The 115,343-nt window shown below is 36.7% G+C and carries 105 protein-coding genes and 4 riboswitches; of the genes, 67 read left to right on the forward strand and 38 right to left on the reverse strand.

Going from position 1 to position 115,343, the window contains the following annotated elements; all coding sequences use genetic code 11:
* Nucleotides 1–214: 214 nt before the first annotated feature.
* From ACIQ38_RS16200 to dnaA, 7 genes are all read right to left on the reverse strand, one after another.
* Nucleotides 215–1,321 (reverse strand): HD-GYP domain-containing protein, encoded by a 1,107-nt coding sequence (locus ACIQ38_RS16200; protein WP_402825232.1) that lies wholly within the window; start codon nucleotides 1,319–1,321, stop codon nucleotides 215–217.
* 114 nt (nucleotides 1,322–1,435) lie between these two features.
* Entirely contained in the window at nucleotides 1,436–3,943 is a 2,508-nt protein-coding gene (gene gyrA / locus ACIQ38_RS16205; RefSeq protein ID WP_402825235.1) for a DNA gyrase subunit A, read from the reverse strand.
* Between the two features lie 27 nt (nucleotides 3,944–3,970).
* Nucleotides 3,971–5,893 (reverse strand): DNA topoisomerase (ATP-hydrolyzing) subunit B, encoded by a 1,923-nt coding sequence (gene gyrB, locus ACIQ38_RS16210; protein WP_402825809.1) that lies wholly within the window; start codon nucleotides 5,891–5,893, stop codon nucleotides 3,971–3,973.
* Between the two features lie 77 nt (nucleotides 5,894–5,970).
* Complete coding sequence (gene recF, locus ACIQ38_RS16215; protein ID WP_402825238.1) at nucleotides 5,971–7,083, reverse strand: DNA replication/repair protein RecF; 1,113 nt, start codon at nucleotides 7,081–7,083, stop codon at nucleotides 5,971–5,973.
* Nucleotide 7,084: 1 nt separating this feature from the next.
* Nucleotides 7,085–7,312, reverse strand: coding sequence for a S4 domain-containing protein YaaA (yaaA, locus tag ACIQ38_RS16220; RefSeq protein WP_402825812.1), 228 nt, complete (start codon nucleotides 7,310–7,312; stop codon nucleotides 7,085–7,087).
* 379 nt (nucleotides 7,313–7,691) lie between these two features.
* Nucleotides 7,692–8,828, reverse strand: coding sequence for a DNA polymerase III subunit beta (gene dnaN / locus ACIQ38_RS16225; protein WP_402825241.1), 1,137 nt, complete (start codon nucleotides 8,826–8,828; stop codon nucleotides 7,692–7,694).
* Between the two features lie 171 nt (nucleotides 8,829–8,999).
* Entirely contained in the window at nucleotides 9,000–10,343 is a 1,344-nt protein-coding gene (gene dnaA / locus ACIQ38_RS16230) for a chromosomal replication initiator protein DnaA (RefSeq protein ID WP_402825244.1), read from the reverse strand.
* A gap of 519 nt (nucleotides 10,344–10,862) precedes the next feature.
* Between dnaA and rpmH the strand changes: the two genes are divergently transcribed.
* The 11 genes from rpmH (at nucleotide 10,863) to ACIQ38_RS16285 (ending at nucleotide 20,918) form a co-directional block, all read left to right on the forward strand.
* Nucleotides 10,863–10,997, forward strand: coding sequence for a 50S ribosomal protein L34 (gene rpmH, locus ACIQ38_RS16235; RefSeq protein ID WP_142540824.1), 135 nt, complete (start codon nucleotides 10,863–10,865; stop codon nucleotides 10,995–10,997).
* Between the two features lie 67 nt (nucleotides 10,998–11,064).
* On the forward strand, nucleotides 11,065–11,409 hold the full coding sequence (gene rnpA / locus ACIQ38_RS16240) for a ribonuclease P protein component (RefSeq protein WP_402825248.1): 345 nt from the start codon (nucleotides 11,065–11,067) through the stop codon (nucleotides 11,407–11,409).
* Nucleotides 11,410–11,469: 60 nt separating this feature from the next.
* Nucleotides 11,470–12,234: a membrane protein insertase YidC gene (gene yidC, locus ACIQ38_RS16245; protein ID WP_402825251.1), complete on the forward strand. Its 765-nt coding sequence runs from the start codon at nucleotides 11,470–11,472 to the stop codon at nucleotides 12,232–12,234.
* On the forward strand, nucleotides 12,231–12,977 hold the full coding sequence (gene jag, locus ACIQ38_RS16250) for an RNA-binding cell elongation regulator Jag/EloR (RefSeq protein WP_402825254.1): 747 nt from the start codon (nucleotides 12,231–12,233) through the stop codon (nucleotides 12,975–12,977). The genes yidC and jag overlap by 4 nt, the downstream gene beginning before the upstream one ends.
* 326 nt (nucleotides 12,978–13,303) lie before the next feature.
* On the forward strand, nucleotides 13,304–14,689 hold the full coding sequence (gene mnmE, locus ACIQ38_RS16255; protein WP_402825257.1) for a tRNA uridine-5-carboxymethylaminomethyl(34) synthesis GTPase MnmE: 1,386 nt from the start codon (nucleotides 13,304–13,306) through the stop codon (nucleotides 14,687–14,689).
* Nucleotides 14,690–14,711: 22 nt separating this feature from the next.
* Nucleotides 14,712–16,601, forward strand: coding sequence for a tRNA uridine-5-carboxymethylaminomethyl(34) synthesis enzyme MnmG (mnmG, locus tag ACIQ38_RS16260; RefSeq protein ID WP_402825260.1), 1,890 nt, complete (start codon nucleotides 14,712–14,714; stop codon nucleotides 16,599–16,601).
* A gap of 23 nt (nucleotides 16,602–16,624) precedes the next feature.
* Nucleotides 16,625–17,341, forward strand: a complete 717-nt coding sequence (gene rsmG / locus ACIQ38_RS16265) for a 16S rRNA (guanine(527)-N(7))-methyltransferase RsmG (protein ID WP_402825263.1) — start codon at nucleotides 16,625–16,627, stop codon at nucleotides 17,339–17,341.
* Between the two features lie 208 nt (nucleotides 17,342–17,549).
* Entirely contained in the window at nucleotides 17,550–18,422 is an 873-nt protein-coding gene (gene noc, locus ACIQ38_RS16270) for a nucleoid occlusion protein (protein ID WP_402825266.1), read from the forward strand.
* Between the two features lie 132 nt (nucleotides 18,423–18,554).
* The gene (locus ACIQ38_RS16275) at nucleotides 18,555–19,316 is read left to right on the forward strand and encodes a ParA family protein (protein WP_402825815.1); all 762 of its coding nucleotides are present in this window, start codon (nucleotides 18,555–18,557) and stop codon (nucleotides 19,314–19,316) included.
* On the forward strand, nucleotides 19,309–20,145 hold the full coding sequence (locus ACIQ38_RS16280; protein WP_402825269.1) for a ParB/RepB/Spo0J family partition protein: 837 nt from the start codon (nucleotides 19,309–19,311) through the stop codon (nucleotides 20,143–20,145). Before ACIQ38_RS16275 ends, ACIQ38_RS16280 begins: the two co-directional genes overlap by 8 nt.
* 65 nt (nucleotides 20,146–20,210) lie before the next feature.
* Nucleotides 20,211–20,918 carry a DUF554 domain-containing protein gene (locus ACIQ38_RS16285; RefSeq protein WP_402825272.1) on the forward strand — a complete coding sequence of 236 codons (708 nt, stop codon included), beginning with the start codon at nucleotides 20,211–20,213 and terminating at the stop codon, nucleotides 20,916–20,918.
* On the opposite strand, the gene yyaC is transcribed toward ACIQ38_RS16285, so the two are convergent.
* A complete protein-coding gene (yyaC, locus tag ACIQ38_RS16290; RefSeq protein WP_402825275.1) occupies nucleotides 20,874–21,473 on the reverse strand; it encodes a spore protease YyaC in 600 nt (199 codons plus the stop codon). The two genes, ACIQ38_RS16285 and yyaC, sit on opposite strands and share 45 nt — an antisense overlap.
* 79 nt (nucleotides 21,474–21,552) lie before the next feature.
* Between yyaC and ACIQ38_RS16295 the strand changes: the two genes are divergently transcribed.
* The 3 genes from ACIQ38_RS16295 to ychF all read left to right on the forward strand — a co-directional run bounded on the left by ACIQ38_RS16295 (nucleotide 21,553) and on the right by ychF (nucleotide 23,814).
* The gene (locus ACIQ38_RS16295) at nucleotides 21,553–22,383 is read left to right on the forward strand and encodes a mechanosensitive ion channel family protein (RefSeq protein ID WP_402825278.1); all 831 of its coding nucleotides are present in this window, start codon (nucleotides 21,553–21,555) and stop codon (nucleotides 22,381–22,383) included.
* A 42-nt stretch (nucleotides 22,384–22,425) separates the two neighbouring features.
* Entirely contained in the window at nucleotides 22,426–22,626 is a 201-nt protein-coding gene (locus ACIQ38_RS16300; RefSeq protein ID WP_402825281.1) for a DUF951 domain-containing protein, read from the forward strand.
* An 87-nt stretch (nucleotides 22,627–22,713) separates the two neighbouring features.
* Nucleotides 22,714–23,814, forward strand: coding sequence for a redox-regulated ATPase YchF (ychF, locus tag ACIQ38_RS16305; protein WP_402825284.1), 1,101 nt, complete (start codon nucleotides 22,714–22,716; stop codon nucleotides 23,812–23,814).
* Nucleotides 23,815–23,839: 25 nt separating this feature from the next.
* Here ychF and ACIQ38_RS16310 read toward each other — a convergent pair whose 3' ends face one another.
* Nucleotides 23,840–24,388, reverse strand: a complete 549-nt coding sequence (locus tag ACIQ38_RS16310) for a DUF3267 domain-containing protein (protein ID WP_402825287.1) — start codon at nucleotides 24,386–24,388, stop codon at nucleotides 23,840–23,842.
* A gap of 167 nt (nucleotides 24,389–24,555) precedes the next feature.
* Here ACIQ38_RS16310 and rpsF point away from each other — a divergent pair, with 167 nt between their 5' ends.
* From rpsF to ACIQ38_RS16415, 21 genes are all read left to right on the forward strand, one after another.
* The gene (rpsF, locus tag ACIQ38_RS16315) at nucleotides 24,556–24,846 is read left to right on the forward strand and encodes a 30S ribosomal protein S6 (protein WP_402825290.1); all 291 of its coding nucleotides are present in this window, start codon (nucleotides 24,556–24,558) and stop codon (nucleotides 24,844–24,846) included.
* Between the two features lie 44 nt (nucleotides 24,847–24,890).
* Entirely contained in the window at nucleotides 24,891–25,400 is a 510-nt protein-coding gene (ssb, locus tag ACIQ38_RS16320; protein ID WP_402825293.1) for a single-stranded DNA-binding protein, read from the forward strand.
* Nucleotides 25,401–25,446: 46 nt separating this feature from the next.
* Nucleotides 25,447–25,683, forward strand: a complete 237-nt coding sequence (gene rpsR, locus ACIQ38_RS16325; RefSeq protein WP_142540806.1) for a 30S ribosomal protein S18 — start codon at nucleotides 25,447–25,449, stop codon at nucleotides 25,681–25,683.
* 604 nt (nucleotides 25,684–26,287) lie between these two features.
* Nucleotides 26,288–27,229, forward strand: a complete 942-nt coding sequence (locus tag ACIQ38_RS16330) for a YybS family protein (protein ID WP_402825298.1) — start codon at nucleotides 26,288–26,290, stop codon at nucleotides 27,227–27,229.
* Nucleotides 27,230–27,241: 12 nt separating this feature from the next.
* On the forward strand, nucleotides 27,242–29,218 hold the full coding sequence (locus ACIQ38_RS16335) for a DHH family phosphoesterase (RefSeq protein WP_402825301.1): 1,977 nt from the start codon (nucleotides 27,242–27,244) through the stop codon (nucleotides 29,216–29,218).
* Nucleotides 29,215–29,664 (forward strand): 50S ribosomal protein L9, encoded by a 450-nt coding sequence (gene rplI, locus ACIQ38_RS16340; protein ID WP_402825304.1) that lies wholly within the window; start codon nucleotides 29,215–29,217, stop codon nucleotides 29,662–29,664. The genes ACIQ38_RS16335 and rplI overlap by 4 nt, the downstream gene beginning before the upstream one ends.
* A gap of 12 nt (nucleotides 29,665–29,676) precedes the next feature.
* Entirely contained in the window at nucleotides 29,677–31,032 is a 1,356-nt protein-coding gene (dnaB, locus tag ACIQ38_RS16345) for a replicative DNA helicase (protein WP_402825307.1), read from the forward strand.
* 140 nt (nucleotides 31,033–31,172) lie between these two features.
* Nucleotides 31,173–32,459, forward strand: coding sequence for an adenylosuccinate synthase (locus ACIQ38_RS16350; RefSeq protein ID WP_402825310.1), 1,287 nt, complete (start codon nucleotides 31,173–31,175; stop codon nucleotides 32,457–32,459).
* A 372-nt stretch (nucleotides 32,460–32,831) separates the two neighbouring features.
* Entirely contained in the window at nucleotides 32,832–34,304 is a 1,473-nt protein-coding gene (locus ACIQ38_RS16355) for a peptidoglycan DD-metalloendopeptidase family protein (RefSeq protein WP_402825313.1), read from the forward strand.
* 840 nt (nucleotides 34,305–35,144) lie between these two features.
* A complete protein-coding gene (gene yycF / locus ACIQ38_RS16360; RefSeq protein WP_402825316.1) occupies nucleotides 35,145–35,849 on the forward strand; it encodes a response regulator YycF in 705 nt (234 codons plus the stop codon).
* A gap of 4 nt (nucleotides 35,850–35,853) precedes the next feature.
* A complete protein-coding gene (gene walK / locus ACIQ38_RS16365) occupies nucleotides 35,854–37,677 on the forward strand; it encodes a cell wall metabolism sensor histidine kinase WalK (RefSeq protein WP_402825319.1) in 1,824 nt (607 codons plus the stop codon).
* Nucleotides 37,668–38,996, forward strand: coding sequence for a YycH family regulatory protein (locus ACIQ38_RS16370; protein ID WP_402825322.1), 1,329 nt, complete (start codon nucleotides 37,668–37,670; stop codon nucleotides 38,994–38,996). The genes walK and ACIQ38_RS16370 overlap by 10 nt, the downstream gene beginning before the upstream one ends.
* Nucleotides 38,974–39,786 carry a two-component system regulatory protein YycI gene (locus ACIQ38_RS16375; RefSeq protein WP_402825325.1) on the forward strand — a complete coding sequence of 271 codons (813 nt, stop codon included), beginning with the start codon at nucleotides 38,974–38,976 and terminating at the stop codon, nucleotides 39,784–39,786. Before ACIQ38_RS16370 ends, ACIQ38_RS16375 begins: the two co-directional genes overlap by 23 nt.
* A 12-nt stretch (nucleotides 39,787–39,798) precedes the next feature.
* Complete coding sequence (locus ACIQ38_RS16380) at nucleotides 39,799–40,587, forward strand: MBL fold metallo-hydrolase (RefSeq protein ID WP_402825327.1); 789 nt, start codon at nucleotides 39,799–39,801, stop codon at nucleotides 40,585–40,587.
* 132 nt (nucleotides 40,588–40,719) lie between these two features.
* Nucleotides 40,720–41,961, forward strand: coding sequence for a S1C family serine protease (locus ACIQ38_RS16385; RefSeq protein ID WP_402825330.1), 1,242 nt, complete (start codon nucleotides 40,720–40,722; stop codon nucleotides 41,959–41,961).
* Nucleotides 41,962–42,128: 167 nt separating this feature from the next.
* Nucleotides 42,129–42,296, forward strand: a complete 168-nt coding sequence (locus ACIQ38_RS16390) for a CxxH/CxxC protein (protein WP_402825333.1) — start codon at nucleotides 42,129–42,131, stop codon at nucleotides 42,294–42,296.
* Between the two features lie 87 nt (nucleotides 42,297–42,383).
* A complete protein-coding gene (gene rlmH, locus ACIQ38_RS16395) occupies nucleotides 42,384–42,863 on the forward strand; it encodes a 23S rRNA (pseudouridine(1915)-N(3))-methyltransferase RlmH (protein ID WP_402825336.1) in 480 nt (159 codons plus the stop codon).
* A gap of 858 nt (nucleotides 42,864–43,721) precedes the next feature.
* A complete protein-coding gene (locus tag ACIQ38_RS16400) occupies nucleotides 43,722–44,726 on the forward strand; it encodes an ABC transporter substrate-binding protein (protein ID WP_402825339.1) in 1,005 nt (334 codons plus the stop codon).
* Nucleotides 44,727–44,874: 148 nt separating this feature from the next.
* Nucleotides 44,875–46,464 carry a helix-turn-helix domain-containing protein gene (locus ACIQ38_RS16405; RefSeq protein ID WP_402825342.1) on the forward strand — a complete coding sequence of 530 codons (1,590 nt, stop codon included), beginning with the start codon at nucleotides 44,875–44,877 and terminating at the stop codon, nucleotides 46,462–46,464.
* A 161-nt stretch (nucleotides 46,465–46,625) separates the two neighbouring features.
* Nucleotides 46,626–47,663, forward strand: coding sequence for an NAD(P)/FAD-dependent oxidoreductase (locus ACIQ38_RS16410; protein ID WP_402825345.1), 1,038 nt, complete (start codon nucleotides 46,626–46,628; stop codon nucleotides 47,661–47,663).
* A 330-nt stretch (nucleotides 47,664–47,993) separates the two neighbouring features.
* On the forward strand, nucleotides 47,994–48,419 hold the full coding sequence (locus tag ACIQ38_RS16415) for a nucleoside 2-deoxyribosyltransferase (RefSeq protein WP_402825348.1): 426 nt from the start codon (nucleotides 47,994–47,996) through the stop codon (nucleotides 48,417–48,419).
* A 217-nt stretch (nucleotides 48,420–48,636) separates the two neighbouring features.
* On the opposite strand, the gene ACIQ38_RS16420 is transcribed toward ACIQ38_RS16415, so the two are convergent.
* Complete coding sequence (locus ACIQ38_RS16420) at nucleotides 48,637–49,476, reverse strand: zf-HC2 domain-containing protein (RefSeq protein ID WP_402825350.1); 840 nt, start codon at nucleotides 49,474–49,476, stop codon at nucleotides 48,637–48,639.
* Complete coding sequence (locus tag ACIQ38_RS16425) at nucleotides 49,473–49,943, reverse strand: RNA polymerase sigma factor (protein ID WP_402825353.1); 471 nt, start codon at nucleotides 49,941–49,943, stop codon at nucleotides 49,473–49,475. Before ACIQ38_RS16425 ends, ACIQ38_RS16420 begins: the two co-directional genes overlap by 4 nt.
* A gap of 355 nt (nucleotides 49,944–50,298) precedes the next feature.
* Between ACIQ38_RS16425 and ACIQ38_RS16430 the strand changes: the two genes are divergently transcribed.
* Complete coding sequence (locus ACIQ38_RS16430) at nucleotides 50,299–50,796, forward strand: LURP-one-related/scramblase family protein (protein WP_402825356.1); 498 nt, start codon at nucleotides 50,299–50,301, stop codon at nucleotides 50,794–50,796.
* A gap of 50 nt (nucleotides 50,797–50,846) precedes the next feature.
* Here the strand turns inward: ACIQ38_RS16430 and ACIQ38_RS16435 are convergent, their stop codons facing one another.
* Nucleotides 50,847–51,752, reverse strand: coding sequence for an EamA family transporter (locus ACIQ38_RS16435; RefSeq protein WP_402825359.1), 906 nt, complete (start codon nucleotides 51,750–51,752; stop codon nucleotides 50,847–50,849).
* Nucleotides 51,753–52,094: 342 nt separating this feature from the next.
* Here ACIQ38_RS16435 and ACIQ38_RS16440 point away from each other — a divergent pair, with 342 nt between their 5' ends.
* Nucleotides 52,095–52,703: a CAP domain-containing protein gene (locus ACIQ38_RS16440; protein ID WP_402825362.1), complete on the forward strand. Its 609-nt coding sequence runs from the start codon at nucleotides 52,095–52,097 to the stop codon at nucleotides 52,701–52,703.
* 60 nt (nucleotides 52,704–52,763) lie between these two features.
* On the opposite strand, the gene pgeF is transcribed toward ACIQ38_RS16440, so the two are convergent.
* Entirely contained in the window at nucleotides 52,764–53,534 is a 771-nt protein-coding gene (pgeF, locus tag ACIQ38_RS16445; RefSeq protein ID WP_402825365.1) for a peptidoglycan editing factor PgeF, read from the reverse strand.
* A gap of 325 nt (nucleotides 53,535–53,859) precedes the next feature.
* Between pgeF and mqo the strand changes: the two genes are divergently transcribed.
* From mqo to ACIQ38_RS16470, 5 genes are all read left to right on the forward strand, one after another.
* On the forward strand, nucleotides 53,860–55,407 hold the full coding sequence (gene mqo / locus ACIQ38_RS16450; protein WP_402825368.1) for a malate dehydrogenase (quinone): 1,548 nt from the start codon (nucleotides 53,860–53,862) through the stop codon (nucleotides 55,405–55,407).
* A gap of 137 nt (nucleotides 55,408–55,544) precedes the next feature.
* Nucleotides 55,545–55,883, forward strand: coding sequence for a zinc ribbon domain-containing protein YjdM (locus ACIQ38_RS16455; protein ID WP_402825371.1), 339 nt, complete (start codon nucleotides 55,545–55,547; stop codon nucleotides 55,881–55,883).
* Between the two features lie 107 nt (nucleotides 55,884–55,990).
* Complete coding sequence (locus ACIQ38_RS16460; RefSeq protein ID WP_402825374.1) at nucleotides 55,991–57,232, forward strand: ATP-binding protein; 1,242 nt, start codon at nucleotides 55,991–55,993, stop codon at nucleotides 57,230–57,232.
* A 10-nt stretch (nucleotides 57,233–57,242) separates the two neighbouring features.
* On the forward strand, nucleotides 57,243–58,145 hold the full coding sequence (locus ACIQ38_RS16465) for a response regulator (RefSeq protein ID WP_402825817.1): 903 nt from the start codon (nucleotides 57,243–57,245) through the stop codon (nucleotides 58,143–58,145).
* Between the two features lie 1,160 nt (nucleotides 58,146–59,305).
* A complete protein-coding gene (locus ACIQ38_RS16470; protein ID WP_402825376.1) occupies nucleotides 59,306–60,580 on the forward strand; it encodes a cation:dicarboxylate symporter family transporter in 1,275 nt (424 codons plus the stop codon).
* A 52-nt stretch (nucleotides 60,581–60,632) separates the two neighbouring features.
* On the opposite strand, the gene ACIQ38_RS16475 is transcribed toward ACIQ38_RS16470, so the two are convergent.
* From ACIQ38_RS16475 to ACIQ38_RS16490, 4 genes are all read right to left on the reverse strand, one after another.
* On the reverse strand, nucleotides 60,633–61,814 hold the full coding sequence (locus ACIQ38_RS16475) for an SLC45 family MFS transporter (RefSeq protein WP_402825378.1): 1,182 nt from the start codon (nucleotides 61,812–61,814) through the stop codon (nucleotides 60,633–60,635).
* A 74-nt stretch (nucleotides 61,815–61,888) separates the two neighbouring features.
* The gene (locus ACIQ38_RS16480; RefSeq protein WP_483880211.1) at nucleotides 61,889–63,082 is read right to left on the reverse strand and encodes a glycoside hydrolase family 18 protein; all 1,194 of its coding nucleotides are present in this window, start codon (nucleotides 63,080–63,082) and stop codon (nucleotides 61,889–61,891) included.
* A 356-nt stretch (nucleotides 63,083–63,438) separates the two neighbouring features.
* Entirely contained in the window at nucleotides 63,439–64,992 is a 1,554-nt protein-coding gene (locus tag ACIQ38_RS16485; RefSeq protein ID WP_402825823.1) for a bifunctional metallophosphatase/5'-nucleotidase, read from the reverse strand.
* A gap of 403 nt (nucleotides 64,993–65,395) precedes the next feature.
* Nucleotides 65,396–66,796: a purine-cytosine permease family protein gene (locus ACIQ38_RS16490; protein ID WP_402825381.1), complete on the reverse strand. Its 1,401-nt coding sequence runs from the start codon at nucleotides 66,794–66,796 to the stop codon at nucleotides 65,396–65,398.
* 290 nt (nucleotides 66,797–67,086) lie between these two features.
* Nucleotides 67,087–67,271, forward strand: a riboswitch (Lysine riboswitch).
* Between the two features lie 127 nt (nucleotides 67,272–67,398).
* Here ACIQ38_RS16490 and ACIQ38_RS16495 point away from each other — a divergent pair.
* From ACIQ38_RS16495 to ACIQ38_RS16510, 4 genes are all read left to right on the forward strand, one after another.
* Entirely contained in the window at nucleotides 67,399–68,241 is an 843-nt protein-coding gene (locus ACIQ38_RS16495) for a transporter substrate-binding domain-containing protein (protein ID WP_402825383.1), read from the forward strand.
* A 274-nt stretch (nucleotides 68,242–68,515) separates the two neighbouring features.
* A complete protein-coding gene (locus ACIQ38_RS16500) occupies nucleotides 68,516–69,268 on the forward strand; it encodes an amino acid ABC transporter permease (protein ID WP_402825386.1) in 753 nt (250 codons plus the stop codon).
* 18 nt (nucleotides 69,269–69,286) lie between these two features.
* Nucleotides 69,287–70,021 (forward strand): amino acid ABC transporter ATP-binding protein, encoded by a 735-nt coding sequence (locus ACIQ38_RS16505; protein ID WP_402825389.1) that lies wholly within the window; start codon nucleotides 69,287–69,289, stop codon nucleotides 70,019–70,021.
* Between the two features lie 970 nt (nucleotides 70,022–70,991).
* Nucleotides 70,992–72,158 carry a TraB/GumN family protein gene (locus ACIQ38_RS16510; RefSeq protein WP_402825392.1) on the forward strand — a complete coding sequence of 389 codons (1,167 nt, stop codon included), beginning with the start codon at nucleotides 70,992–70,994 and terminating at the stop codon, nucleotides 72,156–72,158.
* A 47-nt stretch (nucleotides 72,159–72,205) separates the two neighbouring features.
* Here the strand turns inward: ACIQ38_RS16510 and tatA are convergent, their stop codons facing one another.
* The 6 genes from tatA to ACIQ38_RS16540 form a co-directional block, all read right to left on the reverse strand.
* Nucleotides 72,206–72,409, reverse strand: a complete 204-nt coding sequence (gene tatA, locus ACIQ38_RS16515; protein ID WP_402825395.1) for a twin-arginine translocase TatA/TatE family subunit — start codon at nucleotides 72,407–72,409, stop codon at nucleotides 72,206–72,208.
* A 26-nt stretch (nucleotides 72,410–72,435) separates the two neighbouring features.
* A complete protein-coding gene (tatC, locus tag ACIQ38_RS16520) occupies nucleotides 72,436–73,191 on the reverse strand; it encodes a twin-arginine translocase subunit TatC (RefSeq protein WP_402825398.1) in 756 nt (251 codons plus the stop codon).
* A 471-nt stretch (nucleotides 73,192–73,662) separates the two neighbouring features.
* Nucleotides 73,663–74,196 carry a 1,2-dihydroxy-3-keto-5-methylthiopentene dioxygenase gene (locus ACIQ38_RS16525; RefSeq protein WP_402825401.1) on the reverse strand — a complete coding sequence of 178 codons (534 nt, stop codon included), beginning with the start codon at nucleotides 74,194–74,196 and terminating at the stop codon, nucleotides 73,663–73,665.
* A 15-nt stretch (nucleotides 74,197–74,211) separates the two neighbouring features.
* Complete coding sequence (locus ACIQ38_RS16530) at nucleotides 74,212–74,829, reverse strand: methylthioribulose 1-phosphate dehydratase (RefSeq protein WP_402825404.1); 618 nt, start codon at nucleotides 74,827–74,829, stop codon at nucleotides 74,212–74,214.
* The gene (locus ACIQ38_RS16535; protein ID WP_402825407.1) at nucleotides 74,826–75,491 is read right to left on the reverse strand and encodes a 2-hydroxy-3-keto-5-methylthiopentenyl-1-phosphate phosphatase; all 666 of its coding nucleotides are present in this window, start codon (nucleotides 75,489–75,491) and stop codon (nucleotides 74,826–74,828) included. The genes ACIQ38_RS16530 and ACIQ38_RS16535 overlap by 4 nt, the downstream gene beginning before the upstream one ends.
* A 5-nt stretch (nucleotides 75,492–75,496) precedes the next feature.
* On the reverse strand, nucleotides 75,497–76,711 hold the full coding sequence (locus tag ACIQ38_RS16540; protein ID WP_402825410.1) for a 2,3-diketo-5-methylthiopentyl-1-phosphate enolase: 1,215 nt from the start codon (nucleotides 76,709–76,711) through the stop codon (nucleotides 75,497–75,499).
* Between the two features lie 72 nt (nucleotides 76,712–76,783).
* A riboswitch (SAM riboswitch) is annotated at nucleotides 76,784–76,889 on the reverse strand.
* Between the two features lie 176 nt (nucleotides 76,890–77,065).
* Nucleotides 77,066–77,220: riboswitch (SAM riboswitch) on the forward strand.
* A gap of 73 nt (nucleotides 77,221–77,293) precedes the next feature.
* Here ACIQ38_RS16540 and mtnK point away from each other — a divergent pair.
* From mtnK to ACIQ38_RS16570, 6 genes are all read left to right on the forward strand, one after another.
* A complete protein-coding gene (gene mtnK / locus ACIQ38_RS16545) occupies nucleotides 77,294–78,484 on the forward strand; it encodes an S-methyl-5-thioribose kinase (RefSeq protein WP_402825412.1) in 1,191 nt (396 codons plus the stop codon).
* Complete coding sequence (mtnA, locus tag ACIQ38_RS16550) at nucleotides 78,481–79,533, forward strand: S-methyl-5-thioribose-1-phosphate isomerase (RefSeq protein ID WP_402825414.1); 1,053 nt, start codon at nucleotides 78,481–78,483, stop codon at nucleotides 79,531–79,533. Before mtnK ends, mtnA begins: the two co-directional genes overlap by 4 nt.
* Entirely contained in the window at nucleotides 79,533–80,612 is a 1,080-nt protein-coding gene (locus ACIQ38_RS16555; protein ID WP_402825417.1) for a sugar ABC transporter substrate-binding protein, read from the forward strand. Before mtnA ends, ACIQ38_RS16555 begins: the two co-directional genes overlap by 1 nt.
* 61 nt (nucleotides 80,613–80,673) lie before the next feature.
* Complete coding sequence (locus tag ACIQ38_RS16560) at nucleotides 80,674–82,179, forward strand: sugar ABC transporter ATP-binding protein (RefSeq protein ID WP_402825419.1); 1,506 nt, start codon at nucleotides 80,674–80,676, stop codon at nucleotides 82,177–82,179.
* Nucleotides 82,154–83,176, forward strand: a complete 1,023-nt coding sequence (locus ACIQ38_RS16565) for an ABC transporter permease (protein ID WP_402825421.1) — start codon at nucleotides 82,154–82,156, stop codon at nucleotides 83,174–83,176. The genes ACIQ38_RS16560 and ACIQ38_RS16565 overlap by 26 nt, the downstream gene beginning before the upstream one ends.
* Before the next feature lie 86 nt (nucleotides 83,177–83,262).
* Nucleotides 83,263–84,462: an MFS transporter gene (locus tag ACIQ38_RS16570; protein WP_402825423.1), complete on the forward strand. Its 1,200-nt coding sequence runs from the start codon at nucleotides 83,263–83,265 to the stop codon at nucleotides 84,460–84,462.
* Nucleotides 84,463–84,483: 21 nt separating this feature from the next.
* Here the strand turns inward: ACIQ38_RS16570 and ACIQ38_RS16575 are convergent, their stop codons facing one another.
* The 4 genes from ACIQ38_RS16575 to ACIQ38_RS16590 form a co-directional block, all read right to left on the reverse strand.
* Nucleotides 84,484–85,128, reverse strand: a complete 645-nt coding sequence (locus ACIQ38_RS16575) for a TetR/AcrR family transcriptional regulator (protein ID WP_402825425.1) — start codon at nucleotides 85,126–85,128, stop codon at nucleotides 84,484–84,486.
* A 12-nt stretch (nucleotides 85,129–85,140) separates the two neighbouring features.
* The gene (locus tag ACIQ38_RS16580) at nucleotides 85,141–86,247 is read right to left on the reverse strand and encodes an ABC transporter permease (protein ID WP_402825428.1); all 1,107 of its coding nucleotides are present in this window, start codon (nucleotides 86,245–86,247) and stop codon (nucleotides 85,141–85,143) included.
* The gene (locus tag ACIQ38_RS16585) at nucleotides 86,244–86,966 is read right to left on the reverse strand and encodes an ABC transporter ATP-binding protein (protein WP_402825431.1); all 723 of its coding nucleotides are present in this window, start codon (nucleotides 86,964–86,966) and stop codon (nucleotides 86,244–86,246) included. The genes ACIQ38_RS16580 and ACIQ38_RS16585 overlap by 4 nt, the downstream gene beginning before the upstream one ends.
* 317 nt (nucleotides 86,967–87,283) lie before the next feature.
* Nucleotides 87,284–88,861 carry a glycosyltransferase family 2 protein gene (locus tag ACIQ38_RS16590; protein ID WP_402825434.1) on the reverse strand — a complete coding sequence of 526 codons (1,578 nt, stop codon included), beginning with the start codon at nucleotides 88,859–88,861 and terminating at the stop codon, nucleotides 87,284–87,286.
* Nucleotides 88,862–89,058: 197 nt separating this feature from the next.
* Between ACIQ38_RS16590 and ACIQ38_RS16595 the strand changes: the two genes are divergently transcribed.
* Nucleotides 89,059–90,150: a CapA family protein gene (locus ACIQ38_RS16595; protein ID WP_402825437.1), complete on the forward strand. Its 1,092-nt coding sequence runs from the start codon at nucleotides 89,059–89,061 to the stop codon at nucleotides 90,148–90,150.
* Between the two features lie 45 nt (nucleotides 90,151–90,195).
* Here the strand turns inward: ACIQ38_RS16595 and ACIQ38_RS16600 are convergent, their stop codons facing one another.
* Nucleotides 90,196–91,086, reverse strand: a complete 891-nt coding sequence (locus ACIQ38_RS16600; protein ID WP_402825440.1) for a LysR family transcriptional regulator — start codon at nucleotides 91,084–91,086, stop codon at nucleotides 90,196–90,198.
* A gap of 107 nt (nucleotides 91,087–91,193) precedes the next feature.
* Here ACIQ38_RS16600 and ACIQ38_RS16605 point away from each other — a divergent pair, with 107 nt between their 5' ends.
* From ACIQ38_RS16605 to ACIQ38_RS16615, 3 genes are all read left to right on the forward strand, one after another.
* The gene (locus ACIQ38_RS16605) at nucleotides 91,194–92,216 is read left to right on the forward strand and encodes a YeiH family protein (protein ID WP_402825443.1); all 1,023 of its coding nucleotides are present in this window, start codon (nucleotides 91,194–91,196) and stop codon (nucleotides 92,214–92,216) included.
* A gap of 240 nt (nucleotides 92,217–92,456) precedes the next feature.
* Nucleotides 92,457–93,068 (forward strand): class I SAM-dependent methyltransferase, encoded by a 612-nt coding sequence (locus ACIQ38_RS16610; RefSeq protein ID WP_402825446.1) that lies wholly within the window; start codon nucleotides 92,457–92,459, stop codon nucleotides 93,066–93,068.
* 31 nt (nucleotides 93,069–93,099) lie between these two features.
* Nucleotides 93,100–94,413 carry a serine hydrolase domain-containing protein gene (locus ACIQ38_RS16615; protein ID WP_402825449.1) on the forward strand — a complete coding sequence of 438 codons (1,314 nt, stop codon included), beginning with the start codon at nucleotides 93,100–93,102 and terminating at the stop codon, nucleotides 94,411–94,413.
* A 41-nt stretch (nucleotides 94,414–94,454) separates the two neighbouring features.
* Here the strand turns inward: ACIQ38_RS16615 and ACIQ38_RS16620 are convergent, their stop codons facing one another.
* The 6 genes from ACIQ38_RS16620 to ACIQ38_RS16645 all read right to left on the reverse strand — a co-directional run bounded on the left by ACIQ38_RS16620 (nucleotide 94,455) and on the right by ACIQ38_RS16645 (nucleotide 100,461).
* Nucleotides 94,455–94,931, reverse strand: coding sequence for an SRPBCC family protein (locus ACIQ38_RS16620; protein ID WP_402825450.1), 477 nt, complete (start codon nucleotides 94,929–94,931; stop codon nucleotides 94,455–94,457).
* Nucleotides 94,932–94,953: 22 nt separating this feature from the next.
* Nucleotides 94,954–96,879: a GTP-binding protein gene (locus tag ACIQ38_RS16625; protein WP_402825452.1), complete on the reverse strand. Its 1,926-nt coding sequence runs from the start codon at nucleotides 96,877–96,879 to the stop codon at nucleotides 94,954–94,956.
* A 106-nt stretch (nucleotides 96,880–96,985) separates the two neighbouring features.
* A complete protein-coding gene (locus ACIQ38_RS16630) occupies nucleotides 96,986–97,876 on the reverse strand; it encodes a metal ABC transporter permease (protein WP_402825455.1) in 891 nt (296 codons plus the stop codon).
* Complete coding sequence (locus tag ACIQ38_RS16635) at nucleotides 97,869–98,762, reverse strand: metal ABC transporter permease (RefSeq protein ID WP_402825458.1); 894 nt, start codon at nucleotides 98,760–98,762, stop codon at nucleotides 97,869–97,871. Before ACIQ38_RS16635 ends, ACIQ38_RS16630 begins: the two co-directional genes overlap by 8 nt.
* A 16-nt stretch (nucleotides 98,763–98,778) precedes the next feature.
* Nucleotides 98,779–99,528, reverse strand: coding sequence for a metal ABC transporter ATP-binding protein (locus ACIQ38_RS16640; RefSeq protein WP_402825461.1), 750 nt, complete (start codon nucleotides 99,526–99,528; stop codon nucleotides 98,779–98,781).
* A gap of 12 nt (nucleotides 99,529–99,540) precedes the next feature.
* On the reverse strand, nucleotides 99,541–100,461 hold the full coding sequence (locus ACIQ38_RS16645; protein WP_402825464.1) for a metal ABC transporter solute-binding protein, Zn/Mn family: 921 nt from the start codon (nucleotides 100,459–100,461) through the stop codon (nucleotides 99,541–99,543).
* A 247-nt stretch (nucleotides 100,462–100,708) separates the two neighbouring features.
* On the opposite strand from ACIQ38_RS16645, the gene ACIQ38_RS16650 reads away from it, so the two are divergent.
* Nucleotides 100,709–100,885: a hypothetical protein gene (locus ACIQ38_RS16650; RefSeq protein WP_402825467.1), complete on the forward strand. Its 177-nt coding sequence runs from the start codon at nucleotides 100,709–100,711 to the stop codon at nucleotides 100,883–100,885.
* A gap of 21 nt (nucleotides 100,886–100,906) precedes the next feature.
* Nucleotides 100,907–101,650 carry a pirin family protein gene (locus tag ACIQ38_RS16655; RefSeq protein ID WP_402825470.1) on the forward strand — a complete coding sequence of 248 codons (744 nt, stop codon included), beginning with the start codon at nucleotides 100,907–100,909 and terminating at the stop codon, nucleotides 101,648–101,650.
* A gap of 906 nt (nucleotides 101,651–102,556) precedes the next feature.
* Here ACIQ38_RS16655 and ACIQ38_RS16660 read toward each other — a convergent pair.
* Nucleotides 102,557–102,787: a hypothetical protein gene (locus ACIQ38_RS16660; protein WP_402825473.1), complete on the reverse strand. Its 231-nt coding sequence runs from the start codon at nucleotides 102,785–102,787 to the stop codon at nucleotides 102,557–102,559.
* 270 nt (nucleotides 102,788–103,057) lie between these two features.
* A riboswitch (cobalamin riboswitch) is annotated at nucleotides 103,058–103,249 on the reverse strand.
* A gap of 118 nt (nucleotides 103,250–103,367) precedes the next feature.
* Here ACIQ38_RS16660 and ACIQ38_RS16665 point away from each other — a divergent pair.
* Complete coding sequence (locus ACIQ38_RS16665) at nucleotides 103,368–104,600, forward strand: MFS transporter (protein ID WP_402825476.1); 1,233 nt, start codon at nucleotides 103,368–103,370, stop codon at nucleotides 104,598–104,600.
* A gap of 62 nt (nucleotides 104,601–104,662) precedes the next feature.
* On the opposite strand, the gene ACIQ38_RS16670 is transcribed toward ACIQ38_RS16665, so the two are convergent.
* A complete protein-coding gene (locus tag ACIQ38_RS16670; protein WP_402825479.1) occupies nucleotides 104,663–105,082 on the reverse strand; it encodes a VOC family protein in 420 nt (139 codons plus the stop codon).
* Nucleotides 105,083–105,316: 234 nt separating this feature from the next.
* Entirely contained in the window at nucleotides 105,317–106,237 is a 921-nt protein-coding gene (locus tag ACIQ38_RS16675; RefSeq protein ID WP_402825482.1) for an AraC family transcriptional regulator, read from the reverse strand.
* Between the two features lie 89 nt (nucleotides 106,238–106,326).
* Between ACIQ38_RS16675 and ACIQ38_RS16680 the strand changes: the two genes are divergently transcribed.
* The 4 genes from ACIQ38_RS16680 (at nucleotide 106,327) to scpC (ending at nucleotide 110,582) form a co-directional block, all read left to right on the forward strand.
* A complete protein-coding gene (locus tag ACIQ38_RS16680; RefSeq protein ID WP_402825485.1) occupies nucleotides 106,327–107,127 on the forward strand; it encodes a serine hydrolase in 801 nt (266 codons plus the stop codon).
* Nucleotides 107,128–107,216: 89 nt separating this feature from the next.
* Nucleotides 107,217–108,170 (forward strand): TRM11 family SAM-dependent methyltransferase, encoded by a 954-nt coding sequence (locus tag ACIQ38_RS16685; protein ID WP_402825488.1) that lies wholly within the window; start codon nucleotides 107,217–107,219, stop codon nucleotides 108,168–108,170.
* Nucleotides 108,171–108,194: 24 nt separating this feature from the next.
* Nucleotides 108,195–108,839 carry a LytTR family DNA-binding domain-containing protein gene (locus ACIQ38_RS16690; protein ID WP_402825491.1) on the forward strand — a complete coding sequence of 215 codons (645 nt, stop codon included), beginning with the start codon at nucleotides 108,195–108,197 and terminating at the stop codon, nucleotides 108,837–108,839.
* A 225-nt stretch (nucleotides 108,840–109,064) separates the two neighbouring features.
* Complete coding sequence (gene scpC / locus ACIQ38_RS16695) at nucleotides 109,065–110,582, forward strand: succinyl-CoA:acetate CoA-transferase ScpC (protein ID WP_402825494.1); 1,518 nt, start codon at nucleotides 109,065–109,067, stop codon at nucleotides 110,580–110,582.
* Between the two features lie 657 nt (nucleotides 110,583–111,239).
* Here scpC and ACIQ38_RS16700 read toward each other — a convergent pair.
* Nucleotides 111,240–112,052 (reverse strand): YitT family protein, encoded by an 813-nt coding sequence (locus ACIQ38_RS16700; RefSeq protein WP_483880213.1) that lies wholly within the window; start codon nucleotides 112,050–112,052, stop codon nucleotides 111,240–111,242.
* 252 nt (nucleotides 112,053–112,304) lie between these two features.
* On the opposite strand from ACIQ38_RS16700, the gene ACIQ38_RS16705 reads away from it, so the two are divergent.
* From ACIQ38_RS16705 to ACIQ38_RS16720, 4 genes are all read left to right on the forward strand, one after another.
* A complete protein-coding gene (locus tag ACIQ38_RS16705) occupies nucleotides 112,305–112,946 on the forward strand; it encodes a DedA family protein (RefSeq protein WP_402825496.1) in 642 nt (213 codons plus the stop codon).
* 82 nt (nucleotides 112,947–113,028) lie between these two features.
* Nucleotides 113,029–113,460: an Rrf2 family transcriptional regulator gene (locus ACIQ38_RS16710; protein WP_402825499.1), complete on the forward strand. Its 432-nt coding sequence runs from the start codon at nucleotides 113,029–113,031 to the stop codon at nucleotides 113,458–113,460.
* Nucleotides 113,461–113,533: 73 nt separating this feature from the next.
* Nucleotides 113,534–114,172: an NAD(P)-dependent oxidoreductase gene (locus ACIQ38_RS16715; RefSeq protein WP_402825501.1), complete on the forward strand. Its 639-nt coding sequence runs from the start codon at nucleotides 113,534–113,536 to the stop codon at nucleotides 114,170–114,172.
* A gap of 3 nt (nucleotides 114,173–114,175) precedes the next feature.
* Nucleotides 114,176–115,213, forward strand: coding sequence for an LLM class flavin-dependent oxidoreductase (locus ACIQ38_RS16720; RefSeq protein ID WP_402825504.1), 1,038 nt, complete (start codon nucleotides 114,176–114,178; stop codon nucleotides 115,211–115,213).
* Nucleotides 115,214–115,343 lie beyond the last annotated feature (130 nt).

Consider the following 115,343-nt stretch of genomic DNA (forward strand, 5'->3'; position numbering starts at 1 on the left):
ATTAAATGATGTCAAAATTGTTTTGCTTATGAAGTTAATCAATAAGCTATATGTCTTAACGTTTTGCATGTTCAGTTTTCAATGTTCATGTTGTCGTGTTGTTTTGACGACTTCTATATAATATCAAGGTTCGTTAAATATGTCAACACTTTGTTCAAATAAAATATAAAACTCTTTCCTTTTCACTAGAAACAAGGAAAGAGCCACTATTATATCACTCTAGAATACTCTCTATGTATAAAGCTCTTTTAGCAGCTAGATCAATTATTTGACCTGTTTCTGTTAGACGAATCATTGGTCTCATCGGAGAATCTCGGTGAGTAAACACTACTTCCCCTACTCTTCCATCGGATAATTGCACACGGGTAGATATTGGTAGATCACCTACAAGTGAGATTAAGGCATGTACCGCTTCAATGTTATACTTACCAAATTCTTCTTCCCTAATCATTTCTAATACTTTAAACGAGGAACTCTTTGCACGATATATCCGTTCAGACGTCATTGCATGATAAACGTCAGCCACAGCAATTATTTGAGAATAAACAGATATGTTATCTAACTTTTCTCCTTTTGGATAACCGCTGCCATCTAAACGCTCATGATGTTGAAAAATAGCAAGTTTAAGTTCAGATTTTAATAGGGGGCTATCCTGGATCATTTGCAAACTGTAAATAGTATGTTTCTTAATCTCTGAAAAATCGTTCTCTGTTAAGTACGTTTTCTTTTCTCTAATCTTCACATCTACTTTTGACATCCCTATATCTGCAAGTAGGCCTGCGGTGGCTATTTGCTTGATCATTCCAGCAGGGAAGTTCATCTTTTGGGCTATTGCACCAGAAATTATCCCTACAGCAATCGAGTGGTGTGCAACATAATTGTCTATAGAAGAAAAACTATTTAAGTGAGAAAATATTTTTTTGTCGGCCATAGCCTTTTCTACTAGCGGCATGATTATATTACGTAATTTTCCTACGTCTACTTTCACCCCTGCCTCCCAAGAAGTAAATTCTTTATAAAAGTTTTTTACTGCATCATTATATAACTTGTCAAAACTTGTTTGAATTGCTGGCTCTTTTTTTTCTTCCAAAATTGTTACTTTATCTTCATTTAATTTATTTATTTCTTCTTCTGTTCTACCAAATACATTTTCTAGAACAATTGGTACTTTATTAACGTTAAATGCGCGCAATACTTGGATATGTTCCCTTGTTATTTTAGTATCTTTTCGAATAATAGGGTTTTTGGTATTCACTAAAATGTCTTCAGCTAAAATGCTTCCCAATCTCAATTCCTCTAAATTTTCTAAGGCTTGATACATTTTATTCCCTCCCTTTTTCTAAATGTTTCTTTAATTATACTAAATATTCTTAGCCACTGTATATGTAAGAAAAAGACACTCTTGAATGTAATATTCAAGAGTGTCTAATTTTATTTATTCACTTGTTTCTTCTGTTGATGATGACTCAGTATTAGCAGGAGAGTTTTCTTCTACTTCTTCAGTGTCATCCTCCTCTTCTTTTTCTACTTTTGCGACTGTAGCTATTAATTCATCATCTGCAAGTCTCATTAATCGAACACCTTGTGTACTTCTACCAGTTATAGAAATATCATTTACGTCCATTCGAATAAGCATACCATTGATCGTGATTAACATTAAGTCTTCTGTTCCATCTACTGCCTTCACAGCGGATAAAGGACCATTTTTCTCGGTTATTTGACATGTCTTCACACCCATACCACCGCGAGTTTGTAAACGATACTCAGATTCAGGCGTACGTTTTCCATAACCTTTTTCTGTAACAACTAAGATTTCTTGTTCTGGCTCTATAATCTCCATGCCAACAACATAGTCATCATCTTTTAAACGAATACCTCTTACCCCACCAGCAGTTCTGCCCATAGAGCGAATATCCTCTTCTTCAAAACGCACTAACTTACCTTGTCTTGTTCCAATGATTATTTGTTTTTTACCGTCAGTTAAACGAACAGCAATTAGTTCGTCTTCTTCCCGCAACGAAATAGCGATCAAACCATTCGCTCGAATATGTGCAAATCCAGAAACAGGGGTACGCTTTGTTACACCATGTTTTGTTGTAAAGATAAAATAACTATCTTCTTCGAATGATGCCATTGGAATCATTGCAGTAACTTGTTCATCTTTTTCAACACCAAGTAAGTTAATAAGCGGTAATCCTTTTGCTGTTCGACCATATTCGGGAATTTCAAATCCTCTTGCGCGGTAAACTTTCCCTTTATTCGTAAAGAACAAAATAGTATCATGCGTCGATGTGTACAATAGATGTTCTACGAAGTCATCTTCGTTTGTTCCCATCCCTTGAACTCCTCGACCCCCACGCTTTTGACTCTTATAGGTATTAGCAGGCAATCGCTTAATATATCCTTTGTTTGTCAATGTGAGTACTGAATTTTCAACAGGTATTAAATCCTCGTCCTCTAAAACTTCTGCTCCCCCTGCGATAATTTCCGTTCTACGTTTATCCGCATATCGGTCTTTAATCTCAGTGATTTCTTCTCGTATAATTTCAAGTACTCGATATTCATTGGCTAAAATGAATTTTAGTTCTTCAATTAATTTTACAAGAGCTGTATATTCATCTTCAATCTTATCTCGTTCTAATCCCGTCAAACGTTGCAAGCGCATATCTAAAATCGCTTGTGCCTGGCGTTCGGACAAGTTGAACTTTTCAATTAAACCATTTTTCGCTTCTTCTCCTGTTCGAGAAGCACGGATTAATGTAATAATTTCATCGATATGGTCTAAAGCAATTCTCAAACCTTCTAAAATATGTGCTCGATCTTCTGCTTTGTTTAGCTCATATTGTGTGCGACGACGGATAACTACTTTTTGATGTTCTAAGTAATAATAAAGCATTTCTTTTATGTTTAATACTTTTGGTTGGTTATCGACGAGAGCAAGCATATTAACACCAAAGCTAGATTGTAGAGCTGTTTGTTTATATAAATTATTTAAAAGTACATGTGAGTTTGCATCTTTTCGCACTTCAATGACAATTCGCATACCATTACGGTCGGACTCATCCGCTAAGTGTGTAATTCCATCAATTTTTTTATCACGAACTAATTCTGCAATTTTTTCTATTAAGCGAGCTTTGTTTACTTGGTATGGTAACTCAGTAACAATAATTACTTCTTTACCACTGGCTTTTTGTTCGATTTCGACTTTTGCACGAATTAGTATAGAACCCCTACCTGTTTCGAATGCACGACGAATACCACTTTTCCCTAAAATAATACCGCCTGTTGGAAAGTCAGGACCCGGGATTATTCCCATCAATTCCTCTATCGTAATCGCAGGGTTTTCAGACAATGCTAAAACTCCATCAATTACTTCTCCCAAGTTATGGGAAGGGATATTCGTTGCCATTCCAACTGCAATTCCAGAAGCTCCATTTACAAGTAAGTTAGGAAATCTACTTGGTAATACAACAGGCTCTTTTTCCTGTCCATCATAGTTATCTTTGTAATCTATTGTGTCTTTATTAATATCTCGTAATAGCTCTAGAGCAATTTTAGACATTCTGGATTCGGTATAACGCATTGCAGCTGCTCCATCACCATCAACCGAACCGAAGTTACCATGTCCATCTACTAACATATAGCGGTAGCTCCAATGCTGGGCCATACGTACCATCGCTTCATAAATAGACGAGTCACCATGTGGATGGTATTTCCCCATTACGTCCCCTACAATACGGGCAGACTTTTTATGAGGTTTATCGGGAGTATTTCCTAATTCTTGCATTCCATATAAAATTCGTCGATGAACGGGCTTTAACCCGTCTCGAACGTCTGGTAGTGCACGGGATACGATGACACTCATTGCGTAGTCAAGAAATGAAGTTTTCATTTCTTGACTAATATTGATCCCTTTAACACCTTTATTCGGTATTTCTGACATGCTAAAGACCTCCAGTCATACACATTCTTAAATATCTAAATTTTTCACATAGACAGCATTTTCTTCGATGAATTGACGTCTCGGTTCTACTTCCTCACCCATTAGCTGTTCAAATACCGCATCTGCATCCATTGCATTATCTAAGTTTACTTGGAGTAAAGTACGTACATCTGGGTCCATCGTTGTTTCCCAAAGTTGTTCTGCGTCCATTTCTCCTAGACCTTTATAACGTTGAATATTTGGTTTGGAGGTTTTTGGTAAGCGATCTAAAATCTCTTTTAGTTGTTCGTCATTGTAGCAATATTCGACATGTTTTCCTTGTTTCACTTGATATAAAGGTGGTTGTGCTGCGTATACATAACCAGCTTCAATTAGCGGTCTCATGAAACGGAAGAAAAAAGTAAGCAATAAAGTTCGAATATGTGCACCATCAACATCAGCATCAGTCATAATAATAATTTTATGATAACGAGCTTTTTCTAACGTAAATTCTTCTCCAATGCCAGTACCAAGTGCTGTAATCATTGCACGGATTTCAGCATTTCCTAAAATTCGATCTAAACGTGCTTTTTCTACGTTTAAGATTTTCCCTCTAAGTGGCAAAATCGCTTGGAAGTGACGATCACGACCTGATTTCGCTGATCCTCCGGCAGAGTCACCTTCTACGATATACAGTTCACTTTCCGCAGGTACACGGGAAGAGCAATCGGCCAGTTTACCAGGAAGGCTAGAAACTTCTAATGCTGACTTTCTACGCGTAAATTCACGTGCTTTTTTTGCAGCAACCCGTGCTCTTGCAGCCATCAGTCCCTTTTCGATGACTTTACGAGCAGTTTGTGGATTCTCTAGTAAAAATCGATCAAAGCCTTCTGAAAATAAGCTATTTGTAATCGTACTTACTTCTGAGTTACCAAGTTTTGTTTTCGTTTGTCCTTCGAATTGAGGATCTGGATGTTTAACAGAAACAATTGCCGTTAAACCTTCTCGCACGTCATCGCCGGTTAAATTGGCATCCGCTTCTTTTAACAGGCCATTTTTTCTAGCATAGTCATTAATAATACGAGTTAATGCTGTTTTAAATCCTGACTCATGCGTTCCACCTTCATACGTATTAATATTGTTTGCAAAGGACAATATATTAGATGCGTAACCAGAGTTGTACTGCATAGCAATTTCAACAGCGATTCCGTCTTTTTCGCCTTCCACAAAGATTGCTTCTTCTGTAATCGGCTCTTTTGATTTATTTAAATCTTCGACGTATGACTTTATACCGCCCTCGTAGAGGTATTTAATGGACTTTTCTTGGTCTTCTCTTTCGTCCGCAATAGTAATAGACAAACCACGATTTAAATAAGCTAATTCACGAACACGATGAGCCAGAATATCAAATTCATATTCAGTAGTTTCCGTGAAAATCTCCGCGTCCGCTTTAAATCTTGTTGTCGTACCAGTTACTTCTGCTTCACCAATAATTTCTAATGGGGCAATTACAGCTCCACGCTCAAATTTAATACAGTGAATTTTTCCATCACGTTTTACATATACTTCTGTAAACTCGGAAAGGGCATTTACAACCGAAGCACCAACTCCGTGAAGTCCTCCGGATACTTTATAACCACCGCCGCCAAACTTACCGCCGGCATGTAGTACAGTCATAATAACTTCAACTGCAGGTTTTCCCATCTTTTCTTGTGTATCTACTGGAATACCACGGCCATTGTCTTCCACTCGGATCCAATTATCTTTTTCAATGGTGACGATAATATGATCACAGTATCCAGCAAGTGCTTCGTCAATACTGTTATCAACGATTTCCCATACAAGATGGTGAAGTCCTTTTGAGCTGGTAGTACCAATGTACATCCCTGGACGTTTTCTAACAGCTTCTAATCCTTCTAATACTTGTATTTGATCGGCATCATAAGATTTTTCTAACTCTTTTTCTTCCATAGCCAACTTGCTCACCTACTCTTTCATCACTTCAATAATGGTGAATCTTTTTTTCAAAAACATTAAAGACTTTATAGTCAATTAATAACTGCACCTTGTTCCACATGAAACATCTTTGCATGTTGAATCGTGTCATGTGCGATTCCTTCTACACTTGTTGTAGTTACAAATGTTTGAACATCACCTTGAATCGTGTTCAATAAATGGGATTGTCTATAATCATCTAATTCAGATAGAACGTCATCCAGCAATAAAACAGGAGCTTCACCTACCTCCTGTTTTATCAGTTCAATTTCAGCCAACTTTAAAGACAAAGCTGTTGTTCGTTGTTGGCCTTGTGATCCATATGTTTGGACATCATAATCATTAACAAAAAATTGAAGGTCATCTCGATGTGGACCTGTTAAGGTTACGCCTCGATCAAGTTCTCTTTTTTGACTATCTGCCAATTTTTTTTCGAGATGTTCTTTCATCTCATCTTCTGTCCAACCAGCTCGAATGCCGGAAGTTGAATTATACGAAACGGTCAACTTTTCTAACCCTCTAGAAATACCAAAATGGATCGGTTCTGCCCATTTTTGTAGTAAATCCATAAATTGAAATCTTTTTTGAATTACTTTTACTGCAGCATCTATATATTGTTCCGTGTATACGTCAAACATAACATCCTTAAGAAACGGCTTCCCTTGATTTTGTTTTAACAAATGATTTCGTTGCTTTAATATCTTTTGGAATTGAAGTAAATCATGTAAATAAACAGGGGAAATTTGGCCGATTTCCATATCAAGAAATCGCCTTCTAACTTGTGGACTTCCTTTTACTAAATATAAATCCTCTGGTGCAAACATGACGACATTTAGTTGTCCTATATAATTACTTAATTTTGTTTGCTCCAAATGATTAACCTTTGCTTTTTTACCTTTTTTCGACAATGTAAGTTCTAAAGGTAAATGACCATACTTTTTTTGAATAGCCCCTCTTATTTTACCATAGTCTGCATCCCAACGTATCAATTCTTTATCGTTGGAAGTTCTGTGTGATTTTGCCATAGATAGTACATAGAGGGATTCCATCAGATTTGTTTTTCCTTGTGCATTTTCTCCAATAAACACATTTATTTTGGAGGAAAACTCCAACTCAATTGATTCATAATTACGGAAATCTTTTAACTCTAAACGTTCAATATACATGTTAATCCCCGTTCTCTGGTCCAATCATTTGGAATCTTCCTACCCCTGGAATATTTACAACATCATCATGACGAAGTTTACGGCCTCTACGATCTTCTACTTCACCATTAACATAAACGGCATGTTCACTTAAAAACCATTTGGCCATTCCACCTGAATCTATTGCATTTGTCATTTTTAATAGTTGACCGAGCGTAATAAATTCTGAGTCAAAACGAATCTCTTCCAACAATAATTCAACCTCTTCTCATTTTCATTATCCCTTCATTTTACTCTAAATAACCGAATAAGTAAAAAAAAGCGTAAATATCTCTTAAGTGCGTTCAATTTTACAGTATTTTAGTGAAAGACAATACGTAATGTTATGGTCAAATTTCTATTTTAAGCATAGGTAGCTTTCAATGATTAGTAGGTTGTTCTAATCGAATTACTAGACACGTATATTAAAAAATCCATATAAATTTTTGAAAACAAGTCAACACTCAGTAAACAATCTGTAGATTACATATAAAATTAACAAATTACCCACATGTGTATAGTTTTCTGTAAGCAAAAAAGATAGCCACATTAGTGACTATCTCCTCTTTTTATATTCAATTACTCACATGTTAATAAGTTCTTACCGGTAAGATAAGTTGTAATATCGAATCATCATGAACAGATTTTAATACGAATGGTCTCATTGCACCTGAAAATAGAATTTTTACTTCTTGTCCATCTATTGCCTTTAAAGCGTCCATCATATATTTTGCACTAAAAGAAAGTTTTAGTTCTTCCCCATCAATGGACTCTGCTTGAATTTGTTCTTCTACATTTCCTATCTCAGGTGAATTAGAGGATACTTCAACAAATCCTTGTCCAATAGTTGAAAAACGAACGACATTATTTCTTTCTTCTCTTGCAAGTAGAGAAGCACGATCAATAGCTTGTAACAGTGATTTGCCGTTTACTAAAATTGTCGTTTTGTACTCATTTGGAATTAATCGTGATGTATCTGGGTAATTGCCCTCCAATAACCTGGAGTAGAACAATACATCTCCTGTTTTAAACAAGATTTGTTGTTGTGTCATAACTATTGCTACTTCTGAAGATGTTTCTTCTAAAATTTTGTTTAATTCATTCAAGCTCTTTCCAGGAATAACAACGCTATATTCTTCTTCTGGTAAGTTATTCAGTGCCGTTTTTCTTTTTGCTAAACGGTGACTGTCTGTTGCTACACAGTGAAGTTCACCTTCTTTAACTTGCCAATTTACACCTGTAAGTACTGGACGACTTTCAGATGTAGATACAGCAAATACCGTTTCTTTAATAATCGATTTCAACAAATCAGAAGCGATAAAGAATTGACGGTCTTCTTCAATTTGTGGCAGTAAAGGATATTCCGAAGCATCTAATCCGATTAAGTTAAATTCCGATTTCCCTGATCGAATATGCGTTTGAAATTGATTTGTTACTTCGATTTCTACTTCGTTAGTAGGTAGTTTTCGTATAATCTCATTGAATACGCGTGCTTGTAAAACAATTGAACCTGATTCCGACACATTAATAATTCGTTCGCCATTTTTTTCGGTTGGGATAAATGTTTGAATCGTAATATCAGAATCACTTCCAGTAATATAAAGTCCCTTTTCTGAAACTTCTAATTTAAGACCAGTTAAAATTGGGATTGTTGCTTTTGAACTTACTGCTTTCATAACATCATTTAATCCCTCTAATAGACTATCTCTCATGACATCAAACTTCATTTTTTTACCTCACTTATATAATTATTATTTATTTAAAAGATTAATAGATATAGTAATAGGGCTTGTGGATATGTTGATAAGTATATATTAACCCTTTCATACCGAACTATCCACATGTGCATAAGTTGTTCTTAAGTAAATGAAAAAGAAACAAACTTATCCACAAAGATTTTATCTTCCTAGAATAGTTTTAATTTGTTTTAGATCATCTTGTAAATTTACATCATCTTTTAGCATTTTAGATATTTTCTCGTGCGCATGAATAACAGTTGTATGATCTCGCCCACCGAATTCTTCTCCGATTTTAGGAAGTGAAAAATCGGTTAACTCACGGGAAAGATACATTGCTATTTGACGCGGAAATGCGATTGATTTTGTCCGCTTTTTAGCTGAGAAGTCTTCTAATCGAATGTGAAAATGTTCTCCAACTACTTTTTGAATATCTAATATAGTAATTATTCTTGGACGAGCATTCGGCATAATATCTTTTAATGCTTCTGTCGCTAATTCAGGGTTTATGTCCTTGTTTACAAGAGAAGAATAAGCTACTACACGTATTAATGCTCCTTCTAATTCTCTAATATTTGAATCGATTTGATTTGCTATATAGGCCATTACTTCATCAGAAATATCTAATCCGTCGGCCCTTGCTTTTTTTCGTAAAATAGCAATTCTTGTTTCCAAATCAGGCGGTGCGATATCGGTGATTAGACCCCACTCAAAGCGAGAACGCAGTCGGTCTTCCAGTGTAGGTATTTCTTTTGGAGGTCGGTCACTGGATATAATAATTTGTTTGGATTCTTCATGTAATGCATTAAAAGTATGAAAAAATTCTTCTTGAGTTGATTCTTTTCCTGCAAGGAATTGAATATCATCTATTAACAGAACATCTATGTTCCGGTATTTATTGCGAAACTCAATGGTTTTATTGTCACGAATAGAGTTTATAAATTCATTCGTAAACTTTTCAGAAGATAAATAAACCACTCGTGCATTTGGATCGTGTTCTTGTACGTAATGACCAATCGCATGCATTAAGTGGGTTTTTCCTAATCCTACTCCTCCATATATAAACAGAGGATTATATGCTTTTGCAGGAGCCTCTGCTACGGCTAATGATGCTGCGTGAGCGAAGCGGTTTCCGGATCCTATAACAAAAGTATCAAATGTATATTTGGAATTTAAAATTCCGGGTGAAAAATCAGATTGATCCCCATTATTCGTAGGGATTTTAGGTTTTGGTAGATCAAAGTCTTCTACATCTTGGTTCTTTGGTACAACAAATGAAATAAGAAGTTCGTTACCAGTCACTTCCGTCAAAATTCCTGCAATTAGATGGACATAGTGGTCCGCAAGCCAGTCCCTTGCGAAGGAATTTGGCGCAGCTATTGTAACAGTCTCTCCTTTATATGAAAGTAGCTTCGTCGACTTTAACCAAGTTTCATAACTAGGTTTCGATGTTTTCTTTTCTACTTCAGAGAGAACCTTTGCCCAAAGTTCTTCTAAATGTTCCAATAATCTAGTCTCCTTTTTTAGAGTAGTAAAACGTTCTTATTTACAACTTGCAAAAAATAATTAATATGTATAAATCAACACATATACACAAATCCACTTTCTGTGGATAAATATTGTAAACGTACGTGGAAAAACTTATCCACAGATTACTAACAACTGTGGATAAGAAAAAGTGGTGAAATTCAATTGAAAAAGTAAAACACAAATATCGTAACAAAAAAACATTGTAATTACAAGAGATTTAAGAGTTATCCACATTAATCGAATTATTAACAATTTAAGTTGTCCACAACATATGATTATGTTTAGAAGTTGTTCATAAGTTATGTGGATATTTTTTTGGTGTTATTTTTTTATACACAACTAAAATTAGAGAGGGAAATAAAATGTGGATAAGTAAATACAATAAGTGGGACAAGCGATTTTGAAATGTAATTGACAAATTTCCTTACTTTATATATAATATCGGAGACTGTCTAAAGAAGATTGAAAGATGATCACTCAGGAGGTGTCATATAGATGAAACGTACATTCCAACCAAATAGCCGTAAGCGTAGCAAAAACCACGGTTTCCGCGCACGTATGAGTACAAAAAATGGTCGCCGCGTATTAGCAGCACGCCGTGCAAAAGGAAGAAAAGTATTATCAGCATAAGTAAGTCCACTGACCATTCAGTGGTCTTTTTTTTCTTTTAAAACGATTAGTCGGAGCAGGTGAAACGATGAATAAAAGACAACGAATAAAAAGAAATGCCGAATTTCAAGAAATCTTTAAAAAAGGCAAGTCATTTGCTAATAGACAATTCGTTGTTTATTGCTTAACAAAGGAAGAAGATTATTATCGAGTTGGATTATCTGTTAGTAAAAAGGTAGGTAATGCAGTAGTTCGTAATCGGATAAAGAGATATATTAGACAAACCTTTTTAGAAATACATGATCAAGTATATTCAAAAATGGACTATATTATTATCGCCAGAAATCCGGCGGCCAAGCTAGATTTTCACGAAACGAAAAAAAGTTTAGAGCATGTGCTCAAAATAGCTAAGGTGCTCCAAAAGAAAAGCTAGTGTAGACTTTATGAGAAATGGTAAGATGAGATGAACATATATAATTAGGGGGAAAGAAGGTTGAAAAAAAGACTATCATTAGTACTGTTGCTAATAGTGGCAACTGTATTACTTGCTGGTTGTACTGAATTCAACGAACCAATCTATTCCGATTCCGAAGGGTTTTGGAATCACTACATCGTTTGGCCGTTAGTTTCAGCTATAACTTATTTTAAAGATTTATTAGGTACGTATGGTTTAGGAATTATAACGGTAACTATTATTATCCGTTTAATAATATTGCCTTTAATGATCAAACAAACGAAGAGCTCTAAAAATATGCAAGAAGTACAACCTGAACTACAAAAGCTAAAAGAAAAATACAGTTCAAAAGATGCGGTAACTCAACAAAAGTATCAGCAAGAGATGATGGCTCTTTTTAAAGAAAGAGGGATCAACCCGGCAGCCGGATGTTTACCAGTATTTATTCAAATGCCGATACTGATTGGGTTTTATCATGCGATTAGTCGAATGAACAATACACCAGAGATCAATCTAGGTGACTTTTTAGGATTTGCATTAGCAGAACCGAGTATTATACTTGCAGTTCTTGCTGGTATCATGCAATTAATCGTTTTACGTACAGGTCCAGCAATGGATAACCCACAAATGAAAATAATGATGTATATTATGCCATTTATGATCATGGGATTTGGTATCGTTTTACCAGCAGCCTTAACATTATATTGGGTTATCGGAAATATTATCTCTATTATTCAAAATTTATTCATTTATAAACCTTGGAACAAAAAAGAACCTGTTAAATCGGGAGGGGCCAAAAAATGAATCAGATTACGCAAACTGCACCTACAAAAGAAGAAGCTATAGCTATTGCACTAGAAAAGCTAGGAGTACCCATGCAAGACGTGTCGATTACAGTAGTGGATGAGGGTAAAAAAGGTTTTCTAGGATTTGGTGTAAAACCTGCAGTTGTACAAGTAACTGTTTTAAAAAGAGAAATAGTAGAAGAGGCTCCTATAAAAGAAGAGGTTAAGGTAGAGGAACTACAACCGGTGCATGAATTTGAAGTGAGTACGCCAGTTGAAGATGAAGTACCTTCAAAAGAGCAAACAAATGAGTTAGCAGTAGAAGAAACGATTCAATATATAGAGAAAATCGCTAAAGAGATGAAAATCGATGATTTAGTAATAACTGAAAAAAGAGATGGAAAGTTTATTCATCTTCATCTAAATAGTGAAAAAGCAGCTTTATTGATAGGAAAGCGCGGACAAACACTTAATGCACTTGAAAATTTAACTCAGCTTGTTGCAAATAAGTTTTCTAATTCCTTTATTATTATTAAACTGGATGTTGGGAATTATAGAGAGCGTAGAAGAGAATCGTTGGAACAACTTGCAGAAAGAATGGCAGATAAAGCTGTTCGTACCGGTAAAAAGGTAGAGTTTGAACCAATGTCATCTTTTGAAAGAAAAATAATCCATCATGCGCTATCTTTTCGGGTAGATATAGAAACTTATTCGGTAGGAACAGATCCAAATCGTTATTTAGTGATAGAACCAATAAAATAACTAAAAACGGATTTTAGCTTTTAATAGCTGAAATCCGTTTTTCATTTTAATGACGCGGAATTCTAAATTTCTTCCTCATTAAAGTGAAAGCTACAGCGAGATATGTAGATTTACTAGCGCATTCATGAGATAATGGCTGACTGGCTTGCATCGCGCAGACCAAGGCGTAATTGATATGGTTAAATTGGTACATTTTGTTCACATGAATAAAAGTATCTATGCTTCTGATTTTGGGTATTTTGTGGTATCGTTATATGTTAGATAGTCGTGTTCGGTTACTTATTCACATGTGGATAAGTATTGAAACTGTAAGGAGGTTGACACTTGTGGAATTTGATACAATAGCAGCGATTTCTACACCGCTTGGAGAAGGGGCTATAGCAATAGTAAGAATCAGTGGGACTGATGCAATAACTATAGCAAATAAAATTTTTCGTTCGCCAAACGAAAAAGATTTACAAAAACAAGCGTCTCATACGATACATTACGGACATTTAGTTGATCCTAAAACAAATGAGGTAGTAGAAGAGGTAATGCTGTCCTTAATGAAAGGACCAAAAACATTTACGAGAGAAGATGTAATTGAGATAAATTGTCATGGAGGACTTGTATCAGTCAATCGTGTCTTACAACTTATTTTAATAAATGGTGCACGACTTGCGGAGCCAGGCGAGTTTACGAAACGTGCATTTTTAAATGGAAGAATCGACTTATCACAAGCAGAGGCTGTTATGGATTTAATAAGAGCAAAAACAGATAAGGCCATGAATGTAGCTTTAGGGCAAATGGACGGACGATTATCTAGACTTATTAACACATTAAGACAAGCTCTTCTTGAGACATTAGCACAGGTAGAAGTAAATATTGACTATCCAGAGTATGACGATGTGGAAGAAATGACACTGCCACTGATGATTGATAAATGTACTTGGGTGAAAGAAGAAATTGAAAAGTTATTAATAACATCATCTCAAGGAAAAATACTTCGTGAAGGACTTTCAACCGCCATTATTGGAAGACCAAATGTAGGAAAGTCTTCTTTATTAAATAGTTTAATACAAGAAAACAAGGCGATCGTTACAGATATAGCCGGAACTACAAGAGATATTATAGAAGAGTATGTTAATGTACGCGGAGTTCCGTTAAAATTAGTAGATACTGCTGGAATCCGAGAAACGGAAGACATAGTTGAAAGAATTGGTGTTGAAAAATCACGCCAAGTATTAAAAGAAGCAGATCTTTTATTACTTGTATTAAACAACGCGGAACAATTAACAGAAGAAGACCGTAGACTATTTGAAGCAATTGAAGGTATGGATTGCATCGTAATTATTAACAAAACAGATTTACCGACTGAAATTGATATGGTTGAAGTAAAGCAATTGGCAGGAGATAAACGAGTCGTCACAACTTCTTTACTTCAAGAAGAAGGGGTCGATGAATTAGAAGAAGCAATAGCTTCTCTATTTTTTGAAGGCTCGATTGAAGCATCCGATTTAACGTATGTATCGAATGCACGCCATATATCTTTATTGCATTTAGCAAAAGCGACTGTGACTGATGCAATTGAAGCTGCACATAATGAAGTGCCAGTGGATATGATTCAAATAGATGTAACAAGAACTTGGGAAATATTAGGTGAAATAGTTGGGGATACAGTAGAAGAAAGTTTAATTGACCAGCTATTTGCACAGTTTTGTTTAGGAAAATAAAAAATGAGAGGAAGAAACGAACATGCCAAACTTTGAAGCAGGCAAGTTCGATGTGATTGTTGTTGGAGCAGGACATGCAGGTGTGGAAGCAGCACTAGCAGCTGCTAAAATGGGTGTAAAAACGCTTGTTTTAACAATAAATCTTGATATGATTGCATTTATGCCATGTAATCCATCCATCGGAGGGCCAGCGAAAGGAATTGTTGTGCGTGAAATTGACGCATTAGGCGGAGCCATGGGAAAAGTAATAGATAAAACACATATACAAATGAGAATGTTAAACACAGGGAAAGGTCCTGCTGTTCGAGCACTGCGAGCACAAGCAGATAAAGTTCTTTATCAACATGAAATGAAACGACTTCTGGAAGAACAAGAAAATTTAACGATTCACCAAGCAGTTGTTGAAGAATTACTTGTAGAAGATGAAAAAATTGTTGGACTTGTAACGCAAGTGGGAGCTATATACAGAGCAGAAACAGTTGTCATTACAACAGGAACATTTTTACGTGGCGAAATAATTATTGGAGACTTGAAATATTCAAGTGGACCAAACAATCAGCAACCTTCTATCAAGTTAGCCGATAGTATCCGAAATTTAGGGTTTGATTTGGTTCGATTTAAAACAGGTACTCCGCCGCGTGTAAATAGTAAAACAGTGGATTATAGTAAAACAGAAATTCAGCCTGGTGATGATGTTCCAAGAGCATTTAGTTTTGAAACAACTGAATTTATCATGGACCAATTGCCATGTTGGTTAACATATACAAGCGAAAAAACACATCAAATTATTAATGACAATTTACATTTGTCACCAATGTATTCTGGTATGATTAAAGGTACAGGTCCAAGATATTGTCCATCAATTGAAGATAAAGTAGTTCGCTTTAATGATAAACCACGTCATCAAATTTTCTTGGAACCAGAAGGAAGAAATACAAAAGAAGTGTATGTGCAGGGACTATCCACTAGTTTACCAGAGCATGTACAACGTCAGTTGATAGCTTCAGTTCCAGGACTAGAAAACGCTGAAATGATGCGTGCTGGTTATGCAATTGAATATGACGCAATGGTTCCAACTCAACTATGGCCAACACTCGAAACAAAAAAAATTAAAAACTTATACACAGCAGGACAAATTAATGGTACTTCTGGTTATGAAGAAGCAGCTGGCCAAGGATTAATGGCCGGCATTAATGCTGCCTTACGTGTTCAAAATAAAGAAGAAAAAGTATTAAGTAGATCAGATGCCTACATCGGAGTATTAATCGATGATTTAGTAACAAAAGGAACAAATGAACCTTATCGTTTACTAACTTCCCGCGCAGAATATCGTTTATTATTACGCCATGATAATGCTGATTTAAGACTACTTGAAATGGGTTATCAAATTGGTTTGGTTTCTCAAGAAAGATACGATCTATTTTTAGCTAAAAAGAAACGGATAGAAGATGAATTAAACCGTTTGCGTACTTTAATCATTAAACCAAATGAAGCAACGCAGGAATTAATACGTAGAGTAGAAGGTAGTGAGCTAAAAGACGGTATACGTGCCGCTGATTTACTTAAGCGGACAGAAATGCATTATGATTTAGTTGCCGAACTGGTTCCTTCAGAAGTAGAATTAACATTAGAAGAAAAAGAACAAGTTGAAATTCAAGTAAAATATGAAGGGTATATTGAAAAGTCTCTTCAACAAGTAGAAAAACTTAAAAAAATGGAAGACAAAAAAATTCCTGATCAACTTGACTATGATGCAGTCTCTGGAATTGCTTCGGAAGCTAGACAAAAGTTAAAGCAAGTACGTCCATTATCTATTGCACAGGCATCCCGTATTTCAGGAGTGAATCCAGCGGACATTTCAATCTTGCTTATTTATATAGAACAAGGAAAAATAGCTAAAATTTCTGGATAGTCTAAAATGATAAGGAGAACTACATGAACGAAGAACAATTTAAACAAGCCCTTCATGAAAAAGGAATAACGCTAAACGATATTCAAGTAAAACAATTTAGAAAGTACTTTGAATTATTAGTTGAGTGGAATGAAAAGATGAATTTAACTGCAATTACAGATGAACCTTCTGTCTACTTAAAACATTTTTTCGATTCAATTAGTGCCTCTTTCTATGAAGATTTTAGTGGCCCTTTCTCTGTTTGCGACGTAGGAGCAGGGGCTGGATTTCCAAGTATCCCACTCAAAATTTGTTTCCCGGATTTAAATGTGACAATTGTTGATTCATTGAATAAAAGAATTCAATTTTTAACGAATTTAAGTAAAGAATTGAACTTATCCAATGTTCAATTTGTGCATGCTCGGGCAGAAGAATTTGGACAAAACAACGAATATAGAGAAAAGTATGATATTGTGACTGCAAGAGCTGTAGCAAGACTTTCTGTTTTGTCTGAACTATGCGTTCCCCTTGTAAAAGTAGGGGGCAGATTTATCGCGATGAAAGCTGCTAGTGCTTCCGATGAGTTAAAGGATGCGAAGAAAGCACTGAATGTATTAGGTTCTGAAAAAAGTGCTGAATATTCCTTTCATTTACCAATTGAAAATAGTGAAAGAACGTTGTATGTCTTTTCTAAAACAAAAAGCACACCGAAAAGATACCCTCGAAAACCAGGTATTCCAAATAAAACGCCTATTATTTAGCCTTACTCGATCACTTGCTTCTGATTCTAATTTAGCAATCAATTAAAAACTACTAAATTAGTTTAATACCTCGAATGAAAGAGATAGCGGAGGCAAGGATGTCAAGGTGCATTAAATTGAGGAACGTTCCACGTGAAACATTTATAGTAGTGTTATTTTTTTCGTGAATATTAAGTGTATAGAGTTTCTAAAAGGTGGTGCTTGTAAGATGAAAAGTCCTTTTTCTCGTTTTTTTGGAAGTTCTGAAAAACAAGGACAAGATGTAGTTGTCGAACCGACACAACATCATTTAGAGGAAGTAGTAAATATAGCAATTGAAAAGATCGTGCCAAATAGATACCAGCCGAGAACTGTTTTTGATGAAACAAAAATAGAGGAGCTTGCTCGGACGATTCATACGCATGGTGTTATTCAACCAATTGTTATACGTAAGATGGAAGACGAAAAATATGAAATTATTGCTGGAGAACGACGCTTTCGTGCAATGTCAAAATTGCAGTGGAAAGAAGTACCAGCAATTATTCGTAATTTAAGTGATAAAGAAACTGCTTCTATTGCTTTAATAGAAAACTTACAACGGGAAGAACTAACCGCAATTGAAGAAGCGGTTGCGTATCAAAAGTTGCTTAAATTACATGAACTAACGCAAGAAGCGCTGGCACAACGCCTTGGTAAAGGACAATCTACAGTTGCCAATAAACTAAGATTGTTAAAACTTCCTGAAGAAGTTCAACAAGCGATTTTGAAAAAAGAATTATCGGAAAGACATGCAAGAGCATTAATGCAAATCAAAGAAAAAGAACTGCAACTGCAGCTAATGGATATGACAATAGAAAACCATTGGAATGTAAAACAATTAGAGCAGAAGGTGGAGGAAATTATTAACCCTCCATTGAAAGAAGATAAAAAAGCAGCTAAACCAAAAAGGAAAGCTGTTAGTAAAGACGTACGAATTGCATTAAATACAATCAAACAATCTTTGTCGATGGTTACGAAGAGCGGTATTAATATTAAAACAGAAGAAGAAGATATGGAAGAATTTTATCAAATCACTGTTAGAATACCTAAAAAGAAATTATAATATATTATTTTTTTCAAACTCTCGCATTTTTGCAAGAGTTTTTCTTTTGTTACAAGAATATCATCCATTTTTCTTTCGAAGTTTGATAGAATGGAATAGAGTCGAAAAATTATGACGAAAGTAGGTACAAGAGTGGGGAGAATTATCGCAATTGCCAATCAAAAAGGTGGTGTAGGTAAGACTACTACATCAGTTAATCTAAGTGCCTGCCTTGCATACTTAGGTAAGAAAGTATTACTTGTAGATATTGATCCGCAGGGAAATGCTTCTAGTGGCGTAGGTGTAAACAAAGGCGATATAAGTCAATGTATTTACGATGTATTAATAGATGATGTAAGTGTGTTAGAAACTATTCAAGAAACAAAGGTAGAAAACCTACATATTGTTCCTGCAACTATTTCCTTAGCAGGTGCAGAAATAGAATTAGTTTCAACTATTTCACGAGAAGTTCGATTAAAAAAGGCGTTACAAGAAGTAGAAAGCCGATACGATTATATAATTATCGATTGCCCACCATCGCTTGGTTTACTAACAATTAATTCTTTGACTGCATCGAATGCTATTATCATACCAGTTCAATGTGAGTTCTATGCACTAGAAGGGTTAAGTCAGTTATTAAGTACAATCCGTCTTGTGCAAAAACATTTAAATAAGCATCTAGAGATTGACGGGGTACTATTAACAATGTTTGATGCTAGAACTAATTTAGGTATTCAAGTAATCGAAGAAGTGAAAAAGTATTTTCAAGAGAAAGTATATAAAACAATAATTCCTAGAAATGTTCGCTTGAGCGAAGCACCGAGTCATGGAGAACCAATTATTATTTACGATCCGAAGTCTAGAGGAGCAGAAGTATACTTAGAACTAGCGAAGGAAGTGATTCGTAATGGCTAAAGGTTTAGGAAAAGGTATTAATGCACTCTTTCCTGGTGAAAGTTTAGAAAAAACAGAGAAAGTAGAACAAATTAGTTTAGCGGAAATTAAACCCAATCCTTATCAACCTAGAAAAGTATTCGATGAAGAAGCAATGAAGGAACTTACAGAATCTATTAAAGAACACGGTGTATTACAACCAATAATTCTCCGAAAAAAAGGTTCAAAATATGAAATCGTCGTTGGAGAGAGAAGATACAGAGCATCTCAGCTTGCAAGTTTAGATATAATACCTGCTGTTATTCGAGAACTAACCGACCAGCAAATGATGGAACTTGCTATTTTGGAAAATTTACAGCGTGAAGATTTAACGCCAATAGAAGAAGCAGAAGCTTATCAAAACTTAATGGAACACTTAAATTTAACGCAAGAGCAACTTGCATTTAGATTAGGTAAAAGTAGACCACATATTGCTAATCACGTACGATTACTCACTTTACCAGAAATCGTCAGAGATACAATTTCCGAAGGTACTTTAACTATGGGACATGGAAAAGCATTATTAGGTTTAAAAAAGAAAAAAAACATCCCAGTAATTATGAAAAAAACGATAAAAGAAAATCTGAATGTACGCCAATTAGAAGCATTAGTACAACGATTAAATGAGAATGTTCCACGTGAAACAAAAAAAGAGGAAAAAGACATTTTTACAAAAGAAAAAGAATCTGAGTTAAGAGACTTCTTTGGTACATCCGTGTCTATAACAAAAGGTAAAGACAAAGGGAAAATTGAAATTGAGTTTTATTCAGAAGACGACTTAGAAAGAATATTAGAGTTATTAGAAAATTAAATTAACCTATTTCTAGGGGGACCTAGAAATAGGTTATATTTTTAGAAACGAGATGAAGAATTCGGATGGTATTGTTGGGGACTTTGGTCAATGCTCTATTAATAATTATAGGAGCTATTGCTGGAAGACTATTAAAGGGAATTCCAGAAAATATGAAACAAACAGTAATGGGTGCTATTGGGATTACGGTGACCTTATTAGGTATTCAAATGGGCTTAAAAAGTAGCAATTTTGTATTAATTATTATTTGTATCGTATTTGGTGCAGTTATCGGAGAATGGATTGATTTAGATAAGGGCTTAAATAAACTAGGTCAGTTTATAGAGAAAAGGTTTGGGTCAAAAGCCTCTCAAGGAGGAGGTATTGCACAGGGATTTGTTACGAGTACACTTATATTTGTTATTGGGGCAATGGGAGTTTTAGGAGCATTAAATAGCGGACTTCAAAATGATCATGAATTACTCATTAGTAAAGGTATAATTGATGGTTTTACTTCTGTTATTTTGTCTGCAACTTTAGGGATAGGTGTTTTACTATCAGCTTTTCCAGTGTTAATTTACCAGGGATTAATCGCTTTATTTGCAACGCAAATTACTAAAATTATACCAGAAGCTGCACTTGAATTGTTTCTTCAAGAAATGACAGCTACTGGTGGAATAATGATTATCGCAATCGGTTTAAATTTACTTGGTTTGACAAAAATTAGAGTAGCAAATCTCTTGCCGAGTTTAGTCATTGTTGGCATTGCGGTCGCTTTCATTTATAATTTTTAAATTATAACGATGCCACGCTAAAAGAAGGGCGCGTGAAATTACCTTACCCATTTCAAAAGTTAAGTTAAGTCGTGTACTTTGTAAAACGTTGTATTCCATAAAGCCTCCAATGTTCACAACTGCTTTAATGGAAACTTCTCCAATTGGAGGTAATTCTTTTTTTACAGCTTTTCCTGGATAAAGTGGACCAGGATGTACAATAATTTGCCCGATATTATTGGAATTCCCTAAACAAGCATCAATGGCAACAATATAGGGTGAATCAGGTGAGCTTTTTAACTTTTCTACGGTTTCTTCTAAATTTAAAGCATGTAATGGACTATCTAAAGTACCGACAATTTGAAAGGGAAAAGAAACGAGCTGAGTTAAAAAGGAACCGGTCATTGGTCCGAGGGCATCACCTGTAGAGCGATCAGTTCCTATACAACAAAAGACTACGTTTGGATGGTCAAAAGGAATATGTGTTAAAAAGTAGTTGCTTAATCGCCAAACTACTCCTGTTTCTTTATAATAGATAGTAGAAAGAGATTGAAGAGCTGTTGCTTGAGAGTTCATATATTTAACTCACTTTCTTTTTAATATAGTATATGCATTTAGAAAAATATTTATTCAATTAGAGGTGACAAACAACTTTATGGAGGAAATTATTAAGAAAACTATTGAGAAAGTGCAAAAATATTTATTTAACGAGGATACTTGGATACAACTTGGAATTATTAGTTTAAAAATAATTGTTATTTTAATACTAACGGCAATTGTGGTAAGAATTGGCAAACGAATTATCCAAAAGTTGTTTGCAGTCAGAGAAAAGAGTCCTTTAGGGTATTCAGAACGTAGACAAAATACATTAGAGAAACTCCTTCAAAATATTTTAGTTAATGTTGTATATTTCACCGCAATTATAGCTATATTAAGTACTTTTGGTATAAAGGTAGTGGGACTAATTGCAGGAGCAGGTATTGTTGGTCTTGCAGTTGGTTTCGGTGCACAAAGCTTAGTGAAAGATGTAATTACAGGGTTTTTTATTATATTTGAAGATCAATTCGCAGTTGGAGATCAAGTCCAAATTGGTTCAGCTAATGGAACTGTGCAGGAAATCGGCTTACGTACTACGAAAGTGAAAAGCTATACAGGGGAGCTTCATATTATTCCAAATGGAGCTATTACAAACGTTGTTAATTACTCCATTTATAATTCATTAGCTTTGATAGATGTGAGTGTAGCACCTGAAACAGATCTCCCAGCTTTAGAGGACAGTATACAAGCATTTTTGAAATATCTACCTAGTAAATATGAAGAGCTTGTTAAAGTTCCACGTTTCCTAGGAGTACAAAGTTTTAGTGCGACCGAGATTGTTGTTCGGATTACCGCTGAGACAATACCGACAAAACAAGCTGAAATTGCTAGAAAAATACGGAGAGATTTAAAAGAATTTCTTGAACAAAAAGGTATTCAAATTTCCTGATTAAGTAACAATTATTGAATAAAGTAAAAGTAGGTGATAAAAATGGAAAGTAAGCAGTTTCAACTAAATGATATTGTAGAGATGAAAAAACAACATCCATGTGGAACGAATGCATGGAAAATCATTCGTATGGGAGCAGACATCCGAATTAAATGTGAAGGATGTCAACATAGTGTACTCATTCCACGAAAAGAATTTGAAAAAAAGATGAAGCGACTTTTAAAACAAGCAGATGCCGAGTAAAGATAGACTTTTAGTATCAAAATCAATATAATGAACAGGTTATAAATAAAAAAATGTAGGTTAATATAGAGAAGGGTTGTGACATATATGGCATTGACGGCAGGAATCGTAGGATTACCGAACGTAGGAAAATCCACACTGTTTAATGCAATAACGAAAGCGGGGGCACTTGCAGCTAACTACCCGTTTGCTACAATTGATCCAAACGTAGGGATTGTTGAAGTTCCAGATGCACGTTTAGATAAGTTAACAGAACTAGTAACACCAAAGAAAACTGTTCCAACGGCATTCGAGTTTACAGATATTGCGGGAATTGTAGAAGGAGCTAGTAAAGGGGAAGGTCTTGGTAACAAGTTCTTAGCCCATATCCGTGAAGTAGATGCAATTTGCCAAGTAGTCCGTTGCTTTAACGATGAAAATATTACACATGTTTCTGGTAAAGTGGACCCGATCTCCGACATAGAAGTTATTAATTTGGAGTTAATTTTAGCGGATTTAGAAAGCGTTGATAAACGTTTAGCTCGTGTTGCCAAAATGGCAAAACAAAAAGATAAGGATGCAATGGTAGAAGAGCCAATCCTTACACGTTTAAAAGAGGCTTTTGAAGCTGGTAAACCAGGACGTTCGGTTGACTTTTCGGAAGAGGAGCTTCGAGTAGTAAAAGGACTTCATTTATTAACAATTAAACCAATGCTTTACGTTGCGAATGTATCAGAAGATGATATTATGGCAGATGAAGAAAATGAATACGTGCAAAAAGTACGCGCATTTGCTGCGGAAGAGGGAGCACAAGTAATTGTCGTTTGTGCAAAGATTGAAGAAGAAATGGCAGCATTAGAAGACGAAGAAAAGCAAATGTTCCTAGAAGAATTAGGAATTGAAGAATCTGGATTAGATCAGCTTATTAAAGCTTCTTACTCTTTACTTGGACTTGCTACATATTTCACAGCTGGTGTACAAGAAGTACGTGCATGGACATTCCGTAAAGGGATGAAGGCACCACAATGTGCGGGAGTTATTCACACAGACTTTGAAAAAGGGTTTATTCGTGCAGAAACAGTTTCATACGATGATTTAGTTGAAAATGGATCTATGGCAGCTGCTAAAGAAGCAGGAAAAGTTCGTTTAGAAGGAAAAGAATATGTAGTACAAGATGGCGACGTAATGTTGTTCCGTTTTAATGTTTAATATAAAAGATTAGCGAACTTTCTCGCTAATCTTTTTTTAATACATACAGTTTAGGTTTTACAGGATCATCTTTAATTAACACATCGTTAGGATATCTTTTTAGCTCTTTATACATGGCAAAGTCTCCAGCTGCACCAGCAATTAACCAGGCGCCTAATAGGACTAGCATAGGTGATTGAATAATAAATCCTATTAACATAGGAAGAACGCCAGTCGTCCAAAAAGGTAGCAGTAATGCTTTTTTCATCGCACGATTAGGTAATGGAATATTCGTTGTTGCATAGGCAATACCCATTTTGAGATTAACGCCATAGTCCATGCTACTCCAAGGGACTTTCCCGAACAAATAAAAACCGATTAAATGAAAAGCTTCATGTAAAACAATTAATAGTGCATATCCAATAAAAAATAATAGAAGATCCATGAGTGAGAATATTACTTCAAAGCCACCATATAACCAAATATAAAAAAAGATTCCAAGTAGTGAAAGTAAAATGGTCATAATGAAGCTAGACCAAGTGACTTTTTTCAAATCAATTTCAATTACGGATAAATAATCTTCTTGGTTTTCCATGAACAATCCCTCCATTAATGTAAATATACATGAATAGCAAAAACTATGACAATGAACTTGAAATAATAAAATAATTATGGTACAATTCATTGATGTGAGTAATAGAATTACTTGCTCCTTGTCGATTGTTCATCAATCGACCAAAGACCATAGGGAGGTGTAAATAGATGAGAACGTACGAATTAATGTACATTATTCAACCAGCAATCGAAGAAGATGCGAAAAAAGCTTTAGTTGAGCGTTTCAATGAAATCCTAACTTCAAACGGTGCTGAAATCATCGAAGCAAAAGACTGGGGTAAACGCCGCTTAGCTTACGAAATCAATGACTTACGTGAAGGTTTCTACCAAATCGTTAAAGCAAACGCTGATTCAAAAGCAATCGATGAATACATTCGTTTAGCTAACATCAATGAGGACATTATCCGTCACATTGCTGTTCGTATCGACGATAAATAATAAAATCGACTTAACAAAAGCTGAATGAGGGAGGTTGTACACTGATGATTAACCGTGTCGTTTTAGTTGGAAGACTAACAAAAGATCCGGAACTTCGCTATACACCAAGTGGAGTGGCAATGGCAAGATTTACACTAGCTGTCAATCGAACATTTTCAAACCAACAAGGTGAAAGAGAAGCTGATTTTATCAACTGTGTCGTTTGGAGAAAACAAGCGGAAAATACAGCTAACTTTTTGAAAAAAGGAAGTTTAGCAGGTGTCGAAGGGCGTATTCAAACAGGCAGTTATGAAGGACAAGATGGAAAACGTGTTTATACGACGGATGTTGTCGCAGACAGCGTTCAGTTCCTAGAACCACGTAGTAGTTCTGGAGATCGTGGCCAATCGGGACAACCGTATGGTGGCGGACAACAGCAACAACAGCAAAATCCATATCCGACATATCAGCAAAACCAACCAATGAATCAGCAAAATTATACACGTGTAGATGAAGATCCTTTTGCAAATAGTAGTGGACCAATCGAAGTATCGGATGACGATCTACCATTCTAAAAGGACTTCACGCATGTGACTTTAATCGAAAAGGAGGCAATCTATTATGGCACCACGTCGCGGAGGCAAAAGACGCCGTAAAGTTTGTTACTTCACAGCTAACAACATTACACACATCGATTACAAAGATGTAGATTTGTTGAAAAAATTCGTGTCAGAGCGTGGGAAAATTCTTCCACGTCGTGTGACAGGAACAAGCGCGAAGTACCAACGTAAATTAACACGAGCTATTAAAGTATCTCGTATCATGGCTTTACTTCCATTCTCTTCTGAAGAGAGATAAGTTTATAAATCAAAGGACCGGGAAACCGGTCCTTTTTTGTTGCTTAAGAATCTGGATAGCTTTAGACAGTTGGATAATTTTTTAGGAATATAGGATATAGTAATTTGTATGTTAAATAGGGATAATGCTACGTCGCTAACGATCTTGCAGGGTCTCACATCTTCGTGGAAAGTTCCAAAGAATGGCTAAGGGCAATTAAATAGCTATTGAAAGCAACTAATTTCAGTATGAAAGCAACTAAATTGCAGATGAGAGCAACTAATTTCTTGCAATAGCAAGTTTACTTGGAATGAGACGACCATGATTTAGATATATTATAGGAATAATATTCCTTTATTCCTCTATTTGAGTAAGATGAGTCTTCACAACTTACGCCTAAGTAGCGGTGAAGGCCCATTCACTCATCCCATGGAAAGCGTCCGTCCTGCAGCGAAAATCACAGCGTTCACTAAGACACACTATCTCTATAGTATAAAAAATATCCTTTAAAAGGTTATTTTTGATTGCTCCATTTGAAAAAGGATAGTCGGAAGAGTATGGAGTTTTAGTTGATGTAGTAAATCTGTTACAATGAATAGATGACTAGGATAAAGGAAGGTACTACATGCAAAAAAATCAGTCAAACTATTTAACTTATGGGTCTATGATGATTGCACTATTTGCTATTCTTTTAGCAATATCTATTTATATTCCGATAATAAGTGTAATAACTGTGTTTATAGTTCCATTACCTATCGCTTGGTACAGTGCTAAATTTGATCGAAGACAAGCTATACTTGTAACTGTTTTATCCATAGTAATTTCTTATCTAATCGGTGGGATTATTGGATTGTTAGCAGGACTAATAGCTGCCCCTATAGGGTTAATAATAGGGCATTCAATTCAGCAGCAAAAGTCAAAGCTTCATATACTAATGAGCACTGGAATTTTCTTATTAATTATGGCAGCATTGCAATACATAGTATCTATTTTAGTATTAAATATGAACGTAATAGAGAACCTTTTAGAAGGCCTTGAAATATCCTACAAACAAGCAGGAAGTATTATGTCTTCCGTCGGACAACTGCCAGAAGATTATGATGAGCGTGTTTCACAGGCTTTATTACTTTTCAGATCGACTCTGCCTTCTTATTTTATTGGGGCCATGTTCATAACTGCTTTAGTTTACGTAGTTATTAACTTTTCGGTATTGAAGAAATTAAAACTAGAGGTTCCGAAATTTTCAAAGTTCATGGATTTTAGACTACCGAAAGTGGTGTTATGGTATTATTTAATTGTATCCATTTTCACTTTGTTTGTGACATTTGAAGTTGGAACTTTTGGTTACTTACTATTTGTGAATGCGTTGCTTATTTTAAGAGTGCTTTTGTTTTTGCAAGGCATTTCGCTTATTCACTATTATTTTTATGTGCAAGGATGGCCAAAATGGTCTGCTATTTTCGCAACAATTCTTGCGATTCCGCTCTTTACTTTTACTATTATATTAGGTGTATTAGATTTAGGATTTAATTTGAGAGCATTTTTAAAAGACAGGTACAAAAAATGAGGAGCTGATCAAGTGGCATCTTTTTTTAGGAAACGGCCAATTCGATATCCACTCGTGTTGTTTATGTTGCTCGGTGGGGTAGCATCTTATTTATTGTTGTCTAACAATTTATTAGTTGGATTATTATTTGCTCTATTAGTAATTGGAGTTTCTATATATGCATGGATTATCGAACAGCGTGTATATGAAGAGACAGAAAGACATATAGAAACCCTCTCTTATCGGATGAAGAAAGTAGGGGAAGAGGCATTATTAGAAATGCCTATTGGTATTTTATTGATAAATGATCAATATGTCATTGAATGGGCAAATCCATACATGGTACAAAAGCTACCATTCGACACAATCATAGGTGAAGAGTTATTTTCTATATCAACCGATTTTAAACAGCTTTTAAAACAAGAAGATTTAAAAGAAATGGTTATCTCCTTTGATGAAAATAACTATAAAGTGTTGTATAAAGCAGAAGAAAAGCTATTGTACTTCTTTGACATTACAGAACAAGTTGAGATGGAATCTTTATATTATGGGGATCGTACTGTTATTGGTGTGTTATTTATTGATAACTATGATGAAATAGCACAAGGAATGGATGACCAAACTAGAGGGCAGTTAAATAGTATTGTCACTTCATGTGTGAATGACTGGGGTGCCAACTACGGGATTTTCGTTAAAAGAATTTCATCGGATCGTTTTTTAGCCGTATTTAACGAATCAATTTTAGTGGAGTTAGAGAAAAATAAGTTCTCCATTTTAGACGATATTCGAGAAACTACTTCTAAGTTCGGATTCTCATTAACGTTGAGTGTTGGCGTTGGAGCAGGGTCAATTTCCCTTGTAGAGCTAGGTGAATTAGCACAGTCCAGTCTAGATTTAGTATTAGGGCGCGGTGGAGATCAAGTCGCGATCAAACATCCGAGTGGAAAGGTGAAGTTTTACGGTGGTAAGACAAATCCAGTAGAAAAGAGGACGCGTGTTAGGGCTCGAGTTATATCACATGCCCTTCGAGATTTAATCCAAGATAGTGATCAAGTGTTTGTTATGGGGCACCGTATGCCGGATATGGATGCCATTGGATCTGCTGTCGGAGTGAGAAAAATGGCTGAAATGAATAAAATAGAAGGCTATGTCGTAATTGATTTTAATGAGCTAGACAACAGCGTTACGCGATTAATGGATGAAATAAAAGAAAAGCCAGAACTATATGATCGTTTTATAAGTCCTGATGATGCGATGAATAAAATGACGGATAAAACATTGCTAGTTGTAGTCGATACACATAAACCGAGTCTTGTTATTGATGAGAAGCTACTTCAAAAAGCAGAAAAAATCGTCGTTATCGATCATCATCGCAGAGGAGAAGAATTTATATCCAACACGATGCTTGTTTATATGGAACCTTACGCATCGTCTACTTCTGAGCTTGTTACAGAATTAATCGAATATCAACCAAAGCACCAAAAAATCACAAGTTTAGAAGCTACATCTATGCTTGCCGGAATAATTGTAGATACGAAAAGCTTTACACTTCGTACAGGGGCCAGAACATTTGAAGCAGCTTCTTATCTTCGTACTAATGGGGCAGATACGGTACTTGTACAACGTTTACTGAAAGAAGATATTGATACGTATATTGAGCGTTCGAAAATCGTACAAACAGTTGAATTTTTCGGAGAAGGCATTGCCATTGCGCATGGTCCAGATAATATTTCCTATAGTCAGGTGTTACTAGCCCAAACTGCCGATATTTTATTAACGATGAACAATATTACTGCTTCATTCGTTGTTGGACGTAAAAGTGATGCTAAAATAGGCATAAGTGCAAGATCACTTGGTGAAGTAAATGTACAGTTAATCATGGAGAGACTAAACGGCGGAGGGCATTTAACAAATGCAGCATGCCAATTAGAAGATATCACAATTGAAGAAGCAATCACATTATTAAAAGAAGCTATAACGGAAACAATCAAAGGAGGAACTACAGAATGAAAGTTGTATTCTTAAAAGATGTTAAAGGTAAAGGAAAAAAAGGCGAAATAAAAAATGTAGCAGATGGCTATGCACATAACTTTTTATTGAAAAATAAACTTGCAGTGGAAGCAAATGCAGCTGCAATTAGTGCACTAGAAGGTCAAAAGAAAAAATCAGAAAAAGAAGCTGCGGAAGAACTAGCAGAAGCAAAAAAATTAAAAGAAAAATTAGAGCAACTTACGGTTGAATTGAAAGCAAAATCAGGAAGCGATGGTCGTTTATTTGGTTCTGTAACAACAAAACAAATTGCTGCCCAATTAGAAAAGTCTCATAGTATTAAACTGGATAAACGCAAAATGGAATTAGAAGATGCTATTCGTGCATTAGGATATACAAATGTTCCTGTAAAACTACATCATGAAGTAGTAGCAACATTAAAAGTACATGTTACGGAAGAAGCGTAAGGAGAGAGATGAATGAGCGATCCATTGTTGGACCGTGTACCACCGCATAACCAAGAAGCTGAACAATCTGTCATCGGAGCAATATTTTTAGAACCACAAGCATTAATAACTGCTGCAGAAATTGTAATGCCCGAAGATTTTTACCGGGTCGCGCATCAAAAGATATTTCAAACGATGCTACGGTTAAGTGATCAAGGGAAAGCAATAGATGTGGTTACTGTCACCGAGGAACTTTCAGCTAAAAAAGAGTTGGAAGACGTTGGGGGTATCTCGTACATTAGTGAGATTGCAAATAGCGTCCCTACCGCTGCAAATATCGGTCACTATGCAAAGATAGTAGAGGAAAAGTCTATTTTACGTCGACTTATTCGTGTGGCTACAACAATCGTAGAAGATGGATTCACTAGAGAAGACGAAGTAGAAGCTCTATTATCAGAAGCCGAAAGAAAAATGATGGAAGTTGCTAACCGGAAAAACGCTGGTGACTTTAAACATATTAAAGATGTCTTAGTAGAAACATACGACAACATCGAAAAGCTTCATTCACAAAAAGGTGAGGTTACTGGAATACCTACAGGGTTTCGTGATTTGGATCGTATTACAGCCGGTTTCCAACGAAATGACTTAATCATTGTCGCTGCACGTCCTTCGGTAGGGAAAACAGCATTTGCACTGAATGTAGCACAAAATGTAGCTACAAAAACGGATGAGAACGTTGCTATTTTTAGTTTGGAGATGGGTGCAGAACAATTAGTAATGCGTATACTCTGTGCAGAGGGAAATATAGATGCACAAGTTCTTCGTACAGGAAGTCTTACAACGGAAGATTGGCGTAAGCTTACAATGGCTATGGGAAGCTTATCAAATGCGGGTATTTATATCGATGATACGCCAGGTATTCGAGTGAATGAAATACGTGCTAAATGCCGTCGTTTAAAACAAGAATCTGGTCTTGGAATGATTTTAATTGATTACTTACAACTTATTCAAGGAAGTGGCGGAAGTCAAGCGAACCGTCAACAAGAGGTTTCCGAAATTTCTCGTTCTCTCAAAGGATTAGCCCGTGAGTTAAAAGTACCGGTTATTGCCCTATCACAGCTATCTCGTGGAGTGGAACAACGACAAGATAAGCGACCAATGATGTCCGATTTACGTGAATCAGGTTCGATTGAGCAAGATGCGGATATTGTAGCTTTCTTATACCGTGAAGATTACTACGACAAAGAAACAGAAAATCAAAATATGATTGAAATTATTATTGCAAAACAACGTAACGGTCCGACTGGAACAGTTACGCTTGCTTTTGTGAAGGAATTTAACAAATTTGTTAATATAGATTGGAGTCAACATCAAGCTCCACCAGCATAACCCAAACACGAACGTATTAATGTACCTACCATTAATATGTTCGTGTTTTTTAATGTAATTAGTTGACGTGGAATTAGTTGCTTGGTACAATTACACTGATTTTATTCAGGACATTTGAATGTCTGACGGAGGTGTCGGCAATGCCATCAGTAGTAGTTGTTGGAACACAATGGGGAGACGAAGGAAAAGGAAAAATCACGGACTTTCTCTCTGAAAACTCGGAAGTAATCGCACGGTACCAAGGTGGAAATAACGCAGGACATACAATTATTTTTGGAGGAGAGACGTACAAGCTTCATCTCATTCCTTCCGGTATTTTTTACAAAGACAAAATCTCTGTCATAGGAAACGGTATGGTGGTCGACCCAAGAGCTTTAGTAAAAGAACTTAAGGGACTTCATGAAAGAGGTGTTCAAACGGATAATTTACGTATTTCTAACCGTGCACATGTCATTCTTCCATATCACATTAAACAAGATGAAGTAGAAGAAGCACGTAGAGGGGCAAATAAAATCGGTACTACAGGCAAAGGGATTGGACCAGCCTATATGGACAAAGCAGCACGTATCGGTATACGTATCGCAGATCTTCTCGATTATGAAGTATTTAAAGAAAAGTTAGAACTTAATTTAGCTGAAAAGAATAGAATGTTCGAGAAGTTTTATGAAACAAATGGATTTACTGTTGAGGAGATTTTAGAAGAATTTTATAGCTATGGAAAACAAATAGAGAAATACGTAACAGATACTTCAAAAGTGCTAAACGACGCATTAGACGAAGGTCGTCGTGTGCTTTTTGAAGGTGCTCAAGGAGTCATGTTGGATATTGACCAAGGAACATATCCATTTGTTACTTCTTCTAATCCTGTAGCGGGTGGAGTAACAATTGGTGCAGGTGTTGGACCGACTAAAATATCTCATGTTGTAGGAGTATGTAAAGCCTACACTTCTCGTGTAGGAGATGGACCGTTTCCTACAGAGCTATTTGATGAAGTTGGTAATCAGATTCGTGAAGTTGGGAAAGAGTATGGGACAACAACTGGAAGACCACGTCGAATTGGTTGGTTCGATACTGTAGTTATCAGACATGCGGCACGTGTAAGTGGCTTAACAGATTTAACAGTCAACTCCATTGATGTTTTAACTGGTTTAGATACTGTAAAAATATGTACTGCTTATAAATACAAAGATGAATTCATCACGGAATATCCTGCAAATCTTCGTATGCTTGCAGAATGTGAACCGGTATATGAAGAGTTACCAGGTTGGAACGAAGATATTACCAAATGCAAAACCCTTGATGAACTACCAGCGAATGCCCGTCATTACTTAGAAAGAATTGCACAACTAACGGGTGTACAAATATCGATCTTTTCAGTAGGTCCAGATCGTACACAAACGAACATTATCTCAAGCGTTTGGAGATAGTAAATTAAGTGCATCAGTCATAAAAGCTGTCAAAAAGTGAACACTTTTTGACAGCTTTTTGTCGTTTCCTTCAAAAATTATGAGAAACTAGTCATTTGAATCTTCTAATATGACAAATATAACAACGAAACCAGTGATCTCTTGTAGAAAATATAATTATTTTAGCAAAAAACAAGACAAAAGAATCGAAAACACAGAAAAACTGATTATATATTTCCCTTTTTTAGTAAGCTAATAGAATATATTGGAACCAATACTACAGTTTCTTTACAACTGGCGCAATTAGTTCACTTCCTTATTTCAAATATGTTAAATTAAAGTAGTGTGAAAAAAGAGTAGATTGTTTTGAAATAGTTTGGAAGGGGCTTTACCATGTTTTTGAAAAGAAAGATTAAGGAACAGGAAATTCAACAAACTGTTCTGACAAACAGAAAGTCAAGTATAGTGAAAAAAGCAACCGTAGCAATTTTGCTCATTTCCAGTTTATCCTTTAATATCGCATTTGCAAATGAAGAAGACAGTCATACGTTGAAAGAAATTTATCATATATATTCTAATGGGCAATATGTAGGGGCACTATCTGATCAAACTGAGATGGAAAAGATGATGGATCAAAAAGTACAAGATTCGCACTCCCAGTACAAAAATCTCTCTTTAAGTGCAGGCTCTAACTTGTCAATTGTACCAGAATCAGTTTTTACAGCTTCTACAAATGATGAAGCAACACTCAAAAAGTTAGATGAGTTAATAGAAGTAAAGGCAAAAGCATTTGCATTATCCGTCAATGACGAGATGGCAGTCTACGTCAAAGACTTAGATGCATACCAAGAAGCTGTACATAAACTAAAGTTACATTTTGTTTCGGAAGAAGAGTTACAAGCACTGGAAGCACGAAAAGATTCTACTGAAGCTTTACCCCAATTGAAAGAAAATGAAACACGTATTAAAGATTTAATCTTAAAAGAAAAAGTATCAGGTGTCACAGTGGACATCAGTCCAGATCAGATTGTTTCACCAGATGATGCAGTAAAGCTATTATTAGAAGGAACCTTAGAACAAGAAACTTATAAAGTAGCTGCAGGGGACGTATTAGGAACAATAGCTAGTAAACATAATTTATCTTCTGCTGAACTAATGGCTATAAATCCTGGAATAACAGAATCTACATTATTGCAAATAGACCAGGAGCTAAATGTAACTGTCTTAAAACCGCTTATTAATGTAGAAGTTCAATATGAAAAACAAGCAGAAGAAGTTATCCAACATACGAAAAAAGTAGAAGAAACAGATGAAATGTATAAAGGCGATACAAAAGTAAAACAAGAAGGCTCAGATGGAAAGAAAATAGCTACTTATTTAGTACGTAAAGAAAATGGCGTAGAAGTAGGTCAATCCGTAATTGAAGAGACTATCCTCGTAGAACCTAAGGATCATATTGTTTTAAAAGGTACAAAAGTGATTCCTTCTCGTGGTTCTGGTCAATTTGCTTGGCCGGCTGAAGGTGGATATATTTCTAGCAAAATGGGTTATCGTTGGGGACGTCAGCATGAGGGAATAGATATTGCACGTCCTAGTGGTTATACGATAAAAGCTTCGGATAATGGTGTGGTTGAAGCAGCTGGATGGGATGGAACATACGGTAACCGGATAATTGTAAATCATCAAAACGGTTATAAAACGACATATGCTCATCTTTCTTCTATAAGTGTAAGTGTAGGGGATGTTGTACCTCAAGGTTCTAAATTAGGTATAATGGGAAGCACAGGCCGTTCAACAGGCACACATTTGCATTTCGAAGTGAAGAAAAATGGTGTAACGATTAATCCATTATCTGTGTTAAACTAAAAAAAGGGAGAGACGGTCACTAGTTTGGCTGTCTCTTTTTTATAATGAAATTCTTATTGGCGTATTTTCTTTTTTGCCGCTTAAGAAACTATAAAATTCTATACATGTAGATAACTATTTGCATGAAATGTAAGTAAGTTAAGTCATTTTTAAAAACCGAGCGTAGTATAGGGATACTGCGTCTTAGTGACGAGCCTTCATCGCCCTGTAGCGAAAATCAATGAAATAACATTGAATTATAGGTGTTCGAAATTAACAATAAATGGCTGAATGGGACAATATAGACTGCGAACGCGACAAACTCGTTGAGCGGGTACCGGCTAGGCGAGCTTTTGGGTATATTATTCCTATAATTGCCTAAGTCATCTTCGTCTCAATCCAAGTAAACTTGTTCTTGTAAGCAATCAGTTGCTTTCATCGGCAATTTAGTTGCTCTCATACTGATTTTAATTGCTTTCGTACTAAAATTAGTTGCCTTCAATAGCTTTTTAATTGCCCTTAGCCATTCTTTGGAATTTTGCTTGACGGTATGAGACCCTGCAAGAGCGTTAGCGCGTAGCGGCTCGTCAATGTTTGCTTGGTGACCTCCTTATTGACCTTTCTAAGACGCATTATTCCTATTATGTGCACCCACACTAGAACTTTTAACTTCATTTCGCTTTTTGTTGGATAAAGTCATGATTTCCTGGGAAATAATTCGACAAATGTCGACTATATACCTATCATTACCAGCTAATTCCTTTAAGGGTGCGAAGAGTGTAAAAGCATGATAGAGTAAATACATTAAGAAAAAAGTAATTTCTACAAAATATAGAGAAAAGAATGAAAGGGGTACTATATATGAGTAAAAAAATATTAGTAGTAGACGATGAAAAGCCGATTGCAGATATACTGCAATTTAATCTAAAAAAAGAAGGTTATCAAGTGTTTTGTGCCTATGATGGCGATGAAGCATTGAAAAAGGTAGAAGAGGTACAACCGGATTTAATGCTATTAGATATTATGCTGCCAAATAGAGACGGTATGGAAGTTTGTCGAGAAGTAAGAAAAAAATATGATTTCCCTATCATCATGTTAACTGCAAAAGACTCAGAAATCGATAAAGTGCTTGGTTTGGAGTTAGGGGCAGATGACTATGTAACTAAACCATTTAGCACAAGAGAGTTAATAGCAAGAGTAAAGGCAAATATGCGAAGACATCAAACGACACATGGCGAAGTAGAAGCTACGACAAATGATATAGTGATAGGACCATTAACGATACAACCAGATGCATATTTAGCGTTAAAACGAGATGTCACCATTGAGCTGACACATCGTGAATTTGAGTTATTACATTATTTAGCTAAACATATTGGACAAGTGATGACCCGTGAACATTTATTACAAACAGTATGGGGATATGATTATTTTGGAGATGTTCGAACAGTAGACGTAACGATTCGTCGTCTGCGTGAGAAGATTGAGGATAATCCTAGTCATCCTACATGGATTGTAACTAGAAGAGGCGTCGGTTACTATTTACGAAATCCTGAACAGGAGTAAGCAAATGCAAAAGGTTGGTTATTTTAAATCAATTCATATAAAGATTGTTTTTATCTATATATTACTAATAATTATTGCAATGCAAATTATTGGTTTGTATTTTGTTCGAGAGTTAGAAAAAACATTAAGAGAAAATTTTCAGGAATCCATATTAGACCGTGTAAGTCTACTAGAGTTTAGTGCTCGAGAAGAAATCATTAAAGTTAGAAATGAAGAAGACTTAACTAAAGAGCAAAGCCTACGTTCGATTTTGCATGATTTAAATTCATACGATATTAAAGAAGTACGTGTAATTGATGCAAGATATCAAATTTTAGCTACTTCAGATATAAACAATCAATCGATCGTTGGACAAAGATCGATGGATGAATTAGTGAGGTTGTCCATAACTGCTGCAAATGAACAAGACAAGATTTCGCTAGATAAACAAACGCGTGATCGAATTTGGATATTAGCAACGCCCATCATTTATCAGGGAGAAGTAATTGGGTCTTTATATATCGAGTCAAATATTGAGAATGTATTTGGCCAGATGAATGAGATAAACCAAATTCTTGCTGGAGGTACTGCCGTAGCGCTCGCAATCACGATTGTTCTTGGAATATTAATTGCGCAAACCATTACTAGGCCAATATCTGATATGAGAAAACAAGCGCAAGCCATGGCGAAAGGTAATTTTTCTCGAAAAGTACGTGTATACGGCAACGATGAGATTGGTCAACTGGCTATCGCTTTTAACCATTTAACGAATCGCTTACAAGAAGCACAATCGACGACAGAGGCAGAGCGAAGAAAACTTGCATCGGTTCTTGCTAATATGACGGATGGTGTTATTGCAACAGATCGTAAAGGGCGAGTTATCCTTATTAATGATCCGGCTATCAGACTTTTACGTATACCGAGAGAAATGGTTATAAATCGTCCGATTATATCTGTTCTTAGTATTGATTCTGCTTATTCATTTGAAGATTTAATCCATTTAAAGGAATCGATGAATTTAGATTTAAGTACACAAGAGCGACCCTTCATATTGCGTACGAACTTTTCAGTCATTCAAAAAGAAACAGGTTTTGTGAACGGGTTAATTGCAGTTCTTCATGATAACACGGAGCAAGAAAAAATAGATATGGAACGAAGAGAATTTGTTGCAAATGTTTCACATGAGCTGCGGACCCCATTAACGACGATGAGCAGTTATTTAGAGGCACTTGCAGAAGGAGCATGGAAAGACGATGAAATCGCACCCACGTTTTTGCAAGTGACACAAACTGAAACACATCGTATGATCCGTCTAGTAAATGATTTGCTGCAATTATCAAAAATGGATAGTAGGGACTATGATTTGAATCGAGAAATTGTAAACTTTAATCAATTTTTCAATCGAATAATAGATCGATTTGAACTTTCTAAATCTCAACATGTCACTTTTCATCGAATGCTGTCTGATAAAGCATATTACGTAGATATTGACACGGACAAATTGACACAAGTAATAGATAATATTATATCCAATGCCATGAAATACTCACCGGATGGAGGAAACATCCGATTTGGAGTTGCTGTGGAGGAAGATATATTAACTGTGATGATTTCAGATGAAGGTATGGGGATACCTCCTGAAAATGTTAATCGAATTTTTGATCGTTTTTATCGAGTTGATCGTGCAAGAGCAAGGTCAATGGGTGGAACGGGTCTGGGGTTGGCTATTGCCCGGGAAATGATAGAAGCACATGGTGGTAGCATTTGGGCGGAAAGTGAAGAGGGACAAGGTACGACTATATTTTTCACATTAAAAGTAGAAATAGATGAGGAAGGTGAGTGGGATTGAAGTATATTGAACAAGTAAAATCAGTTATTTTACTCTTACTCATTCTACTTAGTTTAACTTTAACTTTTACGATTTGGACCTATTCACCTTCCTATAATTTGAATGATACACCAGTAGTAGATATTGCGATTGCAGAAAAAAAGCGAATGGAAGATGTAGTGAAACCTAATCGATTACTGTTTAGTCAAGAAGATTCATTAAATGGTTCCGAAGATACTCAAATGATCGATGATATCTTAAATTCGATGAAAAGTTGGGAAATACATGCGGTACAGCTTGTGAACAATCAAGCAAGTGATCAGCAGATAAATGAGTATACAAAAGCACCGAATCGAATGACATTCTTTTTTCCAGCGGAAGTTCCATTTAAAATATATGACAGTATATTAAACTTTTCTGATTATAGTTTGCCTAACGCTTCTTTCGATCGGTTAATTGTTGCATGGAGCCAAGTCCCTAGTGAAACAATGAATCTATACTTCATTAGTACGACAACGCAAAAAGTTTATATGGCTAACATCAGCAATGCTAATCGAGAAAACTTTGTCAAAAGCTTAAAAAAACAAACGAGAGATTTACCGGAGTATAATGAAATAGAAAGAGTAAATCGACTTTCACTTTACGTTACCGCAAGTCCTAGAATTATGTCGAGCTATTCGTATATTATAGAAGATATTGCACCGGAGAAATTCAAAAATGCATTATTTACGACTCCTAGCCTTGTTCGAAGTAATCCATTAGGAGTAAGCGGTCAGGAGTATACAGATGATAGTGCACTCATGAACGTTGACTTTTTATTTAAAAGACTAAGTTATGTGCACCCGGCATCGGAAAGTGACCATGTTGGTAAAGCGGACGAGCTCATTCAACAAAGTTTAAACTTTGTCAATGAGCACAATGGATGGACAAATGATTATCGATATAGCCGTATTAATACTTCCACAAAACAAGTAAGTTACCAGTTTTATTTTCTTGGAATGCCAGTTTTCAGCAAAGATACAGCAACCGATATTACGCAATATTGGGGTACAAATCGTGTATATCGCTATATTCGACCGTATTATACTCTAAATGTTTCTAAACCTGCGAAAAAAAGAGAGGTTCAGTTGCAATCTGGACAAGATATATATGACTTAATCCACTCCCTTTCTGACAAAAAAGTGTCGTCCATAGATGATATTGCAATTGGATACAACTTGTCTCAGGACGATCAGCCAAAGGTTCTGAATTTAGAGCCCTCGTGGTATTATTTAGTGAATGGTTCATGGACTCGAGTTACTCCAGAGCTATTAGGGGGTGGCAAATTTGGATTGGAATAAAACAAAAACGATATTTATTATCGTATTTTCTATTTTAAATGTATTTTTGTTTTCTCTTTACTTAAATAGGTATAATGAGGCGCTGAATGTAGAAGAGCCAATGGATACACCTATAGAGGAGAGACTACAATCGGATAATATTAAAGTTCCAAAAACCGAATCATATATCCAAGAGGCATCATACGTTTCTGGGAATGTACATCTTTTTAGTGCGGAAGAAATAAATGAATTACCGAACCAGACGTTAGAAGTAAAGGATGGAATACAATTAATAGGAACATTTAAAGAGTCGCTTCCCGTAACGACAGAAAATTCTATAGAAAAGTTAGTCAAAGAAAATATTATCCGTGGTGATTCATACGGATTATGGAAAATAGATGAAGAGGAACAATCTGCAACATTTTTTCAAAAAGTAAATGATCGACTCGTTTACCATAACAAAAATGCCCAAGTAATTGTCTATTGGAATGATGAAAAAGAAATTACTCGATACGAACAAACCATATTAGACAATCTAGAAGACTACGATGAATCGAAAAAGTTAGTGTCGCCAATGTTAGTAATCCGGGTTTTATACTCCAGTTCATTATTAAAAACAGATTCCACTGTAAAAGATATCCGCCTTGGATATTCCACATTAGCCACACTAACAGAAACGCAAGTATTTGCACCAACTTGGTATGTACCAGTGGAACTTTCAGATGGGACGATGGAAGAGTATTTTGTCAATGCAGTAGAAGGAAGAATTAGTGAAATTCCTAAAAAGACGGAACAACCAGAAGTAAAGTAAGGAGTTTTAACAATGAAGTTTAGTGTTTTAGCAAGTGGGAGCAGTGGGAATGCTATTTATGTGGAAAATGAGGAGCATTCTTTTTTAGTAGACGTAGGCTTAAGTGGAAAGAAAATGGAGCAGCTTTTTAGTGAAATAGGTAAAGATATTAAAAAGCTATCTGGCATTTTTATAACGCATGAGCATAGTGATCATATAAAGGGACTAGGCGTCGTTGCAAGAAAGCATGGCATCCCAATCTATGCAAACGAAAAAACGTGGCTAGCAATGGATCCCCTTATTGGTAAAGTGCCGGTTGAACAACGCTTCCAATTTGATATGGAGACAGTTAAAACGTTTGGAACGATGGATATCCAGTCCTTTGCCGTATCCCATGATGCAGTAGATCCAATGTTTTATATTTTTCATGAAAATGGTCGTAAACTTGTCTTAATAACTGACACAGGGTACGTTAGCGACCGGATGAAAGGGCATATTAAAGGAGCAGATTCGTTTGTTTTTGAAAGTAACCACGATGTGAGTATGCTTCAAATGGGACGATATCCTTGGTCAATAAAAAGAAGAATCCTAAGTGATGTAGGACATGTTTCGAACGAAGATGCAGCGGTTGCGATGAGTGAAGTGGTAGATATTAAAAACACGCATATTTATTTATCTCATTTAAGTAAAGATAATAATATGAAAGATCTTGCACGAATGAGCGTTGCACAAACATTAAAATCTTGCGGTATTGTTACGGGAGAATATGTGCATCTTCATGATACAGATGCAAACATTCCAACTGAATTAGTAACCGTTTAAATAGTAAAAGTTCCAAAGTGAAAACTTTGGAACTTTTTTTATTTATCTTTAAATGAATTTTCATCTTATTTTAATGTGAGTTGGGTAAAGTAAATGTACAAACTGTTATATAAAATGAAAGGAAGATGAAAGATGGAACCAAATAATCCATACGGACCACAAGAAGAACCAAAAATAGAAGAGACGTTAGTTGAAAAAAGAGCACCAAAGAAAGAAAAAAAGCGAGGTGTATCAGGCTATTTTTTCAGTGGATTAGCAGGTGTACTAGTTGGGGCTTTACTTGTATGGTTTTTAATACCTTCTGTCGTTACAAATTTACCAGCCGACAATACAGCTAACGTAACTAATACTACGGCCAAAACACAGCAACTTTCTGTCGATATAACAACTGACGTAACAAGCGCAGTGGAAAAGGCTTCGGGCGCAGTTGTAGGTGTTTCCAATATCCAATCAGTCACGAATTTTTGGAGTCAATCCCAATCGGAGCAAGAAGCTGGGACAGGTTCGGGCGTTATTTATAAAAAAGAAAATGGAAAAGCATATGTCATTACAAATCATCATGTTATCGAAGGTGCAAAGGCAGTAGAAGTAACATTAGCAGATGGAGCAAAAGTGGAAGCTAAATTAGTTGGAAGTGATGTATGGACAGACTTAGCCGTTTTAGAAATTGACGATAAAGGTGTAGATACAGTTATCGAATTTGGAGATTCAGATGCCTTAAAGCAAGGGGAATCTGTTATTGCCATTGGTAATCCGTTAGGACTAGACTTCTATGGCTCTGTTACAACTGGTGTTGTATCTGGTAAAGACCGTGCTGTACCTACCGATATAAACGGTGATGGAATTGAAGACTGGCAGGCAGAAGTTTTACAAACAGACGCAGCCATTAACCCAGGGAACAGTGGTGGAGCATTGATCAATCTGGCAGGACAATTAGTAGGGATAAATTCCATGAAAATTTCCGAATCTACGGTAGAAGGAATGGGACTTGCAATACCAGTTAACTCAGCAATTCCAATCATCGAAGATTTAGAGGCAAACGGAAAAGTAAATCGTCCATCTATGGGAATCACTTTGGTAGATGTAACAAATGTACCTGCAGTCCATCAGCGTGATACGTTAAAATTACCAGCTGAAGTAACAACAGGAGTAGTAGTAGATCAAGTTATCGAAAATACACCAGCTGCTTTAGCAGGGATGAAACCGTATGACGTTATTGTAGAAATGGACGGACAAAAAATTGAAAACACTATTGAGTTAAGAAAACATTTATACAATGAAAAAGAAATTGGCGATGAATTGAAAGTAAAAGTATACCGTCAAGGTGAATTAGTAGAATTGACGATAGCATTAAAAGAAACGGATACATTATAAACATGTGGATAACTACGTATTGTAAATAAAAGATTTACACAACGAGTAGGAAAAGAAAAGCTGTTCTTTCCTACTCGTTTTTCTTTTGATAAAATAGACTGTGGATAAGAATGGTCGATTTGTGTATAACTAATTAAATTATTCGGAAAACGAAAGGAAGTTAAAAATTGAGAATATTCAGCTGTGAAACCCATATAAATCAAGCTTTAGACATGTTCGTTGCGGAACAAAAAACGTTTCCTTTGCTAGAAAAATTAAAGAGAGAAGAAAAGTTATCCACAATATGCACATACTGTGATGTCGCTGCAGTATATGTTGTAGAAAATGAGGAATAGGACACAATATATAGAATTGGATTGTGGATATGTGCATAAGTGTTGTTGATAACTTGTTTGTAAACAAAATGTAAAGGTGGATAACCTGTGAATATACAAATTATCTCGGTTGGAAAATTAAAAGAGAAATATTTAAAAATGGGGATAGAAGAATACACAAAACGATTAGGTAGCTATGCAAAAATTGATTTAGTAGAAGTACCTGATGAAAAAGCACCTGAAAATCTAAGTGATGCTGATATGGAAATTGTGAAGAAAAAAGAAGGAGACCGGATTCTTTCAAAAATTGGAACAGAAACTTATGTCATTGCACTGGCGATTGAAGGGAAGATGAAGTCATCGGAGCAGCTTGCCAGTGACTTAGAGTCGTTAATGACCTATGGACGCAGCAAAATAGCCTTTGTCATTGGCGGATCCCTTGGCTTGCATGAGGATGTAATGAAACGTTCGGACGAAAAGTTGTCCTTTAGTAAAATGACCTTACCCCATCAGTTGATGAAATTGGTTTTGGTGGAGCAGATTTATCGTGCTTTTAGGATAATGAAGGGTGAACCTTATCATAAGTAGGGACAATCTTTTGTTTTTTGAAAGAATCTCAAGTTCTGGAGGCTCGAAGAATAATATCATTTTATTTATCGTGCGTTTCATTAGTAGTCCAACCATTATTAACAGTTATTCTAAATGAACAATTTCAAAAGCAGTGTAATTGTTCAATCAGAGGAGAGGTATTAGATATTTTTATCTAATACCTTGTTTTTTTGACAAGGAAGTATAAATTTCTTATTGCACTGAAGGTTTGCTCTAGTGATGTGGGGGTAAACCAGCCAATACTGCTGGTGTATCATCTTAGTTGGAGTAGAAGATAATGGTGAGATAGCCGGATGTCCGAGCAGAATATTGTTGAAAGCATTTAGGACAAGATTATCTCTAAGCCTTTTACTGATATTGTTGTAATAAGATTTGATGATAAAAGTATTCTAAAAATCATAATTGAAAAGACTCCAGAAATTGTAGCCACTTCAAACGGTGTTGTATATAAAAGATTAGGGAAAAATACAAAACCATTTTACCCATCAGAATATATCTCATTTAGACCGTTTCTTGGTGGACATCAAGCCCAGTACACAGCTCAAGAATAGCTTCTAGCTTGGTTTATTACGAGTATTGGATGCTTTAGAAAAATTAAAAAAGACTATGAAAATTTTCATCATGGTCTGTAACACTGTCGAGGATTAAGAATGTTTTTATTGCTTTTTGTCAGTAAGGAAGTGACGAGTTTGTATAAAGTCGGTCGTAGAGAATGTGTATTGAACATGGAATCCGATTTGGGGTACAATCTACTCAGGCAAAATGATAATGATTATCATTATTAATAAATGAATTGTTTTGCTACAAAACATAGAACTTATGGGAGTGAATTTAGTCATGGCAAGATCAGGATTTATAAAAACAGGATGGATATCCCTTATAACGGCAGCAATGATTACGGTGACAGGTTGTAACTCGACAGGCGATCAAACTGTGGGCACGGTGACTACTAATCAGCCTGCTCAGGCAACGGAAGCAACAAGCGAAGCTCTGTCTCAGACGGAAACGCATGTCGTAACCGATGCCTTCGGAGAGGTAGAGATTCCAACAAATCCGAAGCGGGTCTCAGCTCTTTATCGTGAAGATTATTTGGTTGCGCTTGGGGTAACGCCTGTTGTGCAATATTATAACCCGATGTGGGGCAAGCAGGATTATTTGAATCTGGAAGTGCCGTTGTTCGACGTGACTGGCAGTGTCGAAGCCTTGCTTGTGTCTGAGCCGGACTTGATCATCGGTGCCGGAGAAGTCGATGCAGAACAATATGAGCTCTATTCCAAGGTTGCACCGACGTTCCGCTTGCCGGACGACGTACTTGCGGATTCGCGTAAAACACTGACCTTAATGGCTGAATTGCTTGGGCTCAGCGACAAGGCGGAGCAGGTTCTTGCTGATTACGATGCCCGTATTGTCGATGTGAAGGCGAAGCTGAACGAAGCGATTGGCGATGAGAAGCTTGTTGTTCTGCGGATGAACGTCGTAGACAAATCCATTAATATTTTTGGCATTCATAACACGTTTGTCGGACAAATCTTGTATGAGGATCTTGGGCTGAAGGCGCCGGGGTTCGCCGAGGCGATGACGGAGGGCAATATCGTCTTGTCGAAGGAGGTCGTTCCGGAGCTTGACGCGGACCATATTATTTTGCTTCCATCCAACGGGACGTGGGAGGAAGAGAGCAACGCAAAAGCACTTGAGGAAATGAAGGCAGATCCGTTATGGCAGACAGTTCCTGCATTTAAGAACGGCCATGTATATCCCGTAGAAAGATCATATTGGCAGACGGGAGCAATTACGGCCAACGGGTTGAAGATGGATGATTTACTTCGATTGCTAGCTTCTTAGTAGGAAATAAGAGAGATTAAGTTCAGTGGCGGAACTCATCGCCATAATTGGGAAAGAGCCGCTTTTCAACGAAGGTTGATGGGTGGCTCGTTTTGATTTACACTATATTCATTGAGAATGAATATCAATTGAAAGGCAGTTGATAGTAATGATGAATATTGAACAGTGCAAACAAGCTGGGACTGCTCCTTTAGTCCAATATGTGCTGCAATCGATTCGCTTAATCATCGCAGGCGAGCAAGCAGAAATGAGTGCTTTGGACGGCTACGATAGAAACGATAAGGAAAATTTTGAACTACTCATTATAATGAGTGGGACGGGACAAGGAAAATGCTATTTGCAAGGGCCTGGAAGATCTTTATCTATTAATCAAGAGCTTATGAATTGCAGCTATTACCGAGTGTGCTTCACAACGAGCGACACTGCAGCTTCAAGTTTGCTGCCGGATAAGCAAGAGCTTGCCTGTGCACCCTTTGCCAAGACAGTGGAGTTGCTAGATGAGTTATATGGGCTCCGCGAGGCGAGCGACCAACTCGAGCTGTTCCAACGATTTGTGAGATTTCAAGAGCTGCTGCTTTTTCTATTCCGCCAGAATGCACCTGTAACCGAGGATAAGGGAACGGATATGGAAAAGCATGGGGTAGAGCTTAGTATACGGCATATTCATCAGTATTACCGTGAGCTTCTGACAGTAGAGGAGCTGGCCTCCCTAGCAGGTATTGATCGCTGGAAGTATACCCGTCTGTTCAAAGAGGCTACAGGTCAGGTACCGCTCCAGTACTTGAATGAAGTACGGATTAATCAAGCCAAGAAGTGGCTGGCAAGTGCCGATGATAAGTTGCTCGATATTGCACTGAATACAGGTTTCAACAATGAGTATTATTTCAATCGTCGTTTCAAGCAGACGGTAGGCATATCGCCCGGACATTACCGTCGTGGCCGCAAGGGACAGCTTAGAGTAGTAGCGCCGTATTTGGAAGATTTCATAGTTGCACTGGATATGCAGCCTATCGCCCAGTATTGGCATGCGAAATGGGGAAAACAAGACTATCTAGGCTTAAACCATATTCCGACGTTCGACGAGAACGACGGCAACTTTGACGCACTTTCCGGTTATAAGCCCGATTTGATATTGCTTATGGATCGTTACGAGCCACAGCAATATTCTCTGTGCCGACGCATATCCAACACGTGCATCTTGCGTGAGCAGACAAATAATTGGCGTACGCTGCTGCGAACTGTCGCCGATTATTTCGGTCGAACTGAGTTGGCCGACAATGCTATCGCAAACTATGATTTCAAAGCACGGAGCGCGAGTCATAGGCTGAGTCAAGTTATGAAAGGTGAAACGGTCGCTTTTTTGCGTATCTCGGCGGACCACATTATCCAATATACGGAAGAAGGGCAAGGCTTTGTTTCAGCTGTCCTCTATGGCGATGTTGGTTTGCGCTCTCATTCTGCAGTAGGTGTAGCTTCAAAAGCGAATAGGCCGGGCATGTTCAATCTCTCTGTAGAGGACCTGCGTACGTTAACCGCGGATCATCTGTTCATTACTTTCGATAAGTGGCATAGCCAAGTAGAAGGAAAGGAGAGGGAGCTGTTGGAGCAGCCAGAGTGGCGTGATCTGCCTGCTGTACGAAATAACCGCGTTTACGAAGTTGATTTTCTAACTTGGATGAATAACGGAATTATATCCAACGGCAAAAAAATCGATGATATACTGCGATCGTTAGCTTGATTTGGTTTTGCTTGGGACTGAAAGGTCTGCCTCCTCCATTTTGTATAAAGTAACCGTCGATTTTGTCCATTGTTATTGTCACGTTGCTGAAGCTACAATTATGTTGATAATGATTATCATAGCCTGAGTGTTATATGAGCCGGCTAGAGGAGGACATCGAATTGACTGAGCAGCTTGAATTATACGATGTGACGATTATCGGCGGTGGTCCTGCGGGAATGTATACTGCTTTTTATAGTGGAATGCGTGATTTAAAGACGAAGCTAATAGAAGCGAAAGACGAGCTGGGTGGGCGGATGCTTATTTATCCCGAGAAAATGATTTGGGATGTTGGAGGAGTTGCTCCAATCCTATGCGTGAAGTTAATTGACCAATTGTCGGAGCAGGCAAAAACATTCGACCCGACAATTGTATTCCGTCAGCACATTATCGGATTGGAGAAACAAGCAGATTCGACGTACATTCTGGAGGCTGCAACGGGGGAAAAGCACTGGACACGTACGGTCATTCTGGCTATCGGTCGCGGTATTCTGCGAATGGCGAAGCTGGAGCTAGAAGGGGCTGAGCGCTATGAAGTGTCCAATCTGCACTATACGGTGCAGGAACTGGAGCCTTTTAGGGGGAAACGAGTACTTATTTCGGGTGGAGGAAACTCCGCTGTCGATTGGGCGAACGAGCTGGATTCCATCGCTGCTCAGGTCACAGTCGTGCATAGGCGCGACCACTTCGGCGGACATGAGAAAAACATTGTTCGAATGAAGGAGTCTTCCGCAGATGTGCTTACGCCATATGAAGTCACGCAGTTATACAGCAGCAACGGAAAGACGATTGAACGGGTGAAGATTACCCATATCGAATCAGGGGACTCGCGCGAGCTAGAAATAGACGAGGTTATCGTTAACCACGGGCTGAAGTCCGATTTTACAGGTATCAAGGATTGGGGACTGGATATGGATGACTGGAACATATTCGTCAGCCCGAGACTAGAGACGAACTTGCCGGGTATCTTCGGGGCTGGCGACTTCGCCAATTACGAAAGCAAGCTCAACCTCATTGCAGGAGCATTCACGGATGCGGCCTTAGCGCTTAACAGCGCCAAACGGTACATGGATCCAGAGGCACCGAGAATGGCTTATGTATCGTCGCATAACGAGAGGTTTAAAGAACGGAACAAAGCACTTGGCGTATCCGATGAGTAGCCGGGGCTGCTATCATTAGAGCGGACGAGAAATCTTTTTTACCTTCATATGGTGTATGAGAGAAGCGGCTTTGCTGTTCTTCGATATATATATAAAGTTAATTTTAGGATTATCGCAATAAAAAGGAATTTTTTAAACAAAAAAGAGGTGACCATCACTTTTGGGTGGTCATCTCTTTTTGCTATGGTTCTTCGTCGAAGAAGGCTAATGAGAATTTAGTAGTTATTCGGATTGTTGAAATGAAAAGACTTTTTGAATACAATTGGCAGAGAAATGATAAATGGTTTAACCGTTAAAAACAAATAATCAAAATTGAAGGAGCTTAAACTAATGAAAAGAGTATATTTAGCTAGTCCATTTTTTAATGAGAAGGAGATTAAATGCTTAGAACAGGTGGAGACAATTTTGGCAGAAAAAGGTTTGAAAGTATTCTCGCCGTTCAGAAATCCAATTGATGAACGTGTTGAGGTTGGTTCACGTCAATGGTCAATTGAAACATTTATGGATGATATAAAACATATTAAGTGGGCGGAAATCGTCGTAGGTATCTATCATGGCAATTATTCGGACAGTGGGACAGCATGGGAACTTGGTTACGCTTATGCCACTGACAAGCCTGTTGTATTAGTCCATCTTGGTCCTAACAGTAATTTAATGGTGCATGAAGGTTCACATGCAAATATTACTTTAGAGGAACTAAAAGACTATGATTTTGACCAATTAGCTAGTTCTTTCTATACAGGTCCAATGCTTTAGTGGTTCAAGTCTAGGTTGAAAAACCTCTTTTAGGTATTCTATGGTGAATCTTATCACAAGTAAACGAGGTTTTATAGAATACTCTTCAATGACAGTTAGGAAAATTAATAAAATCCAAGAAATATTGAGATCTCAATATTTCTTGGATTTCTTTTTTAGGCAATTGTAAAGGGCATCATATTACACTAGTTGGCCTTTCGTTTAAAAGTATAGAAAATTATTCAATCAATCCTTCGCTACGTCTTATAGATTTTACAACACTTAGCCATATAATTAATAAAATCGTAGTAAGAATCAAGGTAATGGCTGATGGTAGCCAAATTTCTAATAAACTCTTTGCATAATGTTTAGCTTGGAATGCCCGTTCTACTTGTCCTAAATAATGATCTTGGTATTCAAATTGAATGATATAATTCCCTTTTTCCATCACCATTGTTCCGATATCATACTCATTAGGAGTAATTGTATTCGTAATAATTTCTCCATTTTCATAAACAATGTTGGCGTCTTTATATGGAAGTGGATATAAAACAGTCGGCTCTTTAGAAATTTCCTTATCGATAGAAACTGAATTTTTTTCAAATACTGCTAAATACTTTATTTGTCGCGAATAGTTTAAAGAGACATCTTCTAATGATTCAAGACCATTTTGATTTAAGTTTTGGAAAGCTGTAGACATAATTTCCTCTTGTTCTTGTTCGATAAAGGATTGATGCATTTGCTCTTTATTCAACTGTATAGCATTTGAAGTAGCAAGTGTGCTTAAAATTATGGTCATTATAAGACTAAATATGACTACCCATTTTAATGCTTTTTCTATTAATTTTTGCCTCTTTAACAAAGCCGAGACTTTTTGAAATGGTTGAATGACTTGTTGTCGCTCCATTATTTCTATTTCATCTTCCATATTTAATTCTAGTAGCATTTGATTATAAAAAGACTTACATTCTGTACAATATTCGAGGTGTGTACTTACAAAGTTTTCACTAGATTTACTACATAATTTATCAATATAGGAAGGTAATAAATCTCTCACAATTTCGCATTCATTGTTCATATCAAATAGCTCTCCTTTAATTTCAATTTTGCGCGATAAAAGTTAACACGAGCCCAATTTTCAGTTTTACCGAGGACATCACTAATTTCTCGAAAGCTTAATCCACCTAATAGTCGCAAGAGCAGAATCTCTTTGTATGGTTCTTTTAAGTTATGTATTTGTCGATATAACTCGATTTTATCTTCTTGAGTAATTAGGAGTTGCTCGGAAGAATGAACGAGTGGAGCTTCCTGCATTTTCGGTTGCTTTGTCTGCTTATCGACATATTGATAATATGTATGTTTTGCTATTTGACATAGCCAGACTGACATTTTGCTAGAGCCGTTATAACGGTGTATCGATTGAATAGCTTTATAAAAAGTTTCTTGAGTTAATTCTTCGGCTAAGTCACTATTGCGACAAAGAATCATCAAATATTTAAAAACACGTTCGCTATATTTTTGATAAATCTCATCTAATTGCCCCACCAGTAAACCTCCTTTCGTTTATATATCCGAAAACGTTGCATTTCGTTACAGTCAATTAAAAACTTTATATAAAATGAAAATATTTACAAGACCTTTATTTATTTAATTCTTCTTGATTGTTTATCTTTTATTGTAAAAAAGTAGAGAATGATAGGAGTTTTGTAGAAATGTCTAGAATTATATAAATAGCGATATTTGCAAGGAAAGAAGAAAATATGGAATGATCTGTTGTCTTTGTAAAACAAACTTGTTTTACACAAGTCGAGTTGGAACACGGAAAGAGATTAGTGTGTAAGTACCTAATTTCGAATAATGGTATACTTTGGGTAATATACATTATCGAAGGAGGCGTAGTATGAAACAACTTTATATAAAGCAAAAGGTATTCAGTCTAGGTGGCAAGTTTACCGTAAAGAACGAGCAGGAGCAGGATGTTTATTATGTGGAAGGCAGTTTTATGCAAGTTCCAAAGACTTTCTCCATTTTAAATACAACAAGAGATGAAATCGCACTCATAACAAAAAAAGTGTTCAGTTTTTTACCGAAGTTTTTTGTGGAGGTGAATGGTAAAGAAGTATTAACGATAAAGAAGGAGTTTTCTTTCTTTAAAGCACGCTATACAATTGACGCGGCAGGCATTGAGGTAAATGGTAACTGGTGGGATATGGATTTCCAAGTATTGAGGCATGGCGAGGTCGTCGGTAGAGTAAGCAAAGAGTGGTTCACTTGGGGGGACAGTTACCAAGTTCAAATATTGGATGAAGAAATGGAGGGCGTCATCATTGCACTGGTCGTCGCAATTGATTGTGTCAAAGCTGATCAAGCAGCTGCTTCCTCGGCAGGGACAATGTAAAAAACGGAAGCCTTCTTTATAAGTATAAAAGAACATTAAAAAGCAGGAAATCACAAAGGGATTTCCTGCTTTTTATGTTTCAAAATATTATTACCAAGTTCATTAAATGCGATAGCTATTAGAATAATAACCGTACCTAACCACTGAAGAGGCGTTACCGTTTCAGACAAAATAATGCTAGCTGATAGAATCGCGATAGGTAATTCAATAGATGTTAATATATTAGCAATTCCTCCCGAAACTAAAGGTGCACCCACTGCAAAGAATAGTGGGGGAAGGACTGCTCCAAATAATGAAACACCGACTGCAGTAGTTAACAGGTTTTGTTCCAAAGGGAGCACGGACGGGATATCCCGCATAAATAGGACAAACACTAAAATGGTTGATCCTGTTACCATCAAAGAACTTCGTGTCCAGGCATCTACTTCGACAGCAACCTTCCCACTGAAAAAGATAAATCCTGCATATGTGAATGCAGACAAAATTCCAAAAACAAAGCCTTTAATCGGCAGACCTTGTATATCTCCATTTAAAACATTGGAAGCAAAAAAGACCCCTACTAGGATCAAAACAATGGATACTATTGTGACAGGTGCAGGTTTAATTTTGCTGAAAATCCATTCTAAAATGATTCCTATCCAAACAAATTGAAACATTAAAATGATAGCTAATGATGCAGGCAAGTACTGCATCGAACCATAATAGAAAATACTTGTTAATCCGATAAAACAACCGGTTATCATAATTTGAAGTGCGTTCTTTTTATTAAGCCCTTTGAAACTGGAGCGTTTCATTAGAGTAAAAGACCATAATAATATAAAGGAAATCGACATTTGAACGATATTAATTTGGCCAAGTGAGTAACCGTGACTAAATCCAAGTTTCGCAAATATCGGTGTGAAGCCAAAAAAAGAAGCACCTAATAATATAAATAGAATACCTTTATTTAATTTCATTGTGAGACCTCCTTGGTGCTAAAAAACAACCCAACTATTATATCATATATTAGTAGAAATAGACTGCCACTATATAGCATTTGTGTATATAGATGAATTTAATATGGAACTAGGGATAAATAACAAAAAGTAGAGAAATTTATTGTGGTAAATTTTTCCTATATCACTTATATTTCAAATATATTACCAAGAATATTAGAAGGAAACCTTGTATCGCAATTAATCTGAAATTGTTTATTTCACGTGTAATGAAATCGTAAAAATCCTTCCATATATTAAGTGATGAATAACTTTATGAAACTACTTATCATGAATATATATTAAACTGGAAGGATTGATTGGATGTTTAAAAAAGTAGGGAAAGCAGCTATTGCTTCAGTTTTATCTATATCGTTTTTATTACCAATGAGTGCTTTAGCGGATAGCTCATATTCAGTCGTTAAAGGAGATACCATTTGGAAAATCGCCATGTCCACACAAACAGGAGTTCAAGAGTTAATCGATGCAAATCCAGGGCTTGCGAATCCGAATTTTATCAATCCTGGACAAAAGATTAATGTTCCTATAAAAGAACAAGCTAGTGTAGAACAAGAAGTGATCAAACTTATAAATGTGGAAAGAGCAAATGCTGGACTTCCAGCTCTAAAAAGTGATTGGGAGCTTGCAAGAGTAGCGGAATCCAAGTCCCAAGATATGCATGATAAGCAATATTTCGATCACACAAGCCCAACATATGGTTCTCCATTTGACATGATGAAAACCTATGGCATTACATATAAATCAGCTGGAGAAAACATTGCACAAGGTCAAAAATCTGCAGCTGAAGTAGTGAAAGCTTGGATGAACAGCGAAGGACATAGAGCCAATATCCTTAGTAAAAACTTTACGCATATTGGAGTAGGGTATGTGAAGGATGGAAACTACTGGACACAAATGTTCATACAAAAATAAGAGCAAAAAAAGATAATCAATTCGAAAAGGACCTACTGTTAGGTCCTTTTCGAATTGTTTTCATTTGTTAAATACCTTTTTCATTATAAAACTCATATGCCTTCCACTTTGTCGATCTTGTCGATAAGAGAATCCATCTGAGCTTAAAAACGTACAGGTCGTATCTATCTTAATTTGATCGGACGGGATTCCTACAAGTTCACATTGCTTTTTCACGGTCAGTTGGTTATCGATATGATATTTGTTCGTTTCCTTTTTGTAATAAATAAAGTCATCTGCATAACCTAGGTTTTTAAATTTTATATATACGTCTTCATCCACTTCAAATTTTTCTTGGCTTAGGGCTGCACCGAGCTGGACATGCAAATCGTTTGGATTACATTGCTCTATTTGCGTTAAATGTTGAAAAAGTTTCAAGGTAATTTCTTTGACGGTACCTTGCCATCCAGAATGGATTACTCCAATGAGACCAGTCTTTTCATTATAAAAAATGACAGGAACACAGTCGGCAGTGAAGCTGCATAATAATAGATCTGACTCGTACGTATACAAGGCATCTGTATCTGCAATCGCTGTATCTATTTGGTCTGCACCTCGCCCTTTGTCATCTAAGGTTACTCGGTGGAAATTAGCGCTATGTGTTTGATTGGTACAGACAAATGATTTTAAATCACAATGTAAGGATGCGGCTAGTATTTTACGGTTTTCCAATACATCATTTGGGTTTTCACATACGTGAAGGGCCATGTTGTTGTTCTCATATTCCGTACTATCTTTCAAACTCATTCCTGCTACGAACTTTTCATTGTTTAAATATATTTTTGTATTCATCTCATCACCTAGTTTAAATATATAGTAGAAACAAATGAAAGTTAATTAAAAAGACCCTTTTTGTATGTCGAGTTTTAATTTATAAATTGTCTTACATATTTCCTCTGGAATTTCTCCCATCATTTCTCTGAGATTCCATGACTTAATACTACAATATGCGACATAGTTTGAGAGAGAGATGTTTTATTATTAAAATAACTATGATACACTAATAAAAGGATATAAATAATACAGAAACGGTGTGTTCCTAGGTCGCGTCTTGTTTTTCTGTAACGACTACGAAGGAGCGTCTACATCCTTTCTGCAAAACTTAAGATATAAGGATATGGTAAAAATGAGTAACAGACAAACTAACACAGATGTTATCTTAATTGGTGCCGGCATCATGAGTGCGACTTTGGGAACACTGCTGAAAGAACTAGCGCCAGACTTGAAAATTACGGTATTCGAAAAGCTTGATAAAGCAGGGGAAGAAAGCTCTAATGAATGGAATAATGCGGGAACAGGACATTCTGCACTGTGTGAGCTTAACTATACGAGTGAAAAACCAGACGGTACTGTTGATATTAGTAAAGCGGTCAATATCAATGAACAGTTCCAACTGTCTAGACAGTTTTGGTCATACCTTGTAAATAGCGGTCGAATTAGTAATCCACAAGACTTTATTATGCCTTTGCCACATATTAGCTACGTACATGGCGAGAAAAACGTTAAATTTTTAAAAAATCGTTTTGAAGCGCTTTCAACTAATCCTTTATTTGAAGGGATGGAGTTTTCCGACAATCCAGAGAAATTGAAGGAATGGATTCCGCTTATGTTGAAAGATCGAACTTTGGACGAGCCAATAGCGGCAACGAAAATCGACTCTGGAACAGATGTCAACTTCGGTGCTTTAACGCGCATGTTGTTTGATCACTTAGAAAAAGAAAATGTAAATGTTAAATATAATCATCAAGTAAATGATATTAAACGTACGAGCGATGACTTATGGGAATTAAAAGTACAAAGTAAAGACGGCAAACTCGAGTACGTAAAAGCGAAATTTGTCTTTATCGGTGGTGGTGGCGGAAGCTTACCTTTACTGCAAAAAACAGGTATACCTGAAAGCAAACAGGTTGGTGGATTCCCAGTTAGTGGTCTATTCTTAGTATGTAAAAATCCAGAAGTAGTAGCACAACACCATGCAAAAGTATATGGTAAGGCTGCAGTTGGAGCTCCACCAATGTCCGTTCCACATCTGGATACACGATACATTAATAATGAAAAATCACTACTATTTGGACCATTTGCTGGCTTCTCACCAAAGTTCTTAAAAACCGGTTCCAATATGGATTTATTAGGTTCTGTAAAACCAAATAATGTATTTACAATGTTATCGGCTGGTGCGAAAAATATGTCGTTAACGAAGTACTTAGTCCAACAACTTATGTTATCCAAAGAACAACGTATCGAGGAATTACGTGAGTTTGTTCCGAATGCTAAAAGTGAAGATTGGGATATCGTAGTAGCGGGACAACGTGTCCAAGTTATTAAAGATACAGAAGCAGGCGGCAAAGGGACACTTCAATTTGGTACGGAAGTTGTTACTGGGGCGGATGGTTCTGTCGCAGCCTTGTTAGGTGCTTCACCAGGGGCATCTACTGCCGTTCACGTTATGCTTCAAATAATTAATAGATGCTTCCCAGAATATGTTAAATATTGGGAGCCAAAAATTAAAGAAATGATTCCATCTTATGGTATCTCCTTAGTGGAAAACCCAGCACTTTTCCGCGAGCTTCATGCTTCTACAGCGAAGACACTTGGTTTAGACGAGGATGTATCGAACGAAGCTAATGCTTCTGAAGAAGAGCCACAGGAATTAGAAAGAGTTTAATACAAGTGCATAAAAAAGAATCGCCCATCCATTTAATGACCGGGCGATTCTTTTTTCCTGTTATGCGGTTGTTAAAAAAACTAGACATGGTACTATAGAGGCATAATAGGAACTGTTTGAAATGGAGGAAATGAAAATTGGCTAACTTACCCAATTGTCCAAAATGTAACTCTGAATATACGTATGAAGACGGAAATCTTTTCGTTTGTCCAGAATGTGCGCATGAGTGGACTACTGACGGAGCAGAAGAAAAAGAAGATACACAAGTTGTACGAGACGCAAACGGTAATATATTAAATGATGGAGACTCTGTTACTGTCATTAAAGACCTTAAAGTCAAAGGAAGTTCATCTACTTTAAAAATAGGAACAAAAGTGAAAAGCATTCGTTTGGTCGACGGGGATCATAATATTGATTGCAAAATTGACGGTTTTGGTGCTATGAAGTTAAAATCGGAATTTGTTAAAAAAGCATAAATATAGCAAAATGGCGAAGCATATGCATGTATGCTTCGTCTTTTTTTTCTTCTCCATTGTTCGATGTTATACTCAAATTATTAAATAAGCCGTTCTAGGAGAGTTTCATGATTTTACGAAATAGTAAGTTTGCCATTGTCCTTACTGTGTTTTTAACCGTCTTGGCGAGTGAGTTTAAAGTTATTCCTTTTAGTGGGGAAGACTTTCGTTTTGGTTTAGGGAGTATAACATTCTTTTTGCTTCTCCTTATCCGGCCACCTTCCTTGCTTATTTTAACAGGTTCTATTACGGGACTCGTCGTAGTGATTGCACGTATGATAAGAGATATATTATTACATGGCGAATCATTTGAGCTAAGTTTTATTAGTCATGCACCTGCATTTTTATTTTACTTTTTGTTCGCGTTAGGGTTCCGAATGATAGACATGGAAAAGTATAAGACTAACCCTTTTCTGTTAGGAGCTTTTGGTGTTGGATTTGAATTTATCGCGAATGGCACTGAGCATCTTGTGCGAAACTGGTTTATGTATGATGAAAACTTAGGTTTTCGGGAATGGGCATTATTACTAGGAGTAGCGGTACTTCGCAGCTATTTTGTTGTAGGTTTGTATAGCTCTATTGCTATTGCGGAGCAAAAGAAACGAATGGAAGAAATGTTAGGAGTCAATTCAGAGCTTTATGCGGAGACGCTTTATTTGCAAAAATCAATGAACCATATTGAACAGATTACTGCTTCTAGCCATGATTTATACCGAAAGCTAAAGCAAGAAAATATGAAAGCATTAAGTGTGCAAGCTTTACATATTACCCAAGAAATACATGAAGTAAAAAAAGATTCCCAACGAATATTAGCGGGTTTGAAGAATGTAACAGAAGGCAAAAAAGATGAGCCTATATACTTGTCTGAAGTGCTTCAGCTTGTTATCCATTCCAATGAAAAATATAGCAGATTATTAAGGAAACGTATCCAATTTTCTGTTTCGGCAACTTCCGATTTTGAAACAGATCAGCAAGTTGCCTTACTTGCTTTCCTAAACAATATCGTTGCTAATGCTGTTGAAGCAATTATAGACAATGGAGAAATACATATAAGTATGTACGAGAAATCTAGCTATACTTATTTTTCGATAAAAGACTCAGGAAAAGGAATTCCGGAAGAGGACATACTGATCATTTTTGAACCTGGATATACGACAAAGTATAACGACAAAGGGGTTGCAGCGACAGGGATTGGTCTATCGCATGTAAAAGAAATCATCCAAACGCTTGCTGGAGATATCCGAGTGGAAACGACGAAAGATGGAACAGTTTTTCAAATACAAATCCCGACGAACAATTTAAGAAAGTGAGTGAAACAACCTGCGTTACTTTATAGTAGATGACGATACGGCAAGCAGAAAAATGCTAAGACAGATAATAACAGAAGGAGATCTTGGTTTAGTAATTGGTGAAGCAGATAGTGGGAATAGTTCACTAACTCCAATTGTTACCATGCACCCAGACATTGTATTAATTGACTTTTTAATGCCCGAATTGGATGGCATTGAAACAATCGAACTGTTGAGGAAAAAGGGATACGAAGGACAATTTATAATGATTTCTCAAATTGTAAATAAGGAAATGGTCGGCGAAGCCTATGAAAAAGGGGTAGAGTTTTTTATACATAAGCCCATTAATCGAATAGAAGTGCAAAGCATCTTAAGAAAAACAGCGGAACAATTTAGACTGCAGGGTTCTCTACTTGCCATTAGAGAGTCTTTGGCCAATATTACTCCGTCTAAACCAATATATAAAAAGCAAAGTGTGAAAGAAATCGTCTATTCTATCCTGAGTGATATGGGAATTGTCGGAGAGATTGGAAGCGATGATATTGTTGCGATGATGGAGTTTCTTTTTGAACAACAACATTCCATAACCCAATTGCCACCTTTAAAAGAATTATATGAAGCCATTGCGACTAAATCAGGAACGCCTTCATCCCATATTCAGAAGGAAAGTAAAGCAGTGGAACAACGCTTGCGTCGAACTATACTAAATGCGATGAATAACATAGTATCTTTAGGAGCAATCGATTACACGAATCCCGAATTTGAATATTATGCCCCTCGTTATTTTGATTTTCAAGAAATAAGAAATCAAATGATACACATGCAAGAAGATAGGAAAAACTTCCTCAAAATGAAAGTGAATAATAAAAAGTTTCTACAAGTTCTCTATTTGGAAGTACAAGAAAAATACAACCAAGTCCAAACGAATAGATAACTTCAGATAATCAAAAATGCCCGGTAATTTGTTTGTTAGTATTGTAATAACATATTGGGTACTTTATTGTACGTGAGCTTATGAAGTGCTTTGAACTGAAAAAGTTCTACACCATAATCGAGACTTTATATTGCGGAAGGATGCCACTTTGTCGCATCCTTCCGCATTTTTTCGTTGCCTAGGAAACCATAAAAATTTGGGCATGTGGATACCTTTAAAAAAACATTGAATTTGGATTTATAGTTTTGAGCGTAGTATAGGGATAAAGCGTCTTATCAAGTTCAATAAGGAAGCCGTTATATTTCCGCTAGGCGAGTGACAAGTTGCAACGTCGCTAACCCTCTTGCAGGGTCTCACACTGTTATGGAAAGTGCCAAAGAATGGCTAAGGGCAATCAAAAAGTTGTTGAAGGCGACTAATTTCAGTACGAAAGCAACTAAAATCAGCATGAGAGCAACTAAATTGTCGATGAAAGCAACTAATTCTTACAATATCAAGTTTACTTGGATTGAGACGATGATGATTTTTACATATTATAGAAATAATATGCCTAAAAGCCCGCCCAATTCTTCTTGCCGGCATCCGTTCGACTTGTTTATCGTGTTCAGTGACCGCTTTGTTGCGTTCACAGCCGATATTGTCTGATTCAACCATTTATTGTTAATTTAGGACACTGATAAGTCATTGTTTTATCATTGGATTTTCGCAGAAGGGAGGCGACTCCAGTAGAGGCCAACAGGATGTTGGTCACGAAGGCGTTGCCACACGATGTGGCGTTCCTAGCCTTTGCTCCTCTGTTGAGTAAAATGAGACTTCACAACGTACGCGCGTAGGCGCGGCGGTGAAGGCTCATCGCTCACCCTACGGAAAGCGTCCACCCTGCTGCGAAAATCCCTGCGGACACTTTATACAACTCACTACGACGCATTATCCCTATTATGCGTTTCATTCCATTCTAAGTTCGATTTACTGAATCGGGGTAGAGACGGGAGCATGTGCTTTTGTTCGTAATTGTTCGTCCGTCTCACTTCATAAATACAAAAAAATAATAAAATAAAATGTCGGATTGCGTCGGATTTTGTAAGTTGCCCGTAAAATTTTCCTTAAGCTTACTCTTAAAGTAGGAAAGCGTTTTCATGAAATTAAGGGGGGACTTACAGTTGAAGAAAAAATTTAAATTTACATTGGCCTATCAGATTTTAGTCGGGCTAGTCCTAGGTATTGCTGTGGGGGCTATCTTTTTTGGTAACCCAGCAGTAGAAACCTATTTACAGCCAATTGGTACGATTTTTATAAATATGATTAAAATGATTGTAGTTCCAATCATTGTGTCTACACTCATCTTAGGTGTCGCAGGAACTGGCGACATTAAAAAGTTAGGTAAATTAGGTGGTAAAACATTAATTTATTTTGAAGTTGTGACAACGATCGCGATTATTGTTGGTCTACTAGCAGCAAATATTTTCAAGCCTGGTGAAGGCATAGACATGTCGACTCTTTCAAAAGGGAATATTGATCAATACGTTCAAACGACGCAAGAAGTACAAAGTCATGGATTTATGGATATCATTGTAGGGATTGTTCCAAGTAATATTGTTCAGTCCTTGGTAAATGGTGATATGCTTGCGATCATTTTCTTTTCGGTACTATTTGGTTTAGGTATCGCTGCAATTGGAGATAGAGGAAAACCGGTCTTGGCATTTTTCCAAGGAACAGCAGATGCAATGTTCTGGGTGACAAACTTCATCATGAAATTTGCTCCATTCGGGGTGTTTGCGTTAATCGGAGTAACTGTTTCTAAATTTGGATTGGAATCATTGTTACCACTCGGCAAGTTAATGATTTTGGTATATGCAACAATGGCTTTCTTCATCATTGTTGTACTTGGTGGTATTGCCAAGTTAGTTGGCGTGAACATTTTCCATCTAATAAAAGTATTAAAGGACGAGCTACTGCTAGCTTATTCCACTTCTAGTTCGGAAACAGTATTGCCGAAAGTAATGGAGAAAATGGAAAAGTTCGGTGCACCAAGAGATATCGTATCATTTGTTGTACCTACTGGTTATTCATTTAATCTGGATGGTTCTACACTATATCAAGCACTTGCGGCAATCTTTATCGCCCAAATGTATGGAATTGATCTAAGTATTACACAGCAACTTACGTTAGTACTTGTGTTAATGGTTACTTCAAAAGGAATCGCTGGTGTACCAGGCGTATCGTTCGTTGTATTACTAGCTACGTTAGGAACAGTAGGTATTCCATTAGAAGGACTAGCATTTATCGCAGGAATCGACCGCTTATTAGACATGGCACGTACCGTTGTAAATGTAGTAGGAAACGCATTAGCAACAGTTGTTATGGCTAAATGGGAAGGTAGATTTGATAAAGAAAAAGAAGAAAAGTATGTTGCTTCTATACAAGAGCTAGCATAAAGGCATAGCAGTATAAATAAAACCGACTATCCATTTTGGAGGTCGGTTTTTGTTATGTGTTTATAATTTGCTTCTGATTGGACACGGATTTGACTAGTGACATACATATTAATGCAAAGAGCATGCTACCAGCAGTTGCATTAAATAGAATGCCAAAACCAAATATATCGATAAGTAATCCTAAAGTAGGTGGGGATATGATAGCTGCTAACGAGGAAACGAAATAATATAAGCCCGTTCGTGTTCCAAAACTATGTTCATCTCCAAGGGAAACAATATAGGGGTAAGAATTGATATTAATACATGCCCAAAATACACCTCCCACTAATAGAAGGCTTCGTAGCGAGACAACTGATTCGACCCAGTTTAAAAAAAAGAATACGAAAAATAACCCGACTATCCCTAACAATATGACCTTTTTCTTTCCAAACCTTGCTCCTAAGATGCCGCTCGGAATAGCAGAAAGAACAAAGCTTAAGGAAAAAAAGGCTAAAGAAAAAGCGGATGCACTTTTAGTTAAACCAAGTTCGTTTACCCCATATAAAGTGAATAATGCTTCCATCCCTTGTATAGCCATAAACCAAAAGAAGATTGCAGCTAAAAGAAAAATAGTTGGCTTATTTAATTCTGCTCTGTAATTTATTTTGAGCTTCGTTTGTTCAATAAAAGGGATAGTATCTTCTTTTTCATGTATATGTTTAAAAACGACAAATAACGCTACGATTAATGTAGCGGAGACTGCTAAAAATGGTAGCGATTCGTTGATACCAAAAAGGTATGAACCTATACTAAACGCTAAAATTCCACCGCACCCACCCATGAAGTTAATGATCCCATTCGCTTTTGTGCGTTTTTCTTCTGGCGTAATATCAGGCATTAATGCAATCGTTGGTGAACGGAAAATAGCCATGGATAGGTTCATACACACCATAAATACAATTAACGTAAACAAGCTTGTATGAAAAGGAATAAGGCCATAGAATATAGCGGCAAAAGGAATGCCAATGAGTAAATAAGGCATGCGACGTCCAAATCGGGTATTCGTTCGATCACTTCGGTTTCCGATGTAAGGTTGTAAGAAAAGAGCGAAATAATTATCTATTGTCATGAGAAAGCCAATAAGGGCGGTGCTTGAAAGATAATCATTCAGAAAGTACGGGACAAATCCATTGTACAATGCCCATCCCAGGCTGATGCTAAAAAATCCAAATCCTAGCAACCATGTTTTTTTCATTACGCTCCTCCTCGTATAGATTCTATAAGCAAAATGAGACCCCGCTTGAATGACGGGGACTTAGTTTGCTTCTTCTATAGAACCTTCTTGGTGTCGAAAAACTCTTCAACCAATACAGCAGACTGGGCAAATTGTAACCCCAATTGCCATGCTCCAGACCCTCTTAAACGGTACTCTACTACTAGTTCAAATTTTTCAGCACGTGCTCTCGAATCCTCATACCATACGATATGTCTTTGCCCATTTGAATCCCAATATTGATAAAAGGGTTGCTGGTACTCGGTAGAATAAGAGATAGGTACTTGCGCCAGCATGGCAGTTTCCACTGCTTCAGATACAGAAACTGCCCTTGCACTTACCGCATTTCCGTTATCCATTGTCCAATCATAGCCATAGCGAGGAACACCGAGAATAACTTTGTTTCTGTTCATATGTTGAAGTGCAAATTGAATTGTTTTTCTTACTTCCGTGATAGGAGCTACAGGACCAGGAGGGCTGCTTGCTTCGTGAAAGTCATAAGCCATTATAAAAACAAAATCTACAGATGCTCCAATACCACCATAATCATACCCTCTTAACCAAGGAATATTATCGCTAGTTTTAGGGGGAACAGCAACAGATGTATAATATCCCTCTGGACTTAATCTAGCCCTTAAATCATGTAAAAAGCCTGTATATAGATCTCTTAGTTCCGCAGGTACTTGTTCAAAATCAATATTTACTCCTGCATAGTTCTTGTTTTTAACTAGTTGGTATATATTGTTGATAACACGATTTCTTATTTCGCTTGAACCTAGTACTTGTCGTGTTAATTCGGGATTAAAGCCAGTAGAAGTTAAATTGGTAATAACGACAAGAGGGGCTACTCTATTTTCTCTAGATGTTTGTATCATTTGTTGGTCGTCCAGAGTACTTAAACTTCCATCCTCTAAAACATGATATTCAAAGATGCCTAAAAAGGTATTAATAGGTGCATATCTTTCTATAAGTCTCGTATTTCTATCAGGTGTTGAAGGTGTGATATAACTTAAATTTTCTGCACTGTACTTTGTTCGCGGAGGCAAATATAACCTCGTTCCTATCATTAATGAATCTGACTGTAATCCATTGTAAAGGCGTATTTTTTCAATGGAAACGAAGCTCATCTGAGAAATCGTATACAGTGAATCACCCGGTTGCACAATGTACGTATTTGTCGGAATAAGTAAATCTTGCCCTACTACTAAACTATCCGTTGTTAAACCGTTGATAATGCGTATACTGTCCATTGAAACTTGGTACTTGTTCGCAATGGAAAATAAAGAATCGCCCGTTTTAACTACATAAATGAATATAGAAATCCCTCATCTCCACTTTAGTCATTCTTTTAACCATATGTTATTGCTTTTTTATTCATAACTAATGAACAGAAAAACAAGCACCCACTTATAAAAGTGAGAGCTTGTTTTTAATGTTTTTTCCCATCAGTTATTTTTGTGTAGCAGTTCAGTATAGCAGTGAAAGTGCATTTGAAAATGGAGGTACTGTAAAGATTCGATTAACGTTATGTAAAGAAAAAAGTACATAAAAAAAGAGAGTTGAAAAATCAGCTCTCTTGTAGATGAACTATACTGTTTTGGAACTATTACCAAATAACTTTCCAATTATAATTAACGGTTGCTTTTACTGTCTGTTTTTCACTAATATAGTTGACGAGTATTTCCGTCATGTCCAAAGTGATATCCTTAATAACAGGTTTGTCTTGGAACATCGTAAAATTACCCCCGCCTCCAGCGCGATAATTGTTCATCACGACATCGTATTCTCCGTCTAATTGAATAGGATTACCATCGTAGTTCAACATAGTTACCCGTTTTCCGATAGGATTGCGAATGTCCAATACGTATTCGATGCCTTCCCACATATCGTAGTTGTAATGCTGTGGTTTTGGATATATATAGGTTGGATTTACTTCTAGCCCGCCTTCTTCATTCAAGGTAAAATACTGTGCACTTTGTTCTAATGCTTCCTTAATATCTCTTCCAGATAAACGAAGCACCTTTAGTGTATTTGGGAACATATAGTTGGAAATAATATCCCGCATCGTTACATGCGGTTTGAAGCCCGGGGAAGCATTGTTAAACAAAGAGGTGTTGGAAATTTTCACGCCAGCAATGTCCATTTGCACATTGTTAATAAATTCGATAGCAGCATGGTCTCTTGTTCGAACTAAAAGTGGATCCGTTATTAACATATCTCCTTCAATTTTTCCAATTGGTTGATCCAACCATTTTTGTGTTTCTTCTTCGAAACTAGCCGTCATTATTAGAAGAGACTCATCCGCTTCCACATTATCTACTGTTAATAACTCGGATGTTTTATGCGTAATTTCATTTTTTTCATTTAACGTAAGGACTATTTTACCGATCATTTGTCCATTATTAGAAGGTTGAACAATTTCTACTCCGTTAATGTTCCCGGTCAATGAACGATGTTGATGCCCTGTGAGTAAAACGTCAATTCCTTCAATCTCTTGGCATATAGCATATCCTTGATTTTCCCCGGTTAAGTTTTCAGTTGGTTCTCCAGTTTCTATATCACACTCAAAACCTCCGTGATAGGAAACAATAAGTACATCTGGATTTTCCTGTGCTTTTATATACGCTACCCATTTTTTCGTCTCTTGAAGGGCGTCTTGGAATGCTAGACCGGTAATATTTTGTTCATTTTCCCAATTAGGAATGTAATGAGTTGTTACGCCCAATATAGCTATTTTTGCGCCTTCTATTTGTTTTATTATATAAGGGAGACCAAAATAAGGTTGCTGTGATTTTTCATTAACAATATTTGCGGATAACCATGGAAAAGTAGATTCGTGAACCGCCTGATCTAGCACGCTCATACCGTAGTTAAATTCATGGTTTCCAATTACTGCGGCGTCGTATGATAAGTGATTTAAAATGCCAACCATTGGATTTTGTTCATTTTGCAAGTATTGAACAGCATAATAAGTTAGGGGCGTTCCTTGAATCAAATCGCCATTGTCAATAAGCACTAATTGATCATCTATAAGGCGTTCTTGATGAATAATCGACGCTATTCTCCCAATTCCTACATCTGCTTTTTCGTTATTTCCATAGTTAATAGGATAGACATTTCCGTGAATATCGCTTGTTTGTAGTATAGTTATTTTTTTCATCAATTAATTCGCCACTTTCTGCCATAGTTTTTCATTCATCATAACAAAACTTTGGTGAAAATTTGCTGAGTTTACAATAAGTTTACAGTTCAAATCCCGATAGAAATGTATCTGAAACTTTAAAAGTAAAAAAAGAGTAGCCAGCCTTTCTCAGGCCAAATAGCTACTCTTTTTCTTTATATATGTGGAAAGATATTGAAGTATATATGGTGGGGGTAGTATGAATGAAAAACCAATCAAATGATCAGCATACTATAAACACAACTTCGAAAAAAAGAGTGCAAATAGCGTGAAACGAATCAAATGCCTCGTCAAAAAGGCAACATGGAAATCAGTCAATAAATTGGATGGTGGGCTGATCGATTGGTTAGTAGCTGTTAAAGAGGCAATCAATTATTACCGATTAAGCAATATAATCTTCCTTAGGAATGTCGGTAGGTGTACCTTTGCTATAATACTTTCCTTTAGTAGAAATTGCTAAAATAACCGTGAGTATAGCTGCTAAAATAGCTGCAAAAAATGCCGCGGTACTTTGCAAAAATGAACCCATATATCCTAATGCGGCTATTGTACCTAAACCACTAGAAATAACTAGAGAAACGACTCCAACAGGATTCCATTTATATAAAAACTCATGTCGAGCTTCATAATAACGAGGTCCAATTTTAAGAAGCTTTTTCACAATCATTGCATCGGTAACTAATATAGCTGCCCAAGCAAGTAAAAAGACTCCTTGGAATGTCATTGCTGTATCTAAGTGATCTACAATTCCACCGAGCATTAAGCCTATTGCAACTAATCCCGAGACAACTACCCAAAAACGTCTACCTGGTGTAAATTTAAAAATATTCTCGAAGAAATTAGAAAGTGATAAAGAACTACTATATATATTTGTAACGTTTATCCGTAGTTGTGTTAACATCGTGAATAAGGCGCCGCCAATACCTAGTAGTAGAACAATATAAACTCCCGGATTTGGTTCACCTAAACGTACACCGAACCATATACCGAGACCCCCCATTACACCAAAACAGAAAATTTGAGGGATAAATCCAATAGCAAAAGATCCTAACTTAATATCTTTTGGCTTAAGAAAACGTGCGTAGTCCGAAGAAAGTAAAGCGGTAAGACCCATTATTCCATGATGCATCCCGATACAAAGCAGTAATGCTTGTCCACCCATTTGAACACCTTCTGGCATATACGTCCAAAAAGCTCCTTCATAAATGGAAGGTTTGTAGAATGACATAATAATGGCAGCCACTAAAAAAATACCGAAAATCGGTAGAGACCACTTTTGTAATTTATCAAGCTGTTTGATTCCAAACCAATTTAATGGAATGACTATTGATCCGAAGAAAATGATTAGTGCCCATTCTGGTAGGGCGGGGAAGAAGGTGTGAATTGCGGAAACTAAAATTAGTCCTTCAAATGCACAATACATGATGAAGTTTGTTGCATAAATGAATGAGGTTAACGATGCACCTATGTAACCAAAACCTCCACCTCTAGATAATAAATTGACATTCATACCGGATTTTGCTGAAAGATAAGCAATGAATGTTCCGAGTATACCAGCAACGATTATCGCGTATATGGAGGATATGATGGCATTGATGGCTCCAAATTGGAGTGCCATAACGCTTCCCATTTGAAAATAAAAAATTGCCGTTGCGATACCAAACGTGATGTTAGTAATACTAAACCAACCCATTTTTCTCTGATCTCGTGGCACTCTGTCTAGTGAATAATCATCTTTCATTTCTTCTGACACTTTGTGATCTGCGACTTGGACAGATCCCATAATATCAACTCCCTTTTTTATAGAAAAATTTAAAATGTAACTTCCATTTTGTTGCATAAAGATTCGTTCACCAATTCATCCGTTCTCCATTATACCAGAAACAGCAAGGTTTTATCAAATGCAGTGCTCAAAGAGATGTCTTTTTTAGTAAAAACTTTCCTATTGAAGAGTTATAAAACACCTTTCTTAAAGTTAAATTTTGGATGCCAGATATTAAGGGAAGAGCGGTTGACACATAGTATATGTTGTTGTAGACTATGAACAATAATTAAATACAACCTCACTTAAATAAGTGGGGTAGAGGCGCGATATTTATTAGTCCTTAGTGGAGTTTGAGAAGCAATGATACTAAGGAGAAGGAGATGTCGCCGAAGTTTGTAAATATTTCTCCGTATTACATGCTGGGTCTGCAGTGAATAATTGCAGGACTGTCCACTTTAAACGTCCCGGTTTATCGTGGTGTGCTATCTCATTTGGGTAAAGTAGAGGATTTAGGGCAACTATACAAATTGCGACCTGAGTTCATCTCAGGTCTATTTTGATAGATTGTCCTTTTTTATTGTTTATAAACATAGACTAAGAATAAAAGGGGAGAAATACACATGAAAAACAAATTATTAATGTTCACGATGTTCGTATCCGTATTGTTACTTTTGGCTGCATGTGGGACGGACAATACAGAAAAAACAGGATCGTCTTCAGAAGAAAGTAAGGATACATTTACAGTAGGCCTAGAGGCAGGTTACCCACCATTTAACTGGACTCAATTAGATGATTCTAACGGCGGAGTAAAAATTTCTGGAAACGCAGAATATGCGGGTGGATATGATGTAGAAATCGCTAAAAAGATTGCAGAAGGATTAGGGAAAGAACTAGTAATTGTAAAAACAGAGTGGGATGGATTAGTTCCGTCATTACAATCAAATAAAATAGACGCAATTGTTGCTGGTATGTCACCAACGGCAGAACGCAAACAATCAATCGATTTCTCTGACAATTATTACACATCAAATTTTGTTATGATTGTCAAAAAAGGCGGACCATATGAAAATGCTACTTCTATTCAAGATTTTAGTGGAGCGAAAATCACTGGTCAGTTGAATACTTCTCACTATGGTGTAATTGATCAAATCGAAGGTGTTCAAAAACAACCAGCTTCTGATAATTTCTCTGCAATGCGTGTAGCTTTGGAATCAGGCGTGATTGACGGATATGTATCCGAGCGTCCGGAAGGAATTAGTGCTTCTGCTGCAAATAAAAACTTTGCAATGGTTGAATTTACCGAAGGATTTGTTGCAGATGAAGAAGAAACTGCGGTAGCGGTAGGTCTTAAAAAAGGTAGCGAACTAACAGATCAAATAAATGAAATTTTAGCAAAAATTTCAGAAGAAGAGCGTCAAGAAATTATGGATAAAGCAATTCAAAATCAACCAGCTGCTGAATAATGAGGCAAGCGAACCGGCTGCTACTTATTGCAGTCGGTTTTTAACTTGAAGCAGCAAGTAGTAATTGCTGATTAGTCAGAGTAACCAACATCCTGTTGACCTAGTCCTCGGGAGGATGTCAGGGATTTTGAGAGGTACTAGAATGGAGTTAGCTTAAGATCGTCGCGTCCAGGCGACAACGGCTAACTGACCTGCATCACGCAGGCCTAAATGCAATACAAAATCTGGACGCAATTACGCCGAGGTGTAATTGATTAATTAAAGGAGTGAAAGTATGAGTATTGAGTGGATTATATCGATGATCATTGATAATTGGCCACTGTTTCTTCGTGGGGCAGGTATGACACTCTTAATCTCCATAATTGGTACTATAGTAGGTGCAATTATCGGTTTGTTAGCAGGTGTTATTCGTACAATACCTACGCCTGAGCGAAAAGTAAAAAGAGTTTTATTGAAAATAGTGAATATTATTCTATCGATTTATATAGAGTTTTTCCGTGGAACACCAATGATCGTACAAGCGATGGTTATATTCTATGGTTCTGCAATGGCATTTGGAGTAGATATGGACCGAACTGCAGCAGCTATCTTTATCGTTTCGATTAATACAGGGGCTTATATGGCAGAGATTGTTCGAGGTGGAGTTATTTCTATCGACAAAGGACAATTCGAATCTGCACAGGCGATTGGTATGAACCATATACAAACAATGCTTCATGTTGTATTACCGCAAGTAATTCGCAACATTTTACCTGCGACAGGTAACCAATTTATTATTAACATTAAAGATACTTCCGTACTAAATGTAATAGGGGTGACGGAACTATACTTCCAAACGAAAACAGTTGCAGGAATTAGTTTCAAATACTTTGAACCGTTTTTCGTAGCGTGTATTTTGTACTTTGTTATGACATATTCAGTAACATTAATACTACGTTACTTCGAAAGAAAATTAGACGGTCCTGAAAATTACAGTATGATTGGTCAACCAGCACAAGTAACCTTAACAAATACGAAAGAAAGCTAAAACGGAGGAGGAGCAGTAATGGCAAAAGTAATTGATATACAACATTTAAGCAAATCCTTTGGAGCACGTGAAGTACTAAAAGACATTGACTTCTCTGTGAATAAAGGAGAAGTCGTGAGCATAATCGGTTCATCCGGATCAGGTAAATCCACTCTTCTTCGTTGTATAAATCTTTTGGAAAAACCAAGTGGTGGTCAAATTATTTACAACGGTGAAAACATTTTAGATGACAAACATGATATCCATGCCTACAGAACAAATCTAGGGATGGTTTTCCAACAGTTTAACTTGTTTAATAACCATAATGTATTAGGCAATTGTGTCGTCGGGCAAGTAAAAGTACTAAAACGTTCCAAAGAAGAAGCAGAAAAGATAGCGATGAAATATTTAAAAGTTGTTGGGATGGATCAATACGTCAATGCAAAAGCAAGCCAGCTATCTGGTGGACAAAAGCAACGTGTGGCAATCGCGCGAGCACTTTCGATGGAACCAGACGTGATGTTATTTGATGAACCAACGTCGGCACTAGATCCTGAGATGGTAGGAGAGGTTCTAAAAGTCATGAAGGAACTTGCGGAATCAGGACTTACGATGTTAATCGTTACGCATGAGATGGAATTTGCAAAAGAAGTTTCAGATCGGGTTGTGTTTATGGATAAAGGGGTTATTGCAGAAGAAGGAAGCCCGGAGCAAATATTCAACAATCCAACACAAGAACGTACGAGAGAGTTTTTAAAACGCACGTTAAAATAACAAAAAACATCCATTTATGTTGAAACGTAGATGGATGTTTTTTTTAGATAAAAGCATATCCACTTGTTAAGCAAGTTGTTTGCCAAAGCTTCTTCAAACAACACAAAATGCGTCAACCTTTAGGGATAATGCGCCGCAAGGTATTCGCTAGCCACGTCTTGCATGCGCCAACTCGTGTTTCACACGAGTGTCTTATGACTGCGACTCATGCGGCCCGACACACTGCGGCAAATATATCCGAGCTAATTATCTGGAGAAGTTTACCCAATAAAAAATGCGCAACATTCTAGCCATTACTCGCAACATTGTATAGAATTCCCGCAACATTCTACCTCAAATGCGCAACATTATGGGGTAATTGCGCAACGTTGACAAAAATGAGTCACAGCCATCGTTGTCTCACTCCAAGTAAACTTGTTGTTATAAGAATTAGTTGCTTTCATATGCAATTTAGTTGCTCTCACGCCTATTTTGGTTGCTTTCGGAGTAGATTTAGTTGCTTTCCACAATCAATTGGTTGCCCTAAGCCATTTACTGGATACACTCCATGAAAAAATTAGCATCACATTTTGTTTTTAGCGAGCAGATACTCAATAAGTAAACAATTTCTATTGATTTTCACTGTAGACGGCGAACTCCTATCAAGACCAAAAGAATGAAGGTGTTACCACACGATGTGGCGCTCTTAGCCTTTGTTCTTCTGGGAGCAAAATGAGCCTTCACAAGGGTGAAAGCTCATCACTCAACCCACGGAAAGCGTCGGTCCTGCAGCGAAAATCATGGCGGACACTTTATTGAGCCCGCTAAGACGCATTATCCCTAAAAAGCCTAATTGTCACTTTTTATATTACCTTTACTAAATTAATAAAACATAATTGAAATTTACCCCAATCTGCTTCATTATTAACAATAGACAGTCTTTTGTGATGCATTTATGCAAAAGAAATATGCGCAACGAAGGAAGAAACTTGTGAGAGAAGAAAATATTACTCGTATAAACTTAGATGGTAAAGAATTAATATTAATCGGAACGGCACATGTATCTAGGCAAAGTGCGGAACAAGTAAAAGAAGTAATTGAAGCTGAAAGACCAGATTCTGTATGTATAGAGCTAGACGAACAGCGATATCAATCCGTGATGGAAGGAAGCAAATGGAAAGATACAGACATTTTTAAAGTAATAAAAGAAAAGAAAGCAACATTGCTTTTGATGAATTTAGCAATATCCTCTTTCCAAAATCGTTTAGCAAAGCAATTTGAGATAAAACCAGGGCAAGAAATGATCCAGGGGATTGAATCTGCAAAAGAAACAGGAGCAGAGCTAGTGCTTGCAGACCGGAATATCCAAATCACCTTTTCTCGTATTTGGCATAATCTCGGATTTATGGGGAAAGCCCAATTACTTAATGGAGTAATTTTTAGTATTTTTAGTAAGGAAACCATTTCAGAAGAAGAACTGGAAAAAATGAAAACACAAGACACGTTAAATGCAGTGCTTGCGGAGTTTACGGAATCCTTTCCAAGGTTAAAAACACCTTTAATTGATGAGCGAGACCAATATCTAGCCCAAAAGATTAAAGACGCACCTGGCAATAAAGTAGTAGCTGTTTTAGGTGCTGCACATGTTCCTGGTATTACGAAAGAAATTCATAAGGAGCATGATTTAGAAAAACTTACGGAAATTCCACCAAAGTCCATCGTACCGAAAATTCTTGGATGGGCTATACCGGCTCTATTAGTAGCTATTATTGTGTATACTTTTATGGCCAATCCAACAGCTGGTTTCGATCAAGCGTTAAGCTGGATATTATGGACAAGTAGCTTTGCCGCTATTGGAGCAGCACTTGCGCTTGGGCATCCACTTGCAATATTATCTGCATTTATCGTAGCGCCAATTACGACGTTACACCCGCTGATCGCATCTGGTTGGGTTTCAGGGATTGTTCAAGCATATTTCAGACGACCAAATGTCGGTGACTTTGAAACACTCTCAGAAGATGTTTTTACGATTAAAGGGTTTTGGCGAAACAAAGTAACTCGTATTTTATTGGTTGTCGTATTAACGAACCTTGTCGGATCTATCGGAACATTTATAGGTGGTGCCGATGTAATTCGAGTGTTCTTTAAAAATTTATAAAAATTACAAAAGCCAGCTATTCCAAAAAGGATAGCTGGCTTGTCTTATTAGTTTTTCTTTTTTGTGTCTGCTTCTTTGTCATCTAGCTTAAATTCTTCAGCTACATCATCCACAATATCTTTTGTCGAGTTTTTAAATTCTTTTAACGTTTGTCCAACTGCTCTACCTAACTGTGGTAATTTGGAAGGTCCGAAAACGATTAAAGCTATAATTAAAATGATGATTAACCCTGGTACGCCGATGTTTGGCATGGGATGTTCCTCCTCGCAATAATAGATTAGTTTTCTAAGCTTTCTTCCTCAAGCGCTTGTTTTGCTAGTTGCTTTTTATAGGACCAACTAGAAACAAGAATACTTATTTCAAAAAGTAATAGTAATGGCACAACGATGATAAAATCAGAAATAAAGTCCGGTGGTGTAATAGAAACCCCGACTACTACTAGTACAAAGTAGGAAACCTTTCTCATCTTTCTTAAACGATCTGGTGTTATAATACCCAACTTTGTTAGAAATAAAATAATAACTGGTAGTTCAAAAACAATACCCACTGGAATAATTAAGTTAAACATAAATGTAAAGTATTGTTGCATTCCGTAAGTCTCTAATGCCCCAATAGAATCATTAATATTGGACATAAAATTCAACATAAGCGGAAAAAGTATAAAATAACTAAAACTTATCCCTGCTAAAAACAAAAAGAAGGAAACTGGGATAAAGTAAATCGTTCCTCTAGCTTCTTTTTCCAATAGACCTGGCTTTACAAATAACCAGATTTGGTACATTGCAATTGGCAAAGTAACTAAAATAGCTAAAATTAAAGCACACTTAACGTAGATCATTAGGCCATCTGTATAACCAAACACGTTCCATTCAACATGCGCCGCTGTTGGTTGTTGCTTTATAAAAGTCAATGTTTTTGGAGCAAGCCAAAACCCTAAAGCAAGTGAAAGAATAAATGTTGTTGCTATAATGATAAGCCTTTTGCGTAGTTCTGTTAAATGTTCAACAAGTGTCAATTCTGGTTCTTGTGTCATTTGGTTTTACCACCCCATCTTCTCAAACAAAGTGAAATTTGCTTATTTTTTATTAAGAAAAACTAGTAGTATCCATTTACCTGAAAATAGATTCAATTAATGAGTAAATTAGACTTACGTCACCTTCACATTATACTCTTTCCAATGAATTTGTAAATAAAAGTACTCCCTATTTACCTAATTAACAATAGAACTAACCAATAGATAGGAAGAATATTCAATTACGTAGACAATTTTAGTGTAAGTGAATCAGGTAGAGGAATGGGACTGTTAGGAAAGATTCTTTAAAAGGGCATTTCTAGCGATTTTCTTCTATAGATAATGGTGAGGGTGTACGATGGAAAGACAAATGCAATTAGATTACGGAGAAAAGAGAGGTTGGTCGTGACATCAGTCATGATCTACCTCTCTAAAAAAATGTATGTCCTTAGTCCAAGGAAAAGATTGAAATAGGTCTTTTCTTGTTCTTAATTAACTTTGCGCAACTTCGTCTTGGTATACTGGTACCCAGCCTTCTGTTGTCACGAAAATGCGAACTGCAACTACTTTGCGATCTTCTGCAAGCGTGAAATAATGTGTGATATTCTCAGGTACAGAAATTAAGTCTCCAGGAGTTAAATGTACTTCAAAGAAACGCTCATCTTTTCCTTGGATGATAAACACCCCGTGACCACTTACGATATAACGAACTTCATCGTCCGTATGAATATGTTTGCGTTCGAAGTTTTTCAATAGCTCATCTAAATTAGGGTTAGAATGGGATAATGAAATTATATCGGATGCTTGGTAGCCGCGTCGTTTAGAGATATCATCAATTTCTACTTGAAAAGCTTGTAAAATTTCCTCTTTTTCTGTATCGCTAAGATCAAATTTCTCACGAAGATGCACTGGTAACTTTTCAATATCCCAATGTTCATACACAACTTCTTGGCTTTCTAAAAATGCTGCCACCTCGTTTTGTGCTTCAATTGTTTCATTTGTTCCTTGAATTTTAATAATAGCCATTTCAATCTCCCTCTCTTATTTTGATTTTATCTGAAGTAATGCTAATTGATACTGAAATAAAAACTCACAAGCTTCTAGTAGTTTTTTTGCTTCGAAACCGTCCTTGCCCCAAACGGTAATCCCGTGATTTCGGATTAATACGGCTCCTTTATCGGCATGTATATGAGAAGTAAATTCTTCCGCCAGGCTTGGAATATGTGCATAATTTGGGATGATCGGGATGGACAGCAATGCATCCTCGTCCCATAAATCAAACGCTTTAATAAGTTCTTGACCTTGAAAGTCAATTTTCCCATCATCACCGTATATTTCTGAAATAACATTGTTCGCGACTGTATGAATATGAAGACTACAGCCAGCAGATGTCTTGCCGTATATGGCACAGTGTAGTAATGTTTCGGCAGAAGGTTTTAAATCGGTCTCTTCCACTGTATTTCCGAAACCATTTACAAGTAAAAAGTCTTCCTTTGTTCGCTTCTTCTTATCTTTTCCACTAGCTGTCACTAAAAATTGTAGTGGTTGATCGCTCACTTTTATTGCTAAATTTCCACTCGTCCCCATGAACCAGTCTCGTTTAGCTAGTTCGTCTTTTATGTCTGCTAACTCATCCCATTTTCTTTCTAGTGTTGTCATACTTCTACACCTAACTTTGCATCTAATATGTGCATGACATCATGGAAACTTTCAAAAGGTTCGTACGGAATATTGAGTTCTTCGCATTTCTCAATGAGGAAATCCCGTGCGATGACAATGTCCGCTAATTTTGCAGCCTCTAAATCTGTAATAGAATCTCCAATAACAACACTTAACGTATCACTGCCTTGAAGCTTACGAATAATAGATGGCTTACAGCAACCACAACCTTGGTTCGTACATTGCTCATCACATCCATGTGGAAAGTTAATCCGTATCGAGTCTCCCGAAAAGTCCGATTCATTGCAATAAATATCGGAAAATGGTCCGAATGGTTCAAGCATCGGCTGCACGAAAAAATCGATTCCACCACTCACGATATAAAGTGGAATATTGTTTACTTTTGTATAAGAAACAAATTCTGCAAAACCTTCACGAATTTGCGCTTGCTCAAGCAAATAAGAGTTAATTTGCTCTTTCAATGAAACAGGAAGGAGTGCAAACATATCCGATACACCTTCACGTATCGATTGCTTTTGCCCCAAAATATTCTCTTTAATCGGCAAATATTCTGGAGGTGCAAATTTTTTCATAATCGAGATGATATTATCTTGCGTTGTAATAGTGCCATCAAAATCGCAAAAGATAACTAGTTTCTTCATAGTATTTACCCCCATAATTCGATTGCTGACTTGAGTTCAGCATGCTGCTTTGCCGCTTCCGTAAGCGATATTCCAGCAAGCACGGCTTCCACAGCTTGTTTAAAGGCAAGTCCTCCACCAATCGCACCAGCAGGGTGTCCATGTACCCCGCCCCCAGCATTAATAATGCTATCAATTCCGTAGTCTTGCATTAATAGAGGTACTAAACTTGGATGTATACCTGCAGAAGGAACTGGGAAAGTTCGTTTTACGCTACTAGCTTTTGTTAGTTCTTCTCCTAAAGAAAGAGCTGCTTTTTTCTCAAGCGCAACACTACCATAAGGAGAAGGGAATAATGAAAAATCTGCCCCAGCATAGCGAGTTAATTTGCCTAGTAAAAGAGCTGTTGCAACACCGTAAAACGGGGAAGAAGTGAACGCTCCACTATAGGCTGGATGAGCCATAAATGGCAGTTGAATGTCATCATCTTCTACAAGTTCTTGGAGCACGTCCAACCCGTATGCATGGACATTAAATAATAAAGCATCTGCTCCAAGTTCTTTCGCTATTTTTGCTTTTTCGCGTAACTGTGTTGTCCGTCCAGATAAATTCACTGCATAAAGCGTACGATGTCCAGTTTCTTCATACACTTGGCGTAATACTTCCTGGGCGGTTGTAATTCGCTTTTCAAAAGGAGTGAGCGGATTGTCAAAAAGAATTTCATCGTCTTTTACAAGATCAACTCCTCCAAGAGCCTGATGTCGAAGTTGTTCTGCTAAATAATCGATATCCCGTCCTATGACTCCTTTGAATATGCTCATAATGAGTGGCCGATTATGTACATTTAACAAGTTTCTTATATGTTCAATACCAAATCTAGGTCCAGGAAACTTTGCTAAAAGCTCTGGAGAAAACTCTAAGTCTAATAGCTTTATTTCACCGTCTAATGATAATTTACCGAAAACAGTTGTTAAGATGGCAGGCAAATCAGCGGAAAAGTTAGCACTAGGATACTCTATTTTTATCTCTGCTCTAATTTGTTCTGGTTTAGATGGATGTTGTACATTTTCAAACTCCGTAATAGATACAACATTCCCTTTATGCTGTTTTAATTGTTGCTGTTCAAGTAAAGGTAAATCTGTCCAGGACCCAATCGTTAAACCTAAAGCAATGCCCTCTGCCTTTTTTTCGAATGATCCTGGATTTCCGTACAATTGATAAACAGAAGTTACTCCACTCATGTTATTAATCTCCTTTGTTGAATAAAGATAAAAAAACCTCTTCAAATAAGAAGAGGTTAAAGGTTTAACGACTTCTTATTTCTCAGTCAATTGACTGCAAGAATTAGCACCGTATCCATTCGTTGGACCGGTTGCCGGGTATCATAGGGCTCGTCCCTCCACCTGCTCTAAATAAGAAAATATATTTAATTAAGATTTCAGTTTATTGTCAAATTAATAATGATTATTTCATGCAATTGAAATAATGTCAACACAAAATTTAGAGTTTTTATAAAATTAAAAAAGTCTGTTGACATTCCTTTTTCGAATGTGCTAGGATTCTAATCAAATAACATTACGTTAAAAATAATAGCACTCTTATCAAGAGCAGGCTGAGGGTAATGGCCCGATGAAGCCCAGCAACCGACCGTAATACCGTTGTGAGACGGGGCGCTTTTTGCGCCGAGATAACATTCTCTTAAGGCACGGTGCTAATTCCATCAGAAAGGGAACTTTCTGAAAGATAAGAGGCGAGAAAACTCTTATTCTACGCCTCTTTCATTGGAAAGAGGTTTTTTATTTTGTAAAGAAAGGTAGAGAAAAATGACAATTGCAACGAAGAAACAATACGAGTCTTTAACAGAAGAGCAGGCAATAGTATACATCAAAGAACAAGGTCTATTTTCAAATGGATTGGAATTAGAATGTAGCGAAATTGGTGATGGTAATTTAAATTATGTATTTCGCATTCGAGATACTAAAAGTGGAAAAGGAATTATTGTAAAACAAGCATTGCCATATGCAAAGGTAGTCGGTGAGAGTTGGCCACTAACATTAAAGCGTGCACAAATTGAAGCGAATGCGCTAAAAAAACACGGGGAATTTGCGACAGGGCTAGTACCTGAAGTATATGTAATTGATGAAGATTTGGCGATTACAGTGATGGAAGACTTATCTCATTTGACCATTGCAAGAGAAGGATTGATCCGCCTGGAATCCTATCCAAAATTAGCAACAGATATTGGGGAATATCTTGCACAAACCCTATTCCATACGTCCGATTTTGCATTACATCCTTTTGAAAAAAAGAAACTAGTTTCAGAGTTTTCCAATCCTGAGCTATGTAAAATTACAGAAGATCTAATTTTTACGGATCCATTTTTTGATTATGAAACAAATGACTTTGAACCTGCGTTACGAGTAGATGTAGAAGCCATTTGGAGTAATGAGCTTTTAAAATTGGAAGTTGCCAAATTGAAGAAAAGCTTTTTAACAGAAACGGAAGCATTACTGCACGGAGATTTGCATACAGGTAGTATTTTTGCGAGTGAAACAGAAACAAAAGTAATTGATCCAGAATTCGCCTTTTACGGACCAATTGGCTTTGATGTTGGACTATTTCTAGCTAACTTGATCTTTCAAACGATTACAAGAGAAGGAGAGAGCCGAGTTGTAATCCATCAGCATATTGAAAAGACATGGGAAGTATTTTCGAGTAAATTTTCGGAACTTTGGAAAAAAGAAGCGGTTGAATCTTATAAAGATACTGAAGGATTTGAAGCGTATGTATTGGATAAAGTTTTCCAAGATACACTTGGCTTTGCTGGTTGTGAATTAATCAGACGTACAATCGGTTTAGCACATGTAAAAGATTTGGATGGAATTTTAGATGATGCAGAAAGAATTTCAGCGAAGAAACAAGCTTTACAGATAGGAGAATTATTCATCTTAAAGCGTAAAGAAATTAGTTCAATTCAATCAGTAATCCAATTACTCGAGGAGTTGCAAAAATGAGTATCCCCTTATCAATCAAATGGAACAACAATCGACTCGAAATACTAAATCAGCAGAAACTACCACTTGAAGTGGAATATATAACACTTGAAACGCTTGAAGATGTGTATGATGCCATCATCACATTAAAAGTACGAGGAGCTCCGGCAATTGGTATTACTGCTTCCTACGGACTAGCAGCAGCGGCACAGTATTACGAAACAAATTCTTTGGAAGACTTCCATCAATTACTAAACAAAGATACGCTATATTTGGCTGAATCTAGACCAACAGCCGTCAATTTAGTGTGGGCTTTAGAGCGATTACGAGTTGCAGTCGAGCATGCGGAAACTGTGCAAGAAGCGAAGAAGCAGTTGTTAGAAGAAGCGGATAATATATACGAGGAAGATGAGGCATCTTGTCGTGCAATTGGTGAATTTGCTTTGTCTTTACTTGAAGATTATACAAAAGTCATGACTATTTGTAATGCAGGCACAATTGCAACTGCGAAATATGGAACTGCCTTAGCACCTTTCCATTTAGGAGCTGAAAAAGGGAGGCAGTTTCAAGTCTTTGCTTGTGAAACGAGACCTGTATTTCAAGGGGCACGACTCACTGTATGGGAGCTTCAGCAATCAGGAGTAGATGTCACTCTTATTACGGATAGCATGGCTGCACATACGATAGGTGCAAAAGGGATTGAAGCAATAATTGTTGGAGCAGACAGAATTGCTGCAAATGGTGATACGGCCAATAAAATTGGGACACTTAACTTGGCATTATTGGCAGCCGCATATCAAATTCCATTTTATGTGGCGGCACCTTCTTCGACTTTTGATCTAACTATTGAGAGTGGTAAGACAATACAAATAGAAGAACGTCCACCAGAAGAAATAACACATATTGCTGGTAAACAAATAGCACCGGATAATACGAAAGTGTTTAATCCTGCCTTTGATGTGACACCTGCACATTTAATCACGGCGATTATTACAGAAAAAGGAATTATTTATCCAAAATATAATGAAAACATTGTAGCATTACTTGGTACAAATGAAGGAGAAGAATGATGAAAACGAAAATAGGTTGGTTAATATCAGTATTACTAATAGTTGGCATTGTATTGGCGGGATGTCAGCCAAAAAGTAATGCCAAAGAAGATACATCTGCGCCAAGTTCAGAAAAACAATCAGAAAATCCATTAGCGGGTAAGAAAATTGCACTTATATTACAACAAAACCTTGGAACTTTTTCAGCCCAATATATTGAAGGTGTAAAGGAACAAGTAGAGAACTTTGGAGGAACTGTTACCGTATTTAACTCTGAAGGTGACTTAGCGAAAATGGCATCGAATTTAGATGCAGCAGTTAACCAAGGAATGGATGGAATTTTAATAGATCACGGTACAAAAGAAGCATTAAACCAAGGTGTTCAAAATGCTGTCGACAAAGGAATTCCAGTAGTAGCATTTGACGCAGGTGTGGACGTAGAAGGGATTACTGTTTTAGAGCAAGGCGATCAAAAGATGGCTGAGATGACATTACAGAAACTATTAGAAGACGCAAATGGTGAAGCAAATATCGTGAAAATTTGGGTTGCAGGTTTTGCACCGATGGAAAGAAGACAAGTTGCTTACGAGCAGTTTTTATCAGAAAACCCAGGAATAAAGGAAATTGCAACATTTGGAGCGGCAACACAAAATACAGCATTAGATACACAAGCACAAATGGAAGCCATTTTAAAACAGTACCCGAACGAAGGAGATATTACTGCTGTTTGGGCAGCTTGGGATGAGTTTGCAAAAGGTGCCGTTCGAGCAATTGAACAAGCAGGTAGAACAGATATTAAAGTGTATAGCATTGATATGAGCGATGAAGATCTACAAATGATTCAAAAAGAAAATAGTCCTTGGGTAGCTTCTGCTGCAGTCGATCCAATGGATATTGGACGTATTCAAGTACGTTACCTATATCAAAAGATTAATGGTGAAAATCCAGAAGCTAATGTTGTACTAGATCCAGTGTTTGTCGATGCATCTAAACTTCCAAAAGAAACTGTGACGACGAATGGTTTACACGAGTTTATCGAAGGCTGGGGTGCGAGTGAACAAGGATATACAGATGCATTAAAAGAGTTGGAAAATCAATAAACTCAACTACTAGCAGCTGTCCTAATCAAGGGCAGCTTCTTTTTAAGAAAGGAGCATGTTTGTGACAAATCCTTTTCTTTCGATGAATTCGATACGTAAGTCATTTGGAAATGTGACAGCACTAGAGAATGCAATGTTTCACCTGGAAAAAGGGGAAGTACATGCATTGTTAGGTGTAAATGGCGCAGGAAAAAGTACGCTGATGAAAATATTATCAGGGGTGTATGAGCAAGATGAAGGAGAAATAGTGTTAGACGGTAAGAGCGTTCATCTACGTTCCCCAAAAGCGGCAAAAGAACAGGGAATTTACTGCGTTTATCAGGAAGTAGACACAGCAATTGTACCCGAGTTATCGGTTGCTGAAAATATTATGCTTGATACTATTGCGACCTATAACAACTTGTTTATATCGACTTCGAAACTAAACAAAGAGGCAAGCATTGCACTAAAACAATTACAGGCGGAGAATATCTCCGTACAACAACCTGCCCATAAACTGACTTTAGCTGAAAAACAATTAGTATTAATCGCAAGGGCACTTGTTAGTTCAGCTAAAATAATTATTTTCGATGAACCAACTGCTCCTTTATCACTTCATGAATCAGCTAAACTTTTTTCCGTGATTGATCAACTGAAAGCGCAAGGAGTCGGTTGTATATTTATTTCCCATCGACTTCCCGAAGTGTTTGAGATTAGTGACAAGATTACTGTCATGCGAGATGGGACGTTAGTGGACGTTTTTCAAACTGCAAATGCAACTGCAGAGGATATTATTGAAGCAATGCTTGGTACTTCCTTTCAGCAGGAGCAACATACTAGAAGTCACTCTTTAGGAGAAACGTTATTGGATGTAAAAGAATTGTCTGACCGGCATAAGTTAAACAATCTTTCATTTACCGTTTCAGCAGGAGAGATTGTCGGTATTGTTGGTCTAGTAGGGGCTGGCAAAACCGAGTTAGCGAAAGCATTATTTGGCTTAGAATCACTAACAAATGGAACCATGAAACTTTCAGGCAATGAAGTAAAAGTGACACATCCGAAAGACGCTATTAGTGCAGGAATGGCTCTTATTCCTGAAGAACGACGAAAAGAAGGCTTATTTGTACATGAATCGTTGCAAACGAATGCATCATTTCCAAACTTACGAAAGTTTTCTAACCTACTATTTATGAATAAAAGCGCGGAAAGAAGTTTTGCAAAGGATATTATTAAACGATTACAGATTAAAACAGATCATACCGAAACACCACTCATTCATTTAAGTGGAGGAAATCAACAAAAAGTAGTAATCGGTAAATGGACTTCACGAGATTCTATTCTTTATTTGTTCGATGAACCAACAAAAGGCGTCGATATTGGAGCAAAAGCGGATATTTTTAAGCTTATTCGAGATCTAGCGGAGAGTGGAAAGGGCTGTCTTTACTTTTCGAGCGAAATTCAAGAAGCAATTGGTATTTCTGATCGTATTTTAGTTATGTATAACGGTCAAATCGTGAAGGAATTTTCACGGGGAGAGGCGACCCAGGAAAGGATTTTGTTGTATGCAAGCGGTGGGAAAGAAGAATAAAGTAAAAGAAAATGGTATACAATTTCTATTTAAATATGGTGCTATTGCGTTATTGATTCTGATTATTTGTTATTTTAGTTCCATAAGTGAAGCTTTTTTAACTTATGCGAACTTTACTGATATTTTGCGTTCGATATCTATTGTTACGCTACTAGCCTTAGGGGTCACGTTTACATTAGTAGTAGGCGGGTTTGATCTGTCAGTTGGATCGACGATGTCGTTATCAACGGTCGTTACTGCCTCTTTAATGGTATGGTATGAAATGCCGCTCTGGCTCGTTCTCATTCTACCGGTTTTAGTGGGAGTTTTAGTAGGTGTCCTTAATAGTTTTCTAATTGTAGTATTAGGTATTCCAGATTTGCTTGCGACATTAAGCATGATGTATATCGTTGCTGGTTTTCATCGTACATATACAGAAGGTTATTCTATTTATAATAATATGCCACTTACAGCTGGTGGTACTGCCCCTGGTCAATTGTCGGAAGCCTTTCTTTGGATTGGTCAAGGAAGACTGCTTGGTTTGCCAGTTCCTGTGTGGATCATGCTAGGAATGGTGTTAATCGCTTATGTAGTACTCCATCATACTCGTTGGGGACGGGTTCTATATATGACCGGTGGAAATGCGGAAGCTGCAACGTTGTCGGGAGTGAATACACGTAAAGTGAAATTTGCAGCATATATTATTTCTGGAGTGTTCGCTTCTATGGCGGGTATATTGTTTACTGCCCGTGTTGGTTCTGGACAAATTGATGCTGGTGCACCTATGTTAATGGAAGCAGTAGCGGCGGTATTTGTAGGATACTCTGTTCTTGGTGCAGGGAAGCCAAATGCGATCGGAACGTTTTTTGGAGCGGCAGTGATCGGAATTTTGCTAAACGGCTTAACAATTTTAAATTTGCCGTATTACGCATTCGATATTATTAAAGGTGCCGTGTTAGTTTCAGCACTTGCTGTGACGTATGTTTATGCGAAAAAAAGATTTAGTCAAACAGGATAAATTTTGTGTCCCGTCTACTTGTTTTCTTTTCATACGAGTATATAATTCTAGCATATCCTACATTATTTATGGAATGGGCGGAATTTATGAGAACGTATAATGAGAAGATTAGTATTTATCATGGGATGGCTTCCACTACAGCACTTAACTTTACTAATAACTTTTTCCCGATATTTGCGATTACGATACTGGGTGCTACTAATTATCAAGTAGGATTAATCAGTTCGTTGCCTCCATTAATCGCATTGTTAATGACTATTCCGGCAGCAGTGTTATTAAACCGAGCAAATGCACAAAAAAAGCTAGTGGCTATGTCTGTGCTTCTCGCCAGATTAATGTTTTTATTCATTGTATTTGTAGTGTATTTGCCCTCTACTTCTCTTCAATCATGGGCATTTCTAGCAATTATAGCTTTCATTAGTGTACCAAATACGGTTGCTAATGTAGGTTGGCAAACGCTTATTAGTGGAATGATTGAGGAATCCAGAAGAGGACAGTTTTTCAGTGACCGCAATCGTTTATTGACGATGGTCGGGCTCGTGACTACTTTACTAATCGGTATTTTAATGAGGGATGCTTCGGAAAGTATTGTTGCTTACCAAATACTTTTTGCTATTGCTTTCGTCTTTGGTTTGCTAGAGGTATTCTTCTTATTAAAACATGAAGAAGATGTAATAAAAGTAGGAAATAATGAATCCAAAAAGAAATCAATGGATTGGAGCATTTTTAAACATGCTCATTATGTTTGGTTTTTAGCTGCTGCTCTCTTTTTTAACTTTGCTTGGCAAATGGCTTGGGGATTATTCAATATATATAATGTGCGAGTAGCTGGAGCAACTATTTTTTGGATTAGCATGTTTTCTGTTGGTAGCATGCTTATGCAAATACTGACATTTCCACTTTGGAAAAAATGGGCTGATAAGTATTCCAATATGCATGTATTTATATGGGCAGCAATTGGAATGGCAACAACACCTTTTTTAGTTTCGCTATCTACAAATCTGTATTATTTAACGCTCATTCAGACGTCGTCAGGTTTCTTTCTATCAGGTACAGTATTGATTTTATTTAATTTACTATTAGAGAAATCTCCTGAGCAATCTCGTACGTATTGCATAACAACGTACAATGTCTTACTGGCCTTTGTAGCATTTGTTGCTCCACAAGTTGGTATTTGGTTATTAGATCTCTTGGGTATGGACGTGGCTATGTATATCAGCTCCATACTGCGGTTTTTAAGTGCCTTTGGATTTTTATATGTTTATATAAGACAGAGAAAAAAGTAAAAAAGCGCAGATAGCGCTTTTTTATTTTTTCCCTAGCCCATGCATAATAAATTGAACCGTACGCTCTATTTCAAGTTCATCGTCCCAGTCACTGTCTGGGAAGAAAATATAGCGGGAAATTAAAAAGCCGAATATACTCGAAATGGCAAGCCTAGCAGCGCTTAATGTCGGCATTTCGATTAGTTGCCCTTTATCTTGATATCCTTTAATAACTTGCAAAATACGATCAAAAGTTTTTCGGGCAACTTGTTCTATAAACTGTTCTCTTAACTCTGGTTGGAATGGTATTTCCTGTATTACAATTTTAATAACAGGAAGCATCTTTTTAATAATATCGCTTCGGTTTTTGATCGCTGCTCTTAAAAAATCTTCTACGTTTTCATAGGGACGATCAAGTACTTTATGAAAATCATTTACAATGAATGGGCCGATTAGTTTTGTCATAAGGGGAGCGACGATTGAAACAAGCAACTCTTTTTTCGTTTTATAATGTCTAAAAATAGTTCCTTCTGCTACCCCCGCTTTTTTCGCAATCTCATTAGTAGACGTTGCGGCATACCCTTTTTCGGAAAATGATTCTATAGCAGCAATGATAATCTTTTTTTGTTTTTCGGTTAACTTCTCTTCTTCAAATAACTGTTGTAACAATACTTCATCTTCAGACATTAGGTACTCCTTTCAAATTTTTCGATATTTCTTTAAAGCGATAATATTTAACACGATAAATACAAGGGCAAATCCCAATAATACAAAGAGTTCATTTTTAATATCACTTAGACCAAAACCTTTATACATCACGTCTACTAAGGCATTTCCACCATAGTACATTGGCATGCATTTCGCAACAATTTGCATCCATTCAGGCATTCCTTCAATCGGCAAAATCCCCGCAAAAAAGACTTGAGGAATGATTGCAATAGGTATAAACTGCATCATTTGAAATTCCGAATTTGCAAAAGCCGACAATAAAATACCAAGCAATAATGCTACAAGTGCTAGTGATAAATTAATCAAAATTACATGCCATAGGGAACCAACGAGCATAATGTCTAAAACTTTTGTAGCGTAAAAAACAACAATCATTGTTTGAATGATTGCAAAGAAGCCGTATCCGATTAAATAGCCAAATACAATATCTCTTCTTTGAATAGGCGTTGCCATCAATCGGTCAAGTGTTCCGGTCGTCCGTTCTCGGAGTAACCCAATACCCGAAATAAGGAAGACGAAAAAGAATACAAAGAAACCGACTAATATGGGACTTAACTGGTCAAAAAAAGTTGTGTCACTGTCCCCATAAATATAAGTAGTATTAATTTCGGGCATTTTTGCTTGAGATATAGGAAATTGTACATTTGGAAGGTGACGCCCTATCTCTTCTACGAACGTGGACAGATTATCCGCCTGTTCGCTTGCTTTTACGGTGGAAATAGCTTGCATTATTTTAGTCTGTAATAATTTTGCTTTAGAAGGGTCGTCATTTGTAATAGTTAATTCTATTTGATCTTCATCCATTTGAAGTAGGGCATCTAGGTGATGATCTTTTATGAGTATATCGGGTTTTTGGGGCTGTTGAAATAATAGGACGTCTACTTCTTTTTCTTGCAATTGTTCTACTAAGCCTTCTTCTATATTAACTGCCCCTAGTCTTGGAGTAGTTGTATCAGAGGAAAGTAAAAAATGCAGCAATGTTAAGATGACTAATGGGGCAATCATCATTAAAGCAAGTGTTCGTTTGTCACGTACCATTTGGATACAAACTCGTTTAACTAAAGCAAGTGTCATCATCTTTTTGCACCTCCCGCTTTTAGAAATACTTCCTCTAAGCTATTTATTTGATAGTGGCTTTTCAATTCTAATGGTGAACCACTCGAAATTATTTCTCCATCTCTAACCATCACAAGTTGATCGCATTTCTCTGCTTCATCCATTACATGTGTTGTGATTAAAATAGTTTTTCCTGCTTCTTTTAGGCGAGAAATTTCAGCCCATATGGATTTTCTGAGCTCTGGATCAATTCCAACTGTAGGCTCATCTAGTATTAATACTTGGGGATCATGTATTAGCGCAATAGCTAATGAAAGTCGTCGCTTCATACCACCTGAATAATTTTGTACCTTCTTAGATAAATGAGAAGTCAATTCTACTAAATTAGCTGCGTAAGCAATTCGTTCTTTTTGTACGTTTTTGTTTAATTTATAAAGGGATGCAAAAAAGGCAAGGTTTTCTAGCCCGGTTAAATCATTGTACAAGGCATCTGCTTGTGCCATATATCCGATATGTTGTAACAGGCTCAAGTTTGGAACTTTTGTATTTAACACATGTACTTGACCAGCGGAAGGTTGATCCATTCCTACAATGATTTTCACTAATGTGGTTTTACCAGAACCAGACGGGCCAATTAAGCCAAAAACCTGTCCTGCATTCACTGCAATACTAATGTTAGTTAAAACATTTTTTTTTCCATAACTTTTACTTACTTGATGTAATTCAATGGTTGAAGTCATTAATAAAACCTCCTTTTTTAAAGTGAGTGATTACTCACTATCATTTTATGCTTTATAAAATCTAAGTCAATACTTATTGAGAAAAAATTAGTGAACTTAAAATATTTAATTGATAAGGAGAGGAAGGGAATGAGGAAATTGAAAATAAAAACACCTTCCATTGAAAGACGGTATACAATACCTAAATCATCAATGTGGAGGTGTTTATTTGCACTTAAACTAGAGTAATCATTTTCACCTATTGTTGGAATAGATTATGAAATATTCTTGTTTAATTGTAGTTTTTTTAGAACGTCAACAATTCCTTCTTATTCATTTTATCGTCGTATTAAAATAAGGTTTGAAATATTTCCCTCTTTTTCCTCGAAATGTGGTACATACTCATCTCCCCAACGTTTTAGTGTTTCATTCACAACCATACGAAATTGTCGATTCAAGTTCTTTTTTTGTAAAATAGTTAGATTATCACTGTGTCGTCGTTGGTGGTAGAGGGTTTTGTCAATCCAATGAATGTCAAAGCGTTCGATAATTCTCAATAACATCAAAAAGTCACCCGCTAAAAGTGGTTCTCCATGTAACGAGGATGTCCAACCTTTTAATTTTTTTAGAGCGGACAGGCGGTACATACGTGGGTAATGAGTCTGGAGATTTTGTAGTACATCATATTTATTGGAATTTGGAATACCTTTAATTATATCTCCTTCTATTAATTGACCGTTCTCTTCGACCCAAATTTGTCGATTCGCAAAAGCCATACCTACTTTGGAAGGTAATATGTCTAAGTCGTTTAACATAATTTCTAAAGTATATGGATCGATCCAGTCATCTCCATCTAATTCAAGTACATATTCCCCTAGTACATATTGTAAACCAATATTGAGTGCTTCTGTTTTATGCCTTTGGTTAAGATGAATGGGAATCATTCTGGAATCATGAAATGAATAGATTTTTTCTAATGTACTTTCGGTGGAACCTACATCTAAAGCAACAACATGGAAATTAGAATAGGTTTGATCTAGAACACTTTGAATACAATTTTGAATATAGTTTTCGTGATTATGTGCTGTAATTATAACTGTAATTTTTGGTATATCTCCATTCATTTGTCTATGATTTACACTGGCACGCATACTTTGGATGAATAAATCTTCTGAAGGGGTCATGGTTGTTAAAGAGTGTTCACCATTTAATCGATACTCCATTAAAACTTCATGTATAAATTGGAACTCTCCAATCCGCATCAATCTTATCCAAAATTCATAATCCGAAACTAGTCCATATTTTGGGTCATAGCCATCTATCTTTTCATATGCTTCTCTTGTAAAAAGGAAGGATGCTCCAATGAAACAAGTCAACATAATTTCTTCTTTTGGACGATTCATCATGTTAAACATCGCTTTATGCCAATCTTGTCCAAAAGAATCTGATAGTCCCTGCTCATTGATCGGTTGATACATCGAATAAACTAGTACCGTGTTCGAAGGGGCGATGTTCATATTATCTACCAATCTTTCAAGAAAATAAGGTTTCTGCTTATTATCACTAGAAACCCAAGTTAAATAGGGACAATCCAATAAGTATTTAAAACCTTCATTGAGTGAATAGGCAATTCCTTTATTTTTAGTACGATGAACGATGGAGTAGGAACAAGTGAGAATTTTCGAAGCTTCATATGTTGCTTTTACGGTTTCTTCATTAGCGCCATCAATGACAATTACTAATTTAAAGTCGCGATAAGTTTGGTTTTCTAATGCCTGAATACATTCTATTAAATAATCTTTTTCTTGATTGTAAACAGGGAGTACGATTCCTACTTTGCTAGATTGCTTGTTATCGTCAGTATTATTTAAATTTCTTCTTTTTCTTACTCTTTTCGGCTGTATTTTACTATACAATTGGTTGTACCACCTGATTTTCTTCAAAAACATTTTAGTTCTCCTTTCATAGTTATTAAACGGTATAGTAACCGTCTATAGAATAATCTATGATTGTATAGAAAACTCCAAAGGGCTATTTTCTTATAGAAAGTATATTAATATCTTATTAATGTTAAATTTTCATAAAAAGGAATGAAAAGAGGGAGATGCTTCCCATGAAAACTTTAATTTCACTACTAGTTTTATTAATTTCCGGTTTACTTTATTTTAATCTGCAAATAGATAAACCTTTTCAAGAAAAGTTCCACGGGAAACAATTTTCGACATTTCATATCGATTATCGAGAAGATACGATAACAATCGGGATGATTGGTGATATTTTGTTACATTATCCGTTATACAATTATAAAAGTTTTATATCCTCTTTTGAGCCAGTAAAAGAAGAGCTGGAATCATTCGACATTTTAATAGCGAATCAAGAATCTATCCCAGCTGGTAGTGAATTTGGTTTGTCAGGATATCCGGATTTTTCTAGTCCTTCTCATATAATTAGAGATTTAAAAGAGGTTGGAGTAGATCTAATTTCGATGGCAAATAATCACACACTCGATCAAGAAGAGGCGGGAGTACGAGCTGCGATTAATCATATGAAAACAGTTGATATGCCATATATCGGCGCATATGAATCTTTCGAAGATTTACAGACAGATCGTATTTTGCAAGTAGATAATGTTAGTTTTGGATTTCTTAGTTATACTTACGGGACGAATGGTCATGTAACTCCGAATGGAAAGGATTATTTAGTTAACCGTATCGATCAAAGTCGAATCACAGAGGATATACGCGCTTTAAAGCAAAAAACAGATTTTGTTGTAGTAAGTATGCATTGGGGAACGGAGTATGAATTGGAACCTAATGAGGAACAAAAAACTCTTGCAAATGTGATTACAGATGCAGGAGCAGATATTATTTTCGGGCATCATCCGCATGTCATTCAGCCATATGAAATGGTCACGACGAGTAGTGGTCACAGCGCGCATGTGTTTTATTCGCTTGGAAACTTTTTTTCTGCGCAAAAAGCGGAGAATACAAATGTCGGTGGAATTGCCAAATTAGAAATATTAAAGAAGACTATTAATGGTAAACAAGTATTGAGTATAGCGACCCCTTCTTTTATATCAACAGCTGTTTTAAGAGGAGAGCCGTTTACGGTGCAACCGCTTGTAAACGTGGAAAACCAGATTGGTCATACGGATAAGTCGGTGCAAGAGCATGTATTTGGTAGTTGTAACTGCCAATATGAATGATTCAAAAAAGGTTCTAGAAGCAAAACTCTAGCATGTTTATGAATGCTAGAGATTTGCTTTTTGTCGTAACCTATCTCTAAATGCCATTACATGTCGTTTATCTTCCATCACAGGAGAGCATATACAGGAAAATAATCGTTTAAAGGGTGGATGGTTAAGGGGGAGAATAGAAAGATTACGCTGTTGGACATCTCTGTCAATTGCATGGGTGGACAGCAGTGATAATCCTTGTTTACTATGCATAATGGTTTCTTTAATCCCTTGGTTGCTACTAACGGTAATTATGGATTTTGCCTTTAGACCATTGGAACGGATCATATGTTTTAAATACTCTCGTGTTCCTGATCCTTCTTCTCTCATAAACCACGTCTGATTTTGAAGATCTACCATACTTACTGAACTTTTGGTAACCAGTTCATGTTCAATAGAACTAACGACGAATAACTCATCCTCCATAAAAGGCTCTACTAGCAACTCCTTCTCATTTGTTTGGCCTTCTATTAAACCAATATCTACATTCAGCAAACGAACAGACTGAACAATTTCTTCTGTATTTCCTATAAACACTTCCAATTCAAGGTTTGGATAAATGTTCTGTAGTTCAACAAGTAGGGGAGGGATGACATACTCACCTATAGTAAAGCTTGCTCCAATGACGAGTTTTCCAATAATATCATGATGATGCTCTAGAATATCTTTTTGGGTTTGCTCGTACATGGAAAGTATTTGTTTAGCCCGTTCATATAAAATTTCACCTGTAGGCGTAATTTTTAATAGTTTTGGTGAACGTATGAATAACTCTGTTTGAAATTCCTTTTCTAGATTTTTTATATGCACGCTGACACTTGGTTGTGAGATGTGAAGGAGTTCCGCTGCTCTTGTAAAATTTTTAGTTTCTACTAGTGTTATGAATGTTTTAAGTGCGTCATAGTACAACTGATTACCTCCAATTATTAAAAATATTAATAGTAATGATTATATATATGTATTTTACTAATAATAAAAAACTTCGTAAAGTGGAAGAAAACGGAGGAGGAATATCGATGAAAAAGATAGCTAATACATTAAAAATGAACCAGCCCTTTTATTACGGTATAGGGATTACGCTGGTTATTGCTATATTGGCTAAACTATTATCCGAAGTTCCATATTTATCTATTATGGGACAGTTAGTCATTGCTATTATATTGGGAGTAGTTTGGAGCGCAACGATTGGTGTACCAGCAAAGTTTCGACATGGTGTTTCTTTTTCAAGTAAAAAGTTGCTACGATTAGGTATTATTTTATTGGGGATGCGTCTAAATTTGGCAGACATTTATCATGCTGGATTAAGTGTTTTTTTGATCGCTCTTATTAATATTCTCTTTGCTTTATTTGTTGTGTATGGGCTTTCTCGTGTGTTTGGGGTCGATAAGAAACTAGGAATTTTAACGGCTTGTGGGACAGCGATTTGTGGAGCAGCAGCAGTTGTAGCGATAGCCCCGCAAGTGAAGGCGAATGATGACGAAACTGCCATAGGTGTTGCAACAATTGCTATACTTGGTACGTTATTTACGTTAGGCTATACTTTTTTGTATCCTATCTTACATCTTACTCCAAGTGGTTATGGTGTATTCGCTGGTGGAACATTACATGAAATTGCTCACGTAATTGCAGCAGCTGATCCCGGAGGAAGTGCAGCTGTGGATCTAGCTGTTATTGTGAAACTCACACGAGTGGCACTTTTAGTACCAATCGCTTTAGTGATAGGTTTTATCGTGAAAAAAAGAGAAAAAGGTGACTCGAAAAGTAAGTTTTCTATGTCCAGTATACCTTGGTTTATTATTGGGTTTTTGGTAATGAGTGGTGTTCACACACTGGGGATTGTTCCAGAAGAACTTGCTAGTTGGATTGTTTTAGTCGCTTATCTTCTTATTGCAATGGCAATGGCTGGACTAGGGTTGAATATTGATATAAGAACTTTTAAAAAGTTGGGTGTAAAGCCTTTTGCAGCTGGATTTGTAGGCTCTATTTTATTATCTATTCTGGGGTATGCACTTGTTTATGTGTTCCAGTTAAATGTTTAAATAAACGACAAGGAAAAATCAAACTTTCCTTGTCATTCTTTATTTATTGCTGTTTTGGCAACTGTGATAACTTGTTAGTTAATGCCAGCTCACAATTGATATATATCATATTAATGAGTGTAAATTTGAAGTATGATTATATAAAGAAAAAGGAAGAATCGCTCAAGAATAAAAAAATACAAGTTACCGATATGATTAAAGAGTTAGATGGAGTAGGTTGAGTAATAAAAGGAGGTTACCATGAAAGAACAAGATCATGATCGATTATTACGTATAAAAACGGAAGGAATACGCGAATGGCAACATCAATCGGCACATTATAATCGCTACGAAGCGACGCCTTATATGGCACTTGAGGCACTATTTGATGAGTATGAGTGTACTACTTCTGATAAATTTGTGGACTTTGGTTGTGGTAAAGGACGTTTTCCATTTTATATTCATCATCATCTGCATGTGTCTGGAATTGGGGTAGAGATGAATGGACAGCTGTATCAAGAAGCTTTAGAAAATTTAACGAAATACATGGAGCGAGCAAAGCAGTCCAGGGCATCTATTCGATTTGAGCATATTTTCGCGGAAGGGTATGATATCGAACAAGATGATAATCGCTTTTATTTCTTTAATCCATTTTCCATTCAAATATTTCAAAAAGTCATCAGCAATATCCTATTATCAGTAGAACAACATCCACGTTCGATTGACGTTATCTTATACTATCCTACTTCGGAGTATATACAATTTCTCGAGGGGAACACTGTATTTGAGTTGTTGAAAGAAGTGAGAGTACCTGAGTTATATGACCAAAATAACAATGAGCGGTTTGTGATATTTAGATTAGAAGAAATATAGTAATAGAATCTTTAAAAGGGGGGAGTTATCCATGAGTGATTTAGAAAAAAGGCTAGAAGAATGGATAAAAGCATATAGTATTAATGGTTATCTGAATGGTTCTATCTTGGTAGCATATAAAGGGGAAATCCTTGTTAATAAAGGCTTTGGAAAGGCAAACTGGGAACATCAAGTTTCTAATAGACCGGACACTAAGTATCGAATTGGTTCCATTACTAAAGGGTTCACAGCAATGGCTATTTATCAATTATATGAGCAAAAGAAACTTGAATTGGATGATCCAATAAGTAAATACTTACCTTATTTCCCTAATGGTAATAATTTTACAGTCTATCATTGTTTAACTCATACTTCAGGTGTCGCCAATTTCACCAGTTTTGATGAGTTTTGGATGAAAACAATGAGGCTTCCTTCTAGTTTAAAAGAAACGATAGATTCATTTAAAAATAATGCCTTGGTATTTGAAGCAGGAACTCATTTCGAGTATTCGAATTCAGGTTATTTACTATTAACAGCAATAATTGAAGTCGTTTCTGGAAAAACTTATGCAGAATATTTGCAGGAGAAAATTTTTAGTCCACTTGGTATGAAAAATACTGGGTGTGATAACGGAATAGATATCGTGCCAGATTTGGCTATGGGTTATTCTTATAATGGAAAACCAATTCATTCAGCCTATGCAGACCTTTCTTTCCCATTAGGAGCATATGGCCTTTACTCAACGATAGAAGATCTATACATATGGGATCAAGCAATTCAAAATTCAGTTTTAGTTAGCGAGTCTGCAACAGAAAAAATGCTCACCCCTTATCTTGAATCATATGCATGTGGATGGTCCGTTTCACCAACATTAGGGAAAAAATGCTTTAGTCATTTTGGTGACATTAGTGGATACGCTAATGATATTATAAGATTTTCCGAGGACCAATTAACGATTATTTTCTTAAGTAATATGAATATAACTCCTGTTTCAATTCTTACTAGAGAAATAGCGAAAGTGATTTTTAATCATAATTATGTTCTTCCTGCCCCCCTTGAGCCAAGGAAAGTAAACGATATTCCATTTATAAGTGGAAGATATATATGTGATAAAAGTGAAAATGTTTTTTGGGAGCTTACAAAGGAAGGGAATGAATACTTTATAACTTTACCAAAGCGGTATAATGTATTGTATAAGTTTAAACTCATTCCAATTGAACAAGGAGAAAAAAACATCATATTTAAAACAGAAATGATTAATGAACTTTTGGAGATTACATATTTAAATAATATAGTTCAGGTAGTTCGATACACTGATTATGAAAATAAAACAAATCAATACAAAAAGGTTTCCGATTTTTCGTAGCGGAAACCTTTTCTTTATCTGTTAACTTGAAAAGCGAACGGTTATTTGGTGATTTTACCTAAAAGTTCTTCATATTTCACATACCAAGCTTGCCACTCATCTTTTCTATCTATTGTGCGACCATCTAAAATAGCTTCAATTACATCCAGGCATACATGCCATCCTGCAAGGTCTTTGATTGTTTGTTCTGTAAAAGATGAAATTGTCTCAATAAAAGTTAATTGGCAACCATCTGAAACAGGAGATAATACAAATCTAGCGATGTCTTTATCCCATTCAAAAGCTAAAACTTTGAAAGGCTCATAATCTACAATTTGCATATCAATGAATGTCCCATCTTGCATATCAAACTTGATTAACCCATCTTTACTTAAATCGACAATTTGAAGTTCAGAAAACCATTGCTGTAATTTGTCGTTTTCGGTTAACATACTCCAAACCTTCTCTACTGAATGCTGGAGATTTCGTTTGAAACGAGCTGTATAGATATCATTTTCCTTTTGAATCGTTGCAATCATTTGATTTCCTCCTAGGTTTGAGTTATAAACAATGCATTGCTTCTTCCGCTTCATCCCATGGAACTTTATAGCCTTTTCCTTTTGCGCAGAAAATAGAAGTGGATGTGTATTCTGGATCTGCTTCTTTATTGTAGCCGATTTTTTCGACTACTTCCTCTTTGTTATGACAACGATCATATCCACCAAATAGTAGGCTTAGTGTTCCTTTGCCGTGAGTGAAGGAAGCAAACGATGTACTATAATTCATAAAGGTTGCAACAGGTACTCGTCCTTTTATAATCACTTTGTCTCCTACGTTCTCTGGCGATTCAAAAGTTCCATGCGCTTGTTGGATATCAGATAAGACTCGTCCTATAAGATCCATATCTACTTTTATTTTAAAATCGTAGAAAGGCTCTAAGAGCACATTTTCTGCTTTTTCCAGTCCTTGTCTTAATGCTCGATATGTCGCTTCCCGAAAATCTCCACCATGTGTATGCTCGTTGTGCCCTCGACCAGTAAGCAGTGTTATTTTGACATCCGTAAGAGTAGAACCCGTCAGTATTCCGTGATGGTCACGTTCTGTTAAATGATGTAACACTAAGTTTTGGTTGCCGATCGATAAATCATTAGCATGGCAAACATTGTCCAAGGAAATTCCACTGCCACGTTCTGAAGGCTCGATTAATAAATGCACTTCTGCATAATGCTTTAAAGGCTCAAAATGCCCGTAACCTCTAACTGTTGTATCGATTGTTTCTTTATAAAGAATTCTTGGTTCACCAAATGAAACGTTGAACTGGAAACGTTCGAGGACTATTTGTTGTAGCACTTCCAGCTGAATAACACCCATCACATGCACATGTATTTCTTGAAAATGCTCATCCCAATAAACGCTTAATGAAGGATCTTCTGCATCTAGCAGTTTAAAGCATCGCAACATTTCTTTGACGTGAATAGAAGTATCAAAATTCACTTTTGATTTTAAAGTAGGAATCATATCAAAGGTCGTTTTATCACTAGTTGCCCCAATTCCATCGCCAATAGAAGCATTGGTGAGCCCAGTTACTGCTACAAGTTCGCCTGCAACTGCTTGGTCCACTGTTTTGTATTTATTTCCACTATATACGCGTAGTTGCGTAACTTTTTCCGCTAATTCCCCGTACTGCACTTCATCCCGTACTTTTAGCTTGCCGCTTAATAATTTAAGAAATGTTACTCTATTTCCACTTTCGTCATGACGAATTTTGTAAACTTGTGCGGAGAATGCTTCTTCCTGTTTATAAGAAGACTCTGTCAATAAATCTAGTTTTTCTATGAATTCGATTATGCCGATGTCTTTTAAAGCAGAACCGCTTGCACAAGGGAAAATTTTATTTTCTCGAATCATGCGTTTACAAGTTTGTATCCATAACTCCTCGTCATAATCACTGTCCATATATATTTCAAGTAGGTTCTCATCTCGTTCTGCTAAAAATTCGATGAACGCTTCGTTGAAGAGATTAGTTATATCACACACATTTTCTGACAAGTTAGCACGAATTTCGTCTAAAATGCTCGCTGCATCAGCTCCTTCATAATCAGTTTTATTGATAAAGAAAAAAGTAGGGACTTGATGTTTTCGTAAAAGTTGCCACACTGTTTCGGTATGCCCTTCTACACCATCTACCGCGCTAATAATGATGACCGCAAAGTCCATCACTTGGATAGCACGTTCCATTTCGGGTGAAAAATCGACGTGACCAGGAGTATCTATCACATAATAAGTGGAATCGTTATAAGAGAAGATTCCTTGGTCCGCAAAAATCGTAATTCCTCTATTTTTTTCGATGGAATGGCTGTCGAGAAAAGAGTCTTGATGGTCGACACGTCCTCTTTGTCGAATAGTCTTCGTATGATAAAGTAGTTGCTCTGAAAAAGTCGTTTTTCCAGCATCTACGTGTGCGAGTATACCAATGGTTTTATACACGACGTCACCTCTGTTCGTTTGTAGTGAATGACTTTATTATAGCAAAGCTTTCAGTACAAAAGAAAAGCCACCGTGTATTTCAATATACACGGCGGCTTATAAAGTATTAGGATTCAACATGTACTTTTACATCTTTTAATTTCATACGTTTATACGCTTTCCATATCCACCCATCATGTGGTTTGAATAAAAACACAAGCATAAATATTAAGCCTATCATTGCTGCCATCATGCCAGCAATAGAAGTATTCCATAGTTTTGCTAAATAATATCCAGTAATTGCTGCAGTGACACCGAATGTCATGCTCCATACAATCATTCTTAAGACACTTTTACTCATGAGGTAAGCAGTAGCGGCAGGTCCGATGAGCATTGCCACCACAAGAACTGCACCCACACTATCAAAAGCTGCAACGGTTGTTAAAGATACGAGTGTCATATAAGAGTAATGCATAGCTACTATTGGTAAACCGATAGATAGTGCGAAAACTGGATCGAAAGTAGTGAGCTTCATCTCTTTGTAAAAGAAAACTAGGAATAATATATTGAAGACAAGAACGATTAATAACATCCAAACTGCTTTTGGCATGGAAAATCCAAAAATGTCCCAAGTATCCCATGGAACAAAAGCAATTTCACCCATCAGCACATGCTCCACATCTAAGTGGACATTTCCGGCAAATAAAGTGATAAACAAAACGCCTAGTGCAAATAAGGAAGTGAACACAACTCCAATAGCAGCATCTTCTTGTAAGCCGCCTGACTGGAGCAATTGCACAAGAAAAGTAGTAAGTAAACCAGCGATTGCAGCACCCACTAGCATCCAAAATCCATTTAATGATTGGGTAATCATAAATGCCACTACAATTCCGAATAACACGGTGTGACTAATAGCATCTGCAATCATAGCCGTTTTGCGTAGGATTAAAAATACACCGGTTAACCCACAAGTAATTCCAACTAATGATCCAGTTAAGAGCACCCAGAATTCATTCATGGTTCACTGCCTCCTTTACTACCTTTCTTTGCTTAAATGCTTTTTTCTTTAGTGATTTGGAGATGAAGCCTCTTGTTGGTGCGAAAAAATAAGAGATTAAAAAGAGACTAGCAGCACATAGTACGATAATCGGTCCTGTTGATAGTCCTGTACGAAGAGAACTTATAATCGTACCTAATGCACCTGAAAGTGCCCCAAAGAATGCACTTGTAACTAGAATAATTCCAAGGTGATTGGACCAAAATCTAGCAGCTGCAGCAGGTATTATGAGCATAGCTGCCATTAAAATAACACCAACCGCTTGTATGCCAGTTACAATCGTTAGCACCGTAAGAGCTGTCAATAAAACACGTAATCGTTCGACTGGTAATCCGATACCTTTTGCAAATACCGGGTCAAAAATCATTAGCTTCCATTCTTTAAAAAATAGTAGACACATTAATATGATTAACAAAGCACTACCCGATAGCCAAACTAAATCGCTTTTCGCCATGGTAGCGGCTTTTCCAAATATAAAGTCATTCAAACCGCTTTGATTTCCTGTGCCGCTTTGATTGACAATAGTAAGGAGAACAATTCCAATCCCAAAAAATACAGATAAAACAAATCCAATTGCCGCGTCTGCTTTTAGCTTAGAGTTGCCTACAATCCATTGAATCATATAGACAGCAAGTGCAGAAGTAATAGCAGCACCTAGCATAAGTATCGGTAAATCCTTTTGCTGAAAAACTAAATAAGCAATCGCAATTCCAGGAAGAGCCGCATGCGCTGCTGCATCTCCAACCAAGCTTTGTTTTTGCAGAAAGGCGAAGGTTCCATTTAAACCGGCCGCTACTCCTAGTAAAATAGCTCCTATAAGAACCCAAAGCAAGTTTCCAGTTAACATGATCTTTTCACCTCTCTTAGTTGAACGTTTTGTTCGATTTCGTCTTATCCATAAAAAATAATTTTCCTCCATATGCTTCTTGTAGATTGTCTTCTGTAAAGGTTCGCTCTGTTGGTCCTGATGCGGTAATGGTTTGGTTCAATAAGATTATCCAATCAAAATAGTCAGCTGCAGTTTGTAAATCATGGTGGACAACGAAAACAGATTTACCTTTTGCTTTTAAATCTTTTAAAATAGCAATAATTGTCCGCTCTGTTGCAGCATCTACACCAACAAATGGTTCATCCATAAAATAGACTTCCGCTTCTTGTGCAAGTGCACGAGCCAAAAATACTCGCTGCTGTTGTCCTCCTGATAATTGACCAATTGATCGATCAGCAAAAGCTTCCATTCCGACATTTTTTAAGCAATCCATGGCAATTTGTTTATCTTTTGCCGATGGTTTTTTTATCATACCTATATGTCCGTAACGTCCCATAAGGACAACATCTAAGGCATTTGTAGGAAAGTCCCAATCAACTGCATTTCGCTGTGGAACATAGCCGACTGTATGATCTTTTGGGTTAAGGGGACGCTCTAAAATGTGAACTGCCCCTGTTTTGTTTGGTAATTGGTTAAGTATTGCTTTGATCAATGTAGATTTCCCCGCTCCATTTGGTCCAATAATGCCTGTTAAGTGGCCTACTGGAATAGTTAAGTTCACATTTTCCAATACGACTTTTTCTTCATAAGCAACCGACAAATTTTTTACTTGTAACGAGTCCATGTTGCTTCCCTCCTATTTAAGTGAATCGACAATTGTGTTGACGTTATGTTTATACATACCAATATAAGTTCCTTCTTCTGTTCCTTCCGCACCCATTGCATCAGAGTAAAGCTCTCCTCCAATTTGAATCGTGTGCCCTTTTTCTTTCGCACCTTCTATAACAGCTTTCATTGCTTTATCCGAAACACTAGATTCTATGAAAACAGCTTTAATATTGTTTTCTACTAGAAAATCTACGATATTTTGAACATCTTTTAAGCCATACTCGGAATCTGTACTTAAGCCTTGTAAGCCTCGTACTTCCATGCCATGACTATTTCCGAAGTAGTTAAATGCGTCATGTGCTGTTACAAGCACTCGTTGTTTTTCTGGAATTTCACTAATCCGCTGATCTGTCCAAGCAGACAAATCAGATAATTTTTTAAAAAATGCTTCTTCGTTTTTTGCAAAGTCATCTTTACTGTCTGGAAGTTCTTCTGAAAGTGTTTTGGTTATTTCTTTCGTTGCTGATTCCCATACATTAATATCAAACCAAATATGTGGATCTGCTAGATCAGGATGCGCTTCATCATTTAATATCTGCTCTCGTGGAACAGCGTCACCAATCGCTACAACCGTTTTTTCTTTCTTCATTTTCTCGAAAATTTCGCTCATTTTTCCTTCCAGCTCTAGACCGTTATAAAAAATGATGTCTGCCTTTTCTAATATTTGTAAGTCTCCTTGTGTCGCTTTATACAAGTGAGGATCTACACCCGGTCCCATTAATGATTTTATCTCCACATGATCTCCAGCAATTTCTTTCACCGCGTCTGCAATTTGCCCGGTGGTCGTAATAACTAATGGTTTTTCGTCTTTTTTTGCATCCCCACTAGCATTGTTGCTACATCCAACTAACAAAACAGCAGTAATGAATAAAAATAAAATCTTTTTCACATTATTTCCTCCCTTTTCCTATGCTCTACTTTATTTCCCTCGGGAAACTTTTAGAATAAAAAAAATCATCTTTTTTCTCAAGTGCCATTAACTTTCCGAGAGGAAACATTTGTTCATAAGGATAACACTTTGTTTTTATTTTGTCAAAGTAATGTATGTAAATTTTTTAATAATGGTGATTATAAGAAAAAACTTTTCTTAGTGTTATACTTTAATGACAAATGAAATGAAAAGGAGTTGACGGTTCATGCAATATTCGAAATCTAAGATGGAGCAACTAGTGAAGCATAGTGCAGATCTTTCTAAACGTTTGAAAGAAGTAATGAAAGAACACGACTTAGAAAAAAGTTTTGCTTTAAAAGCGCTATATCATTCAGAAGTAAAAGACGGTGGAAGATATCAGAGAGATTATCAGGACTTATAATTCATAAAGGGGAAGAGGCAAGTGATTCAAGTTCTTCGAGCAGGAAATCATGTCCAACCTTTTAGAGGACCATTCACCATTACTCGTATCAAGCCAAGTGATATTTTAGGAGAAGACATAGATGATTCTGCATTTGGAACGCTAAGCGTTATTGATCATGCGGTGATTAAAAAAGGATTAAAGATTAAAATGCATGAACATGTAAACGATGAAATCTTGAGTTATGTGTGGAAGGGCACTTCGTATCATAGGGATTCTGCGGGGGTGGAAGCTGAAATTTCACCGGGTAAACTGATGATGATGAACGCAGGTGTAAGCTTTTGGCATGAAGAAAAGGTAAAAGAGGAATACGTGGAAATGCTTCAAATATTTTTCCGGCCAAGTGAAGCAAACCTTCCGCCAACTATACAGTTTCATGATAAACCAACAAATAATCGCGACTGGTATGAAATGGTTGGTCCTGAGGGTTCAAATGCACCACTGCTTGTTCGACAAAATGCTTACATTTTAGACGCTCACCCTAAAGCTGGAGACATCCTTCCAGTTCCTTCTTATGAAGGAAAGAAACCTTTTCTGTATGTATTAAGTGGTTCTATTCAAATTGGAGACTATACTGTCAATAAACAAGAAGCCGTGACAGATTTAGTAGAGGAAATTCCTTTTTTCACAGCAAACGAAGATACAACTGTCATCTTGTTTTTAGTAGATATGCATGCGCCAGCTTTCTCAGATGGTACCATTAGCGGAACTAAAATTCAGAGATAAATTAGTAATGGAAGAGCGTACCGATCATTTGTTGATTCGGCACGCTTTTTTTGCCTAGGAAACTATAAAAATTTAGACTTGTGGATAATTTATAAAAGTTACATGAGGTATGGCATTTTTTGTATTATACGTAGTATAGGGAGAATGCGTCGCAAGGTATCCGCTAGCCTTCGCGCTTGGCGCATCATGCATGAGCCAACTCGTGTTTCACACGAGTCGAGTGTCTTATGACTGCGACTCATGCGGCCCGAAACACTGCGGCAAATATATCCGAGCTAATTATCTGGAGAAGTTTACCCAATAAAAAATGCGCAACATTCTAGCCATTACTCGCAACATTGTATAGAATTCCCGCAACATTCTACCTCAAATGCGCAACATTGACAAAAATGAGTCACAGCCATCGTTGTCTCACTCCAAGTAAACTTGTTGTTATAAGGATTAGTTGCTTTCATATGCAATTTAGTTGCTCTCACGCCTATTTTGGTTGCTTTGGGAGTAGATTTAGTTGCTTTCCACAATCAATTGGTTGCCCTAAGCCATTTACTGGATACACTCCATGAAAAAATTTGCATCACATTTTGGTTTTAGTGAGCAGATACTCAATAAGTAAATAATTTCTATTGATTTTCACTGTAGATGGCGACTCCTATCGAGACCAACAAAATGTTGGTCTCGAAGGTGTTACCACATGATGTGGCGCTCTTAGCCTTTGTTCTTCTGGGAGTAAAATGAGCCTTCACAAGGATGAAGGCTCATCACTCACCCCACGGAAAGCGTCCGTCCTGCAGCGAAAATCATGGCGGACACTTTATCCAGCTCGCTAAGACGCATTCTCCCTATTATGTGTATCCATCATATTTAGTAAATCAAGCAAGACACAGGCATCTTAGCACTTTTATTATATTATTCCTCTTCAATCTTTCCAAAAACTTCATCTTTTGTTTGTTCGAATGCTTTTTGCAAATTGCGTTTGTACAATTCTTTCTCTTGTTCATTCAAATTTAACGTATTACTTATTTCTTCTTCATAGTATTTAAAGATAGTCTGAAGTGATGTGGATTCATTTGCGATACTATTTGTCATTAATGTATGTTTAAAGCTTTCTACGTAATAATTTTTTGTTCCAACTGTCATGTCCTAACTTCCTTTCTATCGTAAACATAAAAAGCATCTTCCCTTAGTTGTTACAAAGGAAGATGCTAATTCAATTGAATGAATATGGTTGCTCGTTGTCGTGACGAAAAATTGGTATAGAAAAGAAAATCACTATAAATGGCATAGTGAAATAAGAGGAGTCGATTCCTCCAATGTTTCTTTCCGATTACGTTTTTTCGTACGGCAGCAAATTCAAGCCGTTGCTTGTTCATAGCTGCACTTAACACCTCCTATTTCCGCGTAGGTTTTGGTGTGTACTTGAAATAGGCAGGTCTCCTGGCTCATGATCATGGCGTTTCTTTCCCTTCCCATTAACGATTAACAGTGGATTTGAAAGAATTGCTCCCATTTACAGTTGCGGGACAGCGTCGGTTTTTCACCGAACTTCCCTTTTAAGCTATTTTACCGAAGGAAAATAGCACCTAAATCTACACGTTATTCAGTTGTTCTTTTACTATAACATAGATGAAGTAGAAGAATTTTTTTTTATAAACAATCGCAAATTTGGACAAGAAAATGGCTTGGTCCCTTCCTATAATCAATAGGAGGGGGGAGAAGAATGACTATATGGAAGACAAAAAATCCGTATCAAGTTTATATTTATACTTGTTTTTTATCACAATTATTTTTTACATTTATTTTCACTGTAAGTTTGTTATATCAAGTGAAAATTGTCATGCTAGATCCATTGCAACTTGTTTTAGTAGGGACTGTTTTGGAACTATCCGTTTTTCTATTTGAAATTCCAACTGGAGTAATTTCAGATGTAAAAAGCCGGAAGCTCTCCATTATAATTGGGTACTTTTTAATAGGGGGTGGTTTTTTAATCGAGGGGTTATTCCCATATTTTATGACTGTGATTTTAGCGCAAGTTGCATGGGGAATTGGTTATACATTTACTAGTGGTTCCTTGCAAGCTTGGATTGCAGACGAAGTAGGGGAAGAGCGTGCTTCTTTAGCGTTCATACGAGGAGCAAAGGCTGGTAATCTTGGGCAAGTCATAGCAATACCTCTAAGTATATTAACGGGTCTTTATATGATTAATCTACCAATCATTATTGGTGGACTTTGTATGGTTGGGTTGGCGATATACTTAATCATATTTATGAAGGAAGAAAACTTTAAACCTCTAGAAAAAACGGAAAGAACATCTACTTGGGAAAGTATGAAGGGAAGTATGGGGAAGATTATTTTTCATGCTAGAACTAGCTTTATCATCAGAATGCTTTTCCTTATTGCTTTATTCGTTGGATTTTATAGTGAAGGATTCGATCGTTTATGGATGTCCCATTTTTTTGATGTATCTAATCTAGTAGCGCTAACGGATGAAAAGCTAGTTTTATTAACTGGAGGTATTCAATTTATGGTTGTGCTAATTTCTTTTGTAGTACTCCATTTAATGAATAGAAGCTCTATCCATCAGTATTTAAAGCATATTTATATGGTCCTTTTTACATGTAGCTTATTTATTATTGCTTCATTGATCGGCTTTGCATTGTCAACATATGCAATTGGCTTATTAGTATTTTATATCATTATTCAAGTCACAAGAAAAGTGATGTATCCGTTAGAGGATATTTGGCTAAATAAGATCATTCCAGAGTCGTCTACACGTGCAACATTTTTTTCCGTAAAAGGCCAAGTGGATGCTATCGGTCAAATTGGCGGAGCTCCTGTGATTGGTTATATTGCAACAAATTTCACGATAAGAACGGCAATTATTGTTAGCGCAATTTTGTTAACTCCAGTTCTATTTTTATACAATGTCGTTTTGAAAAAGCATCGGTCTTGATACTGATGCTTTTGTTTTCAATATATGATATTTACTTAAGTGAATGTCGATAATTACTTGATCTATTTCGAATTAAAAAATTTTTCTTTGAATGCTGGACTTAATTCACTCCATACATCAAATTTATTGCCATCTAAATCATAGAAAACAAAGTTATTTCCACTATGTCCTCTGTCTTCAATTTCTCCTACTTTTATTTGTTTATCTATAAAATCATGATGGATAGCTTTTAGAGAGTTTAATCCATCCACTTCAAATGTTATAGAGAAACACTCTTGATCGTAAACATCATAGAAGTTTGAGCTTTGGCCTTCTTTAGCTTTAACAAGAAATATACTTTGGTTTGCAAGATTTAGAATTGCTTTGTCTTCATCTATATAACTTAACTCGGCACCTAATTTGTTAATATACCATTCCGAAGAAAACTCTATATTAGTGACGGGTATATAAGTGGTGCCTATTCTTAATAATTTGTCGTTCATCTAACTCCCCCTTTTATTTGTATTTCTCTATTAAATCCACTTTACCTCTATTTTTGCTTAATAAATTTAATAAAGCCTCACTCAAAAGTGAGTGAGGCTTTATTCGCACAAGCAACATTGTCAAATAGTTATGAGAAAAACGAAGGGAGATCTTTTCAGATGCTTAATCTGTTTCTCCGTATATATTTACCCTGTAGAAAAATTAGGAAACTGGTAATATTTACTGAATTTAGTTCAGCCCATTTCTCTTCTTTTAATCGGCAAGTAGATTTCCATAAATATTTTTTCGTATAACCAGTCATGGCAATGTTCATCGTAATATTCGAAGTCATAGACGTTTTCATCGACCTCGTAATGAGAAGTTGGTAACCAATCATCCAAAATATATTGCCAGGTACCTTTAATAGAATCGACAAATTGTTCTACTTCTACGAGTGGAGTTCTAAAAACTGCGTATGTCGCTGCTGGTATTTTCAACTTTGTCAGTTCTTTAGGGAGATGGGTGTCATGGTCGTAATTTACAGCAAATAAATAAGTAAAGCTGTCTTTCAATTCGGTTCCACTTAGATTAATACAATATTCCCCATGTTTTTTTGGAGATAATAGATTGTATAGCGTACTTTCGATTGCCTCATCATCTGAAATCCTTTGTTCCCAAAAAGCGGGTGCATCCCTTGTATAAGACACTTTTTCCAAGTAACTCTCAAATGTTTTTCCTGCAATATCAAAAGCTTCTTTGTGAATAATTTTTGGTTGCATAACAATTCCACCAGTCTGTTTTTGACGAAGACTGAGTAAATCTAACTTTTGTGGTAGGGAGATTGGACAGTGAAGCCTATATAAACTTGGAGGACTTCCAAAACACTTTTTAAACGCTTTTGTAAAACCGGAATGTGTTTCAAAACCATAATCTAGTGCAATTTGGATGATTTTTTTACCTTGGACTAACTCGTATAAAGCAAATTGTAGCTTTCTTTTTTGCACATAGTTCATAACGGTGTACCCGATATGTTTGTCAAAGATTCTATAAAAATGATAAGGAGAATAGCCAACGAGAGTAGCAAGCTCTTCTGGATTAATGTCCTCTTTAATATGTTCGTCTATATAATCAATTACTTGTTGTAGTAATAATAACTGTTGAATAGCGGTTGCCACCTTTTCATTTATCTATTATTCATAATATAGCTTATTATTTGATTATAATAGATTGTAATTTAATAATGTTAAATAAAGGGGGATAATAGGTGAAAACTTTAGTAAATAAAATAAGAAGTTTAACTGAACAGTCATCGGGGACATGGGGTATTGTATTAGAAGATCTGGATACTGGTGAAAAGTGGGTAACAAACGGGGATGAACTTTTTTACGCGGCAAGTGTTATTAAAGTTCCTATTATGGCAGCTGTCTTCTCTGCTGCAGAGCGAGCGGAATTGGCATTAACAGACCCACTCATTTTAAAGGAAGAAGACTTTGTAGGAGGTTCAGGCGTTCTTCAACATTTAACTCCTGGAATGTCACTTTCAATTAAAGACATCGTTATGCTAATGATTATTCAAAGTGATAACACAGCGACGAATATATTAATAGACCAAGTAGGAGTAGAACATATCGTACAGACAATGGAAGAAGCCGGAATGGAAAAGAGCACCTTTTACAATAAATTAATGATGAATAACCCTAATCCAAAAGGCTTCAATCAAATTACCGCTAATGATATTGGAAAACTCTTAACTTTGATGGCTACTGGTGAGCTAGTAAGTGAAAAGGCTAGTAAACAAATGATAGCTATGATGAAAAAGCAACAAATAAAAGACTGCTTACCCGAAAAATTGCCTTCTCCATATTCTAATTTCAACAATGGAATGCCACCTTGGGAGCTAGCGCATAAAACAGGTTGGATTCCAGGAACTCGTCATGACGTTGGTATTTTTTACGTAGGAGAAAGAAAACTTATCGCAACTGTTTTATCAAAGGAAGAAGATGACTTAGTTTCTAAGCAAATTCTAGCCCAAATTGGAGAAGAAATTTATAATTATTTACAGTGAAGTATATTGAACGAATTGTGAACCGACTCCTTCTAAAAGAGGAATCGGTTTTTGCGTGTTATAATGGAGGTATTATTGGAGGGAATACATTGACGAATTTTAGCCGACAATCGGCATTCATTTATACATTTGCATATAACGATGCAGAACGCTCCCTATGTCACTTAGAGATGCGCTCTTTTTTTGGAGTAGATACGCAAACCAAAATAATAAAAAGCGATGTGGAGATAGATCCTAGTCGAAGTCCATTTATAAAAGGCAGGGTGGAAGTTTTAGCAGAAGGAGACACTGTGGAAGAGATTGTCGCACAAGCTTCCACTTTCGGCAATGAGGAACAGACAAACAAAGTAATATTCTTAAAAATTAACGATCGCCAAGGAAAAGACAAAATTGAAAATGCAGAACGCCTCCGAATAGAACGAGCAATTGGCAGTGAAATGCAAGGAGATTTCGACTTACATAATCCGGATGAACTATATGCAGTAGTTCCATATGGCGGCCGCTGGTACTTTGGGTTATTTACGAAAAGTGAGCCTATTTGGTTTAAGCATATGAAAAAACCAAGAGAGTATTCAACTGCACTTAGTACAAGAGTAGCACGTGCAGTAGCAAATATCGCAGTTCCACGTCCTGAAGGGATTCGAGCAATCGATCCTTGCTGCGGAATTGGCACAGTGCTTGTCGAAGCTTTATCTATGGGAATAAATATAGTCGGACGGGATATTAATCCACTCGTTTGCGTAGGCTCTAGAGAAAATATTGCCCACTTCGGTTTAACAGGAGACGTAAGAAAAAGTGCCATTGAAGACATTACGGAAGAATATGATGTAGCGATAATCGATTTACCTTATAACTTATATACGCATGCATCATGGGAAGAACAATTTACGATATTGAAACACGCTAGAAGAATAGCGAAAAAGGTCATTATTGTCACGATAGAATCGATGGATGAGCGACTAGAATCCGTAGGTTTTCAAATAATCGATCGTTGTATTACAAAGAAACAACAGTTTTCTCGCGAAATAGTCGTTTGTGTGTAATGCAGAACGAAAGGAGAGCGCAGGATGAAGGATCTATCTATAGGTGGGCTTTTAGACGTAATAGGTGAATTGTTTTCTGATGAAATATCTATTGCAGTAACTGATAAAGAGAAGTATATCTATTATCGATCAAGTAAACGAATAGACTTGAAAATAAGGCCTGGTGATCCTGTTGTAGAAGGCACCATTGCTTATAAAGCGATGAGCAGTAAGCAAAAGGTGTCTGAATTTATCGACCGCGAATTATTTGGCGTTCCATATCACGGCATGGCAGTCCCATATCAGCATGAAGGAGAACTAGAAGGTTGTGTATTAGCTATTTATCCAGCATTCACGGAAGGAAAGTCCGTAATAACGATTAAAACACAAGATGGATGGATTCCTATTACTTTTTCCGATGTTATTTATTTAGAAGCGAAAGATCGAAAGACACATATTGTGACGAAGACCTTCTCTGGAACACATACGAGCTCACTACAAGATTTTGAATATCGACTTCCTAGAGAATCTTTCATACGCTGTCATCGTTCTTTTATCGTAAATGTTCATCATATAAAAGAAATTTATCCAGATACACATTCTACATTTCTACTAGCGATGGAAAATGGTGAAAAAGTATCAGTTAGTCAATCATACTCCAGTTATTTCCGGAAGCTATTGGGGTTTTAACCAAAAAACGCTTGAACAAGAGGAAAACCTTCTCTTATTCAAGCGTTTTTTGGGGTAATTGCTATATCAAAATAACAGATTGAAAATAATGACGATAAAATATTCTGGTTTAACCTTTAAATATTCTGTTTTAATCATTTAAAACGTGTCTTCACCTATTTTTTCCTAAATTGTTACAATAAGAGTTAAAATTATGTAAATTCATTTTACGAGGGGGACGAAACGATGGAAAAGAATCTGGAACGTATAAAAGACAGTAACTTACATGATCTTGTCGTGCAAGCAGAAGATGCTGCATCGTGGGTTAGAGATGGTATGACATTGGGCTTAAGTGGATTTACACGTGCGGGTGACGCAAAAGCGGTTCCATTGGCATTAGTTGAGCGAGCGAAGAAAGAAAAATTTAAAGTAAATATTTTTACAGGGGCTTCTTTAGGTTCTGATTTAGATAAATTATTATCGGAAGCGGGTATTATTAATAAACGCCTGCCTTTCCAAGCAGATGCCACCATGCGCAAAAATATTAATGCCGGCAATCATTTATTTGTCGACCAACATTTATCGCATACAGCAGAAATGGTACGTAATGGAGTTTTACCTCAAATTGACTTCGCTATAGTGGAAGCGGTTTCAATTTCGGCGGATGGTATGATTGTTCCTACTACATCTATTGGTAACAATTTAGCTTTTGTAACGCATGCAAAAAATATTATTGTAGAGATTAACTTAGGACAATCCGAACAATTAGAAGGATTACATGATCTATATGAACCGGCAGAACAAGGAAAAAGACTTCCGATTCCATTAACGAAAGCAAACGATCGAATCGGTACAGTTGGTATGTCTGTTGACACGGATAAAATTAGAGGAATCGTTTTTACAAACTATACTGATTCACCATCTCCAATTGTTCCACCTGATCAGGAAACAGAAGAAATGGCACAGCATTTAATCTCTTTCTTGCGTGAAGAAGTAGAAGCAGGAAGACTTACAAATAATTTAATGCCACTTCAGGCTGGCATTGGTTCGGTTGCTAACGCAGTATTACATGGTCTTATCGATTCTGAATTTGAAGATTTACAAGTGTACTCGGAAGTATTGCAAGACTCAGTGTTCGAGTTGATCGATGCAGGCAAAGTAAACTTCGCATCTGCTTGCTCCATTACACTTTCAGAAGAGATGATGAAACAAGTTTACGGCAACTTGGAAAAGTATCGAGATAAATTAGTGTTACGACCACAAGAAATTACGAATCATCCGGAAATTATTCGTCGACTCGGCTTAATCTCGATTAACACGGCACTTGAGTTTGATATTTACGGCAATGTGAACTCAACGCATGTTTCTGGAACGAAAATGATGAATGGTATTGGTGGTTCAGGCGACTTCGCTCGGAATGCAAAACTTGCAATTTTCGTTACAAAGTCGATTGCTAAAGGTGGCAATATTTCCAGTATTGTACCTTTTGTAGCGCATGTTGACCATACAGAGCATGATGTAGATGTAGTTGTGACAGAACAAGGGTATGCTGATCTTCGTGGATTAGCCCCAAGAGAACGTGCGGAACTGATTATTAACAATTGTGTACACCCAATGTACAAAGCACAATTGCGTAATTACTATGAAGAAGCTTTAACAAGAGGTGGACAAACTCCACATGTACTTGAAAAAGCATTTTCGTTCCATACGAATTTAGCGGAAACTGGTACGATGCTTGTCGAGGAAGCAAAATCATACGCATAAAACAAAAACCGATCTCACATGTGATGAGATCGGTTTTTCATTGCTTAGTAAACTATAAAAAATTTGAAAGCTGGATAATTTTTCCGAGTAACATTTAGTTTGGCTTTTTTATATTGTACGTAATATAAGGATACTGCGTTTTAGTGCGTTCAATGAGTAGACCGCTATTATTACCGCCTGGTGAGCGACGAACCGCTACGTCGCTAACGCTCCTGCAGGGTCTCGCACCGCCGTGCAAATTTCTAAAATTATGTAGTTATCAATTAATAAATTCCAAAGAATGGCTAAGGGCAATCAAACAGCTATTGAAAGCAACTAGTTGGAGTTCGAAAGCAACTAAAATAAGTAGGAGAGCAACCAAATTGCCCTCGAAAGCAACTAATTATTACAATAGCAAGTTTACTTGGAGTGAGACGACGATGATTTGACCATATCATAGGAATAATATGCCTTGAAGCGCGCTGAACTCACCAGGCAAGCATCTGCTAGGATGGTTTGTCGAGTTCACAGTGCATATTGTCTCGTTCAACCACTTATTGTTAATTTCGGACACTTCATACAACTCACTATGGCGCACTATCACTATTATGTGTGTCATTCCATTGATCGTTCTCATTTACTATATCTGCTCAGAGTTAGGTACTTCCCATTTTGTTCTTAGTGAATATCTTTTTTCTTAAATCGTCCGCCGCGTACTTCTGCGATATTGCCGATAGCTAAAAATGCATGGTCGTCGATTTCCTCTACAATAGATTTTAGTTTTGCCTCTTCTAATCTAGTAACGACCGTGAAAATCACTTTTTTATTATCCCCTGTGTAGGCACCTTCCCCATGTAAATAGGTTACTCCACGCCCTAGTCGATCCATTATGGCGTCCCCGATATCTTCAATCTGGTCACTTATAATATAGATAGACTTTGATTCATCCAGTCCTTGAATGACGATATCAATCGTTTTGAAAGCGATAAAATAAGCCAGAAATGAATACATTGCTTGTTCCCATGTAAATACAAAACCTGCCACACTGAATATAACTAAGTTAATAATCATAATAATTTCACCGACTGAAAAAGGCAGGGCTTTATTGAATAAAATTGCTAAAATTTCCGAACCATCTAGGGAACCGCCGTTTCGAATAACTAGACCGACACCCATTCCTAAAATGATTCCTCCAAAAACAGTGGAGAGCAATAAATCATTGGTAAAAGGATTAATATTATGTAGATAGGAAGTACAAATAGATAATACGGTAATACCAAATAAGGTAGATAATGCGAAGGTTTTTCCTATTTGTTTATAGCCTAGGAAAAAGAATGGAATGTTGAGGACAAATATGAAAATACCTAAACGGACTCCAGTGAGATGTGAAAGGATAATAGAGACCCCAACTACTCCCCCGTCTAAAATTTGATTTGGTACTAAAAATAATTCCAATCCTACTGCCATTAAGATGGCACCGATAGCAATCATTAGGGTACGTGCAAAGATGACTTTTTTAGGGGCATTTCGGTGTGGAATTTTCCCGACTGATGGGTCTTTACATAGTTCTACTGATAGGTCACTCAATTTAATCTCCCCGTTTCTAAAAAAATGTGTCTATTCTTATAGTTTATAGAAAGAACTAGTATTATAAAAGGGAAAAGCGTTATGCCTTGTGAAAATATTATTTTTTCCAATACGTGCTACAATAAATAAAAACCTTCTAGGAAAGAGAGCTTGTTTATGGTAATTATTCAAGGATTGATTAGTTTTATTTTGCATATCGATGAACATTTAGTGGACATCATACAAAATTTTGGTGTATGGTCATACGCCATCTTATTTTTGATTGTTTTTATTGAGACTGGAGTTGTCGTTTTTCCATTCTTACCGGGGGATTCTTTATTGTTTGCTAGTGGGGCATTTGCTGCAAGCGGGGCGTTTCAATTGGGCTTATTAATGCTTGTATTCTTTGTAGCAGCTGTTCTTGGGGACACCATGAATTATCAGATTGGGAAAAAGGTTGGTACATCTATTCCTCCCAATAGTTTACTTGGGAAATGGATTAACCAGGATAAACTACATAAGTCGCAGGAGTTTTTTAATAAACATGGCGGAAAAACAATTGTCATCGCAAGGTTTATGCCATTTATACGCACGTTTGCACCGTTCGTGGCCGGGGCAAGTAAGATGAATTATCGTTATTTTATTACTTATAATATAGCGGGGGCAGCGTTATGGGTGACTTTAGCTACGTTACTTGGTTATTTCTTTGGGAATATTCCTATTGTGAAAGATAATTTCTCGACGGTTCTATTATTGATTATTTTCGTTTCTATCCTACCGGGAATTATCAGTGTTTTGAAAAGTCGTTTTAAAAAATAGAGTGCTGCATGTGATGCAGTGCTTTTTTATTGACAAAAAATATAGATGTAATTATGATGGTTACATCAGGGGGCGAGTAGATATGAAAATCAGTAGTCGATTTACAGTTGCTGTGCATATACTATCTCTTGTAACTTTGGATCGAAACGTCATTTGCACTTCTGAGTGGATTGCAGAAAGCGTAAATACAAACCCAGTAGTAATACGTAGAATAATGGGTATGTTAAAAAAGGCGGAATTCATTGATATTAAGCGAGGAACGGGCGGTATTACATTACAAAAGCCCTTAAGTGATATTACATTATTAGACGTGTATCATGCAGTAGATGTAGTGGATGAGGGCGAGCTTTTTCAAATGCATGAAAATCCTAACCCAAATTGCCCAGTAGGAGCAAATATTCAAGGAGTACTAGAGCTTATACTATTCCGTGCACAAGATGCAATGGAAGCAGTTTTAAAGGAAGTTACGATGGATGAGTTAGTTCAAGTGTTAAGTCAAAAAATTGAATCATAAGTATTCAATTTTTTTGATATAGTTGTAACTTAATTGGTTACAGTAAAATAAAATTTAATTGGAGGTAAGTAACATGAAAATAGGTGTAATTGGAGCAACAGGTAAAGCAGGAAATTTAATTTTTAAAGAAGCAACAGATAGAGGTCATGAAGTAACTGCTATTGTGAGAGATGCTTCTAAATTAAATGATCAAACAGTTCAAGTTTTAGAAAAAAGTATATTCGATCTTACAACAGATGATGTGAAACAATTTGACGTAGTCGTAAATGCATTTGGAGCTCCACTTGGAGAAGGGCAAGCGCATGTAGATGCAGGGCATGCCTTAATCGAGGCACTTAAAGGAACGGACACACGAGTAATTGTAGTTGGTGGAGCAGGAAGCCTATTTGTCGACGAAGCAAAAACAATCCGTGTAATTGATACACCTGAATTTCCAGAAATATTTAAACCAACAGCCGATGGTCAAGGACGCAACTTGCAAGAACTTCAAGAAACAACGGATATCCAATGGACATTTGTAAGTCCAGCTGGTCACTTTGATGCAGAGGGTAAACGAACAGGTTCTTATCAGTTAGGAAAAGACAATCTTATATTAAATTCAAAAGGTGACAGTTATATAAGTTACGCGGATTATGCAATTGCTATTGTAGACGAGATCGAAAATCCTAAACATATCAACCAACGTTTTTCTGTTGTAGCAGAATCGGAGTAAATAATGGAGATTGGTATTTATACATTTGGGGACCTAGGTCCAAATCCTCTCACCGGAGAAACAATTAGTGCGCAACAGCGTTTAAAAGAAGTCATTGCATTAGGGAAATTGGCAGATGAAGCGGGTCTTGATGTTTTTGGAGTTGGAGAACATCATCGATTGGATTACACCATTTCTTCCCCGGCAATTGTCCTTTCTGCCGTTGCTCAAGCGACTAAACGTATTAAATTGACGAGTGCAACGAGTGTTATTAGTACACTAGATCCTGTTCGTTTATTCGAAGATTTCGCTACATTAGACGTTATTTCTGAAGGCCGTGCAGAAATCATAGCAGGCAGAGGTGCATTTATCGAGTCTTTCCCTCTTTTCGGCTATGACTTAGATGATTATGACGAGTTGTTTGAGGAAAATATCAAGTTACTTCAACAGTTAAATAAAGAAGAAATAGTGACATGGCAAGGTAAATTTCGTTCTAGCCTGACCAACGCAATGATTTCTCCTCGACCAATTCAAGAAAGTTTGCCACTTTGGGTTGGAGTCGGTGGAACTGCTAAAAGTGCAATTAGAGCTGGAAGACTTGGAACAGGATTAGCAATTGCTATATTAGGAGGTCCATTAACAAACTTTAAATCCCTTGTAGATTTGTATACACAAGCGGGTATGGAAGAAGGACATAAACAGGAAAACCTACCGATTGCTGTCAACGGGCACACATATATAGCGAAAGAAAGCCAACAAGCAAAAGACGAGTTTTATCCTTATTATGCTAATTATTGGTCCTATGTGAATAAGCAAAGAGGGATGGGAACAAAAATATCTCGTTCCGATTTCGAGCACATGGCAAGTCCAAAAACCGCTTTATTTGTAGGTAGTCCACAGGAAATCACCGAGAAGATACTGCGACAACATGAATCATTTGGCCACGACCGATTTATCGCACAAATAGATATCGGTGGTCAATCATTTACGGAGGTTGCAAAGGGGATTGAACTACTAGCAACAGAAGTAGCACCAGTAGTAAGAAGAGAAACAAGTAAATAACTAGTAGAAAAAGGCTAAGATGCATGAGCGTATCTTAGCCTTTTTTTGACTAAATTTATGACAGGGTTATGTAACTTTTTAGGGATAATGCGTCGCAAGGTATCCGCTAGCCTTCGTGCTTGCCGCATCT

This window comes from Psychrobacillus sp. NPDC096389, assembly GCF_044762855.1.
Classification (GTDB): domain Bacteria; phylum Bacillota; class Bacilli; order Bacillales_A; family Planococcaceae; genus Psychrobacillus.

What these genes read in the sequence shown, in the direction of transcription:
- ACIQ38_RS16200 (WP_402825232.1), bottom strand. Translation starts at nt 1,321, where the DNA reads ATGTATCAAGCCTTAGAAAATTTAGAGGAATTGAGATTGGGAAGCATT.
- gyrA (WP_402825235.1), bottom strand. Translation starts at nt 3,943, where the DNA reads ATGTCAGAAATACCGAATAAAGGTGTTAAAGGGATCAATATTAGTCAA.
- gyrB (WP_402825809.1), bottom strand. Translation starts at nt 5,893, where the DNA reads ATGGAAGAAAAAGAGTTAGAAAAATCTTATGATGCCGATCAAATACAA.
- recF (WP_402825238.1), bottom strand. Translation starts at nt 7,083, where the DNA reads ATGTATATTGAACGTTTAGAGTTAAAAGATTTCCGTAATTATGAATCA.
- dnaN (WP_402825241.1), bottom strand. Translation starts at nt 8,828, where the DNA reads ATGAAGTTTGATGTCATGAGAGATAGTCTATTAGAGGGATTAAATGAT.
- rpmH (WP_142540824.1), top strand. Translation starts at nt 10,863, where the DNA reads ATGAAACGTACATTCCAACCAAATAGCCGTAAGCGTAGCAAAAACCAC.
- rnpA (WP_402825248.1), top strand. Translation starts at nt 11,065, where the DNA reads ATGAATAAAAGACAACGAATAAAAAGAAATGCCGAATTTCAAGAAATC.
- jag (WP_402825254.1), top strand. Translation starts at nt 12,231, where the DNA reads ATGAATCAGATTACGCAAACTGCACCTACAAAAGAAGAAGCTATAGCT.
- mnmG (WP_402825260.1), top strand. Translation starts at nt 14,712, where the DNA reads ATGCCAAACTTTGAAGCAGGCAAGTTCGATGTGATTGTTGTTGGAGCA.
- rsmG (WP_402825263.1), top strand. Translation starts at nt 16,625, where the DNA reads ATGAACGAAGAACAATTTAAACAAGCCCTTCATGAAAAAGGAATAACG.
- noc (WP_402825266.1), top strand. Translation starts at nt 17,550, where the DNA reads ATGAAAAGTCCTTTTTCTCGTTTTTTTGGAAGTTCTGAAAAACAAGGA.
- ACIQ38_RS16280 (WP_402825269.1), top strand. Translation starts at nt 19,309, where the DNA reads ATGGCTAAAGGTTTAGGAAAAGGTATTAATGCACTCTTTCCTGGTGAA.
- ACIQ38_RS16285 (WP_402825272.1), top strand. Translation starts at nt 20,211, where the DNA reads ATGGTATTGTTGGGGACTTTGGTCAATGCTCTATTAATAATTATAGGA.
- yyaC (WP_402825275.1), bottom strand. Translation starts at nt 21,473, where the DNA reads ATGAACTCTCAAGCAACAGCTCTTCAATCTCTTTCTACTATCTATTAT.
- ACIQ38_RS16295 (WP_402825278.1), top strand. Translation starts at nt 21,553, where the DNA reads ATGGAGGAAATTATTAAGAAAACTATTGAGAAAGTGCAAAAATATTTA.
- ACIQ38_RS16300 (WP_402825281.1), top strand. Translation starts at nt 22,426, where the DNA reads ATGGAAAGTAAGCAGTTTCAACTAAATGATATTGTAGAGATGAAAAAA.
- ychF (WP_402825284.1), top strand. Translation starts at nt 22,714, where the DNA reads ATGGCATTGACGGCAGGAATCGTAGGATTACCGAACGTAGGAAAATCC.
- ACIQ38_RS16310 (WP_402825287.1), bottom strand. Translation starts at nt 24,388, where the DNA reads ATGGAAAACCAAGAAGATTATTTATCCGTAATTGAAATTGATTTGAAA.
- rpsF (WP_402825290.1), top strand. Translation starts at nt 24,556, where the DNA reads ATGAGAACGTACGAATTAATGTACATTATTCAACCAGCAATCGAAGAA.
- ssb (WP_402825293.1), top strand. Translation starts at nt 24,891, where the DNA reads ATGATTAACCGTGTCGTTTTAGTTGGAAGACTAACAAAAGATCCGGAA.
- rpsR (WP_142540806.1), top strand. Translation starts at nt 25,447, where the DNA reads ATGGCACCACGTCGCGGAGGCAAAAGACGCCGTAAAGTTTGTTACTTC.
- ACIQ38_RS16330 (WP_402825298.1), top strand. Translation starts at nt 26,288, where the DNA reads ATGCAAAAAAATCAGTCAAACTATTTAACTTATGGGTCTATGATGATT.
- rplI (WP_402825304.1), top strand. Translation starts at nt 29,215, where the DNA reads ATGAAAGTTGTATTCTTAAAAGATGTTAAAGGTAAAGGAAAAAAAGGC.
- dnaB (WP_402825307.1), top strand. Translation starts at nt 29,677, where the DNA reads ATGAGCGATCCATTGTTGGACCGTGTACCACCGCATAACCAAGAAGCT.
- ACIQ38_RS16350 (WP_402825310.1), top strand. Translation starts at nt 31,173, where the DNA reads ATGCCATCAGTAGTAGTTGTTGGAACACAATGGGGAGACGAAGGAAAA.
- ACIQ38_RS16355 (WP_402825313.1), top strand. Translation starts at nt 32,832, where the DNA reads ATGTTTTTGAAAAGAAAGATTAAGGAACAGGAAATTCAACAAACTGTT.
- yycF (WP_402825316.1), top strand. Translation starts at nt 35,145, where the DNA reads ATGAGTAAAAAAATATTAGTAGTAGACGATGAAAAGCCGATTGCAGAT.
- walK (WP_402825319.1), top strand. Translation starts at nt 35,854, where the DNA reads ATGCAAAAGGTTGGTTATTTTAAATCAATTCATATAAAGATTGTTTTT.
- ACIQ38_RS16380 (WP_402825327.1), top strand. Translation starts at nt 39,799, where the DNA reads ATGAAGTTTAGTGTTTTAGCAAGTGGGAGCAGTGGGAATGCTATTTAT.
- ACIQ38_RS16385 (WP_402825330.1), top strand. Translation starts at nt 40,720, where the DNA reads ATGGAACCAAATAATCCATACGGACCACAAGAAGAACCAAAAATAGAA.
- ACIQ38_RS16400 (WP_402825339.1), top strand. Translation starts at nt 43,722, where the DNA reads ATGGCAAGATCAGGATTTATAAAAACAGGATGGATATCCCTTATAACG.
- ACIQ38_RS16405 (WP_402825342.1), top strand. Translation starts at nt 44,875, where the DNA reads ATGATGAATATTGAACAGTGCAAACAAGCTGGGACTGCTCCTTTAGTC.
- ACIQ38_RS16415 (WP_402825348.1), top strand. Translation starts at nt 47,994, where the DNA reads ATGAAAAGAGTATATTTAGCTAGTCCATTTTTTAATGAGAAGGAGATT.
- ACIQ38_RS16420 (WP_402825350.1), bottom strand. Translation starts at nt 49,476, where the DNA reads ATGAACAATGAATGCGAAATTGTGAGAGATTTATTACCTTCCTATATT.
- ACIQ38_RS16430 (WP_402825356.1), top strand. Translation starts at nt 50,299, where the DNA reads ATGAAACAACTTTATATAAAGCAAAAGGTATTCAGTCTAGGTGGCAAG.
- ACIQ38_RS16435 (WP_402825359.1), bottom strand. Translation starts at nt 51,752, where the DNA reads ATGAAATTAAATAAAGGTATTCTATTTATATTATTAGGTGCTTCTTTT.
- ACIQ38_RS16440 (WP_402825362.1), top strand. Translation starts at nt 52,095, where the DNA reads ATGTTTAAAAAAGTAGGGAAAGCAGCTATTGCTTCAGTTTTATCTATA.
- pgeF (WP_402825365.1), bottom strand. Translation starts at nt 53,534, where the DNA reads ATGAATACAAAAATATATTTAAACAATGAAAAGTTCGTAGCAGGAATG.
- mqo (WP_402825368.1), top strand. Translation starts at nt 53,860, where the DNA reads ATGGTAAAAATGAGTAACAGACAAACTAACACAGATGTTATCTTAATT.
- ACIQ38_RS16460 (WP_402825374.1), top strand. Translation starts at nt 55,991, where the DNA reads ATGATTTTACGAAATAGTAAGTTTGCCATTGTCCTTACTGTGTTTTTA.
- ACIQ38_RS16475 (WP_402825378.1), bottom strand. Translation starts at nt 61,814, where the DNA reads ATGAAAAAAACATGGTTGCTAGGATTTGGATTTTTTAGCATCAGCCTG.
- ACIQ38_RS16480 (WP_483880211.1), bottom strand. Translation starts at nt 63,082, where the DNA reads ATGGACAGTATACGCATTATCAACGGTTTAACAACGGATAGTTTAGTA.
- ACIQ38_RS16485 (WP_402825823.1), bottom strand. Translation starts at nt 64,992, where the DNA reads ATGAAAAAAATAACTATACTACAAACAAGCGATATTCACGGAAATGTC.
- ACIQ38_RS16490 (WP_402825381.1), bottom strand. Translation starts at nt 66,796, where the DNA reads ATGGGATCTGTCCAAGTCGCAGATCACAAAGTGTCAGAAGAAATGAAA.
- ACIQ38_RS16495 (WP_402825383.1), top strand. Translation starts at nt 67,399, where the DNA reads ATGAAAAACAAATTATTAATGTTCACGATGTTCGTATCCGTATTGTTA.
- ACIQ38_RS16500 (WP_402825386.1), top strand. Translation starts at nt 68,516, where the DNA reads ATGAGTATTGAGTGGATTATATCGATGATCATTGATAATTGGCCACTG.
- ACIQ38_RS16505 (WP_402825389.1), top strand. Translation starts at nt 69,287, where the DNA reads ATGGCAAAAGTAATTGATATACAACATTTAAGCAAATCCTTTGGAGCA.
- tatA (WP_402825395.1), bottom strand. Translation starts at nt 72,409, where the DNA reads ATGCCAAACATCGGCGTACCAGGGTTAATCATCATTTTAATTATAGCT.
- tatC (WP_402825398.1), bottom strand. Translation starts at nt 73,191, where the DNA reads ATGACACAAGAACCAGAATTGACACTTGTTGAACATTTAACAGAACTA.
- ACIQ38_RS16525 (WP_402825401.1), bottom strand. Translation starts at nt 74,196, where the DNA reads ATGGCTATTATTAAAATTCAAGGAACAAATGAAACAATTGAAGCACAA.
- ACIQ38_RS16530 (WP_402825404.1), bottom strand. Translation starts at nt 74,829, where the DNA reads ATGACAACACTAGAAAGAAAATGGGATGAGTTAGCAGACATAAAAGAC.
- ACIQ38_RS16535 (WP_402825407.1), bottom strand. Translation starts at nt 75,491, where the DNA reads ATGAAGAAACTAGTTATCTTTTGCGATTTTGATGGCACTATTACAACG.
- ACIQ38_RS16540 (WP_402825410.1), bottom strand. Translation starts at nt 76,711, where the DNA reads ATGAGTGGAGTAACTTCTGTTTATCAATTGTACGGAAATCCAGGATCA.
- mtnK (WP_402825412.1), top strand. Translation starts at nt 77,294, where the DNA reads ATGACAATTGCAACGAAGAAACAATACGAGTCTTTAACAGAAGAGCAG.
- mtnA (WP_402825414.1), top strand. Translation starts at nt 78,481, where the DNA reads ATGAGTATCCCCTTATCAATCAAATGGAACAACAATCGACTCGAAATA.
- ACIQ38_RS16555 (WP_402825417.1), top strand. Translation starts at nt 79,533, where the DNA reads ATGAAAACGAAAATAGGTTGGTTAATATCAGTATTACTAATAGTTGGC.
- ACIQ38_RS16565 (WP_402825421.1), top strand. Translation starts at nt 82,154, where the DNA reads ATGCAAGCGGTGGGAAAGAAGAATAAAGTAAAAGAAAATGGTATACAA.
- ACIQ38_RS16570 (WP_402825423.1), top strand. Translation starts at nt 83,263, where the DNA reads ATGAGAACGTATAATGAGAAGATTAGTATTTATCATGGGATGGCTTCC.
- ACIQ38_RS16575 (WP_402825425.1), bottom strand. Translation starts at nt 85,128, where the DNA reads ATGTCTGAAGATGAAGTATTGTTACAACAGTTATTTGAAGAAGAGAAG.
- ACIQ38_RS16580 (WP_402825428.1), bottom strand. Translation starts at nt 86,247, where the DNA reads ATGATGACACTTGCTTTAGTTAAACGAGTTTGTATCCAAATGGTACGT.
- ACIQ38_RS16585 (WP_402825431.1), bottom strand. Translation starts at nt 86,966, where the DNA reads ATGACTTCAACCATTGAATTACATCAAGTAAGTAAAAGTTATGGAAAA.
- ACIQ38_RS16595 (WP_402825437.1), top strand. Translation starts at nt 89,059, where the DNA reads ATGAAAACTTTAATTTCACTACTAGTTTTATTAATTTCCGGTTTACTT.
- ACIQ38_RS16605 (WP_402825443.1), top strand. Translation starts at nt 91,194, where the DNA reads ATGAAAAAGATAGCTAATACATTAAAAATGAACCAGCCCTTTTATTAC.
- ACIQ38_RS16610 (WP_402825446.1), top strand. Translation starts at nt 92,457, where the DNA reads ATGAAAGAACAAGATCATGATCGATTATTACGTATAAAAACGGAAGGA.
- ACIQ38_RS16615 (WP_402825449.1), top strand. Translation starts at nt 93,100, where the DNA reads ATGAGTGATTTAGAAAAAAGGCTAGAAGAATGGATAAAAGCATATAGT.
- ACIQ38_RS16620 (WP_402825450.1), bottom strand. Translation starts at nt 94,931, where the DNA reads ATGATTGCAACGATTCAAAAGGAAAATGATATCTATACAGCTCGTTTC.
- ACIQ38_RS16630 (WP_402825455.1), bottom strand. Translation starts at nt 97,876, where the DNA reads ATGAATGAATTCTGGGTGCTCTTAACTGGATCATTAGTTGGAATTACT.
- ACIQ38_RS16635 (WP_402825458.1), bottom strand. Translation starts at nt 98,762, where the DNA reads ATGTTAACTGGAAACTTGCTTTGGGTTCTTATAGGAGCTATTTTACTA.
- ACIQ38_RS16640 (WP_402825461.1), bottom strand. Translation starts at nt 99,528, where the DNA reads ATGGACTCGTTACAAGTAAAAAATTTGTCGGTTGCTTATGAAGAAAAA.
- ACIQ38_RS16650 (WP_402825467.1), top strand. Translation starts at nt 100,709, where the DNA reads ATGCAATATTCGAAATCTAAGATGGAGCAACTAGTGAAGCATAGTGCA.
- ACIQ38_RS16660 (WP_402825473.1), bottom strand. Translation starts at nt 102,787, where the DNA reads ATGACAGTTGGAACAAAAAATTATTACGTAGAAAGCTTTAAACATACA.
- ACIQ38_RS16665 (WP_402825476.1), top strand. Translation starts at nt 103,368, where the DNA reads ATGACTATATGGAAGACAAAAAATCCGTATCAAGTTTATATTTATACT.
- ACIQ38_RS16670 (WP_402825479.1), bottom strand. Translation starts at nt 105,082, where the DNA reads ATGAACGACAAATTATTAAGAATAGGCACCACTTATATACCCGTCACT.
- ACIQ38_RS16690 (WP_402825491.1), top strand. Translation starts at nt 108,195, where the DNA reads ATGAAGGATCTATCTATAGGTGGGCTTTTAGACGTAATAGGTGAATTG.
- scpC (WP_402825494.1), top strand. Translation starts at nt 109,065, where the DNA reads ATGGAAAAGAATCTGGAACGTATAAAAGACAGTAACTTACATGATCTT.
- ACIQ38_RS16700 (WP_483880213.1), bottom strand. Translation starts at nt 112,052, where the DNA reads ATGATTGCTATCGGTGCCATCTTAATGGCAGTAGGATTGGAATTATTT.
- ACIQ38_RS16705 (WP_402825496.1), top strand. Translation starts at nt 112,305, where the DNA reads ATGGTAATTATTCAAGGATTGATTAGTTTTATTTTGCATATCGATGAA.
- ACIQ38_RS16710 (WP_402825499.1), top strand. Translation starts at nt 113,029, where the DNA reads ATGAAAATCAGTAGTCGATTTACAGTTGCTGTGCATATACTATCTCTT.
- ACIQ38_RS16715 (WP_402825501.1), top strand. Translation starts at nt 113,534, where the DNA reads ATGAAAATAGGTGTAATTGGAGCAACAGGTAAAGCAGGAAATTTAATT.
- ACIQ38_RS16720 (WP_402825504.1), top strand. Translation starts at nt 114,176, where the DNA reads ATGGAGATTGGTATTTATACATTTGGGGACCTAGGTCCAAATCCTCTC.